The sequence below is a fragment of the Rubellimicrobium rubrum genome (assembly GCF_006152115.1).
Lineage (GTDB): Bacteria > Pseudomonadota > Alphaproteobacteria > Rhodobacterales > Rhodobacteraceae > Rubellimicrobium > Rubellimicrobium rubrum.
This window is the reverse complement of the sequence record NZ_VDFU01000001.1, coordinates 110,053-221,158: the sequence shown is the minus strand read 5'-3', so window position 1 is coordinate 221,158 and position 111,106 is coordinate 110,053. Positions and strand designations below refer to the sequence as shown.

115 protein-coding genes and 1 tRNA gene (1 of these 116 cut by a window edge) are annotated in these 111,106 nt (G+C 66.4%); 65 read left to right on the top strand and 51 right to left on the bottom strand.

Going from position 1 to position 111,106, the window contains the following annotated elements:
* Positions 1–174 precede the first annotated feature (174 nt).
* Positions 175–861 carry a D-lyxose/D-mannose family sugar isomerase gene (locus FHG66_RS01125; RefSeq protein ID WP_139074797.1) on the top strand — a complete coding sequence of 229 codons (687 nt, stop codon included), beginning with the start codon at positions 175–177 and terminating at the stop codon, positions 859–861.
* Positions 862–886: 25 nt separating this feature from the next.
* Here the strand turns inward: FHG66_RS01125 and kynU are convergent, their stop codons facing one another.
* Positions 887–2,080: a kynureninase gene (gene kynU, locus FHG66_RS01120; RefSeq protein ID WP_139074795.1), complete on the bottom strand. Its 1,194-nt coding sequence runs from the start codon at positions 2,078–2,080 to the stop codon at positions 887–889.
* A 259-nt stretch (positions 2,081–2,339) separates the two neighbouring features.
* Between kynU and FHG66_RS01115 the strand changes: the two genes are divergently transcribed.
* On the top strand, positions 2,340–3,911 hold the full coding sequence (locus FHG66_RS01115; RefSeq protein WP_139074794.1) for a Re/Si-specific NAD(P)(+) transhydrogenase subunit alpha: 1,572 nt from the start codon (positions 2,340–2,342) through the stop codon (positions 3,909–3,911).
* 10 nt (positions 3,912–3,921) lie between these two features.
* Positions 3,922–5,358 carry a Re/Si-specific NAD(P)(+) transhydrogenase subunit beta gene (gene pntB / locus FHG66_RS01110; RefSeq protein WP_139074792.1) on the top strand — a complete coding sequence of 479 codons (1,437 nt, stop codon included), beginning with the start codon at positions 3,922–3,924 and terminating at the stop codon, positions 5,356–5,358.
* Between the two features lie 30 nt (positions 5,359–5,388).
* Here pntB and FHG66_RS01105 read toward each other — a convergent pair whose 3' ends face one another.
* Complete coding sequence (locus tag FHG66_RS01105) at positions 5,389–5,940, bottom strand: pseudouridine synthase (RefSeq protein ID WP_139074790.1); 552 nt, start codon at positions 5,938–5,940, stop codon at positions 5,389–5,391.
* A 297-nt stretch (positions 5,941–6,237) separates the two neighbouring features.
* Here FHG66_RS01105 and FHG66_RS01100 point away from each other — a divergent pair, with 297 nt between their 5' ends.
* Both FHG66_RS01100 and FHG66_RS01095 read left to right on the top strand, forming a co-directional pair.
* On the top strand, positions 6,238–7,425 hold the full coding sequence (locus FHG66_RS01100) for a type III PLP-dependent enzyme (protein WP_139074788.1): 1,188 nt from the start codon (positions 6,238–6,240) through the stop codon (positions 7,423–7,425).
* A gap of 86 nt (positions 7,426–7,511) precedes the next feature.
* The gene (locus FHG66_RS01095) at positions 7,512–8,789 is read left to right on the top strand and encodes a DUF3422 family protein (RefSeq protein WP_139074972.1); all 1,278 of its coding nucleotides are present in this window, start codon (positions 7,512–7,514) and stop codon (positions 8,787–8,789) included.
* A 3-nt stretch (positions 8,790–8,792) separates the two neighbouring features.
* On the opposite strand, the gene FHG66_RS01090 is transcribed toward FHG66_RS01095, so the two are convergent.
* From FHG66_RS01090 to FHG66_RS01070, 5 genes are all read right to left on the bottom strand, one after another.
* Positions 8,793–9,785, bottom strand: a complete 993-nt coding sequence (locus FHG66_RS01090) for an ABC transporter permease (RefSeq protein WP_139074786.1) — start codon at positions 9,783–9,785, stop codon at positions 8,793–8,795.
* Positions 9,778–10,785: an ABC transporter permease gene (locus FHG66_RS01085; RefSeq protein WP_139074784.1), complete on the bottom strand. Its 1,008-nt coding sequence runs from the start codon at positions 10,783–10,785 to the stop codon at positions 9,778–9,780. The genes FHG66_RS01090 and FHG66_RS01085 overlap by 8 nt, the downstream gene beginning before the upstream one ends.
* 105 nt (positions 10,786–10,890) lie before the next feature.
* Positions 10,891–12,609: a peptide ABC transporter substrate-binding protein gene (locus tag FHG66_RS01080; RefSeq protein ID WP_139074782.1), complete on the bottom strand. Its 1,719-nt coding sequence runs from the start codon at positions 12,607–12,609 to the stop codon at positions 10,891–10,893.
* Positions 12,606–13,694: an ABC transporter ATP-binding protein gene (locus tag FHG66_RS01075; protein WP_139074780.1), complete on the bottom strand. Its 1,089-nt coding sequence runs from the start codon at positions 13,692–13,694 to the stop codon at positions 12,606–12,608. Before FHG66_RS01075 ends, FHG66_RS01080 begins: the two co-directional genes overlap by 4 nt.
* Positions 13,687–14,712 carry an ABC transporter ATP-binding protein gene (locus FHG66_RS01070; RefSeq protein ID WP_139074778.1) on the bottom strand — a complete coding sequence of 342 codons (1,026 nt, stop codon included), beginning with the start codon at positions 14,710–14,712 and terminating at the stop codon, positions 13,687–13,689. The genes FHG66_RS01075 and FHG66_RS01070 overlap by 8 nt, the downstream gene beginning before the upstream one ends.
* A gap of 185 nt (positions 14,713–14,897) precedes the next feature.
* On the opposite strand from FHG66_RS01070, the gene FHG66_RS01065 reads away from it, so the two are divergent.
* Positions 14,898–16,064, top strand: coding sequence for a M20 aminoacylase family protein (locus tag FHG66_RS01065; protein ID WP_139074776.1), 1,167 nt, complete (start codon positions 14,898–14,900; stop codon positions 16,062–16,064).
* Here FHG66_RS01065 and FHG66_RS01060 read toward each other — a convergent pair.
* From FHG66_RS01060 to moaA, 3 genes are read right to left on the bottom strand one after another with little or no spacing between them, the layout of a single operon-like run.
* The gene (locus tag FHG66_RS01060; RefSeq protein WP_246082411.1) at positions 16,054–17,112 is read right to left on the bottom strand and encodes a glycosyltransferase family 4 protein; all 1,059 of its coding nucleotides are present in this window, start codon (positions 17,110–17,112) and stop codon (positions 16,054–16,056) included. The two genes, FHG66_RS01065 and FHG66_RS01060, sit on opposite strands and share 11 nt — an antisense overlap.
* Entirely contained in the window at positions 17,109–18,383 is a 1,275-nt protein-coding gene (locus tag FHG66_RS01055; protein ID WP_139074773.1) for a 3-deoxy-D-manno-octulosonic acid transferase, read from the bottom strand. Before FHG66_RS01055 ends, FHG66_RS01060 begins: the two co-directional genes overlap by 4 nt.
* Before the next feature lie 3 nt (positions 18,384–18,386).
* The gene (gene moaA / locus FHG66_RS01050; protein ID WP_139074771.1) at positions 18,387–19,400 is read right to left on the bottom strand and encodes a GTP 3',8-cyclase MoaA; all 1,014 of its coding nucleotides are present in this window, start codon (positions 19,398–19,400) and stop codon (positions 18,387–18,389) included.
* A gap of 107 nt (positions 19,401–19,507) precedes the next feature.
* Between moaA and FHG66_RS01045 the strand changes: the two genes are divergently transcribed.
* Complete coding sequence (locus tag FHG66_RS01045; RefSeq protein ID WP_342777468.1) at positions 19,508–20,044, top strand: D-galactarate dehydratase; 537 nt, start codon at positions 19,508–19,510, stop codon at positions 20,042–20,044.
* A 66-nt stretch (positions 20,045–20,110) separates the two neighbouring features.
* Here the strand turns inward: FHG66_RS01045 and FHG66_RS01040 are convergent, their stop codons facing one another.
* Complete coding sequence (locus tag FHG66_RS01040) at positions 20,111–20,920, bottom strand: response regulator (RefSeq protein WP_139074770.1); 810 nt, start codon at positions 20,918–20,920, stop codon at positions 20,111–20,113.
* A gap of 90 nt (positions 20,921–21,010) precedes the next feature.
* Between FHG66_RS01040 and FHG66_RS01035 the strand changes: the two genes are divergently transcribed.
* From FHG66_RS01035 to FHG66_RS00990, 10 genes are all read left to right on the top strand, one after another.
* Positions 21,011–21,193: a hypothetical protein gene (locus FHG66_RS01035; RefSeq protein WP_139074768.1), complete on the top strand. Its 183-nt coding sequence runs from the start codon at positions 21,011–21,013 to the stop codon at positions 21,191–21,193.
* A gap of 155 nt (positions 21,194–21,348) precedes the next feature.
* On the top strand, positions 21,349–21,858 hold the full coding sequence (locus FHG66_RS01030) for an RNA polymerase sigma factor (RefSeq protein ID WP_246082423.1): 510 nt from the start codon (positions 21,349–21,351) through the stop codon (positions 21,856–21,858).
* Positions 21,855–23,603, top strand: coding sequence for a sensor histidine kinase (locus FHG66_RS01025; protein WP_139074763.1), 1,749 nt, complete (start codon positions 21,855–21,857; stop codon positions 23,601–23,603). The genes FHG66_RS01030 and FHG66_RS01025 overlap by 4 nt, the downstream gene beginning before the upstream one ends.
* A gap of 109 nt (positions 23,604–23,712) precedes the next feature.
* Positions 23,713–24,351, top strand: coding sequence for an ATP-dependent Clp protease proteolytic subunit (locus FHG66_RS01020; protein ID WP_139074761.1), 639 nt, complete (start codon positions 23,713–23,715; stop codon positions 24,349–24,351).
* Between the two features lie 158 nt (positions 24,352–24,509).
* On the top strand, positions 24,510–25,781 hold the full coding sequence (gene clpX / locus FHG66_RS01015) for an ATP-dependent Clp protease ATP-binding subunit ClpX (protein WP_139074759.1): 1,272 nt from the start codon (positions 24,510–24,512) through the stop codon (positions 25,779–25,781).
* Positions 25,782–25,925: 144 nt separating this feature from the next.
* Complete coding sequence (locus FHG66_RS01010; protein ID WP_139074757.1) at positions 25,926–26,267, top strand: SMR family transporter; 342 nt, start codon at positions 25,926–25,928, stop codon at positions 26,265–26,267.
* Positions 26,268–26,276: 9 nt separating this feature from the next.
* On the top strand, positions 26,277–26,672 hold the full coding sequence (locus FHG66_RS01005) for a RidA family protein (RefSeq protein ID WP_139074756.1): 396 nt from the start codon (positions 26,277–26,279) through the stop codon (positions 26,670–26,672).
* Between the two features lie 90 nt (positions 26,673–26,762).
* Positions 26,763–27,146 carry an NADH:ubiquinone oxidoreductase subunit NDUFA12 gene (locus FHG66_RS01000; protein WP_139074754.1) on the top strand — a complete coding sequence of 128 codons (384 nt, stop codon included), beginning with the start codon at positions 26,763–26,765 and terminating at the stop codon, positions 27,144–27,146.
* On the top strand, positions 27,146–27,601 hold the full coding sequence (mlaD, locus tag FHG66_RS00995; protein ID WP_139074753.1) for an outer membrane lipid asymmetry maintenance protein MlaD: 456 nt from the start codon (positions 27,146–27,148) through the stop codon (positions 27,599–27,601). The genes FHG66_RS01000 and mlaD overlap by 1 nt, the downstream gene beginning before the upstream one ends.
* Positions 27,598–28,017 carry a DUF2155 domain-containing protein gene (locus FHG66_RS00990; RefSeq protein WP_139074751.1) on the top strand — a complete coding sequence of 140 codons (420 nt, stop codon included), beginning with the start codon at positions 27,598–27,600 and terminating at the stop codon, positions 28,015–28,017. The genes mlaD and FHG66_RS00990 overlap by 4 nt, the downstream gene beginning before the upstream one ends.
* Before the next feature lie 327 nt (positions 28,018–28,344).
* On the opposite strand, the gene aat is transcribed toward FHG66_RS00990, so the two are convergent.
* From aat to FHG66_RS00970, 4 genes are all read right to left on the bottom strand, one after another.
* Positions 28,345–28,938: a leucyl/phenylalanyl-tRNA--protein transferase gene (aat, locus tag FHG66_RS00985; RefSeq protein WP_139074749.1), complete on the bottom strand. Its 594-nt coding sequence runs from the start codon at positions 28,936–28,938 to the stop codon at positions 28,345–28,347.
* On the bottom strand, positions 28,935–30,290 hold the full coding sequence (gene accC / locus FHG66_RS00980; RefSeq protein ID WP_139074746.1) for an acetyl-CoA carboxylase biotin carboxylase subunit: 1,356 nt from the start codon (positions 30,288–30,290) through the stop codon (positions 28,935–28,937). The genes aat and accC overlap by 4 nt, the downstream gene beginning before the upstream one ends.
* Before the next feature lie 5 nt (positions 30,291–30,295).
* Positions 30,296–30,796 (bottom strand): acetyl-CoA carboxylase biotin carboxyl carrier protein, encoded by a 501-nt coding sequence (gene accB / locus FHG66_RS00975; protein ID WP_139074744.1) that lies wholly within the window; start codon positions 30,794–30,796, stop codon positions 30,296–30,298.
* Positions 30,797–31,001: 205 nt separating this feature from the next.
* On the bottom strand, positions 31,002–31,583 hold the full coding sequence (locus FHG66_RS00970; protein WP_139074742.1) for a hypothetical protein: 582 nt from the start codon (positions 31,581–31,583) through the stop codon (positions 31,002–31,004).
* A gap of 158 nt (positions 31,584–31,741) precedes the next feature.
* Here FHG66_RS00970 and FHG66_RS00965 point away from each other — a divergent pair, with 158 nt between their 5' ends.
* The 5 genes from FHG66_RS00965 to FHG66_RS00945 all read left to right on the top strand — a co-directional run bounded on the left by FHG66_RS00965 (position 31,742) and on the right by FHG66_RS00945 (position 37,441).
* Entirely contained in the window at positions 31,742–33,025 is a 1,284-nt protein-coding gene (locus FHG66_RS00965; RefSeq protein WP_139074741.1) for a helix-turn-helix domain-containing protein, read from the top strand.
* A 63-nt stretch (positions 33,026–33,088) separates the two neighbouring features.
* Positions 33,089–33,457, top strand: coding sequence for a response regulator transcription factor (locus FHG66_RS00960; RefSeq protein ID WP_139074739.1), 369 nt, complete (start codon positions 33,089–33,091; stop codon positions 33,455–33,457).
* A 5-nt stretch (positions 33,458–33,462) separates the two neighbouring features.
* Positions 33,463–33,747 carry a hypothetical protein gene (locus FHG66_RS00955; protein ID WP_139074737.1) on the top strand — a complete coding sequence of 95 codons (285 nt, stop codon included), beginning with the start codon at positions 33,463–33,465 and terminating at the stop codon, positions 33,745–33,747.
* Positions 33,744–36,434 (top strand): ATP-binding protein, encoded by a 2,691-nt coding sequence (locus FHG66_RS00950; RefSeq protein WP_139074735.1) that lies wholly within the window; start codon positions 33,744–33,746, stop codon positions 36,432–36,434. Before FHG66_RS00955 ends, FHG66_RS00950 begins: the two co-directional genes overlap by 4 nt.
* A 65-nt stretch (positions 36,435–36,499) precedes the next feature.
* On the top strand, positions 36,500–37,441 hold the full coding sequence (locus FHG66_RS00945; protein ID WP_139074733.1) for a FliM/FliN family flagellar motor switch protein: 942 nt from the start codon (positions 36,500–36,502) through the stop codon (positions 37,439–37,441).
* A gap of 48 nt (positions 37,442–37,489) precedes the next feature.
* On the opposite strand, the gene FHG66_RS00940 is transcribed toward FHG66_RS00945, so the two are convergent.
* The 3 genes from FHG66_RS00940 to FHG66_RS00930 all read right to left on the bottom strand — a co-directional run bounded on the left by FHG66_RS00940 (position 37,490) and on the right by FHG66_RS00930 (position 38,791).
* Positions 37,490–38,038 (bottom strand): DUF892 family protein, encoded by a 549-nt coding sequence (locus tag FHG66_RS00940; protein ID WP_139074731.1) that lies wholly within the window; start codon positions 38,036–38,038, stop codon positions 37,490–37,492.
* Positions 38,039–38,118: 80 nt separating this feature from the next.
* On the bottom strand, positions 38,119–38,535 hold the full coding sequence (locus tag FHG66_RS00935; protein ID WP_139074729.1) for a protein tyrosine phosphatase family protein: 417 nt from the start codon (positions 38,533–38,535) through the stop codon (positions 38,119–38,121).
* Between the two features lie 40 nt (positions 38,536–38,575).
* Entirely contained in the window at positions 38,576–38,791 is a 216-nt protein-coding gene (locus tag FHG66_RS00930; protein ID WP_139074727.1) for a hypothetical protein, read from the bottom strand.
* A 129-nt stretch (positions 38,792–38,920) separates the two neighbouring features.
* Between FHG66_RS00930 and FHG66_RS00925 the strand changes: the two genes are divergently transcribed.
* The 5 genes from FHG66_RS00925 (at position 38,921) to FHG66_RS00905 (ending at position 42,452) form a co-directional block, all read left to right on the top strand.
* The gene (locus FHG66_RS00925) at positions 38,921–39,184 is read left to right on the top strand and encodes a DUF2312 domain-containing protein (RefSeq protein ID WP_246082422.1); all 264 of its coding nucleotides are present in this window, start codon (positions 38,921–38,923) and stop codon (positions 39,182–39,184) included.
* Positions 39,185–39,195: 11 nt separating this feature from the next.
* Positions 39,196–39,516, top strand: coding sequence for a quaternary ammonium compound efflux SMR transporter SugE (gene sugE, locus FHG66_RS00920; RefSeq protein ID WP_139074724.1), 321 nt, complete (start codon positions 39,196–39,198; stop codon positions 39,514–39,516).
* A 62-nt stretch (positions 39,517–39,578) separates the two neighbouring features.
* On the top strand, positions 39,579–41,237 hold the full coding sequence (locus tag FHG66_RS00915; protein WP_139074722.1) for an ABC transporter permease: 1,659 nt from the start codon (positions 39,579–39,581) through the stop codon (positions 41,235–41,237).
* A gap of 60 nt (positions 41,238–41,297) precedes the next feature.
* A tRNA-Thr gene (locus FHG66_RS00910) sits at positions 41,298–41,373 on the top strand.
* 650 nt (positions 41,374–42,023) lie between these two features.
* On the top strand, positions 42,024–42,452 hold the full coding sequence (locus FHG66_RS00905; RefSeq protein WP_218013764.1) for a DUF427 domain-containing protein: 429 nt from the start codon (positions 42,024–42,026) through the stop codon (positions 42,450–42,452).
* Positions 42,453–42,583: 131 nt separating this feature from the next.
* Here the strand turns inward: FHG66_RS00905 and FHG66_RS00900 are convergent, their stop codons facing one another.
* Positions 42,584–43,096 (bottom strand): metallophosphoesterase family protein, encoded by a 513-nt coding sequence (locus tag FHG66_RS00900; protein ID WP_246082410.1) that lies wholly within the window; start codon positions 43,094–43,096, stop codon positions 42,584–42,586.
* A 1,073-nt stretch (positions 43,097–44,169) separates the two neighbouring features.
* Here FHG66_RS00900 and FHG66_RS00895 point away from each other — a divergent pair.
* The 3 genes from FHG66_RS00895 to FHG66_RS00890 are packed head-to-tail and all read left to right on the top strand — an operon-like array spanning position 44,170 to position 46,765.
* A complete protein-coding gene (locus tag FHG66_RS00895) occupies positions 44,170–45,282 on the top strand; it encodes a nuclear transport factor 2 family protein (protein ID WP_139074720.1) in 1,113 nt (370 codons plus the stop codon).
* Positions 45,279–45,422 (top strand): hypothetical protein, encoded by a 144-nt coding sequence (locus tag FHG66_RS21430; RefSeq protein ID WP_176556071.1) that lies wholly within the window; start codon positions 45,279–45,281, stop codon positions 45,420–45,422. Before FHG66_RS00895 ends, FHG66_RS21430 begins: the two co-directional genes overlap by 4 nt.
* Entirely contained in the window at positions 45,419–46,765 is a 1,347-nt protein-coding gene (locus FHG66_RS00890; RefSeq protein ID WP_139074718.1) for an amidase, read from the top strand. Before FHG66_RS21430 ends, FHG66_RS00890 begins: the two co-directional genes overlap by 4 nt.
* On the opposite strand, the gene hisD (FHG66_RS00885) is transcribed toward FHG66_RS00890, so the two are convergent.
* Positions 46,762–48,036, bottom strand: coding sequence for a histidinol dehydrogenase (hisD, locus tag FHG66_RS00885; RefSeq protein WP_139074716.1), 1,275 nt, complete (start codon positions 48,034–48,036; stop codon positions 46,762–46,764). The genes FHG66_RS00890 and hisD (FHG66_RS00885) overlap by 4 nt on opposite strands.
* 257 nt (positions 48,037–48,293) lie before the next feature.
* On the opposite strand from hisD (FHG66_RS00885), the gene FHG66_RS00880 reads away from it, so the two are divergent.
* The 3 genes from FHG66_RS00880 to FHG66_RS00870 all read left to right on the top strand — a co-directional run bounded on the left by FHG66_RS00880 (position 48,294) and on the right by FHG66_RS00870 (position 51,508).
* Positions 48,294–49,529, top strand: a complete 1,236-nt coding sequence (locus FHG66_RS00880) for an ABC transporter substrate-binding protein (protein WP_139074714.1) — start codon at positions 48,294–48,296, stop codon at positions 49,527–49,529.
* 66 nt (positions 49,530–49,595) lie between these two features.
* Positions 49,596–50,630, top strand: a complete 1,035-nt coding sequence (locus FHG66_RS00875; RefSeq protein WP_139074712.1) for a carbohydrate ABC transporter permease — start codon at positions 49,596–49,598, stop codon at positions 50,628–50,630.
* On the top strand, positions 50,630–51,508 hold the full coding sequence (locus FHG66_RS00870; protein WP_139074710.1) for a carbohydrate ABC transporter permease: 879 nt from the start codon (positions 50,630–50,632) through the stop codon (positions 51,506–51,508). Before FHG66_RS00875 ends, FHG66_RS00870 begins: the two co-directional genes overlap by 1 nt.
* Here the strand turns inward: FHG66_RS00870 and FHG66_RS00865 are convergent.
* The 7 genes from FHG66_RS00865 to FHG66_RS00835 are packed head-to-tail and all read right to left on the bottom strand — an operon-like array spanning position 51,505 to position 58,094.
* On the bottom strand, positions 51,505–52,194 hold the full coding sequence (locus FHG66_RS00865; protein WP_139074708.1) for an RraA family protein: 690 nt from the start codon (positions 52,192–52,194) through the stop codon (positions 51,505–51,507). The two genes, FHG66_RS00870 and FHG66_RS00865, sit on opposite strands and share 4 nt — an antisense overlap.
* On the bottom strand, positions 52,194–52,916 hold the full coding sequence (locus FHG66_RS00860) for an alpha/beta fold hydrolase (protein ID WP_342777467.1): 723 nt from the start codon (positions 52,914–52,916) through the stop codon (positions 52,194–52,196). Before FHG66_RS00860 ends, FHG66_RS00865 begins: the two co-directional genes overlap by 1 nt.
* The gene (locus FHG66_RS00855; protein ID WP_139074706.1) at positions 52,909–53,883 is read right to left on the bottom strand and encodes a cupin domain-containing protein; all 975 of its coding nucleotides are present in this window, start codon (positions 53,881–53,883) and stop codon (positions 52,909–52,911) included. Before FHG66_RS00855 ends, FHG66_RS00860 begins: the two co-directional genes overlap by 8 nt.
* A complete protein-coding gene (locus FHG66_RS00850; protein ID WP_139074704.1) occupies positions 53,880–54,926 on the bottom strand; it encodes a LacI family DNA-binding transcriptional regulator in 1,047 nt (348 codons plus the stop codon). Before FHG66_RS00850 ends, FHG66_RS00855 begins: the two co-directional genes overlap by 4 nt.
* Before the next feature lie 2 nt (positions 54,927–54,928).
* Positions 54,929–55,693 carry an SDR family NAD(P)-dependent oxidoreductase gene (locus FHG66_RS00845; RefSeq protein WP_139074702.1) on the bottom strand — a complete coding sequence of 255 codons (765 nt, stop codon included), beginning with the start codon at positions 55,691–55,693 and terminating at the stop codon, positions 54,929–54,931.
* Between the two features lie 4 nt (positions 55,694–55,697).
* On the bottom strand, positions 55,698–57,026 hold the full coding sequence (gene hisD / locus FHG66_RS00840; protein ID WP_139074701.1) for a histidinol dehydrogenase: 1,329 nt from the start codon (positions 57,024–57,026) through the stop codon (positions 55,698–55,700).
* Between the two features lie 21 nt (positions 57,027–57,047).
* Positions 57,048–58,094 (bottom strand): ABC transporter ATP-binding protein, encoded by a 1,047-nt coding sequence (locus FHG66_RS00835; RefSeq protein ID WP_139074699.1) that lies wholly within the window; start codon positions 58,092–58,094, stop codon positions 57,048–57,050.
* A 310-nt stretch (positions 58,095–58,404) separates the two neighbouring features.
* Here FHG66_RS00835 and FHG66_RS00830 point away from each other — a divergent pair, with 310 nt between their 5' ends.
* The 4 genes from FHG66_RS00830 (at position 58,405) to FHG66_RS00815 (ending at position 62,293) form a co-directional block, all read left to right on the top strand.
* Positions 58,405–58,899 carry a DUF2934 domain-containing protein gene (locus tag FHG66_RS00830; RefSeq protein ID WP_139074697.1) on the top strand — a complete coding sequence of 165 codons (495 nt, stop codon included), beginning with the start codon at positions 58,405–58,407 and terminating at the stop codon, positions 58,897–58,899.
* A 217-nt stretch (positions 58,900–59,116) separates the two neighbouring features.
* Entirely contained in the window at positions 59,117–60,181 is a 1,065-nt protein-coding gene (selD, locus tag FHG66_RS00825; protein ID WP_139074696.1) for a selenide, water dikinase SelD, read from the top strand.
* A 70-nt stretch (positions 60,182–60,251) separates the two neighbouring features.
* Complete coding sequence (gene mnmH, locus FHG66_RS00820; RefSeq protein ID WP_139074694.1) at positions 60,252–61,304, top strand: tRNA 2-selenouridine(34) synthase MnmH; 1,053 nt, start codon at positions 60,252–60,254, stop codon at positions 61,302–61,304.
* A gap of 203 nt (positions 61,305–61,507) precedes the next feature.
* Positions 61,508–62,293, top strand: coding sequence for an SDR family oxidoreductase (locus FHG66_RS00815; RefSeq protein ID WP_139074692.1), 786 nt, complete (start codon positions 61,508–61,510; stop codon positions 62,291–62,293).
* 93 nt (positions 62,294–62,386) lie between these two features.
* Here FHG66_RS00815 and FHG66_RS21425 read toward each other — a convergent pair whose 3' ends face one another.
* The 11 genes from FHG66_RS21425 to ccmI all read right to left on the bottom strand — a co-directional run bounded on the left by FHG66_RS21425 (position 62,387) and on the right by ccmI (position 70,382).
* A complete protein-coding gene (locus FHG66_RS21425) occupies positions 62,387–62,563 on the bottom strand; it encodes a hypothetical protein (protein ID WP_176556070.1) in 177 nt (58 codons plus the stop codon).
* A 73-nt stretch (positions 62,564–62,636) separates the two neighbouring features.
* The gene (lexA, locus tag FHG66_RS00810; RefSeq protein WP_139074691.1) at positions 62,637–63,338 is read right to left on the bottom strand and encodes a transcriptional repressor LexA; all 702 of its coding nucleotides are present in this window, start codon (positions 63,336–63,338) and stop codon (positions 62,637–62,639) included.
* 54 nt (positions 63,339–63,392) lie between these two features.
* Entirely contained in the window at positions 63,393–64,580 is a 1,188-nt protein-coding gene (locus FHG66_RS00805) for a molybdopterin molybdotransferase MoeA (RefSeq protein ID WP_139074689.1), read from the bottom strand.
* Entirely contained in the window at positions 64,577–65,050 is a 474-nt protein-coding gene (moaC, locus tag FHG66_RS00800) for a cyclic pyranopterin monophosphate synthase MoaC (RefSeq protein ID WP_139074687.1), read from the bottom strand. The genes FHG66_RS00805 and moaC overlap by 4 nt, the downstream gene beginning before the upstream one ends.
* Positions 65,047–65,856 (bottom strand): indole-3-glycerol phosphate synthase TrpC, encoded by an 810-nt coding sequence (trpC, locus tag FHG66_RS00795; protein WP_139074685.1) that lies wholly within the window; start codon positions 65,854–65,856, stop codon positions 65,047–65,049. Before trpC ends, moaC begins: the two co-directional genes overlap by 4 nt.
* A 77-nt stretch (positions 65,857–65,933) precedes the next feature.
* Positions 65,934–66,635 carry a uracil-DNA glycosylase gene (locus FHG66_RS00790; protein ID WP_139074684.1) on the bottom strand — a complete coding sequence of 234 codons (702 nt, stop codon included), beginning with the start codon at positions 66,633–66,635 and terminating at the stop codon, positions 65,934–65,936.
* A gap of 78 nt (positions 66,636–66,713) precedes the next feature.
* Positions 66,714–67,733 carry an anthranilate phosphoribosyltransferase gene (gene trpD, locus FHG66_RS00785; protein ID WP_139074683.1) on the bottom strand — a complete coding sequence of 340 codons (1,020 nt, stop codon included), beginning with the start codon at positions 67,731–67,733 and terminating at the stop codon, positions 66,714–66,716.
* A complete protein-coding gene (locus tag FHG66_RS00780) occupies positions 67,730–68,311 on the bottom strand; it encodes an anthranilate synthase component II (RefSeq protein ID WP_139074681.1) in 582 nt (193 codons plus the stop codon). Before FHG66_RS00780 ends, trpD begins: the two co-directional genes overlap by 4 nt.
* 157 nt (positions 68,312–68,468) lie before the next feature.
* A complete protein-coding gene (locus FHG66_RS00775; RefSeq protein ID WP_139074679.1) occupies positions 68,469–68,696 on the bottom strand; it encodes a DUF1289 domain-containing protein in 228 nt (75 codons plus the stop codon).
* Positions 68,689–69,168, bottom strand: coding sequence for a Holliday junction resolvase RuvX (gene ruvX, locus FHG66_RS00770; RefSeq protein WP_139074678.1), 480 nt, complete (start codon positions 69,166–69,168; stop codon positions 68,689–68,691). Before ruvX ends, FHG66_RS00775 begins: the two co-directional genes overlap by 8 nt.
* Positions 69,165–70,382, bottom strand: coding sequence for a c-type cytochrome biogenesis protein CcmI (gene ccmI / locus FHG66_RS00765; protein WP_246082409.1), 1,218 nt, complete (start codon positions 70,380–70,382; stop codon positions 69,165–69,167). Before ccmI ends, ruvX begins: the two co-directional genes overlap by 4 nt.
* Positions 70,383–70,553: 171 nt before the next feature.
* Here ccmI and FHG66_RS00760 point away from each other — a divergent pair, with 171 nt between their 5' ends.
* The 7 genes from FHG66_RS00760 (at position 70,554) to FHG66_RS00730 (ending at position 77,949) form a co-directional block, all read left to right on the top strand.
* Positions 70,554–71,801, top strand: coding sequence for a sarcosine oxidase subunit beta family protein (locus FHG66_RS00760; protein ID WP_139074676.1), 1,248 nt, complete (start codon positions 70,554–70,556; stop codon positions 71,799–71,801).
* Between the two features lie 82 nt (positions 71,802–71,883).
* On the top strand, positions 71,884–72,510 hold the full coding sequence (locus tag FHG66_RS00755) for a flagellar basal body-associated FliL family protein (protein WP_139074674.1): 627 nt from the start codon (positions 71,884–71,886) through the stop codon (positions 72,508–72,510).
* A 132-nt stretch (positions 72,511–72,642) separates the two neighbouring features.
* Entirely contained in the window at positions 72,643–72,996 is a 354-nt protein-coding gene (locus FHG66_RS00750; RefSeq protein ID WP_139074672.1) for a sarcosine oxidase subunit delta, read from the top strand.
* Positions 72,993–75,971 (top strand): sarcosine oxidase subunit alpha family protein, encoded by a 2,979-nt coding sequence (locus tag FHG66_RS00745; RefSeq protein WP_139074670.1) that lies wholly within the window; start codon positions 72,993–72,995, stop codon positions 75,969–75,971. The genes FHG66_RS00750 and FHG66_RS00745 overlap by 4 nt, the downstream gene beginning before the upstream one ends.
* A complete protein-coding gene (locus tag FHG66_RS00740) occupies positions 75,964–76,482 on the top strand; it encodes a sarcosine oxidase subunit gamma (RefSeq protein WP_139074669.1) in 519 nt (172 codons plus the stop codon). Before FHG66_RS00745 ends, FHG66_RS00740 begins: the two co-directional genes overlap by 8 nt.
* A 323-nt stretch (positions 76,483–76,805) precedes the next feature.
* The gene (locus FHG66_RS00735) at positions 76,806–77,405 is read left to right on the top strand and encodes a superoxide dismutase (protein WP_139074668.1); all 600 of its coding nucleotides are present in this window, start codon (positions 76,806–76,808) and stop codon (positions 77,403–77,405) included.
* 112 nt (positions 77,406–77,517) lie between these two features.
* Positions 77,518–77,949 carry a host attachment family protein gene (locus FHG66_RS00730; RefSeq protein ID WP_139074666.1) on the top strand — a complete coding sequence of 144 codons (432 nt, stop codon included), beginning with the start codon at positions 77,518–77,520 and terminating at the stop codon, positions 77,947–77,949.
* Here FHG66_RS00730 and FHG66_RS00725 read toward each other — a convergent pair.
* Entirely contained in the window at positions 77,946–78,494 is a 549-nt protein-coding gene (locus FHG66_RS00725) for an LOG family protein (protein ID WP_139074664.1), read from the bottom strand. The genes FHG66_RS00730 and FHG66_RS00725 overlap by 4 nt on opposite strands.
* A 97-nt stretch (positions 78,495–78,591) precedes the next feature.
* Between FHG66_RS00725 and FHG66_RS00720 the strand changes: the two genes are divergently transcribed.
* The 6 genes from FHG66_RS00720 (at position 78,592) to der (ending at position 86,814) form a co-directional block, all read left to right on the top strand.
* The gene (locus FHG66_RS00720) at positions 78,592–79,845 is read left to right on the top strand and encodes an Ig-like domain-containing protein (RefSeq protein WP_139074663.1); all 1,254 of its coding nucleotides are present in this window, start codon (positions 78,592–78,594) and stop codon (positions 79,843–79,845) included.
* 100 nt (positions 79,846–79,945) lie between these two features.
* The gene (locus FHG66_RS00715) at positions 79,946–81,772 is read left to right on the top strand and encodes an ABCB family ABC transporter ATP-binding protein/permease (RefSeq protein WP_139074661.1); all 1,827 of its coding nucleotides are present in this window, start codon (positions 79,946–79,948) and stop codon (positions 81,770–81,772) included.
* 185 nt (positions 81,773–81,957) lie between these two features.
* The gene (locus tag FHG66_RS00710) at positions 81,958–83,163 is read left to right on the top strand and encodes a multidrug effflux MFS transporter (protein ID WP_139074659.1); all 1,206 of its coding nucleotides are present in this window, start codon (positions 81,958–81,960) and stop codon (positions 83,161–83,163) included.
* 111 nt (positions 83,164–83,274) lie between these two features.
* Entirely contained in the window at positions 83,275–83,958 is a 684-nt protein-coding gene (locus FHG66_RS00705; protein WP_176556069.1) for a tetratricopeptide repeat protein, read from the top strand.
* A complete protein-coding gene (locus FHG66_RS00700) occupies positions 83,959–85,260 on the top strand; it encodes an outer membrane protein assembly factor BamB family protein (RefSeq protein WP_139074655.1) in 1,302 nt (433 codons plus the stop codon).
* A 66-nt stretch (positions 85,261–85,326) separates the two neighbouring features.
* Entirely contained in the window at positions 85,327–86,814 is a 1,488-nt protein-coding gene (der, locus tag FHG66_RS00695) for a ribosome biogenesis GTPase Der (RefSeq protein ID WP_139074653.1), read from the top strand.
* On the opposite strand, the gene FHG66_RS00690 is transcribed toward der, so the two are convergent.
* Both FHG66_RS00690 and serS read right to left on the bottom strand, forming a co-directional pair.
* Positions 86,811–87,512, bottom strand: coding sequence for a hypothetical protein (locus tag FHG66_RS00690; protein ID WP_139074652.1), 702 nt, complete (start codon positions 87,510–87,512; stop codon positions 86,811–86,813). The genes der and FHG66_RS00690 overlap by 4 nt on opposite strands.
* Positions 87,513–87,575: 63 nt before the next feature.
* The gene (gene serS, locus FHG66_RS00685; protein WP_139074650.1) at positions 87,576–88,868 is read right to left on the bottom strand and encodes a serine--tRNA ligase; all 1,293 of its coding nucleotides are present in this window, start codon (positions 88,866–88,868) and stop codon (positions 87,576–87,578) included.
* 206 nt (positions 88,869–89,074) lie between these two features.
* On the opposite strand from serS, the gene yajC reads away from it, so the two are divergent.
* From yajC to FHG66_RS00635, 10 genes are all read left to right on the top strand, one after another.
* A complete protein-coding gene (gene yajC / locus FHG66_RS00680; protein ID WP_139074648.1) occupies positions 89,075–89,359 on the top strand; it encodes a preprotein translocase subunit YajC in 285 nt (94 codons plus the stop codon).
* Between the two features lies 1 nt (position 89,360).
* Positions 89,361–91,022 carry a protein translocase subunit SecD gene (gene secD, locus FHG66_RS00675; protein WP_139074646.1) on the top strand — a complete coding sequence of 554 codons (1,662 nt, stop codon included), beginning with the start codon at positions 89,361–89,363 and terminating at the stop codon, positions 91,020–91,022.
* Positions 91,023–91,032: 10 nt separating this feature from the next.
* Entirely contained in the window at positions 91,033–92,004 is a 972-nt protein-coding gene (secF, locus tag FHG66_RS00670; RefSeq protein WP_139074644.1) for a protein translocase subunit SecF, read from the top strand.
* Between the two features lie 3 nt (positions 92,005–92,007).
* The gene (locus FHG66_RS00665; RefSeq protein ID WP_139074642.1) at positions 92,008–92,364 is read left to right on the top strand and encodes an Mth938-like domain-containing protein; all 357 of its coding nucleotides are present in this window, start codon (positions 92,008–92,010) and stop codon (positions 92,362–92,364) included.
* Positions 92,361–92,978, top strand: coding sequence for a heme ABC exporter ATP-binding protein CcmA (gene ccmA / locus FHG66_RS00660; protein ID WP_139074641.1), 618 nt, complete (start codon positions 92,361–92,363; stop codon positions 92,976–92,978). Before FHG66_RS00665 ends, ccmA begins: the two co-directional genes overlap by 4 nt.
* 64 nt (positions 92,979–93,042) lie before the next feature.
* Positions 93,043–93,699, top strand: a complete 657-nt coding sequence (gene ccmB / locus FHG66_RS00655) for a heme exporter protein CcmB (RefSeq protein ID WP_139074639.1) — start codon at positions 93,043–93,045, stop codon at positions 93,697–93,699.
* A 42-nt stretch (positions 93,700–93,741) separates the two neighbouring features.
* Positions 93,742–94,476 carry a heme ABC transporter permease CcmC gene (gene ccmC, locus FHG66_RS00650; RefSeq protein WP_139074637.1) on the top strand — a complete coding sequence of 245 codons (735 nt, stop codon included), beginning with the start codon at positions 93,742–93,744 and terminating at the stop codon, positions 94,474–94,476.
* The gene (ccmD, locus tag FHG66_RS00645) at positions 94,473–94,625 is read left to right on the top strand and encodes a heme exporter protein CcmD (RefSeq protein ID WP_139074635.1); all 153 of its coding nucleotides are present in this window, start codon (positions 94,473–94,475) and stop codon (positions 94,623–94,625) included. Before ccmC ends, ccmD begins: the two co-directional genes overlap by 4 nt.
* Positions 94,618–95,160, top strand: a complete 543-nt coding sequence (locus FHG66_RS00640) for a DsbE family thiol:disulfide interchange protein (RefSeq protein WP_139074633.1) — start codon at positions 94,618–94,620, stop codon at positions 95,158–95,160. The genes ccmD and FHG66_RS00640 overlap by 8 nt, the downstream gene beginning before the upstream one ends.
* Positions 95,157–96,521, top strand: a complete 1,365-nt coding sequence (locus FHG66_RS00635; RefSeq protein WP_139074631.1) for a phosphohexomutase domain-containing protein — start codon at positions 95,157–95,159, stop codon at positions 96,519–96,521. Before FHG66_RS00640 ends, FHG66_RS00635 begins: the two co-directional genes overlap by 4 nt.
* Before the next feature lie 18 nt (positions 96,522–96,539).
* Here the strand turns inward: FHG66_RS00635 and FHG66_RS00630 are convergent, their stop codons facing one another.
* Positions 96,540–96,872: a TM2 domain-containing protein gene (locus FHG66_RS00630; RefSeq protein WP_139074629.1), complete on the bottom strand. Its 333-nt coding sequence runs from the start codon at positions 96,870–96,872 to the stop codon at positions 96,540–96,542.
* Between the two features lie 136 nt (positions 96,873–97,008).
* Entirely contained in the window at positions 97,009–99,702 is a 2,694-nt protein-coding gene (gene acnA / locus FHG66_RS00625; protein WP_139074627.1) for an aconitate hydratase AcnA, read from the bottom strand.
* Positions 99,703–99,935: 233 nt separating this feature from the next.
* Between acnA and FHG66_RS00620 the strand changes: the two genes are divergently transcribed.
* A complete protein-coding gene (locus FHG66_RS00620) occupies positions 99,936–100,628 on the top strand; it encodes a DUF1223 domain-containing protein (RefSeq protein WP_246082408.1) in 693 nt (230 codons plus the stop codon).
* On the opposite strand, the gene FHG66_RS00615 is transcribed toward FHG66_RS00620, so the two are convergent.
* The 4 genes from FHG66_RS00615 to FHG66_RS00600 all read right to left on the bottom strand — a co-directional run bounded on the left by FHG66_RS00615 (position 100,622) and on the right by FHG66_RS00600 (position 103,437).
* On the bottom strand, positions 100,622–101,524 hold the full coding sequence (locus FHG66_RS00615) for a lysophospholipid acyltransferase family protein (RefSeq protein WP_139074623.1): 903 nt from the start codon (positions 101,522–101,524) through the stop codon (positions 100,622–100,624). The genes FHG66_RS00620 and FHG66_RS00615 overlap by 7 nt on opposite strands.
* 76 nt (positions 101,525–101,600) lie before the next feature.
* Complete coding sequence (locus FHG66_RS00610; RefSeq protein ID WP_246082407.1) at positions 101,601–102,638, bottom strand: FliG C-terminal domain-containing protein; 1,038 nt, start codon at positions 102,636–102,638, stop codon at positions 101,601–101,603.
* Between the two features lie 85 nt (positions 102,639–102,723).
* A complete protein-coding gene (locus FHG66_RS22570) occupies positions 102,724–102,834 on the bottom strand; it encodes a chitin-binding domain-containing protein (RefSeq protein WP_281282897.1) in 111 nt (36 codons plus the stop codon).
* A 117-nt stretch (positions 102,835–102,951) separates the two neighbouring features.
* Positions 102,952–103,437 (bottom strand): autoinducer binding domain-containing protein, encoded by a 486-nt coding sequence (locus FHG66_RS00600; RefSeq protein WP_139074617.1) that lies wholly within the window; start codon positions 103,435–103,437, stop codon positions 102,952–102,954.
* Positions 103,438–103,556: 119 nt separating this feature from the next.
* Between FHG66_RS00600 and FHG66_RS00595 the strand changes: the two genes are divergently transcribed.
* Positions 103,557–104,201, top strand: coding sequence for a helix-turn-helix transcriptional regulator (locus FHG66_RS00595; protein WP_246082406.1), 645 nt, complete (start codon positions 103,557–103,559; stop codon positions 104,199–104,201).
* A 56-nt stretch (positions 104,202–104,257) separates the two neighbouring features.
* Here the strand turns inward: FHG66_RS00595 and purB are convergent, their stop codons facing one another.
* Entirely contained in the window at positions 104,258–105,565 is a 1,308-nt protein-coding gene (gene purB, locus FHG66_RS00590) for an adenylosuccinate lyase (RefSeq protein ID WP_139074613.1), read from the bottom strand.
* A 107-nt stretch (positions 105,566–105,672) separates the two neighbouring features.
* Between purB and FHG66_RS00585 the strand changes: the two genes are divergently transcribed.
* Positions 105,673–106,089 (top strand): DUF6314 family protein, encoded by a 417-nt coding sequence (locus FHG66_RS00585; protein ID WP_139074612.1) that lies wholly within the window; start codon positions 105,673–105,675, stop codon positions 106,087–106,089.
* A 63-nt stretch (positions 106,090–106,152) separates the two neighbouring features.
* A complete protein-coding gene (locus FHG66_RS00580) occupies positions 106,153–106,800 on the top strand; it encodes a biotin transporter BioY (protein ID WP_176556068.1) in 648 nt (215 codons plus the stop codon).
* Between the two features lie 178 nt (positions 106,801–106,978).
* Here FHG66_RS00580 and FHG66_RS00575 read toward each other — a convergent pair whose 3' ends face one another.
* The 3 genes from FHG66_RS00575 to FHG66_RS00565 form a co-directional block, all read right to left on the bottom strand.
* Positions 106,979–107,869 (bottom strand): hypothetical protein, encoded by an 891-nt coding sequence (locus tag FHG66_RS00575; protein WP_139074610.1) that lies wholly within the window; start codon positions 107,867–107,869, stop codon positions 106,979–106,981.
* 287 nt (positions 107,870–108,156) lie between these two features.
* Positions 108,157–109,560 carry a type I glutamate--ammonia ligase gene (gene glnA / locus FHG66_RS00570; protein WP_139074608.1) on the bottom strand — a complete coding sequence of 468 codons (1,404 nt, stop codon included), beginning with the start codon at positions 109,558–109,560 and terminating at the stop codon, positions 108,157–108,159.
* Between the two features lie 64 nt (positions 109,561–109,624).
* Positions 109,625–109,963, bottom strand: coding sequence for a P-II family nitrogen regulator (locus FHG66_RS00565; RefSeq protein ID WP_139074606.1), 339 nt, complete (start codon positions 109,961–109,963; stop codon positions 109,625–109,627).
* 173 nt (positions 109,964–110,136) lie between these two features.
* Here FHG66_RS00565 and FHG66_RS00560 point away from each other — a divergent pair, with 173 nt between their 5' ends.
* Positions 110,137–111,106, top strand: partial view of an NAD(P)H-hydrate dehydratase gene (locus FHG66_RS00560; RefSeq protein ID WP_139074605.1) — the 5' portion only. It continues 722 nt past the right edge of the window; 970 of the gene's 1,692 nt are visible here — the first part of the coding sequence; its start codon is at positions 110,137–110,139; its stop codon lies off the right edge, out of view.

Below are 111,106 nucleotides of genomic sequence, written 5' to 3'. Positions count from 1 at the left end.
TCTGGCCGCTTCAACCCTCTGCACCATGGTGGCCTAGTACGGGCGCAGGCCTGTACGGCATCGGGCCTCCGCTTGCGGTTGGCTGTCGTGGGCATGATACGGTCACCGTCCCCGACTTGAGCTTGAGGGGGCGCCGATCGTCGATATAGTCACCCCGCAGCCCAGGGGACAGCCATGAAGCGTAGCCGAATCAATGAGATCATTCGGGCATCCGACGATCTTATCCGCTCCCACGGCTTCGTTCTGCCGCCCTTCGCAAACTGGACGCCAGAGGAGTTCAGGGCTCGCCGGGACGAGGCGCGCGCGATCATCGACGCCCGCAATGGCTGGGACATCACCGACTTCGGCACGGGCGAGTATGACAGGACCGGGCTATTCCTGTTCACTCTGCGCAACGGGCGGCTGGCCGACCTGCAGGCCGGGCGCGGCATGTGCTATGCCGAGAAGATCCTGATTTCGCACGACCATCAGGTCACGCCGCACCACACCCATGTCATCAAGGCCGAGGACATCATCAATCGCGGTGGTGCCACGCTGGTGATCGAGTTGTTCGGGTCTGACGAGGAGGGGCGGTTCAGCGAATCGCACGGTGGCACCGTCCACACCGATGGCATCCCGCGCCCCTACGGGCCCGGGGAGCGGCTTCGTCTCGCGCCGGGTGAAAGCGTCACGCTGCTGCCGGGCGACTGGCATGCCTTCTGGGGGGAGGGCGGGACGGTACTCATCGGAGAGGTGTCCACTGTCAACGACGACGAGACGGATAACGTCTTTCACCAACCGGTCGGCCGTTTCGCTGCCGTCGAGGAGGATGAGGCCCCTTTACGGCTGCTGGTGAGCGATTATCCGACTTGGCTGCTCTGACCGGGTCGGGCTGGCATCACCGCGTTCAGGTCACCGCCGACCGGGTCCGGTAAAGCGGGGCATCATATAAGCGTTCGTTCATGACCGCGCCGATTATTGTGATCGCGCGATCGATATCGGCCTCGTCGATGAAAAGCGGCGTGACGCCGAATCGCATGATGTCGGGTGCGCGGAAGTCCCCCACGACGCCCCGGGCAATCAGCGCCTGCATCGCCGCATAGCCCTCGGGGTGGCGGAAGCTCACCTGGCTGCCGCGCCTGTCGTGCTCGCGAGGGGTGACGACTTCAAGTTCCGGGCAGGCAGCCTCCACCCCGGCGATGAAGCGGTCCGTAAGGCGGAGTGACTCCTGCCGGAGCGTGGCCATGTCCACGGTATCCCAGACATCGAGCGCGGCATCCAGCGCGGCCAAGGCCAGGACGGGGGGCGTACCGACGCGCATCCGGTCGATCCCGTCGCCGGCCCGGTACGAGGGTTCGAAGGCGAACGGCGCCCGATGGCCAAGCCAGCCCGAAAGCGCCGGCACGGCCCGGCCCGCGTGGCGTGGCGCGACATAGATGAAGGCGGGCGCGCCGGGACCGGCATTGAGGTATTTGTAGGTACAACCGCAGGCAAAGTCCGCACCGCCGCGTCCGACCTCCACCGGCAGCGCCCCCGCCGAATGGGCAAGGTCCCAGATGGTCAGCGCGCCCACTGCATGAGCCTTGGCCGTGAGGCGCGGCATGTCATGCCGCCGCCCGGTCCGGTAGTCCACTTCGGTGATGAGGATCGCGGCCAGTTCCTCGGTGATGGCATCCTCCACGGCCTCGGGGTCAACCAGGCGCAGTTCGTGCCGTCCGCCCAGCATGCGGATCAACCCTTCGGCCATGTAAAGGTCCGAGGGAAAGTTGCCGGTGTCCGACAGGATGACCCGGCGGTCCGGCCGCATCTCCACGCAGGCGGCCAGCGCCTGGAACACCTTGATCGACAGGGTATCGCCCACCACGGTGTGCCCCGGTTCCGCACCGATGAGCCGCCCGATCCGGTCGCCCAAGGCGCGCGGCTGCTCCATCCAGCCTGCCTTGTTCCAGCCGCCGATGAGCATGGCACCCCATTCCTCGCGCATGGCTTGCTCCATCCGAGCCGGAGCGGCCTTGGGCAGCGGACCCAGGGAGTTGCCATCGAGGTAGATGAGGTCAGGCGGCAGGTCGAACAACGCGCGGGTGGCGGAAAAATCGGTCATGGTGGAAACTCCCTTGCACCGACAGGATAAGGCAGCGGCACGGCCATGGACAGGCGCCGCGGTCTCTCGTTGCCCTGACCTCTGCGCCAAGGTCGAGATGCTGCGCCTCTGTATCATCCCACGTCTAGGGCTCCGGGCGCCGGTCCGTCAGGCGGCGTGATCTGCACGTGCCACCGATCCTACGCGCTTGGTCGCCTTGTGACGTTGCGGCGCGCGCGTTAAGCAGCTTGGGCATGAGCCGCACGGGAGGGGACAGCCCATGAAGATCGGCGCGCTACGGGAGATCATGCCGGGCGAGGCGCGCGTCGCCATGACCCCGGTCTCGGCGCAAGACATCCGCAAGCTCGGGCATACGTGCCTGATCGAAACCGGGGCCGGGGAGGACTCGGGCTTCTCGGACGCGGCCTACAGGGCCGCGGGCGTGGAGATCGTGCCGGATGCGGCCACGCTGGTGGCGGAGGCGGACGTGATCGTGAAGGTCCGCCCGCCCGAGCCCGAGGAGGCGGCCCTCCTGCGGGAAGGGCAGACGCTCATCTCCTTCTTCTATCCCAGCTCAAACTCCGAGTTGCTGGAGCAGGCCCGCGCGACCGGGGCGTCGGTCATCGCGATGGACATGGTGCCGCGCATCAGCCGCGCCCAGAAGATGGACGCGCTGTCGTCCATGGCCAATATCGCAGGCTACCGCGCGGTGATCGAGGCGGGCGCGAACTTCGGCCGCTTCTTCACGGGGCAGGTGACAGCGGCGGGTAAGGTGCCCCCGGCGCAGGTGCTGATCGTGGGCGCTGGAGTCGCGGGGCTGGCGGCGATCGGCACGGCGGTCTCCCTTGGCGCGGTCGTCCATGCCTTCGACGTGCGGCCCGAGGTGGCCGAGCAGATCGAATCCATGGGCGCGTCCTTTGTGTTCCTCGAATTCGAAGCGGCCCAGGACGGTGCGGCGACAGGGGGCTACGCCGCCCCGTCCTCGCCTGAGTTCCGGGAAAAGCAGCTCGCCAAGTTCCGTGAACTGGCCCCGCAGATGGACATCGTCATCACCACGGCGCTGATTCCGGGGCGGCCCGCGCCGGTCCTCTGGACCCGCGACATGGTGGAGGCGATGAAGCCCGGGTCGGTCATCATCGATCTGGCGGCCGAGAGGGGCGGCAACTGCGAAGCGACCGTCCCCAACGAGAAGTTCGTCACCCCGAACGGCGTGACGGTCGTCGGCTACACCGATTTTCCGTCGCGCATGGCCGCGCAGGCCAGCACGCTCTATTCCACCAACATCCGTCACATGCTGACGGACCTGACGCCGGGCAAGGATGGCGTTCTCCTCCACAACATGGAGGACGACGTGATCCGGGGCGCGACCGTGGCCCACCACGGTGAAGTCACCTGGCCGCCGCCGCCGCCCAAGATCCAGGCCATTGCCAGCGCCGTAGCCAAGCCGAAACCCCGCGAGTTGACCCCCTCTGAAAGGCGAGAGCAGGAGACGCTCGCCTTCAAGGGTGAGACGCGCCGGCAGGTCGGGATGCTGGTCGCGGGCACGGTGGTGCTGGGCCTGATCGGCCTGGTCGCGCCGGCCTCGTTCATGTCGCACTTCATCGTCTTCGCGCTGGCCTGCTTCGTAGGGTTCCAGGTGATCTGGAGCGTATCGCACTCGCTCCATACGCCGCTGATGGCCGTCACCAACGCCATTTCGGGGATCGTGATCCTGGGGGCGCTCCTGCAGGTCGGGTCGGGCAGTTGGCTGATCGTCTTCCTGGCGGCGATCTCGATCCTGATCGCCACCATCAACATCGTGGGGGGCTTCCTGGTCACGCGCCGGATGCTCGCCATGTTCCAGCGGTCCTGAGGAGGGCACCATGAGCATCGGACTTGTGGGCGCCGCCTACGTCGCCGCAGCGATCCTGTTCATCCTGAGCCTGGGCGGTCTGTCGGGGCAGGAAAGCGCCAAGCGCGCCGTATGGTACGGCATCGCGGGCATGGCTTTGGCCGTGCTGGCCACGGTCTTCGGACCGGACGTGGACAACCTTTGGGTCGTGATCCTGATGGTGGCCGTGGGCTCGGTCCTGGGCGCAATGGTTGCCCAACGCGTGCAGATGACCGAGATGCCGCAACTCGTGGCGGCGCTGCACAGCTTCGTGGGTCTGGCCGCCGTACTGATCGGCTTCAACGGCCATCTGGAAATGGGTCGCGTCGCCGCCCTGACGCCCGAGGCGCGCGAGGGGCTGACGGGCTTTGCCGCCGTGCTGGCGCACAAGACGCCCGTGGAGGTGAACATCTTCTTGGTAGAACTGTTCCTGGGCGTGTTCATCGGGGCGGTGACCTTCACCGGCTCCATCGTCGCCTTCGGCAAGCTCGCCGGGCGGATGGATGGCAAGGCGACCAAGCTGCCGGGCGGGCACATGCTGAACCTGGGGGCGGCGGTGTTCTCGCTGCTTATGCTGGTGCTATATGTCTCGACCGGCTGGTTCATCTGGCTGTTCCTGATGACGCTGGCGGCGCTGTTCATCGGCTACCACCTCGTCATGGGGATCGGCGGTGCGGACATGCCGGTCGTGGTCTCCATGCTGAACAGCTACTCGGGCTGGGCTGCAGCGGCGATCGGCTTCACGCTGTCGAATGATCTGCTGATCGTGACGGGCGCGCTGGTGGGCTCCTCGGGCGCGATTCTGAGCTACATCATGTGCCGCGCCATGAACCGCAGCTTCGTCAGCGTGATCCTGGGCGGCTTCGGCGCCACGACCGGCCCCGCCATGGAGATCACGGGTGAACAGGTCGCCATCGATTCGGACGGAGTGGCGGCGCTGCTGGACGATGCGCAAAGCGTCGTCATCATTCCAGGCTACGGCATGGCAGTCGCGCAGGCGCAGCAGTCGGTGTCGGAACTGACCAAGCGGCTGCGGGCACAGGGCAAGACTGTGCGCTTCGCCATCCACCCCGTCGCGGGACGCCTGCCCGGCCACATGAACGTCCTGCTGGCGGAGGCCAAGGTCCCCTACGACATCGTCATGGAGATGGACGAAATCAACGAGGACTTCCCGCACACGGACGTGGCCATCGTCATCGGCTCGAATGACATCGTGAACCCTGCGGCACAGGAAGACCCGAACTCTCCCATCGCGGGGATGCCGGTTCTGGAAGTGTGGAAGGCCAAGCACGTCATCGTGAGCAAGCGCGGGCAGGGAACGGGCTATTCGGGGATCGAGAACCCACTGTTCTTCAAGGAGAACACGCGGATGTTCTATGGCGACGCCAAGAAGTCGCTGGACGAGTTGCTGCCCAAGCTGGTGGCCTGAGGATAGGGGGGCTTCGGCCCCCCTTTTGTTTCAGGGGGCCCGGACCTCCCGCCATTCGCCCGGCGCAAGTCCCTCGACCGCCCAGGGGCCGATGCGCCAGCGCACCAGTCGCAGCGTGGGAAGGCCGACTCCGGCGGTCATTCGGCGGACCTGGCGGTTGCGCCCCTCGGATATCGTGATCTCCAGCCAGCAATCGGGGATGCTCTGCCGCACCCGGATCGGCGGGTCCCGTGGCCAGAACTCCGGGGCCTCGATCCGCCGCACCGAGGCGGGGCGGGTCGGCCCGTCATTGAGCGTCACGCCTCGCCGCAGGGGCTCAAGGTCCGCCTCGGAGGGGTCCCCCTCGACCTGGGCCAGATAGGTCTTCTCCATCTTGTGCCGGGGATCGGCGATGCGGGCCTGAAGCCGCCCGTCGTCGGTCAGCAGCAGCAGACCCTCGCTGTCGCGGTCGAGCCGCCCGGCGGGATAGACGCCGGTCAGGTCCACAAGACCCGAAAGGGTCGGGCGGGGGGACGGGCTCTTGGCATCCGTGAACTGGGACAGGACACCATAAGGCTTGTTGAGGAGAATGAGGCGGGCCATGCGGCCCAGCGTTTCATGCCGGGGCTCTGGCGTCAAAGCCGGTCAACTGAGCCCATCGAGCAACTTTCCCTTGGGGCTCAAGATCTTGCATGAAAAACTTTCTCTTGGGAAAATTGTTTGTACCCCGGAGAAAAGTCTTGATCCGAGCCGGCAAATGTCCCAAATGGAGGCCATAGACGCCAACGCACGCGCCTCTGGCCGGACAGCAAAGCTTACGTGTTTACGTAGCGACGGTAACGTCTCCCTTGGAATCGTCTGGCCCCGCGAGGGGCCTCTTTGTTCTGTCGGAGATGACCGATGACTGTTCAGCTCGCGGGGGCATTCGCCCCATCGCAATCCCTTGCCGTCCGCGCTTTCGACTCGACTCGCCTTGAGGCGTTCTGCCGCACGGCGGAGTTCGATCGGCCGACGCTGGTCATCGATGTGGACCGCATGGAAGCGCAGTACCATGCGCTCAAGGCGGGCCTTGGCCATGCCGACATCCACTACGCCGTCAAGGCCAACCCGCATCCTGCGATCCTTGGTCGGCTCGTTACGCTCGGTGCGCATTTCGACGCCGCCTCGCGCGGGGAGATCGAGATGTGCTTCGCCCAGGGCGCGCAGCCGCACCAGATCTCTTACGGCAACACGATCAAGCGCGTCCGCGACATTGCCTGGGCGCACCAGGCGGGCATCACCCTGTTCGCCGCCGACGCCGACGAGGAACTGGAGAAGATTGCCGAGCATGCCCCCGGCGCGCAGGTCTACATCCGCGTCATCGTCGAGGTGTCGATGGCTGACTGGCCGCTGACCCGCAAGTTCGGCTGTGACCGCGACACCGCGCTGCGCCTCCTCGACACCGCTAAGGAGCTTGGTCTCGATCCGGTCGGCTTCTCGTTCCATGTCGGTTCGCAGACCCGCAAGGCCGAGATGTGGCGCCCGACGCTCGACGCGGTGGCCCAGCTTTGGGCCGACGCGCAGGCGGCTGGTCACGCGCTGACTTTGCTCAACATTGGTGGCGGCTTCCCGGCTTTCTACGGCGAAGAGATTCAGGCTCCCACCGACTATGCGGCGGGCGTAATGGCGATGGTGACCGAGCGTTTTGGCCATGTGCCGCGCCTGATGGCAGAGCCGGGCCGTGGCCTCGTGGCCGAGGCGGGCATGATCGTGGCCGAGGTGGTCCTGACCTCGCGCAAGTCCGACCGCGACCTGCATCGCTGGGTCTACCTGTCGATCGGCCGCTTCTCGGGCCTTGCCGAGACCGAAGGCGAGGCGATCCGCTACCAGTTCGTGACTCCCCATGACGGAGAGGTCACGGGCCCTTGCATAGTCGCCGGTCCGTCCTGTGACTCGGCCGACGTGCTTTACGAAAAGCGTCCGATGAATCTGCCACTGGCTCTCAAGTCCGGTGACCGGGTTCTGATCCGCAACACCGGGGCATACACCTCGACCTATTCGTCGGTCTGCTTCAACGGCTTCCCTCCGCTGGACGTCATGGCGATCTGATCCGGCGTAGTCGGACTTAAGAAGGATGGACGAACGGACGGGGGCGGCTAGGCTGCCCCCGTTTTGCATTTGGGGGTCCCGTGAACCTGACCGACCATCCGCTCCGCTACCAACTCGCCAATGAACTGCACGCCCGGCCCTTTCCGACGGCCTCGGCTCCGGGCTGGGCGGTGTTCGTCGCGCTGAAACCGCCCCAGGACGCCGCCGCCCGTGACCGTGAGGCCGAGCGGGCGCATCTGCTCATGCTGCTTGACCGGTTCGGAACGGCGCATCCGCAGCCGGGCGCCACGCACTGGTATGGTCCCCTGGGGCGCCATTGGCTCAAATGGGAAAGCCATACCGAGTTCGTGACCTACACGGTGATCGGGACCGAGCCGGGCGGTCGGCCGTTCGACCCCGCCATGTTCGACGTGCTTCCCCCGGACTGGCTGGCTGCCGCGCCGGGCGCCCGCGTGACGTCGGCGTTGATCCAGATCGAGACGGCCGAGGGCGACGCGGAGATTGCCACCAAGGCCGAGAGTTGGCTGGTACCCGAGTCGCTCGCCGTCTCGCGGGTGGTGGACGATGAACTGGTCGTGGCCGGCGATTTCCGGATCGATGTGGCAGGGCACATGCGCTTTGCCGTCTTCGCCCGACCAGGGGTGAGCGGGGCGCGGGTGGGCCGCGTCATCCAGCGGCTATGCGAGATCGAGACCTACAAGGCCATGGCGATGCTGGGCTATGCCCGCGCCCGTGCGCTGTCGCCCGAGATGGGGACGTTGGACCGTCGCCTGACGATGCTGGTGGCCGAGATGGCCGGGCAGGGCAAGGCGGAGGAAGCGCTGCACGCGCTTCTGGACATTTCGGCGGACCTCGAGGGGGTCGTGGCGCGATCGAGCTTCCGATTCGGCGCCACCGAGGCCTATGAGGCCTTGGTCAACCAGCGCATCGAGGCGTTGCGCGAGGAACGGTTCGATGGGTTCCAGACCCTGGCCGAGTTCATGGCCCGGCGATTTGATCCGGCGATGCGGACCGCGGCCTCGACCCGTGGGCGGCTTCAGGCCATGGCGGATCGGGCCAAGCGTGCGGGGGACCTGCTGCGGACGCGGGTGGACGTGGAGCGGAGTGCCCAGAATCAGCGGCTTCTGGAAAGCATGGACCGGCGGGCAGACCTCGCGTTGCGGCTCCAGCACACCGTCGAGGGATTGTCGGTGGTGGCGATCAGCTATTACGCCGTGGGGCTGGCGCTGTATCTGCTCGGCCCGCTCAGCCATCTGATCGAGAAGACCCTGCTCGCGGCGGTGGTGACGCCCTTGGTCGTTCTGGCGGTCTGGCTGGGATTGGGCTGGGCGCGCCGTCGCCTGAACGACAGCGCGCACCATTGAGGCCTAGCGCCCCCGAATGCGGGGGTCGAACGCGTCGCGAAGCCCGTCCCCGATGTAGTTGACGGACAGCACGGTAAGCGAGATGGCGAGGCCGGGCCAGATCACCCGCTCCGGGAAGTCGGCCATCCGGTCCGTGGAGTCGAACAGGAGCTTGCCCCAGGTCGGGAAATCGGACGGAAAGCCCAGGCCCAGGAAACTGAGCGCGCTTTCCGTGATGATGGCCGAAGCGAGGCCCAACGTCGCCGAGACCATGATCGATGACATGACGTTCGGCAGGATGTGCCGCGGGATCATGCGCCGTGCGGGCGTGCCGATGGACCGGGCAGCAAGAATGAACTCCCGCTCCTTAAGAGCGAGGACGTCGCCGCGGACGATGCGGGCCGTGTTCATCCACGAGGTGATGCCGATCCCCGTCACAATGAGGAGGAAGATCCCCATCTCGGGCCCGAAGGCCGCGCGCAGGCTGTCGCGGAACAGCAGCATCATCACGAGGAGGAGCGGCAGAAGCGGCAGCGCCAGCACGAGGTCCGTGAAGCGCATCAGAACCCCGTCCAGCCGCCAGAAGTAGCCCGCCAGGACCCCAACCAGCGTCCCAATGACCATGGACAGCAGCATCGCCGTCCAGCCCACGGCGAGGCTCACCCGCCCCCCCGCGATCAGGCTAGCCAGCAGGTCGCGGCCGAGGTTGTCCGAGCCCAGGGGGTGCGCCCAGGCGACCTTGGCCCCCGAGTCCCAAAGTGCGTGGTAGATAGGGCGGAGGTCCTTGTTGCGGACGTCGAGGTCGCCGGGGTCCACGCGCCAGATCCACGGCCCGAGAATGCAGAACAGCGTGACGAGGACAAGGAACGTGGCGCCCAGCACCGCCCCCTTGTGGGTGCGGAACTGGCGCCAGACGTCTTTCCACTGGCTCGCCCCCGCGGCGGCCAAGCGGACGTCAGGGCCGGGCATGGGCATCTTGGTTGCGGAGGACGGGCCCGCGGCGGGGGCGTCAGTCATAGCGGATCCTTGGGTCGAGGATGCCGTAGAGCACGTCCGCCACCAAGTTGAACAGCACGATCAGCACCGCGAAGATGAAGGTCAGCGTCTGCACCATGGGTAGGTCATTGGCATTGATTGCGGTGATCAGAAGCGCGCCAAGGCCGTTCACCTTGAAGACCTGCTCGGTGATGATGGCTCCTCCAAAGACCGATGGCACGCCCAGCGCGATCACCGTCACGACCGGTATCATGGAGTTGCGCAGGACATGGCGCAGCACGACCGTGCGTTCGTCCATCCCCTTGGCGCGGGCGGTGCGGACATAGTCTTGGGTCATGTTGTCGAGCATGGAAGCCCGCATGTAGCGGCTGATCTGCGCGGCGTTGAAGAGCGCCAAAACGAAGACCGGAAGCGCCATCTGGCGGACCTGCTGGCCGAAGCTGCTCCAATCGGTGACCCGGAGCTGAGTGTCGTAGATCGACGGGAACCAGCCCAGATTCACCGAGAAGATCACGATCAGCAGCACCCCGGTGAAAAAGGTGGGCACCGAGAAGCCCACCATCGAGATGAAGGTCCCAATCTGGTCGAAGACGGAGTACTGCCGCACCGCCGACACGATGCCGATGGGGATCGCGATCAGCACGCCCAGCATATAGGCCGATCCCACGACCCAAAGCGTCTGCGGCAGGCGCTGCACGATGATGTCCATGACCGGCGACTTGAACTGCCAGGAGATGACGCGGGCCTGCCCGGCGCTGTAGGCTGTGCCGAACAGGTGGTCGATCACGACCAAAGGCTCGACCACGAAGAACTGGTACAGCCAAAGGCCGAAGCGGACATAGACCGGCTGGTCGAGGCCGAGCGCGCGCCGCATCTCCTCGCGCACTTCGGGCGGGATGGTGAGCGGCTGGTCCGCCATGGGATCGCCCGGCGCCATGTCGAGCAGCAGGAAGATCACTAGCGCGATGAACAGAAGCGTCGGGATCGCGAGGACGAGGCGGCGGATCGTGAAGGTGAGCACGACGGGAACCTTGAACGGGGGCGCGGGTCTCAGCCGCTCTGGGGGCAGGGCAGATGACGCCCGCCGGGAAGGACCCCGCCCGGCAGGGGCGGGGTCCGGCCACGGTCAGTTGTCGAGTCGGTGCCAGTCGGCGATGTTCCACAACTCCGCATCCCAGGTGTTCAGCCGCACGCCGCCCAGCGTGTTGGAGTGGGCCGACACACGTCCACGGTCCACGAGGCCGATGATGATGTGGTTCTCGATCGTGAGGTAGGAGTTGAGCGCCTTGGCCAGACGGCTCCGCTCTTCCTGATCGGCGGTGCCCTGGAACTGCGCGAGCATCTCCTCGTAGGCCGGGTCGCAGACGCGGTTCATGTTCTGGCCTTGCCAGTTGTTCTCGGGCGAGGGAATCTTGTCGCAGGTATAGGCGGCAAGGTAGCTTGTCGGATCGGTGCCCTCGAAGGTGTTCGCGTACATTTCCACGTCGGCGTAGAACTTCTCGATGGTGTCGGGGCTCGCCGGGTCGCCGCCGAAGTAGACGGCGGCGTCCACGTTCCGCAACTCCACCTCGAAGCCGATCTCCTCCCACCATTCCTTGATGAGCGCCTGGAAGTCCTGCCGCACCCGGTTCGTGGAGGTCTGGTAGAGCATCGAGAGCCGCAGGCCGTCCGCGTTCTCGCGCACACCGTCGCCGTCCGTGTCCGTGAAGCCGGCCTGCTCCAGAAGCTGCATGGCCCGCTCGGGGTCATAGGCGGCAGCGCATTCGGCGTCGTCCGACTTGTAGATCTCGGGTGCGGGGACGAGGTTGCAGGTCGGCCGCCCCGTCTCACCGTACCCCACATCCACAAGGGTTTGCCGGTCGATGGCGAGCGACAGCGCCTCGCGCACCTCGGGGATGGTCAGGAACGGATGGGGATGCGCGACGGTCGAACGTTCACCCTCGGGCAGGTCGGGCGAGGGGTTGGTCAGGTTGACCTCGATCCGCTCGACGTTCGTGCCGAAAGCCGAGACGATCTGACCCTGGCCGGCGGCTTCCATGGAGGCCAGCACGTCCGGGGCCAGAAGCAGGTTCCAGCCATAGTCGAACTCGCCCGTCTCCAGCACTGCCCGCGCTGCCGCCGCTGCGTCGCCGCCGCCCTTGAAGGTCACTGTCGCAAAGGCGGGCTTGGCCGGGTCGCGGTAGTTCGGGTTCGCCTCGAAGGAGATGACGTCGTTGGGCAGGAACTCGGTCACCTGGAACGGACCGGTGCCGATGGGCTTGGTGTTGGCCTCGGTGCACTGGGCTGCCGCCGCGCCAAGGCAATCCGCGAACTGCGCGGCTTGGATGATGGGGGACTGCCCGCCAACGAAGGCCACCCAGGGAAAGGGCGTAGGCGCGCCGAAGGTGATCCGGACCGTGCGGTCGTCCACGGCTTCGACGTTCGTGACGCCCTCGAACTTGCCTTCCTGGGCGCAGCCCATCCCCTCGGCGGTGCAGTACTGCCAGGTGAAGACGACGTCGTTGGCGGTCACGGGCGAGCCGTCGGCCCAGACGATGCCCTCCTTGAGGGTCCATGTGATCGAGGTCAGGTCCTCGGCCACGCCGCCGTTCTCAAGCGAGGGGATCTCCTCGGCCAGCCAAGGGATGAGGGTCGCGTTCTCGTCGTAGCGGGCCAGCGGCTCGAGCACGAGGGCCGAGGCCTCCACGTCCTTGGTGCCCCCGGACAGGTAGGGGTTCAGGATCGAGACCGCCTGCCAGAACAAGATGTTGAGGTTGCCGTCCTCGCCCCGGGTCGTCGACTGGGCCATCGCCTGGCTGGCGAAGGCCAGCGACGCGACGCCCAGAAGGGCCGTCTTCACTCTCATGTCGCGCTCCTTGCTGGTGTGTCGAGCGGAGCCGGGTTGGGTCCCGGTCCCCGATGGCCCATGGTCCCGAAGGGACGGGTCGTTTGCCCGCGCATGACGGCGGGATCGTGGAGATGGCAGGCCACCCAGCGGCCGGGGCCGACCTCCAGCGTGGCGGGGTCCACCTCGCGGCAGACCGGCATCACGTCCGGGCAGCGCGTGCAGAAGTTGCACCCCTTGGGCGGGTTCGCGGGCGAGGGAACGTCGCCCCTGAGGACGATGCGCCTGCGGGACCGCGCCGCGACGGGATCGGGCTCGTTCACCGCTGAAAGGAGCGCGCGGGTATAAGGATGGAGCGGGTCGCGATAAAGTCCTTCGCGCGCCTGCAGTTCCACGATCCGGCCCAGATACATGACCGCCACCTTTGTCGCGATGTGGCGCACCATCGACAGGTCGTGGCTGATGAACAGGTAGGTGAGGCCGAACCTTTCCTGCAGGTCCTCGAGGAGGTTCACGACCTGCGCCTGGATCGACACGTCGAGCGCGGCGATGGGCTCGTCGCAGACGACGAGGCGGGGGTTCAGAGCCAGCGCCCGTGCGATGCCGATCCGCTGCCGCTGCCCGCCCGAGAAGGCATGGGGGAAGCGCCCGGCAAAGCGCCGGTTCAGGCCCACGGCGTCCATCAGTTCCAGCACCTTGTCGCGCTTGTGCCTGGCGGACAGGCGGGTGTGCTCGTCCAGAGGCTCGCGGATGATCGCTTCCACGGTCATTCGGGGATCAAGGCTCGCCTGCGGGTCCTGAAAGACCATCTGCATTCGGGGGCGCAGCGGGCGGAGGGCGGATTGCGACATCCGCCCGATCTCGGTCCCGTCCAGCCGGATGCTGCCCGAGGTGATGTCATGAAGCCGAAGGACCGCGCGTCCGGTCGTGGACTTGCCGCAGCCGGACTCGCCCACGAGGCCCAGCGTCTCTCCGGGGAGGATGTCGAAGCTCACCCCGTCCACGGCCTTCACGGCGCCCACGCGGCGGCGCAGCAGGCCCGCGGTGATCGGGAAGTGCATCTTGAGGTCGCGGACCGACAGGAGCGGGCGGGTGGCGTCAGCCATCGACGACCTCCAGCACAGGGCGCTGTGGCGCAAGCCCCGGATCGTTGAGGAAACACGCGGCGTCGTGCCCCTCGCCCACCGGATAGCGCTGGGGATTGAGGCGGTGGCAGACATCGAAGGCATAGGGGCAACGGTCACGGAACGTGCATTCGTCCGGGAACTGCCCCAGGATCGGCGGCTGCCCGTCGATGACGGCAAGGCGGCGCACCCGCTCGCCCTGAACCTTGGGGACAGTGGTGAGGAGGGCCTGCGTGTAGGGGTGCCGGGGATTCGCGAACAGCGCGTCCACCGGAGCATGCTCCACGATCTGGCCGCCGTACATCACGATCACCCGGTCGGCGATGCCCGCGATCACGCCCAGGTCGTGGGTGATCCAGATCACCGCCATGCCCATCTTCTGCCGAAGCTCCTGCATCAGTTCGATGATCTGGGCCTGGATCGTGACGTCGAGAGCGGTCGTGGGCTCGTCGGCGATCAGCACCTTGGGGTCGCAGGCCAGCGCGATGGCGATCATGACCCGCTGGCGCATGCCTCCTGAGAACTGGTGCGGGTAGTCGTCAAGCCGGCGTCCCGCGTCGGGGATGCCAACCAACGCCAGCAACTCGGCCGCCCGCGCACGGGCCTGGCGCTTGCCGAGTCCCAGGTGCTTTCGCAACGGCTCCATGATCTGGAAGCCCACCGTAAACACCGGGTTGAGCGACGTCATCGGGTCCTGAAAGACGAAGCCGATCCGCCCACCGCGGACCGCCCGCATCGCCTCGGGGCCGGCGCGCAGGAGATCCTTGCCCTCGAAGGTCACGGGACCACCCAAGACCTCGGCAGGCGGCGAAGGCAGGAGGCCCAAGAGCGACATCATGGTGACCGACTTGCCTGACCCGGATTCGCCCACGACGCCCAGAAGCTCGCCCTCGCGAAGGTCGAAGGATACCCCGTTGACGGCATGGACGTCGCCCGACCGGAGGCGGAAAACTGTCCTGAGGTCCCGGACTTCCAGGATGGGCGGTGCCCCGTCGGGCATGCGGCAGGCCTCCCCGGTCTTTGTCGTGTCGGGCCCTGTGGCCGCTTGCTGGGTGCCCCACGCTACCATCCTCCACTTGTCCGGCAACCCCTTATCCTGGCGTGACGTGGCGGCGGTCAGGGAGGTGGGGTTGCCCCCCGGTCCACCCGGGGGCAACATCCCGTCAGCCAAGGAGGTGCCGTCCCATGCCGCCCAAGAACCGCTTCGCCGAGATGCAGCCTGAGATCGCCGCCTGGCGTCGCGACATCCACGAACACCCCGAGATCCTGTTTGAAACCCATCGCACCTCGGCGCTCGTGGCCCAACGCCTGCGGGAGTTCGGCTGCGATGAGGTCGTCGAGGGCATCGGCCGGACCGGCGTCGTAGGCGTCATTAAGGGGCGCGAGACCGGGTCGGGCCGCGTGATCGGCCTGCGCGCCGACATGGATGCTCTGCCGATCCTGGAGGCGACGGGTCTGCCCCATGCCTCCAAGACGCCCGGCGCGATGCATGCCTGCGGGCATGACGGACATACGGCGATGCTGCTGGGCGCGGCCAAGTACCTGGCCGAGACGCGGAACTTCGACGGAACCGTGCTGGTCATCTTCCAGCCCGCCGAGGAGGGCGGCGGCGGTGGCCGCGAGATGTGCGCCGACGGCATGATGGACCGCTGGGGCGTGACCGAGGTTTATGGCATGCACAATTGGCCCGGACGGCCGGTGGGCAGCTTCTCGATCCGCGCGGGCACCTTCTTTGCCGCTACCGATACCTTCGAAATCGTGGTCGAGGGTAAGGGGGGCCACGCGGCCAAGCCGCAGGAAACGGTGGACCCGACCGTCACTTCTGCGCACCTCGTGCTCGCGCTGCAAAGCATCGTGAGCCGCAACGCCGACCCCGTGAGCCAGATCGTCGTGTCGGTCACCTCCATCGAGTCCTCGTCCAAGGCGTTCAACGTGATCCCGTCGCGCGTCACGCTGCGCGGCACCGTACGGACGATGTCGCGAGAGTTGCGCGATTTGGCCGAGACGCGGGTCAAGGCCATCGCCGAGGCGACGGCGCTGGCCTATGGCGCCTCGGCCCGCGTCTCCTACCATCGCGGCTATCCCGTGATGGCGAACCACGAGACGCAGACGGACTTTGCCCGCGAGGTTGCGGCGGCGGTCTCGGGCTCCTGCGACGAGGCTCCGCTGGTGATGGGCGGAGAGGATTTCGCCTACATGCTGGAGGAACGGCCGGGGGCCTATATCCTCCTGGGCAACGGCATGACCGCGCCGGTCCACCATCCCGAATACGACTTCAACGACGAGGCGATCCCGGCGGGCTGCTCCTGGCTTGCTGGCATGGCCGAGGCCCGGATGCCGATCAGCGCCTGAGAAGCTCGCGATAAAGGGCATTGAGGCGCGCCGCCTCGGCCTCGATGCGGAAGTTCGCGACGACATGGTCCCGCGCAGCCGTCCCCCAGAGGGCCAGGCGCGCAGGGTCCGATAAGGCCCCGTGCAGGGTGGCGATCATGGCTTGGGCGTCGTTGGGCGGAATCAGCAGGCCTGTCGCCCCATCCACCACCTGTTCCTCAAAGGCGCCGACGCGGGTCGCGACCACGGGCACCCCGCAGGCCATCGCCTCGATGGGGGTGACGCCGAACCCTTCCCAGCGCTGCGGCGCGAGGAAAAGGTCGAGCGCCTGATACCACTGCGCGATCTCACCCACGGGCACCTCGCCCATGAAGCGCAGTCTGTTCGACAGGCCGGCTTGCGCGATGCGCGTTTCCAGCCCCCGCTGGAACTCCCGATGCTCGGCAGTCGCGCGGCCCAGGATGATCCCGCCACCGTCAGGGCGTTGTGACAGCACCGCGATCATTGCATCGACGAACAGGTCGGTGCCCTTTTGCGCCCGGACGCGTCCAAAGCAACCCACGAGCGGCCCGGAAGGAAGTCCCAGCGTGGCCCGTAGGGCGGCGCGGTCAGGGACGGGCCGGAACGCCTCCACGTCGATGCCGTGATGCACGACGACCGAGGGCCGTTCCAGATAGGCCGCGGTCCTGGCCGAGGTGGACACCACCGCGTCCATTTGCCGGATCAGAGCTTTCGTGAAGCCGGTGTGCCGGCGCTGCGAGGCCGAGGTGAAGACGAGCCGCAGATCCTTGCCCAGCACCCGCAGCGCCAAGCCACCCAGCATCTCGAGGTTGCGCCGCGCGTGCCAGACCCTGGGGCCGTCCGGGCCGTGTTTGGGCATCAGCAGCAGGTCGCGCAGCCGGACCTGCGGCAGGTCGTCGGGGATCGCCGGCCCCGTGACCACGACTGCCAGATCGCCCGCCTGGACCGGCACCAGGCGAAACACCGTGGAGGTCACGCCCGACAGCCGCTTCTTGAAGTTGGGTGCTATGACCTGGACCTGCGCCGGGTCCCTCAGGTTCCGGGTCAACCGATCATCCCCAAGAGTTCGCGCGCGATGTCTTCGGTCCCGCCCACCTGCGCCAGAGCCATGCTCCGTCCCGCCTTGCGCATCGTCTCCAATCTTAGCGGATCGCTCCAAAGGTCAGAGACGGCTCTCGACAGATCTTCGGTCCCCCGCACGGTCCAGGCCGCGCCTGCCGCCTCCAACTCGGCCAGGTCGGCTTCGACCGTTTCACGAAGAGGTCCGATCAACAGCGCCGCGCCGCACTGCACCACTTCCCAAGGGTTGTGGCCGCCGACCGGCACCAGCGATCCCCCGAGGAACACTACGGGCGCGAGCCGGAACCAAAGTCCCGTTTCGCCCAGCGTATCGGCCAGATGGACCGCCATGGTGGGTAGCCCGCCCGTGCTCCGGCGCGTCCAGCCCAAACCATGGCCGTCGACGAGCCGGACGATCTCTTCGGCCCGGTCCGGGTGACGCGGGACCAAGATGAGCCGGGCGTCTGGTCGTGTCTGCCGCAGCCGGACGTGAGCGGCCAGCACGGTCTCTTCCTCGCCCGGGTGGGTCGACACGGCGGCCCAGACCGGAGCATCACCCAGGACTGTGCTCAGTCGCGCCCGTTCTTCCGGAGCGTCGGGCGGCGGCGGTGCCGAAGCCTTCATATTGCCGCCCACCCGAATGCGCGCCGGGTCCGCGCCCAAGGCCAGCAGGGCATCGCACATCGTATCGGTCTGGGCGACGATTTGGTCGAAGCGGCGGAGGAGGGCCCGCGCGCTGCGCGGCAAACGGCTCCAGGCGCGGATGGACCGCGGCGAAAGACGCGCGTTCATCAGGACGAGAGGGATGCCCCGCAGACCGGCCAGGCGCAGGGTCTGGGGCCAGATCTCGCTCTCGACGACCACGAGCAGATCGGGGCGCCAGTGATCGAGAAAGCGCCGGACTGGCCCCGCAGCATCCAGCGGGGCGAACTGGTGGATGACTTCGGGGGCTACGCGACGGGCCATGACCTCGGCCGAACTGGCGGTCACGGTGGTGACGAGCACCTGCACATGCTGCCGGAGGACGTCAATGAGCGGCAGGATGGAGAGGCTTTCCCCGACGCTGGCCGCATGGAACCACACGAGCCGCCCTGCCGGGCGCTGGGCCGTCGCATGGCCCAGTCGTTCGCGCTGCCGCTCCGGCGTGACGCCCTGCTCGGCCAACCGCTCCGCCACTCTTCGGTAGGCTGTCTTTTGCAGGCCGTCGGCGACCCAGCCGTAGAGCCACAGCGGCGCGGGCCAGGGCAGGGCGTCCGGCAAGGCTCAGCCGCCCGTGTGGCTCATGTGACGGCTGATCCGGCCCCCGACCACGCCCGCCTCGCCGCGCGAATAGTCGAAGTCGTGCCCCTTGGGCTTGAGGCGGATCGCGGCGCGAATGGCGTCGTCCAGCACGGCGTCGTCCATGGTGGATGCCCGAAGGCTTGCGCGCAGGTCCGACGCTCCTTCCTGTCCCAGACAGGTGTGAAGCTGCCCGGTGCAGGTGAGGCGCACCCGGTTGCAGGATTCGCAGAAGTTGTGGGACAGCGGCGTGATGAAGCCGATCTTCTGGCCCGTTTCCTCCAGCCGAACGTATCTTGCAGGACCGCCGGTCCGTTCCGTAACGTCGGTAAGAGTGTAACGCTCTGCCAGACGGGCGCGCAGGTCGCGCAGGGACCAGAACTGGTCTAGCCGCATCTCGTTACCGATGTCGCCCATCGGCATGACCTCGATGAAGGTGAGGTCATGCCCTTCCTTCGCGCACCACTGCACGAGATCGAACATCTCCTCCTCGGTGTCGCCCTTCAGCGCCACGGCGTTGATCTTGACCCGCAGCCCGGCGGCATGCGCGGCCTCGATGCCACGCAGGACCTGGGGCAGGCGGCCCCAGCGGGTGAGCTTGCGGAATCGATCCTCGTCCAGGGTGTCGAGCGAGACGTTGACCCGACGCACTCCTACGCGGGCCAAATCCGCAGCGAAGCGTTCGAGCTGGCTGCCGTTGGTGGTCAGCGTCAACTCGCGCAGCGCGCCCGAGCGGAGATGCCGGCCCATGGCCTCGAAGAAGGACATGATGTTGCGGCGGACCAGCGGCTCCCCGCCGGTGATGCGCAGCTTTTCGACCCCGTGCCGCACGAAGGCCGAGCAAAGGCGGTCGAGCTCTTCCAGCGTCAGGATCTCGTTTTTGGGCAGGAACGTCATGTCCTCGGACATGCAGTAGACGCAGCGGAAGTCGCACCGGTCCGTAACCGAGACCCGGAGGTATCGGATCGACCGGCCGAAGGGATCGACAAGCGGGTCCATGGTTCCCCACCTAGGCCGAAGGCCGACCCGCCGCAAGCGGCGGCGGAGGTCCGCGCAGCCTTTCGCGGGCGTTGCACGGCTTGCACGGCTTGGCTAGCGTCGCAGTCATGAGCATCCGCATCTCCCTCCTCCCGCTTCTCGCCCTCCTTCCCTTCGCCGCTTGCACGGATAACGAGGCTGGTCTCGATGGTCCGGGCGCCTCGGCCGTGACCGAGTCGACGACTCCGGTCGTGCGCCCCGCGTCGCTGGACGGAGGGGGGCCGTTGGCCACTCCGGTCGCGCTGCCCGCGCCCATACAATCCGAACCTCTCGACCCTTTGTCGCCGCCTCCTGCCGCCGAGGGGATCGCGATCGGCGAGCCTGCCCCGATTCCCGCCGCGGCCCCCGGGCCGGCCCGGACCGGCCAGCTTGGCACCACCGTCGCCTCACTGGGGTCGCCCACGAGCCCTGGCCTGTGGCTGCAGACCGCGCTGGTGAGCGAGCCGGGTCGTGGGCGAATCGAGTACAACGGTCAGACCGTCGAGGTGGAGCTTCGCCCCTCGGGCGGCGAGCCCGGATCGGGTAGCCAGATCAGCCTTGAAGCCATGCGGGCCTTGGGCGCGCCACTCACTGGTCTTCCGGAACTGACGGTGTATGGCTTCTGAAATCGGAACAGCCCGGGTCTGACCCGGGCCGTTCCCTTACGTGCCGTCGGAGGAAAGGTGCGAGTCTCAGGCGTGCAGCGATTCGGTCGATGAGAAGAACATGGCCTGACTGATGGCCGAGCGGACCTGATCTTCCCTGTAGGGCTTGGAGATCAGGAACGCAGGCTCGGGCCGTTCGCCGGTCAGCAGGCGCTCGGGGAAGGCGGTGATGAAGATCACCGGGATGTCCCCGCCAGCCGACAGGATGTCGTTGACGGCATCGATGCCCGACGACTTGTCCGCAAGCTGGATATCCGCGAGGATGAGATCCGGGCGCTCAATGCCGGCCAAGCTCACCGCGGCGTCGCGTGTGCGCGCCACGCCCGTGATGGCGTGCCCCATGTCCGCCACGATGCTCTGAAGATCGAGTGCGATGATCGCCTCGTCCTCGATGATCATCACGCGGCCCGAGACGCTGTCTTCCATGTCGGCGCGGGCGCGACCGATGAGGTGCATGACCTCGTCCACGTCCGTCCGCATGATGGTCGCGATCTCTTCGGGCTTGAAATCCTCGACCGTAGCGAGAAGGAGCGCTTCGCGGGTGTTGGGCGTGAGACGGGCGAGGTGCTGCTGCGCCGCCTTTGCGAGACCGGTCTCGCCTTCGTCCACCGGCGCGCCCGAGCTTTGCCAGATCGTGTGAAAGACCGTGAACAGCGCCACGCGGGGGTTCACGCCTGTCTCGAACAGTTCCGGTTCCTCAAGGATCGCTTCCAGCGTGGCCAGCGCATAGGCATCGCCGCTCGACTGGCTGCCGGTCAGGGCGCGGGCGTAGCGGCGCAGATAGGGGAGCTCGGACCCGATCATGGCGGACAGGTCGGGTGCGGCGTTCGTGCTCATGTGATGGGACGTCCCTGAATTGCGTTGGAACCAAACATTAGGCCCGAGATTTAGGTTCGGAAAGGGAAGAGGGAAAGGTTTCTACCCGACATGGATGAGCTTTCGACTCACGAGCTGCGCGGAGCCGCGGCCGCCGACAGCCTGCGCCGCGCCTTTGGCACGCCCGTCGAAGGTGAGTTGCCCCAACCTTTTGCAGTCCTTCTCAACCGCTTGAGCCAGGTGCAGCCGTCCTTCTCCCCGCAGCGCGACGAACAGCCTCGGCTGGGCGTCTGATGCCCAGGATGTCCGGTCCCCGCGACGGACCCGGGCGCCGCGTCCCCCGGGAAGCGGCAGAGGGCCCGGTCGCGCAGCAAGGACGACCATCCGACGGTGCAGCGGGGGCCCGGCCGGCCGACCCGCGGGACGAGTTGGTGTCCCACCTTCCCGCCATGCGGGCCTTTGCGCTCAGCCTGACCAGGAATGCGTCTCAGGCCGATGACCTTGTCCAAGACACGGTGGTAAAGGCCTGGTCCCATTTCGACCGGTTCATGCCGGGGACGAACCTGCGCGCCTGGCTGTTCACAATCCTGCGCAACACGTTTTATTCCACGCGTCGCCGCACCGTACGAGAGGTCAGCGACAGCGACGGCGCTTTGGTCGCAACCTTGGCGGAGAAGCCCGCGCATGACGGGCGCCTTCAGATGGCCGACTTCATCCGCGCCTTTCAGCAACTCCCCGACGAACAGCGCGAGGCGCTGGCGCTCGTTGGGGCTTCGGGCTTCTCCTATGAGGAAGCAGCCGACATGACAGGCGTGGCCGTCGGCACGGTCAAGAGTCGGGCCAACCGCGCGCGGGCCCGCTTGGCCCAGATCCTCCAGCTCAACGATGCCGAAAGCCTCGAGCTGACGGATGGAGCCACCCTGGCGGTCATAGCATCGCAGGGTGGACCGCATCTGTGACCGAAGCCCCCCGGCCTTGGTTTCGCCCACGTCTCGATGGGCTTGCACCGCGCGTCGCCGCATATCTGACGATCGCGCTGCTGCCGCTGGGGCTGATCGCGCTGTATCAGACCCGCGAGTTCCAGCGCGAAACCGAGCGACGCTCCGAGTTGTCCCTTCTCGGCCTGACCGAGCAGGGCGCGACTGGCATTGGGCAAGCCATCGAGCAGGCCCTTGGCGCGGGCGAGGCGCTGGGAGTCGTCTCGGGTCTTCTGGACGACCCCGAGACCTGCTCGGAATACCTGAGCCGCTTCGTCGAGGGCCGTGACCTTTACAGCTTTGTCGGGTTCCTCCCAGCCTCGGGGCCGGTGACCTGCTCCTCGGCGGATGCTCCGTTCGAGGTGGACCCCGGCATCGACATCGCTGGGCTGATGGCCGAGCCGAGAGTCCGCGTGAGTGCCGTCCTCGGCAGCTTCGTCCCGGGCGAGGACGTGCTGACAGTCCTGATCCCCGGGGCCGCCGAGCAGGGTGAACAGGGAGGCTTTCCCGGTTACCTGGCCCTGTCCATCCCTCGCGACCGCATTCCCGAGGCGCAATTCGGGGTGTCGGAACTGCGTCCCTTGCGCCTTCTCACCGTCAGCGGAACGGGCGAGATCCTGACCCGGCAGATGGGGGATGCCGAGGAGCTTTCGACCGAAGACCTGCTGCCGCGAGGTCGAAGCCTGGGCGACGAAGTCCGGCTTGGGGGCCCCCGCGTGTTCGAAGCCGTCAGCGGATTGGGCGAGGATCAGGTTTACACAATCACGCCGCTGATCCCCGACGTGGCTTATGCACTGGCCATATGGTCTCCCGAGCAGGCCGGGCAGGGCATCGAGAGCCTGGCCGGCTCGCCGCTCCTGTTTCCACTGCTGATGTGGGCTACCAGCCTGGTGGTGGCGTTCTTCGCCATACACAGTCTCGTGATCCGGCGTGTGACGGATCTGGGGCTTCGGATGCGCCGCTTCGGCCGGAACCGAAGCATGGCCAACGATCCGTCCGCGACCCCTGCGCCACTCGAGTTGCGGGAAATCGAGGAAGCCTTTCGGGCGATGGCAGCATCCATTCTCCAGGACGAGGCACGGATGGAGAATGCCTTTCGTGAACGGGGCGTTCTGCTGCGCGAGGTTCACCACCGGGTGAAGAACAACCTTCAGCTCATTTCATCGATCATCTCCATGCAGGTGCGCCGCCTGCCTGACCCCAGGGTGCGCGGTATCCTGCGCCGGCTCCAGGATCGGGTGCTCACGCTCGCATCGATCTATCGCAGCCTGTACATGAGCCCCGACATGGGCGACGTGAACGCCGCGCCCGTGCTGAGGGCCATCGTCGAGCAGGAGCTGCGAGGTTCGCCGGACATGGTGGAGGCGGTGCTGGACATCGAGGACATCGTGCTCGATCCCGACAAGGTGGTCCCGCTCTCCTTCCTGGCCGCCGAGGCAGTGTCCAACGCGTTGGCGCGGGCCGGGGCCGTCGAAGGCCGCCCCAGCCTGTCCGTCACGCTCCACCGCGAAGGCGACAAGGCCGTGCTGCGCATCGCCAACAGCCTGGCCGGCCCACCGGCCCCACTCGAAGAACCCGCGCGCGGGTTGGGCCAGCACCTGATTCAGGCCTTTGCGGCCCAGGTTGGCGGGCCTGTGGAGACCGAGGTGCGGGAAGGCCTCTACTGCTTGTCCGTCGCCTTCCCGATCGAGTCGCACCTGCCGGCCGACGAGGTGGAGTCTGCCTGACCAGATGGGCAGGTTCGGTCGCGCTCACGAAAACGCCAACTCCTCGCGCCCTTGCGGCCCCTCCGTGAGGGCCGTAGATAGGGAGCCGCCCCCAACAGAGGTTCATCCGATGCAAGACCCGGTCAACCACTACATGAACCTCGTGCCCATGGTCGTCGAGCAGACGAGTCGCGGCGAACGGGCCTATGACATCTTCTCGCGCCTGCTCAAGGAACGGGTGATCTTCGTCTCCGGCCCGGTGCACGACGTGATGGCACAACTCATCGTCGCCCAGCTTCTCCACCTCGAAGCCGAGAACCCCAAGAAGGAGATCTCGATGTACATCAACTCCCCTGGCGGGGTGGTGACGTCGGGTCTGTCGATCTACGACACCATGCAGTACATCCGGCCCAAGGTGTCCACGTTGGTTGTTGGGCAGGCGGCGTCGATGGGTTCCTTGCTGCTCACGGCGGGCGAGAAGGGAATGCGGTTCTCGCTTCCGAACTCCGAGATCATGGTCCACCAGCCCTCGGGCGGATATCAGGGGCAGGCGACGGACATTATGATCCACGCCAAGCGCACCGAAGCCCTGAAGAAGCGGCTGAACGAGATCTACGTCCGTCACACCGGCCAGTCCTACGAGGCCGTGGAGAACGCGCTCGAGCGCGACAACTTCATGGATCCCGAGGAAGCCAAGGCCTGGGGCCTGATCGACGACATCCTGACCTCGCGCGATCCGGCGCAGGGCGCGGACGCGGCGGCAGCCTGAGGCAACACGCGCTCACGGACGGACCCGCACACGGGATTTTGGCGTTGTGGACCCAGGGCGGGTGCCCTAATCTGACGGACGGGCGGCGCCAGAGCCGGGCGCATCTCCCGACGAGCCCCCGAGGGGCAAGCTGAGGCCCCCTGGGCCAGAGGAGTCACATGGCGAACGCATCCGGCAGCGACGGCAAGAACACGCTCTACTGCTCTTTCTGCGGCAAGAGCCAGCACGAGGTGCGCAAGCTCATCGCGGGCCCGACCGTGTTCATCTGCGATGAATGCGTCGAGCTTTGCATGGACATTATCCGGGAGGAAACCAAGACCTCCGGGCTGAAGACCACCGATGGCGTGCCCACCCCGCGCGAAATCTGCGACGTGCTTGACGACTACGTGATCGGCCAGATCCATGCCAAGCGCGTTCTGTCCGTCGCAGTGCACAACCACTACAAGCGCCTGTCCCATGCCCAGAAGGCGTCGGATATCGAGCTTGCGAAATCCAACATCCTGCTTATCGGCCCGACCGGTTGCGGCAAGACGCTGCTCGCGCAGACGCTGGCCCGCATCCTCGACGTGCCCTTCACGATGGCGGATGCGACTACGCTGACCGAAGCCGGCTATGTGGGTGAGGATGTCGAGAACATCATCCTCAAGCTGCTGCAGGCTTCGGAATACAACGTGGAACGGGCGCAGCGCGGCATCGTCTACATCGACGAAGTCGACAAGATCACCCGCAAGTCCGATAATCCGTCCATCACGCGGGACGTGTCGGGCGAGGGGGTGCAGCAGGCCCTCCTCAAGATCATGGAAGGCACCGTGGCCTCCGTGCCGCCCCAGGGTGGTCGGAAGCACCCCCAGCAGGAATTCCTGCAGGTGGACACCACGAACATACTGTTCATCTGCGGTGGCGCCTTCGCGGGCCTGGAAAAGATCATCGGCCAGCGCGCCAAGGGTCAGGGCATGGGCTTCAACGCCAAGGTCCGCGACGTGGACGAGCGTGGCGTGGGCGAGATCTTCAAGGACCTGGAGCCCGAGGATCTGCTGAAGTTCGGTTTGATCCCCGAATTCGTTGGCCGTTTGCCGGTCATCGCGACGCTAACGGACCTCGACGAGCCCGCACTCGTCAAGATCCTGACCGAGCCCAAGAACGCCCTAGTCAAGCAGTACCAGCGTCTGTTCGAGCTTGAGGACACCAAGCTCACCTTCACCGAGGATGCTCTCAAGGCGATCGCCAAGCGCGCCATCGAGCGCAAGACGGGCGCCCGTGGTCTGCGGTCGATCATGGAGGACATCCTCCTCGACACGATGTTCGACCTTCCGGGCCTCACCTCGGTCCGTGAGGTGGTCGTCAACGAGGAGGCCGTGGGCAACAGCGGCAAGCCCCTGATGATCCACACCGAGCAGGGCCCGAAAAAGGAAGTCGCCGCCGGCCGTTAAGGCCGGCCGCGTGACGAGCCGAGGCGACGGATCGCAGGGTCCGTCGCCTTTTTCATGTCCGATGTCGCCAGTGCCGAGCCGACTCCGCGTGCCCAATGCCATGTTCGGAACGAACCAGACCAATAGGCGAAGCCGGAGAATGCCATGAGCCGAGTCGAGGTGTATGCCGTGCTGGCCGTAGCCATCCTGGCCGAAGTCGTCGCTACGACGGCGCTCGCACGATCTGAAACCTTCACCAAGCTTTGGCCAAGCATCGTCGCAGTGCTTGGCTATGCCATCGCGTTCTGGCTCCTCTCCTTTCCGCTCCGCGTCATGCCCACCGGGATCGTCTATGCGATCTGGTCAGGTCTGGGCATCGTCCTGATCGCCACTGTGGCTTGGCTGTGGTCAGGGCAGGTGCTGGATGGTCCGGCCCTGTTGGGCCTTGGCCTGATCATTGCCGGGGTCGTCGTCGTCAACGTGTTCTCCAACTCCATCCCGCACTGAAGACTTGGCATGCCCAGTGACATTCGCCGCATCTCGACCAACTCCACCTGGGAGCCTCGGGTGGGTTATTGCCGAGCGGTCGTGGCAAGTGGCTGGATTTTCGTCTCGGGAACTACGGGAACCGACCATGAGACCGGCGCCATTCCCGAGCGGGTCGAGGATCAATGTGCTTCGGCTCTCCGCATCATCGAAGCAGCCCTCCAAGAGGCGGGAGCGTCCTTGGCCGATGTGGTCCGGGTGCGCTACATCCTGCCGGACCGGGCCGACTTCGAGCCGTGCTGGCCCATGCTGTCCGCTGCGTTCGGGGGAAATCCGCCAGCCGCTACGATGATTCAGGCCGGCCTCATTGATCCGCGTCACAAGATAGAGATCGAGGTCGATGCCCGCTGTCCCGATGCGGGATGAAACCCGCAGAGCTTGTGGGGGTTTCATGGGGGCGACATTGACCCTCCCGGCCATCCGGGGCATTGAAGCTCGGAGCGGCGGAGTCACCTCATGACATTCTTGGACATCTTCAAGCGCACATTCACTTGGTGGAATAGCCAGACCTGGGGAACGCAGCTCTGGACAGCGCGCAACGGCGTCAAGGTCGGCGAGGATGCCCTGGGCAACATCTACTACCGCACCAAGAACGATTCGAGCCGCTGGGTGATTTTCAACGGCGAGGCCGAAGCGTCGCGTGTTCCGACCGAATGGTTCGGCTGGTTGCATCGCACCTGGGACGAAACGCCCGTCGAGCGTCCGCCGGTGCGCCGTTTCTGGGAGAAGCCCTCGTTGCCGAACATGACCGGCACACCCCACGCCTACGCGCCGCCTGGGTCGTTGCGCCGGACGGATCCGGTCGACCGGACCGACTACGAAGCCTGGACTCCGAAGTAATGCGCGAGAGCCCCGTCGAAGTGCTGACTGGCGCCTTGGTGGTGCTGGTCGCGGGCGGATTCCTTGTCTACGCCGCGCAGGCCACAGGCCTTGGCGGCCCGTCCGAGGGTGTCCGCCTGAATGCGAGCTTCCGCTCCATCGAAGGGGTGTCGCTGGGGACCGATGTCCGGCTGGCGGGCGTCAAGATCGGAAGTGTGACCGACACTGCGCTGGACCCCCAAACCTTTCGGGCCACGACCGAGCTAACCGTCAACGCCGACGTGCCCATCCCCGACGATTCTTCGGCCGTGGTAGCGAGCGAGGGACTCCTGGGCGGAAACTTCGTGGAGATCGTGCCGGGCGGCTCCCTTACCACTCTGGCCGACGGCGGCGAGATCGTGGACACGCAAGGGGCGGTGAGCCTTCTGCAACTTCTTCTCCAGTACATTTCGGGCGGGAGCGAGCAGCCGTCATGATGCGGCGCTCCCTTCTGGTCGCGCTGAGTCTGGCTGCCCCTGCAGGCGCGCAGGATACGCTGTCGATCACTCCACCGAGCCGCGGCACAGTGCCTGAGACGCAGGCCTCCAGTGCCGCCGTCTCGGCGCCGGGCGGGATCGTAAGGGTCCTCGACAAGATCACTGGTACCATCACGGATCTTGATCTGCGCAACGGTGAATCGGGCAGCGTTGGCAATCTGGCCGTGGTGATGGGGGACTGCCGCTTTCCAGGCGACAACCCTGCGGGCGATGCCTTCGTGCTGGTCAGCATCCGTACCGAGCCCGACGACACCGCCGTCTTCGAAGGCTGGCTGATCGCCTCGGCCCCGGCGCTCAGTGCGCTGGACCATTCACGCTACGATGTCTGGGCGCTCCGTTGCCTGGGGGCCGACTAGCCAAAGCGAACATTCGGCGGAGCGAGCAGGGCCTTCGACGGTTGACTCCATGCAGGGCTTCTCGCGTGGCCCTGTTCTGCAAAGGAGGCGGCCCTTGGCTCAGAAGCAGCAAGGCACTGGCCCCGACAACCGCACGGACCGCGACATGAGTCGCCCGCACCAGGGTGAAACGTCAGGAAGCGTGAGCCGCCAGACGCAGCAGTCCAACGGAAGTGACCGGAACCGGCGCCCCGATGCTGACCAGCTCATCAAAGATCGCAAATTGTCGAACTGACAAGCCCCCCACAGGCGAACTGGTGCCGCCGGTCCCCAGGGACCGGCGGTTGCTCATTCAGGGATAAAGCTTGCAGTGCGGGTCAACGCGTCGGCCAAGTGGCGGCGATACTCGCCCCGGCTGATCTCGATGCCGCCCAGGCTGGCTAGATGAGGGGTCAGGAACTGCGTGTCGAACAGGGCGAAGCCTTGTCTGCGCAGATGCTCCACAAGATGGACCAGAGCTACCTTGGAGGCGTCCGTCCGCCGCGAGAACATGCTTTCACCGAAAAATGCGGCGCCGATGCAAACGCCGTAGACGCCACCCACCAGGTCGTCGTTCTCCCACACCTCGACAGAATGCGCGTAGCCCCAGGCGTGAAGCGCGGAATAAAGCGCGGCGATGGTGCCGCTGATCCACGTCTCGGTCCGATCGGCGCAGCCTTGGACCACATCGTCAAAGGCGGCATCATGAGTGACGCGGAACAAGCCCCGGCGCAGCGTCCGTGCAAGGCTGCGCGAGACATGGATGCCGTCCAACGGCAGGATGCCGCGACGGCGCGGATCGACCCAGAACACGTCCGGGTCGCTCCGGCTTTCGGCCATGGGAAAGACCCCCTGGCGATAGGCCGCGAGGAGGATCTCGGGAGTGAGATCCTCGCCTCTCACGCGGGGGCTACCACGTTCTCCTTCAACCAACGCTCCAGCCAGTGGATGTCATAGGTTCCCTGCTGGATCGCGGGATCCTCCACCAAGGCGTGGAAGAGCGGGATCGTCGTGTCGATGCCATCGACGATCAACTCGCCCAGGGCGCGGTTCAGCCGTGCCAGAGCCTCGGGCCGGTCGCGCCCATGGACGATGAGTTTGGCCACAAGGGAGTCGTAGTAGGGCGGGATGCGGTAGCCATCGTAGAGGGCCGAATCCATTCGTACACCCAAGCCGCCCGGCGCGTGGTATTGCGTGATCTTGCCGGGGGAAGGAGCAAAGTTCGGCATCTTCTCGGCGTTGATCCGCACCTCGATGGCGTGCCCGTTGATCCGCAGATCCTCCTGCCGGAAGGACATGGGTAGCCCGGAGGCCACGCGGATCTGCTCGCGCACGAGGTCAACGCCAAAGATCGCTTCGGTCACGGGATGCTCCACCTGAAGGCGGGTGTTCATCTCGATGAAATAGAACTCGTCGTTCTCAAACAGGAACTCGATGGTGCCGGCGCCGATGTAGTTGATGCGCGCCACGGCGTCCGCACAGACGCGGCCGATGCGGTCGCGCAACGCGGGCGTGATCACAGGGCCTGGAGCCTCCTCCAGCACCTTCTGGTGGCGGCGCTGGAGCGAGCAGTCCCGCTCCCCCAGATGCACCGCCCGGCCCTTGCCGTCGCCGAAGACCTGCACCTCAATGTGGCGCGGCGTGGTAAGGTACTTCTCAAGGTAAACCTCGTCGTTGCCAAAGGCAGCCTTGGCCTCGGACCGTGCGGTCATGAAGGCGGTCTCAAGCTCTTCGGCGTCGTGCGCGACCTTCATGCCGCGTCCGCCGCCGCCCGCCGTGGCCTTGATGATCACTGGGTAGCCGATCTGCTCGGCCACGCGGCGGGCATCCTGAAGCGTGGGCACGCCGCCGTCAGAGCCGGGAACGCAGGGTACGCCTAGCGCCTTCATCGTCTCCTTGGCGGTGATCTTGTCGCCCATGATCCGGATGTGCTCGGCCGTGGGGCCGATGAAGGTGATGCCGTGATCCTCGATTGCCTGCACGAATGCGGCGTTTTCGGACAGGAAGCCATAGCCGGGGTGGATCGCCTGCGCGCCCGTGATCTCGCAGGCCGAAATGATGGCGGGAAAACTCAGGTAGCTTTGCGACGATGGCGGCGGGCCGATGCATATAGCCTCGTCCGCCATGCGGACGTGCATCGCGTCGGCGTCGGCCGTGGAGTGTACCGCGACGGACTGGATGCCCATCTCGCGGCAGGCCCGCACGACCCGGAGCGCGATCTCGCCCCGGTTGGCGATCAGGATCTTGTCGAACATCGCGGTTACTCGATGATCATGAGGGGGGCACCGTATTCGACCGGGGCCCCATCCTCGACAAGGATGCGCTTGACCACCCCGGCATGGGACGCAGGGATCTGGTTCATGGTCTTCATCGCTTCGATGATCAGGAGGGTGTCACCGACCTTGACCGATTGGCCCACGGATACGAAGGGCGCGGAGCCTGGCTCCCCTTGGAGATACACGGTGCCCACCATGGGCGAGGTGACCGCCCCCGGATGCGAGGCCGGGTCGCCCCCCGACGACGATGCCGCCGCTGCAGGAGCGGATGCGGCCGGGAGCGCCGGTCCGGCAGCGGCTTGAGGAGCAGCGGCGACCGGGGGCGGCGCGACATAGACAGCGCCGCGCGACACGCGGACGTTCAAACGGTCGTTATCGCCGTATTCCCGCTTGACCTCGAGTTCGTTCAGGTCGTTCGCTCGCAGAAGCTCCGCCAAGGCCCGAATGAAGTTCACGTCGCTTTCGGTGGTGGTCTTGTCGCTCATGTGTCCTTCGCCTTGCCCCGCAGCCGTCTCGCGGCCATTGTCCGACTCCATGGGGCCGGACGCTGCCGGAGCCGCCAATGGCCGGTTGAACAGGGCTTATAGGGCACGCATCGGGCTCTGGAAAGCCGCCACCGTGCGCTCGGGCCCAGCCCGTCTGGGGAGATGGTGGGGCGGGCCGCTCCGACCAGGGGGGGCTTGCGCTTTGCTATGGCTTCGCAGGATCTGACGCAGTCTGGCGCGGCGGGGTCGGCTCATCGGCCGGGGGCGTGACAGACACCGGACCGGTTTCCTCTGAGACGGCTGCCGGTTCCGGCACACCAGGGCGCGGAAAGAGCCCCTCCTTCGCCTCGGCAAGCTCGGTCGGGTCAAGGACAACATCCCGCGGCACCGGGTCCTCGCTGCGGGTCTCCTGCGGCTCGGACTCGATCATGTTGGACTTGCTTGCAGCGACCTCGAGTTGGGCCGCCAGTTCGGCCTCTTGGCGCTCCGCCGCTTCGTGGCGCGGTTCGTTATACGGGAGCATGTGCAACCCGAAGGGCTTAAGCACCCGGGGCGGCGCATTCTTCGTCTCGGTGGCAGTGGCCCCGCTTGCGGAACCGACCGCCACTCCTGCTTCGATGAGGCCCTTCACGACCAGAGCCCCCTGCTGGGGCGAGGCGGGGGCGACCACGGGTGCCTGCGCAATCGCCAAAGGCGGAGCCGTGATCCTTGCGGTCGCCGCGGCATCGGCCGTCGGCCGGAGATCCGCGACATGGCGCGGGGCAACGGAAGTAACAGAGATGTCCATGATCAACTCCCACACGAGACAGCAGCCTCCCCGGTTGGGGATAGCGAACCGGGCGTTGATGAAGTCTTAATGTCGCAGGAGGATGCTCAAGCTATCGTTCATGTTGGTAAATCCCTTGGGGGCGTGCTCAACCTCGTTCCACCTGCAAGGAGGAGTCCATGCCCGACCACGCTTCGATCGGCTCTCGCATCCGTGACCGGCGGCAGGTCTGCGGCCTGCGTCAGGCCGAACTCGCGGCAGGGGTCGGCATCTCACCGTCTTACCTGAACCTGATCGAGCACGGACGCCGTCGCATCGCTGGCAAGCTCCTGGCCGATATCGCCCGCGCTCTCGATCTGGATCCCACCGCGTTGGGCGAGGCCTCGGACGGCAATCGCCTGCGCAGCCTTCGGGCAGCGGTAGCGGCGGTGCCCGATCTGGCCCGCCCGCATCCCGAAGTGGAGCGCGTGCAGGAGTTCGCGGACCGCTTCCCCGGATGGGCCGCGCTTGTGGCGGCGCAGGCTGCCAGGGTCGAGGTGCTGGAAGGCCGCGTGACCGAGTTGTCGGGACGCCTGAGTTATGACCCTGACCTGGCTCAGGCGTTGCATCAGGTGATATCGGGCGTGACCGCCATCCGGGCGACCTCAGGCATCCTGGCCGAGAATCCCGACCTCGACCGCGACTGGCAGAATCGCTTCCTGGGCAACATCAGGGCCGATAGCGAAGCGCTGGCGCAGGCCAGCCGGGCGCTCGTCCGGTTCCTCGAGGCGCCCGCGACGACGCTTCCGCCTTCGGTCAGCGCTGTAGAGGAGGCCGAGCGGTGGCTGAACGCCCGCGACCACCACATCCCCGAGGTCGAGAGCGGAGGACTGCCAGTGGACCTTCCCGACGGCGCGGCGGGCGATCTAGTCCGCGCCTGGGTCCGTCGTTATGCCGAGGATGCGAGGGCGCTGCCCTTGGATGCGTTCTCGTCGGCCGCCCAGCAGGCCGCCCATGATCCCGCGCCCCTGGCCCGGCGTTTTGGCGTGTCCCTGCCTCAGGTCCTGAGGCGGCTTGCCGCCTTGCCGGCGGGGATGGGGCATCCGCCCATGGGTCTCGCGATCTGCGATGCCAGCGGCACGATCACTCACCTCAAGCCGCTCGAGGGTGTGACGTTGCCGCGTGCTGCGGGCTGTCCGCTCTGGCCTTTGTTCGAGGCGCTGGCGCGACCAGGCCAAGGGGTGCGCGCCCATGCGGTCTTGCCGGGGCAGAACGCTCCCCGCTTCCTGTGCCATGCGGTGGCCTCGCCTCGGGAGGTACCGGACTGGGACTCGCCCGGTCTGATCGAGGGAACGATGCTCCTGACGCCAGCCGCGCCCGAGGTCCAGCCGACAGAGCGCCACGTCGGGCCCACCTGCCGCATTTGCCCCCGCAGATCCTGTCCGGCGCGGCGGGAACCATCGATCCTGCGTGGGGAACTCTGAGTCTTTGACAGCCGTCCCCAGGACCGCGATAGTCAGTTCAGCCGGGCCTTGGGGAGGAGACCTGTGGCGCGTCGTGTGCTGCTCATCGAAGATGAGCCCAACATCATCGAAGCCCTGAGCTTCATCCTGACGCGCGACGGCTGGACGGTGCACACGCACGCCGACGGAGCGACGGCGGCCGCGCGGGTCAAGAACGGCTCGCCCGAGGTCGTCGTGCTCGATGCCATGCTGCCAGGACGGTCGGGCTTCGACATCCTGCGCGACCTGCGAGCTGATCCGGACACGGCGAGCGTTCCGGTCCTGATGCTGACCGCGCGTGGGCAGGAGAAGGACCGCGAACTGGCCATGCGGCTAGGCGCGACCGAGTTCATGACGAAGCCCTTTGCCAACTCCGAGATCGTGGCCGAGGTGCGACGGCTCGCGGGAGGCTGAGGGCCATGGCGCGTGCCCATCGACCCGTGTTCCTGCCGCCTGCCGGCTATCGACGGCGGCGAGTCAGGGACGCGGCGCGGCTGCTGCCGGTCCTGGGCGTCGTGCTGCTGGTGGTACCGCTGCTCTGGACCCGCTCGGATCAGCCGGGCGGAGTCGGCAACTCGGTGGCGCTGATCTATGTGTTTGCGGTCTGGGCGGGCCTCATTGCCGGGGCGAACCTCCTGTCGCGGCTTCTGCGGCGCGACACGGAGGACGACGCGGACGAGGACGGGCGGGATCCGTCGGCATGACGCTGACCTTCGATACGCTGGTGGCAGTGTCGCTGGGCTACGTAGCGGTCCTGTTCGCCGTAGCCTTTGCCGCCGAGCGTCGGGCCGATGCCGGCAGCAGCGTCTGGCTGCGCTCTCCTCTCATCTATACGTTGTCGCTGTCGATCTACTGCACGGCCTGGACCTTCTACGGTGCGGTTGGATACGCCGCGCGGTCCGGTCTCGAATACCTGACCATCTATCTGGGGCCGAGCCTCGTGATGATCGGCTGGTGGTGGGTCCTGCGCAAGCTGGTGCGGATCGGCCGCGCCCAGCGGATCACCTCCATCGCCGACCTCGTGTCCTCCCGTTTCGGCAAGTCGCCATGGATCGGGGCTCTTGTTACCCTGATCGCGGTGGCGGGCGTCACGCCCTACATCGCGCTGCAGCTCCAATCCATTTCGCTCACCTTTGCGGCCTTCACCGAAGGCATGCCAGGCGGATCGACCGATGTGGAGTTCGTGGCGCTTTGGACGGCCGTGGGCCTTGCGGTGTTCACGATCCTTTTCGGCACTCGCAACCTCGATCCGTCCGAACGGCACCACGGCATCGTCATGGCCATCGCCGTCGAAGCCGTGGTCAAGCTCTTTGCGCTGCTTGCGGTCGGCGCATTCGTGGTCTGGGGACTGGGGGGCGGCTTGTCAGGGACGCTTGCGCGGATCGACGCGTCCGACGTGCCGATGTGGCAGGGCGACGGCGGCCGTTGGGTCGGGCTCACGCTCCTGTCGGGGGCTGCCTTCCTGACCCTGCCGCGCATGTTCCACGTCTTGGTGGTGGAGAACGACGACGACCGGCACCTTGCCGTCGCGAGTTGGGCCTTCCCGCTCTACGTGCTGCTTATGAGCCTGTTCGTCGTACCCATCGCCGTCGTGGGCCTGGAGCGGCTGCCCTCTGGGTCGAACCCCGACCTTTTCGTGCTGGCCCTGCCCATCTCGGAAGGACATGGCGGCCTCGCCCTGTTGGCCTTCCTCGGGGGGTTCTCCTCGGCGACGTCCATGGTGATCGTCGCCACGATCGCGCTGGCGACCATGGTGTCCAACCACATCGTGGCACCGCTCTGGCTGTCCACCCGCGAGCCCGATGCGGTGTCGCGCGACCTGCGGGGCACGATCCTCCTGGCGCGGCGGGTCTCGGTCGGGGGGGTGCTGTCGCTGGGCTACATCTACTTTCAACTCACCGGGTCGGGTGTGGCGCTTTCGGCCATTGGGCTCATCGCCTTTGCCGGCGTGGCGCAGATCCTGCCCGCGATGCTCGGGGGCATCTTCTGGCGCGGCGGCACGGCAGGCGGCGCGGCGGCGGGTCTCCTTCTCGGAGCGGCGGTCTGGGTTTGGACGCTGTTCCTGCCGTCCTTCGGGACGGCTGTGATCCCGGCGGGGGTGCTGGATCACGGGCCTTACGGCCTGGGCTGGCTCAGACCCCGCGCGCTGTTCGGCATCGAAGGCATCGATCCTCTTCTCCACTCGGTGATCTGGTCGCTGCTCCTCAACACCGGGGCCTTCACGCTGGTCTCGCTCCTCACCTTTCCCAAACCGCTCGAACGGCTGCAGGGCGCGCAGTTCGTCAACGTCTTTGAACAGGCCAACCCGTCGCGGGCCTGGTCGCGCAGCGGGGCAGAGGTGGAGGACCTGCTGGTGCTGGCCCAGCGCGTGCTGGGGAGTGAGGCCGCGCTGGACCTGTTCGGGCGCGAGGCCGAAGGGCAGGGCAAGTCCGGCCATCTGCCGGACCCCACGCCTGCTTTCCTTCAGGAACTTGAACGCGAGTTGGCCGGATCGGTCGGCGCGGCCGCGGCCCACGCGCTGGTGGGCCAGTTCGTGAAAGGACCTGGAGTCTCGGTCGAGGACCTCATGGCCGTGGCGGATGAGGCGGCGCAGATCCTCGAATACTCCGCCCGGCTGGAACACAAGTCAGCCGAGCAGGAGCGCACCGCCCGCGCCTTGCGAGAAGCCAATGACAAGCTCACCCATATCGCCCGGCAGAAGGACGCGTTCCTGAGTCGCATCAGCCACGAGCTTCGGACCCCCACCACCTCCATCAGGTCGTTTTCCTCGATCCTGGGGGAGGAGGGACTGACGCCCGAAGAAGCCCGGCGCTTTGCCGGGATCGTAGAGGCCGAGGCGCAGCGCATGACGCGGCTCCTGGACGATCTACTCGACTTATCCGTCCTGCGCGAGGGACAGGTGTCGCTCAGGCAGCAGGAGGGACTGCTGTCGGAGGTCATCGATCGGGCCGTGGTGTCTGCCGGCACAATTCAGGGTGGGCTGCGGGTCGTTCGCGATGCTGCGGCCGAGGCAGTGCCGGTGACAACCGATCTCGACCGGCTGGCGCAGGTCTTCATCAACCTCGTCTCCAATGCCCGCAAGTACTGCGACGCCGCCCGGCCCGAACTCCGCATCGGCGTCCAGCGGCGGGGCGGTCAGGTGATCATCGATTTCGTGGACAACGGCAGCGGCATTCCGGTCCCTGAGCGCGAGGTCGTCTTCGAGTCCTTTGCCCGCCTGACTGGCCGCCGCACAGGCTCGGCCGAGCCGACCGGGGCGGGGCTCGGCCTTGCCATCTGCCGGGAGATCATGGCCCATCTGGGCGGCTCGATCAGCTACCTGCCGGGACAGGGCGGGGCGGCATTCCGCGTCATCCTTCCCCAAGGTCTGTCGGCTGCGGCGGCCGAGTGACCCTGTTCATCAGTCGTCAACCTATTCCCGGATAGTGTTGGTCCGTCTTAGAAGGGACCGGAATCGTGGAGCAGACGACCGCGAACCTCATGCGGCGCCTCGTGCGCAGCCCAGTGCCGCCCCCCTCCCTCACGCCAGCCCGCGCCCTGCGGTTGGCCATGGTGCGTGCGGCCGAACGGTCCATCAACCTGCACCTCGCCGTGCTTGGCGTCAGCGAAGACTCGGGGCCGCTGGACGACCTGTTGTCACGGCTCGAGGATGGGCTCCTCATGATCGCGCTGTACGAAGGCGCGGAGCCAGTGGGATTGATTGCCCTCGATGCGGAGGCGCGTGCCGCCGCGATCGAGGTGCAGACGCTGGGGAAGCTGCTTCCGTCCTCGCCCGAAACCCGCGCGGTGACGGCCGCTGATGCTGCGCTGGCGCGGCCTCTCCTGGCGGCCTTCCTGTCCGAGATGCAGACCGCCGTGGAAGGAACATCCCTGGCCGGGTGGACCCGGAACCCACGGCTGACCGCCCGTCTGCCAGGCGCCCGCGAGGCGGCCATGCTGCTGGCCGATGGGGCTTACCGGGTGGTTCGGCTGACCCTCGACCTCGGCGCCGGTGAGCGGCAGGGTCTTGCCCTAGCCATGATCCGGCTGCCCGGCATGACCAAGTCCGCCGCTGAATCCAAGCCCGCCGACGCCACCGTGGCGGAACAGGTCATGGGCGCCCAGGCGACGCTGACCGCCGTGCTGCACCGCATCAGCCTGCCGCTGTCCGATGCCGAGGCCCTGGAAGTCGGGCAGGTTCTGGCATTACCCGGCGTGACTGTCGCCTCGGTCCGGATCGAGGCTGGAGGGGTGGACCTTGGCCCTGGCCGACTCGGTCAGGTGGCCGGGATGCGCGCCGTGCGGATCGAACAGCCGCTCGCTCCGTATTTGGAGGAGATCCCCGCCTTGGGGGACCAGCCCTCCGACACCGAGTCCGAACCGCCGATGATCATGGGCGGGATGGACTGGGACTCATGAACGCAAAAGGCCCCCGACAGGGGGCCTCCGCGTCTGCCGTTGTTCGGCTCAGCGCTTGGCCTGCTCGCCCGCGTTGCTGAGTTCCATGAACTTGACGGTAAGCTGGTCGGTCATGCCAAGCAGCGTTTGGAAGGTCTTTTCTTCCTCGCGCAACGTCGCTTCGTAGATCGGAACATGGTGCTGGTGCCCCGTGGCCTGGGCCATGGCAATGAGCGAGCGGTAGGTCGCCTGCTCGAAGGCTTCAAAGGCGACGTTGGCGAAATGATTCTTCATGATCTCGTCGGACATGACGGTATGCGCGAGCGCGGCCGCGTTCCCGGACATCTGCGTCGCCAGATCCTTGAGCGCGGACGGGGCGGAGCCCAGCTCCTGCAGGATGCCGTCGAGCCGCTGGATCTGCGCCTCGGTTTCGGTGCCGTGCTGCGTCAGGACCGCCGCCACCTCCGGATAGCTTTCGATCCGCTCCAACTGGCGGTTGATCAGCTGGGTCGCCTGCTTTTCAAGGGCGTGGGCGCTCTGGATGCCCATGATGTAGTCCTGCTTGGCACTGTCCGAGGTCATAAGCGATCCGGAAGCCGAGGTCTGGTCGTAAGCCATAACTGTCTCCTGTGACGAAGTCTCGGGGAGCCAACGCCTCAAGCGGAGGGTGGTTCAGGAGAACAGGGGCTTCCTGCCGATCAACCCCGCGCGAGGTCCAAGCGGGGACGAAGCGCTGCCAGGTCGTAGCCCGCCCGTGACGTGGCTGCGATGATCTCGTCCGTTGGGATCCGCCCAGCCTGTGCCAGCGACCAGAGGATCGAGGACCGCGTTCCGGATGCGCAATAGGCAAGGGCGGGGCCTTCGCCCATGGCTGCGGCCTGCCTTGCGATCCGCTCTGGCGTCATGGTGGGGTGGGTGACTGGATTCTCCACGAAGGTGAGACCCGCCGCCTCGACGGCTGCGCGCAGCACCTCGGCGGAGAGTTCCATCGGAACTTCAGAATCGGGCCGGTTGCAGATCACAGTCCGGAAGCCGGCCGCAGCAATGTCCGGAACGTCATCGGGGGCGATCTGGGGCGAGACGGCGTAGTCGGGGGTGATGCGGCGGATGTCCATGCCCCAGTGATAGGGCCGGGCCTGCCGCGCGTCCAGCGCCTCAGCTGAAGACGACGCCCAGGATCACCAGGAGGCAGCCCAGGATCGAAAGCAGCAACGCGCCCAGGTTGATGGGCAGCGCCCGCTGGAGCCGCGCCCGTAGCGCCGCGTCGTCCAGCCCCTCGCGCCGGGCCTTGATCGCGATGGCTCCGCTCCAGACGATGCCGACCATGCCAAGAAGGGCCACGGCCGTGCCGATCCAGATCAGGACTTCCATGCGCGAACCTCCGCCGCTGTGCCTTCCGCGCCTACCCCGCCCGACCCCCTCGCGCAAGCGCGCTTGCGAGACTCGCGCCGCGCCGGCTAGGCCAGGGTGACGAGCAGTCCCATGAGAAGGAATCGCGCAATGCCACCCCACCTGTCCGTGGTCGAGACCGAACCCCTTCCCGGCGAGGAGATCCGCCAGTTCATCGAGCGTTACGAAGCGCTGGAAGCCCAGAAGAAGGATCTGGCCGAGGAGATGAAGGAAGTCATGGCCGAGGCCAAGGGCCGTGGCTACGACGTCAAGATCCTCAAGAAGATCATCGCGATCCGCAAGCGCGACAAGGACGACATCGACGAGGAGGAAGCCATCCTCGAACTGTACAAGCAAGCCCTCGGCATGACCTGACAGGGCCATCCATGGCTTGGGTCATCTTGGTCCTGGCGGGCGTGTTCGAAGTAGGCTGGGCCGTGGGGCTCAAGTATACGGCAGGGTTCACGCGTCTCTGGCCGACCCTGGGCACCGTCGCTGCCATGGCAGTGAGCCTGGGTCTTCTGGGGCTGGCGCTCCGCACGCTGCCACTCGGGACGGCCTACGCGGTCTGGACCGGGGTCGGAACGGTCGGCACAGCGCTTCTCGGCATCTGGCTGTTCGAGGAAGCGGCCAGTGTGGCGCGGCTCCTGTGCATCGGGCTGATCGTCGCGGGAATCGTGGGGCTGAAGCTGGTCTCGCCCGACTAGGCCGCCGCTGCCTTGGACGGCGTCCGCTCGACACGCGTGGGGGATTGGGCTAGGCCACCGGCATGGCTGACCAGTTCACTCAGGATACAGGACGCGGCAGCGCGATCCCGCTCAGGCCGGACGGCTGGTCGGCGGCGGCGGTGCTGATCGCAGCGCTTGTTCTCCTGCCCGTGGTGTCGGTGGTTTGGCTTGCCCTGCAGGGCGGCACGGAGATCTGGCCGCACCTGCTCTCGACCACGCTGCCCCGTTATGTCCGCAACACCTTGACGCTAATGCTGGGCGTGGGTCTGTTGTCGGCGGCCATCGGTGCGGGCGCGGCTTGGCTGGTGACCATGTACCGCTTTCCCGGACGAAACTGGTTGCAATGGGCGCTGCTGTTGCCTCTTGCCGTGCCTGCCTATGTGGGCGCCTACGCCCTTGTGGACTTCCTGGAGTATGCCGGGCCGGTTCAGCGAGGTCTCCGCGCCCTTTTCGGCTGGCAGACCGCGCGCGACTACTGGTTCCCCGAAATCCGAACACCTGGCGCGGCGATCCTCGTGCTGTCCGGGGCGCTTTATCCTTACGTTTATCTCCTGACGCGCGCCGCCTTCCGAGAGCAGTCGGGATCGGTCTTCGAGGTCGCGCAGGCGCTGGGGGCCGGAGCGTGGTCGCGCTTTTTCCGTGTCGGGCTGCCGCTCGCGCGGCCCGCCATCGCCGCAGGGACGGCCGTCGTGATGATGGAGACCGTCAACGACTTCGGCGCGGTGCACTACTTTGCCGTCCAAACCCTGACGACAGGCATCTTCTCGGTCTGGTTGCAGGCCGGAAACCTTGCCGGAGCCGCCCAGATTTCGGCCTGCGTGCTGGCCATCATCGTCCTCCTCGTCACGATCGAGAAAGCGAGCCGCCGTCGTGGCCGGACCCATGCCTCGGCCCGGGCGCATCGTCCCATCACCGCCCAGAACCTATCGGGCTGGAAGGCGTGGGCCGCGACCCTGGCCTGCGTATTGCCTTTCCTCGGCGGATTCGTCCTGCCCGTGACGGTGCTGCTGTCCCATTCCTTCGATGCCCAGCAATGGGTGGAGCCTGGGCTGGCGCGGGCGCTCCTCCACTCGCTGACGGTGGGCGGGGCGGCGGCCTTGCTGTGCGTGATACTGGGTGTGCTGATGGTTTATGGCGCGCGCCTGTCTGGACGGCGGCTCCCGGTGATCCTTCTGCCCGTGACGGCGATCGGCTACGCGGTGCCTGGCGCGGTGCTCGGGATCGGGATCCTGATTCCCCTGGCTGCCACCGACAACGCCGTAGCCGATCTGGTGCTACGCGTCACAGGGAATGATCCGGGCCTGATTCTGACCGGGACGGCGGCGGCGCTGACGCTCGCCTATGTGGTCCGGTTCTTCGCGGTGGCCCAGGGGACCGCTGATGCGGCGATGGCGCGCATCTCGCCGTCGCTTCCGATGGCGGCTCGATCCCTGGGGCGGACGGCCGGAGGAACCCTCCGCGCGGTCCACCTGCCTTTGGCCCGCGCCTCGCTGGGCTCTGCCTTGCTCCTTGTCTTCGTGGATTGCGTTAAGGAGTTGCCAGCGACGTTGCTCCTGCGGCCCTTCAGCTTCGACACGCTCGCCACCCGGGTCCATGCCAAGGCGAGCCTGGAGAACCTGAGCGAGGCCGCTCCGGCCGCGCTGACCATCACGCTGGTCGGGATGGCCGCCACGATCCTGCTGGCTCGGGCCAACCGCTAGTCCCGCTCCCTGCGAAGCCAGGGTTGCCTTGGACACCCAAGCCGCGTAATCGGAGCATCGGCCCCCATAGCTCAGCTGGTAGAGCAGCTGATTTGTAATCAGAAGGTCGGCGGTTCAAGTCCGTCTGGGGGCACCAGAACGTCTGAGCTCCATCAGTGACTTAGGTCGCTATCGGGCTTGGCCGTTCTTATGTGGTCTCCATACGATGCCGTTTATGTGTCGGACAAGGACGGGGCTTTCTCGTCCCGCTCTGAGGATCATGTAGACAGGGGCCTTCCAGCCTCGTCAGTCAAATCCGTGGCTCGATGTCGGCACACGTGCGCGTCAAGGTCGGAATCCTGTGACCCCGGAGCTTGGCGATCATGCGCAGACTCGTGTTCTGGTCTCCCATGCGAGAGGCATAGGTGTCACGCAGGCTGTAGATCGTCGCTTTACCGCTCTATGCGTTGGTTTTCGCGCCGCCATTGCACTGCCTTGCTGAAAGAGTTTGCCTTTAACTTGGCGCACAGCCCGCGGCTCGGACGTAGTTCTCGCACTCTGTGCGCGTGAACAGATTGCGGATGCTGCCCAGGGTTTCGAAGGCAAGCCTTCCCCGCCTGGCAGGGATGCAGTACTTCCACAGCATGTTCGAGAGCGGCGTGGCCTTCGGTCACCTCGACAACGATCGCTACGGTCCCCGACGATGGACCTCGGTAGAGGATATTCTAGGCATTGGCACTCCTGCGGCCTGACCCCGATCCCACACATCCTTTCCAAGAGAGCGTTTGGGCTTTTCCGCGCCCAGCCGTGGCACAGTCGAGCTCGGTTCACATCATCATCGAACACCAAGGGGTCACCATCGCCGATACGCGCCGGTCCGTCCGGGTGATCGAGACGAGCCACCCGCCGAGCTACTACATCCCGCCCGACGACATCCGCCCGGGCCTGCTGCGCCACGCGTCGGGGCGCTCGCTGTGTGAGTGGAAGGGCGAGGCCGTCTACTGGGACGTCGTGCTGGGGGACATCGTTCTTTCAAGGGTGGGCTGGAGCTATCCAAGGCCCTCGCCCGCGTTCGAAGCCTTGCGCGATCACGTCGCCTTTTACGCCGCCCCGTTCGAACGCTGCACCGTGGACGGCGAATTCGTGGTCCCGCAACCCGGGCGCTTCTACGGAGGGTGGATCACCTCCAAACTGTCAGGCCCGTTCAAGGGCGTGCCCGGGAGCGATGGGTGGTAAGGGGCCCGGCCTTCGAAGCGCACGACGAGCCCGCCTTCCTCCCACTCGCCCGCCGACACCATCGCGGCGTGCCCCACCACGGTCACGAGATCCCGGAACCCGCGCGCACCCACCCGCAGAAAGCTCTAGAGCTAAACCGCTAAGTGGTGGATTTCCGGCTCCAGCTGACCGGGAGCGATCCAAAGGCTGGCGACGGTGACCGGAAGCTTGAAGCGTTTCGGACCAGCGCTGCCTGGATTGAGGAAAAGCACGCCGCCTCGCATCTCGATCTTGGGACGGTGCGAGTGGCCTGACACCACGACGGATGCATCAGCCCCCAGAGCAGCGAAGCGCAGTTCGGCCAAGTCATGCACCACGTGAAAACGCATGTCGCCCATAGAGAAGGACTCGGTGTCCCTATAACGGCTGGCCCAGACGGCCTTGTCGATGTTTCCTCTGATCGCAGTTGTCGGCGCCAGCACGCGAAGAGCGTCGATGATCTCGGGCGCACCAATGTCGCCTGCATGGATGATGTGGCGGGCTCCGCGGAGCGCTTCCAAGGCCTCTGGGCGCAGCAGCCCATGCGTGTCGGAAATGACGCCGATCCTGAACCCGGACTGCATGGCTTTTGCGCCTTCTCTGCGACGTTGCAGTTCCTGTAGCACATCTCCCGACGCTTGGCGGTTGCTTCTGGCAAGGTAACGCCATCACACAACGGACCCAGCCTCAGGGCAGTGTAGCTTGCACGAGCGCGGCACCGAGGTAAGCCACAAGACTGGGCGATTCTGGTCGCCCAAGTTCGGGCCGGTGTTTGTGGCCGAGGTCAGGTGGAGGCGAGCGCAGGGGATGCGCCCGGTCGCCCGCTGGCGTTGGCACTCCGACGAGGCATTCGTGAAGACTTGTGCAGGATATCGTTGGCTTGGGGCAGTTCGCGGTTCTCCCGTTCGAGCGCCTTGGGCCGGTCCGCTATCTCGGTCCGAACGCAAGCCTGAGGACCGCCCACACAGCGCAGTTGCGGCCAGAAGGCCCGTCACGAACCAGAAGACCCCAAACGCTCCTGTCAGTTAAGAGCCCCTAGCAGCGCGTCGCTCAGGGACGGGATGGGTGAGCGCACCGTCATGCTCAACCGTGTGAACAGGAACGAAACATGCGGCAGAAAAAGGCCGTGCAGCCTGCCTTTCAGGGCCTCAACCAACGCCATGGGGTGGAACAGATACCCCGACAGGGCAAGGGACAGTGGCATGTGGACAAGGTAGATGGCTTAGGGGATCCACTGCCATGCTGTCCCATCTTGGTCGGTGGCCATTTGACCTGTCACCACCAGCGGGATCCCGAGGCCCTTGGCGATGTCGATCCATGTCCCCCGACCACGTCTCCCGACCCATCGAGATAGCCCCGGTGTCGTTGTCACCGGCTTCAGAAGACCACCACGCGATTGCGTGCCCGACGAACTCTGGGTGTCCGTATCCAGTGTTGGCCGGAGTGCGGAGAGGATCAACGCCTTCGCATCCTCGGCACCGGTGTCGCTGCCTCGACGGATGAGGCGGGCTCTAGCACCGAGTGGTTCCGCATAGACCACGAGCAATCTCCCGGCCAAACGGGCACGAGAGGTCAACTCGGGCGGAGCGGACCTTAACCAAGGCCCGCGCACCCCGCCGCAAGCTGTCGTCAGGCCGTCTTGCATACGTTTGCGAAAACGTCATGATGTCGGCATCCAGGGATCATCAGGGAGGGCGGAATGCCCGACGACATCCAGCCGCCCGCACGTGAGCCTGTGCTCCAGGTCGAGCGGCGCGATTATACGCAGCTTGCCCCGGAAGGTCGGGCGCGGGTGCAGCCGATGCGCGGCTTCGATCCCATCTACACGGACATCGTCGACTACATCGTCCGCTGCACGCACCGCATCTGGGACGAGCGGGATGTGGGCCTGATCTATACCCACTACACGCACAACTGCGTCCTCTATGGCACCACCGGCACGCTTTATACCCGCGAGGAGGTCGTGCGCGACACGATCCAGCGCCTCGTCAGCTTCCCCGAGCGGCGGGGCATGGCCACGCAGGTCATCTGGCGCGGCGACGAAGACGAGGGATTCTACACGTCGCATCTTGTGACCGGGACAGGGCGTCACACTCAAAACGGGCATCTCGGGCCGGCGACAGGGCGCACCTTCACCTCGCGCACCGTGGCCGACTGCATGATCCACGAGAACAAGATCTACCGCGAATGGGTGGTCGCGGACACGTTGGCAATCATCCAGCAGCTTGGCCTCGACGGCTGGGCCTTCGCCGACCGAATGGCGCGCGCCGCCTTCGATAAGGGCCTGCTCAGCATCGACATCGGAGAGAACCGGCGGCTCATCGGGCAGATGCCGCCCGAGGCCGAGCCGGACCTGTCCATCGCGCACAATGACCTGGAACGCGACACGCTGCGCTGGATGCATGAGGTCTGGAACGGCCGGATGTTCGGCCGGATCAAGGACGTTTATGCGCCCAACTGCCAGTACCACGGCCCCCTGATGGTGGAACTGTACGGGCAGGCGGCGGTGATCCACCAGACGCTGGGCCTGATCGGCTCCATTCCCGACGGTGCCTTCATGCCGCAGCACATCTGCTCGACCCCCAGCGAGGAGGGCGGGATTAAGATCGCGGTGCGCTGGATTCTCGAAGGGCACCACATGGGCTACGGCATCCTCCAGGCGCTGGGCGAGCCGACCGGCAAGCGGCTGCAGGTCATGGGAATGACCCATCTCCACGTGAAGGACGGCAAGGTCGTGGACGAGTGGCGCGTCTACGACGAGCTGTCGCTCATGATGCAGGTTCGGCTTGCGCAGATGGCCGGCATGGCATGAGCGAAGTGACCGAGGCCGAACTGCGGGCGCGGCTGGCTCAGGCTGGAATCCGCCTGCACGAAGATGAGATTGCACCAGTGCTGGCTACGGCCCGCTTCCTAGTGCGGGCGGCCGAGAAGGTCCGGGCCGGACGACCATGATCCGAGGTTCACCCGCGCCATCCCTGGCCGAGGCCGGGGCGGCACTTCGCGCCGGGACGCTGACGGCTGTCGAACTGCTCGGACGGCACCTGAGACGGATCGAAACCGCAGACGACATCGTACGAGCCTTCTGGGCGATGGACCCAAGGTCGCACGGTCTCGCGGCGCAAGCCGATGCGGAACTTGCAGCAGGGATCGACCGGGGACCGCTGCATGGCATCCCATTCGCCGTAAAAGATATGGTCGATCTGAAGGGTCTCGCGACCAGCAACGGCTCACGGTTGCCGAACAGGGTGGCGGAGCAGGACGCGGTTGCAGTCCAACGACTGATCGAGGCCGGGGCGGTGCCGTTGGGTCATGTCGCAACCTACGAATGGGGCTTCGTCGGGCCCGATCCAGGACTGGAGCATCCGCCAGCCCGCAACCCCTGGAACCCGACCCATATCACCGGAGGATCATCCTCCGGCTCGGCGGCGGCGGTGGCGGCGGGGATGGTGCGTCTGGCCGTGGGCAGTGACACCGGAGGCTCGATCCGGTCGCCATCCGCCTATTGCGGCGTGGTCGGCCTGAAGCCGACCTGGGGGCGGGTTCCACAGGACGGGTTCTGGAAGATCGCTGCTGAACTCGATCATCCCGGGCCGATTGCCGCGACGGTTCAGGAAGCAGCGCTGATGCTCGATGCAATGGCGCCGGGGACCGGCGCGGCGTCACGGCTGGAGCAGGGGGCCGAAGGGCTGCTGCTGGGCTACGCCCGGGACTGGTTCGCACGTGACCCAGCCTGCGATCCCAGAGCACTTGCCGGGATGGACGAAGCGGCCTCTGCCCTGTCGCTTGCCGGGGCACGCATCGTCGAGGTGTCGATGCCCGACTACGATCTGCTCGAAGCGGTGGGTGCGGTCATCATCCACGTGGAGGGATTGCGGATCCATGGCGCGGCGCTGCGGGACCGCCCGGACCTGTGGGGCCGCATGGCCGTTCAGACGCTCGCCGCCGGGGTCGTGCTCACACAGAACGATCTTGCCGCGGCGCGGGCCTTGGTGCCGATGCTGCGGGGGCAGGTAGACCGGGCACTGGACGGGTGCGACGCGCTGCTCTGCGCGACCACCCTGTCGCCTGCGCCGCCCTTTTCGGCTTTTGAGAAGGGAGCAGCTTGGACCCCGATGCGAACGCTGCCATTCAACGTTACCGGACACCCGGCGATGTCGGTTCCAGCCGGGTTGGCAGGCGGGTTGCCGGTCGGTCTCCAGATCATCGGACGGCATGGCGACGAGGCGACCGTCTGCCGCGTCGGCCATGCCTTCGAACGGGCGACGGACCACGCCGCCGCCCGCCCCGATCTTTAGGCCTGCATCCGGTCGAGCCGAAGCTGCGCGGCGCGGCGGTGCCCTTCGAGCCCCTCGGAGGCGCTTTGCCGCGCGGCGGGCGGGGCCACGGCGCGCACGCCCCGGTCATCGAGCCACTGATGCGTCGCGACCTTGACGTAGGACCCGACCCAGAGCCCGCCGGTGTAGCGGCCCGCCGCCATCGTGGGCAGCGTGTGGTTGGTGCCGATACACTTGTCCGAATAGACCACCGAGGCCAGCTCCCCGATGAAGAGCGAGCCGTAGTTCCGCAGACGCTGCCCGAAGGCGTGCGGGTCGGCGGTGTGGACCTGAAGATGCTCGGCCGCGATGTGGTCGGAATAGGCGATCATCGCCTCCTCGTCCGACGCGACCGCGATCTCGCCCTTGCTTGCCCAGGACGGCCCCGCGACCGAGGCGGTGGAGAGGGTCGCCAGTTGCTTCTCGACGTCGGCCAGCACGGCGCGGCCCAGATCGGCGCTGGTGGTAATGAGGCCCACACGCGTCCGCACGTCATGCTCGGCCTGCGCGAGGAGGTCCGTCGCGATCATCTCGGCCTCGCCTGTCGAGTCCGCGAGGATGTAGATCTCGGACGGACCGGCCAGCTGGTCGATGCCCACGGGGCCGAAGACCTGGCGCTTGGCCTCGTTGACGAAGGCGTTGCCGGGGCCGACGATCTTGTCCACGGCGGGAACGGTCTCGGTGCCAAAAGCCAGGGCGGCGATGGCCTGCGCGCCGCCGATGCGGAAGATGCGGTCCGCGCCCGACAGGTGGCAGCCCGCGACCATGGCCTGGTGCGCGTTGGGCGGCAGGCAGGCGATGACCTCGTCCACTCCTGCGACCTTGGCGGGCACGATGGTCATGATCGGCGCGGACAGGAGTGGGAACCGCCCGCCCGGAACGTAGCAGCCCACCCGCTCGACCGGGATGACACGGTGGCCCAGATGCGCGCCGGGCAGAATCTCGATCTCGAGTGGCTGCATGGTGGCTAGTTGCGCCTCGGCGAAGCGGCGCACGTTCGCGATGGCGAACTCGGTGTCCGCCCGGGTCTGGAGATCGAGTGCATCGACAGCGGCCTGACGTTCCTCGGGGGTGACCTCAAAACGGTCGAGGTCGGACCTGTCGAAGCGTCGCGCATAGTCTGCCACCGCCGCGTCGCCTTCGGCCTTTACGCGGGCCAGCACTTCGGCCACGAGGCGCTGCACCTCGGCCGTGTCGGCGGCGGCCTCGGGGGACGGGGCCTTGATCCAGGATATGCCGGGAAAGTCGTTCATCGTCAGCCTTGTGCCAATGTGTGCTGCAGGGGATCGGCTCAGCAGAGCAGGATAAGGTCGCTCACGTCACCTGGCGGCCCATTGCCTGCCCTGCGTCCTGCCGAAAGGCTGACGTTTTCTGCATTCGTTTGCAAGAAGGTTCCGTAGAGGCACTGCGAAGCTTGTCAGGTCACCGAACTTGTGTTCTGCTCCAGTTTGCAAACGTCTGCAAAGAGCCGTCGCAACGGCCGAACGACCCGACAGCGGAAGGACCTCCCATGACATTCCATCGGACGACCCTCGTCTCCCTCGCGGCGCTCCTGATCGCGGGGCCGGCCCTGGCCGAGTGCGGCATCGAAGCCGGATCAGTGCGCATCCTGTCCAACGACTTTGAGGCGTTGCGCCTCGTCAACTCCGAGGCCGCCACCTGCGCGAGCGAGACCGTCACGGTGGAGTCGAACGCCACCTCGGAGCACAAGAACATCCAGGTGCCCGCCCTGACCGGCAACCCGGCCGAGTACACCATCGCGATGGTCGCCAACAACTCCATCGTGCCGCTGCTGAACGACGGCCTGATCCGCCCGCTCGACGACCTCGTGGCCGAGTACGGGCAGCAGCTCCAGCCGAACCAGCTCATCAAGATCGACGGCAAGACCATGGCCATCGCCTTCATGGCGAACTCCCAGCACCTGTTCTTCCGCCGCGACGTGCTGGAGCAGGCGGGCGTGGAACCGCCGACCACCTGGGAAGGCGTGCTGGACGCCGCCAAGGCCATCAAGGACCAAGGGATCATGGAGCATCCGCTGGGCGCCTCAAACGCGACAGGCTGGGATCTCGCGGCCGAGTTCGTGAACATGTACCTAGGGACGGGGGCCGAATTCTTTGCGCCGGGCACCGCCGAACTGGCGATCGACAACGAACAGGGCCGCGCCACGCTGCAGATGATGCGCGACCTGACCCAGTACATGGCGCCCGAATATGTCACCTTCAACGCGAACACGATGGGCGCGGTCTACCAGTCCGGCAACATGGCCATCATGCAGCAGTGGGGCTCGCTGGCCGGGGCGACCATCGACCCGGCCAAGTCCACTCCCGAGGTGGTCGAGAACACGGTCTTCGCGCCGTCGCCCACCATCGGGGGCGGCACGACCCCTGCGGCCGCGCTGTGGTGGGACGGCTTCACCATAGCGCAGAACATATCGGACGAGGACGCGGAGGCCAGCTTCCGCGCCATGATGCACGCCATCCGACCCGAAGTGGCGGCCGAACATCCGCAGGTCGCGACTTGGCTCATCGCGGGCTACGAGCCTGGCCCCACGGCCGCAGGCGTGATCGGCACCGCCATGAGCGGCGCGCGACCCTATCCCATGGTCCCCTATATGGGCCTCCTGCACGAGACGCTGGGCAACGAGCTCGCCGATTTCATCAAGGGAAGCGAGGACGCGGACAAGGCGCTGGCCGACATCACGGCCTCCTACACCGCCGCCGCGCAGCAGGCGGGATTCCTGCAGTAAGCGACCGAACGGGCCGGGACCGCTGGTCCGGCCCGCCCCTGGGACCGCAGCAGAAACGGACCGGCCGTGCCGCATTCGACCTTCTTCCGCTTCATGTTCCCGTCGCTGCTCGCGATGCTCCTGTTCATCGCGCTGCCGATCGTGTCCATCGTGGTGCAGTCGCTGTTCATCGAACATGAGCAGGTGATCGTCACCTCGGAGACGTGCCAGCCCTTCGGCGGCTGCACGAGCACGAGCACTGTGGACTCGGCCGCCACGGCGCAGTTGCGGGCGGAGGAACCTCTGGGCCGGTTCAACGGCCTGGGAACTTACATCGACCGCAATCATCTCGCCTTCGGCGAGTTGCGGGACATTCTGACAACCAGTGACGGGTTCACCGATGCGGTGTCGCGCATCTACAACCTGCCGCTCTACCGGGCGCTGGCCTTCACGGTGACCTACTGCGCGCTGGTGACCCCGCTGGCGATGATGCTGGGTCTGCTGATCGCGCTGGCGGTCAATACCGTGCCGCAGATGCTCAAGGGCCCAGTGATCTTCTTCAGCCTCGTGCCCATGCTGATCACGCCGCTCGTGGGCTCGCTCATCCTGTTCTGGATGCTGAACTCCGAAGGCATCCTGGGCGCGGCGATCCAGAACGTCTTCAACGACCCAGGCCTGTCCACCCGCTCTTCGGCGCCGCTGACCTGGGCCATGCTGATCGTCTACGGGATCTGGACCAACGCGCCCTTCAGCTTCATCGTCTTCTATGCGGGCCTTCAGGCCGTGCCGCGGGACACCGTGGAAGCCGCCATGATCGACGGCGCGTCCCGGATCGAACGCATCCGCTATGTCGTCCTGCCGTCGCTGAAGCCCCTGATCCTGTTCGTGCTCCTGGTGCAGCTCATGGACAACTTCCGGGTTTTCGAGCCCATCATCAGCTTCAACGCTGCCGCCAACGCGACCTCGCTGAGCTATCAGATCTATTCGAGCCTCAACACGCAGACCTCGCAGCTCTTCGGCTCGGCCGCCGCGACGAGTGTCATAACCATCGGGTTCATCGCCGTGCTGATCGTCCCGGTCCTCCTGCGCGTCGCGCGCGAGCTTTCGACAGGGAGGGGCTGATGGACGCCTTCTCGCGTCGTTCCCCGGTGATCCGCGCCACGGCCACGGGCTTCGTGCTCCTCTGGCTGCTGATCGCGGCCTTTCCCTTTGTCTGGACGGTCTGGGGATCGTTCAAGGTGGAGCCCGACTTCTTCTCGCGCGATACTTGGTGGCACGCCATCCTGGGCACCAACACGGCCCGCCTGACTGGCGACGCCTTTACCGGGGACGGCTACTACGGGGCCTGGGTCACCACCCAGTTCTGGCGCTCCACGCTCAACACCGCGATCATCACGGTTTGCGTGGTGGTGATCTCTCTCTCCTTCGGGACGCTGGGCGGCTATGCGCTGGCGCGTTCCACGGCCCGGTATCGGTTTGTCATCCTGATCGCGGCGCTGTTCTTCCGGGCCATGCCGGACATCACGCTCGTGTCGGGCTACCTGCTGCCATTCTTCCAGCTCAACATCTGGGGCTACCTGCCCACGGCCATCATCGTGCTGGTGGCGCTGAACCAGCCGTTCACGCTGTGGATGATGTACAGCTTCTTCCAGGGCATCCCGCGCGATCTGGACGAAAGCGCGCTTGTGGACGGCTGCACGCGGTTCCAGGCGTTCCGGCTGGCCATCGTGCCGGTGATGTGGCCGGGGGTCATCACCACGGGCCTGTTCGCCTTCCTGCTGGCCTACAACGACTTCTCGGTGACCGGACTGGTGCTGAGCGAGCGGAACCAGACCATGGTGCCCAAGATCGCGAGCTACCTGGGCCAGATCCAGAGCGAGGGGAACGTGATGTTCGCCGTCGCCGCCGTGGTGAGCATCACGATCCCGATCTTCCTGCTCGTGATGTTCTTCCAGCGGTATCTGGTGTCCGGCCTGACCGCCGGGGCGGTCAAGGGCTAGACCCGGGCCTGTTCAAAGGCGGTCCAGGCTGCCTCGAACGCCTCGAACGTCTCGAAGCCCTGACGCGAGGGGGCGAGGATGACCTGCTCGCTGGCGCGTAGCTTGGCCATCGACTCCGCCAGTCGGGGGATCACGGCGGGCGGGATCACCACGGCACCGTGCCGGTCCGCGTGGATCAGGTCGCCGGGGGCGACAGTCAGGCCCAGGACAGTGACGGGCGTCCCGATCTCGCGGATGTGGACGAAGCCGTGGCTCGGGCCGATGCTGCCGGCCACCACCGGAAAGCCGTCCGGCAGGTCGCCCAGATCGCGCAGCACGCCGTTGGTCAGCGCCCCCGCGATGCCCAGAGCTTTGTGCAACGTGGTGTTCACCTCGCCCCAGAACGCCCCGACCGGGGTAGGGTCCAGATCCTCGATCACCGCGATGGCCGGCTTGGGCGCCTCCCACATGGCGCGGTAATACGCCATGCGGCGGGCGCGGATCGTGGCCGGGTCCTCGGTCGGCGGCTTTTGCGCGGAAAGCCGTGCCGTGACCGCATAGCCCACCATGGCCAAGCCCGGGGCTGAGCAGACCGGGGTTCCGTGCGTGAAGGCCGCAAACCCGCGTCGTCCTTGCGCGACCTCGATGGCGTTGCAAACGGTGGGGGTGTCCGCCCCCCGAAGGAGAGCGAGAAGGGCGTCGTTCATCAGTCCTCCAGCCAGCGGCGCAGGGCCGCGTTGGTCGCCTCGGGTTGCTCAAGCGTAGGGAGGTGGCCCGCGTCGGCGATCAACTCCAGCCGTGCATGGGGCATCAACTCGGCCATCAGATGCGCCCGCTTGGGCGGCACGAGCCGGTCCTGCGCCCCGGACAGGATCAGCGCCGGCCGGTTCAGACCCCTCAGCGTGTCCTGCTGGTCGGGACGGGCCATGAGAGCACGCGACTGGCGCAGGAACACGTCCGGTCCCAGCGCCATGGCCATGTCATGGCAAAGGTCGAGGATCGGTCCTGTCAGTCCGGATTCGGAAAGGTAGAGCGGCAGCATCGCCTCTTGGAGGAGGGATCCGAGTTCCCCAGCCTCTGCCCGAGCCATGCTGGCCCGGCGCGCCGCCTTGACGTGATCGGCCTCCGGCAAGGGGTTGGTGTCAAGGAGGGCGATGCGCTCGACCCGCCCGGGCGCCTGCCGGACAACTTCCATCGCCACGATGCCGCCCATGGAAAGGCCGGCCAGCGCGAAGTGGGGCGGGGCCTGCGCCAGGACGGCGGTGCCCAGCGCCTCCATGCTGTCCGCGCTTGCGATCTCGGCCAGATGGATGCTGCGGGTGCCCGAGAAGGCCGCCAGTTGCGGCCCCCAAAGACGGGCGTCGCACATATGGCCCGGGATCAGGACCAGCGGCGTCACAGGGCGAAGCCCGCTAAGCCGCTCATCCAAGAAGCCGTCCGGTCAGTCCCGCCGGGTCGTCGGTGGCGGTGACGCGATAAAGCGACGCCTCGCCTGTCATCGAAGGGGCAAGGGCATGCCGCTCACCGGGCTTGATCAACGCGGTGTCGCCCGGGTTCAGCACCGTCTCGGGCCCGTTCTCGAAACGCAACCGCCAGTGGCCGCGCATCGGCATGAGCACGGCATGGTGGTCATGGGCGTGCATCTCGTCCGGGACGGAGTTGCGGGACAGGAACTCCACCTCGAAGCCCGGGCGGTCCGTCAGCATGCCGTCGGCCCCGATCACCTTGGCGGGTTGCCTGTCGGACAGCGCCATCAGATCCCAGTAACGGGCGACATGGTGGGGCACCACGTCGAGTGTCGTGGGCTCGGGGAACTGCGCAAGCTCCTCGTCCGTCAGGAGCGGCATGGGCGGCACGCCGTCGGGCAGGGTCTGGCCCTTCTTGCCGTCGTAAAGCTTGCCATTCTTCCCCAGCACGAGGCCGTGGTCCTTGGCGTCGGTGATGACCTGCGGGGCCCAGATCACGCCACCCCCGGCATCGTCGCCGCCCAGGATCGCCATGATCATCCCGTAATCGGTGCCGATGTTCTCGAAGCCGCGGAAGATGCCGGTGGGGATGTTGAAGATGTCGCCCTCCTCCAGCACCACCTCGCCCGCGTTGCCCCAGCGGCCCCAGAAGAAGCGCCATCGGCCCTTGAGGACGAAGAACACCTCGGCCGTCCGGTGGCTGTGCAAGGAGTTGCGGCACTTGGGTGGCTGGCCCGCGGCGCCGATGTTGAAGCCGGGCGTGTCGCGAATATGGACGTGCTGGTCGGGTGATTCCGAAACGCCGCCGCCGATGATGGTGAAGTTCTCCTTCTGGTTCGACCCCGGGGTGTGGGCGTCGATGAAGGCGGTCTTGCAAGGCCGCAGGTCGCCGTAGCGGACGATGCGGGAGTCCATCTCGTGCGGGGTCATGTCTCACCTGTTGGGGAAGGGGCCGGGGAACGCTGGGTTCCCTGGGGAAGGCGGGCGGAGCCGCGGATGATCAGGGGCCCGGCCAAGCGGATCTTGTGCGGCTGGGCGTCACCCTCGATCCGCGCCATGAGGACGTCCACGGTGGCGGCCACCATGGCGTCCAGCGGCTGCCGGTTCGTGGTCAGGTCATAGGCCGGCCAAGCCGCCATCGGCACGTCGTCGTAGCCCACGACCGACACATCCTCGGGCACGCGCAGCATGGCCTGGAACCGAAGGGCGTCCATCACGGCAAAGGCCATGTGGTCGTTGCCGACAAAGATCGCGTCGGGCCTGTCCGGTCGTACGACCAGATCCAGCGCCGCCTTGGCCGCGACGGCGCGGTCGTAGAGGCCGTCCATGATAGCCACGGGCTCCTGTTCCGCCTGCGCCAACCCGGCGCGGAACCCCTCGGCCCGGTCCCGCCCCGTCGAGGAGCCCTGCCAGCCGGCGATATGCGCAATGCGCCGGTGCCCGCCCGCCAGGAGGAACTCCGCCACCTGCCGCCCGCCGGCGAGGTTGTCCGAGGTGACCTCGGACAGGCGCGGGTCGTCCTGGCCCCGGTTGAAGGCCACGACGGGAATGCCCGCCGCCTCGCAGCGCGTAGCCAGGTCGTTGCTCATGGCGACGGACGCGGTGAGGATCGCGTCCACCTGATAGTCGAGCAGCTCGTCCACCACCTGTGCGGTTTTGGCCGCGTCGTTGCCCGCCAAGAACACAAGGATGTGGTAGCCCCGTTCCTGGAGCGAGCGGGACAGCCGCGCCAGCGCCAACGGGTAGAACTGGTTCTCCAGATAAGCGACCACGAGGCCGATGATGCGCGAACGGCCCGTGATCATGGCTCGGGCCAGCACGTTGGGACGGTAGCCCAACTGTTCCGCCGCATGGCGAACCTTTTCCGCCGTCTTCTTGGACACGCTTGCCCCTGGCGTGAACACCCGGCTCACGGCGGACTGCGACACCCCGGCAAGGGCGGCGACCTGGGCGGAGGTGATCCGTTCGGCCATCGTCACTCCGCCGTCCAGCCGCCGTCCACGAGGAGAGACGTCCCCGTGATCAGCGCGCTCGCGTCCGAGGCAAGGAAGACGACAGGGCCCATCAAATCTTCTACTTCGCCCACGCGGCCGAGCTTGATCTTGGACAGCACCCATGTCCGACGTTCCGGGTCGTCCAGCGTCGGCGCGGCCAGCGGCGTGCGGATGAAGGTAGGGCAGAGCGTGTTCACGCGGATGCCATGCGGCCCCCATTCGATGGCCATGGCCTTGGTCATGCCCTCCAGGGCGTGCTTGGAGGCGCAGTAGACCGCCCGGTCCGGCCCGCCGACATGGCCCATCTGCGACGAGATGTTGATGAGGCTGCCCGGTTTGCCCGCCTCGATCAGCCCGCGCGCCACCTCTCGGGTCAGGAAGTACGCGGCCCGGAGGTTGAGGCTCATGGCCGCGTCATAATCCTCGGGTCGGGTGTCGAGCGCCGGTGAATGCCGGGCCAAGCCGGCTGCGTTCACGAGGATGTCGAACGGCCCCGCCTCGGCGACAAGCGTTGCCGTCGCGGTCAGGTCTGTGACGTCGAGCGGATGAACCGAAGCCCGCCCGCCCGCACCGCCGATCACCCCGGCCAGTTCCAGCAGTTCACCTTCGCGCCGGGCCACCAGCGCGACCTCGGCTCCTGCCTCGGCTAGCGCCACGGCCGAGGCGAGGCCGATGCCTGAGGAAGCGCCCGCCACGACGGCGCGCCTGCCGTCGAGCCGGAACGAAGGGGTACGGGGCAGGGCCAAGGGGCTACTCCGCTGCCTTGACCGCCAGCGCCGGCTGGCCGTAGGGCACGTTGCGCCCGCCGTACCGGCGGACGCGTATGTTGCACTGCTCGGTGTGGCCCACGAAGCCTTCCAGCATGCACAGCCGCGAGCCGTACTCGCCCACCATCGCTGCGGCCTCGTCGGTCAGGATGCGCTGGTAGCTGTGGGTCTTGAGGAACTTGCCAACCCAAAGCCCGCCGGTGTAACGCCCGGCGCGGCGCGTGGGCAGGGTGTGGTTCGTCCCGATCACCTTGTCCCCGTTGGCCACGTTGGTGCGCGGCCCAAGGAACAGCGCGCCGTAGCTGTGCATGTTTTCCAGGTACCAGTCGTCGCGGTCGGTCATGACCTGCACGTGCTCGTAGGCCATGTCGTTGGCGACCCCGAGCATCTCGTCGTGCGTGTCGCAAAGGATCACGTCGCCGTAGTCACGCCACGAGGCACGAGCCGTCTCGGCCGTGGGCAGGATGGCGAGCAGACGCTCCACTTCGGCCATCGTGCCTTCCGCAAGGCGGCGCGAGTTGGTGATGAGGCAAGCGGGCGAGTTGTAGCCGTGCTCGGCTTGACCCAGCAGGTCGGTGGCGCAAAGCTCGGCGTCCACGGTGTCGTCGGCGATGAGCATGGTCTCGGTAGGGCCTGCGAAAAGGTCGATGCCCACGCGCCCGAACAGCTGCCTCTTGGCTTCGGCCACATAGGCGTTGCCGGGACCCACGAGCATGTCCACGGGCCGGATCGTCTCGGTCCCCAGCGCCATGGCGCCTACGGCCTGCATGCCCCCCAGCACATAAATCTCGTGCGCGCCGCCCAGATGCATGGCGGCCACGATCGCGGGGTGCGGCTCACCTCCTACCGGCGGAGCCGAGGCGATGATGCGGGGAACCCCGGCCACATGGGCCGTCAGCACCGACATATGGGCCGATGCGACCATGGGAAACTTGCCGCCGGGGACATAGCAGCCCACCGACTGGACCGGAATGTTCCGGTGGCCGAGGATTACGCCAGGCAGCGTTTCCACCTCGATGTCGCGGAGGCTCGCCTTCTGCGCTTCGGCAAAGCGACGGATCTGGTCCTGCGCGAACCGGATGTCGGCCATGTCGCGGGCCGGCACCTTCTGCAGCGCCGCCTCGACCTCGGACGGCGACAGACGGAACGAGGGCGGATCGTAGCGGTCGAAGCGGGCGGACAGTTCGCGCACGGCGGCATCGCCCCGTGCGCCGATATCGGCCAGGACCGCCTCTACCGTGGCTCGGACCTTGGCGTCGTCCTGGGCGCGCTCCGTTTCGGGCTTGCCGCTCTTGAGATGCGAGATCGCCATGAAGTCCTCCTTCGCGCGGGCCTAGACGGCCAGCCTTTGGCCCGAGGCGGGGTCGAACAGATGGCAGATGGCCGGTGGCACGTTGATGGCGATCCGTTCGCCGATCTGCGCGCGTACCTCCTTATGCGCCTTGACCGCCACGAGAGCGCCGCCCGCGCGGACCGTGATCATCGTGGCATCGCCCAGAAGCTCGGTCGTATAGGCCGGGGCGACGATCTCCCCCTCGGAGGTGAGCGTCGCGTCCTCGGCCCGGAAGCCAAGAGTCACGGGACCGTCGGGCCCGCTCAGGCCGGGGATGCGGACGTTCTCGCCCTCGAAGACGCCGTCATTGATCCGTCCTTCCATCAGGTTCATGGCGGGGTTACCGATGAAGCCGGCGACAAAGGTGTTGGCCGGTCGGTCGTAGATTTCCGTCGGCGTGCCCATCTGCTGAACCTCGCCGCTTTTCATCACCACCACGCGGTCTGCCAGCGTCATGGCTTCGACCTGGTCATGGGTGACGTAGATCGTGGTGACCTGAAGCTCGTGGCTCAAGTTCTTGATCTGCGCCCGGGTCGAGACGCGAAGCTTGGCATCAAGGTTCGACAGCGGCTCGTCCATGAGAAAGACCGAGGGCTGCCGCACGATGGCCCGAGCCAAGGCCACGCGCTGCCTTTGCCCGCCCGACAAAGCGGCGGGGCGGCGGTCGAGGAAGTCGGTCAACTCTACCATGGTGGCGGCGCGGCGCACCCGCGCGTCGTGTTCTGCGACCGGGACGCGGCGGACCTTCAGGGGGAAGCGGATGTTCTCGTAGACCGATAGGTTCGGGTAAAGGGCATAGCTTTGAAAGACCATGGCGATGTCGCGGTCCTTGGGGTCGAGCCCGTTGACGCGCCGCCCGCCGATCAGGATGTCTCCTGAGGAGGCATCCTCCAGCCCCGCGATCATCCGCATGGTCGTGGTCTTCCCGCATCCGGAAGGGCCCAGGAGCACGAGGAACTCCTTGTCGGGGATGGACAGGTCAAGCTCCTTCACCCCGACGAACGAGCCCCAACGCTTCGAAAGGCTTCTCAGCTCGATGTCAGCCATTCACGCTCCCCGCCGGACGGATGGATCCAGGTCCATGCCCGCCTGTTCAGCACTCTTGCGCCACACTTGCCGAGACGCAAGTCGTTTTTGCAGACGTATGCAAGATCTCGGCGCGCGGTCGTGGCGCAGCCTGCCGCTCGCGACGCGGTAAGGTGTCCTAAAAGCCGTTGATTCAGGCCGTTGGCCTTTGCATGGCCGTTTGGCATCCAGGAACGCGGCAATCCCGGAGTTCCGTGGAACAAGCGTCCGCGTTTCCGGCTTTGACCTGAAGCGGAGCCCACATGACCTCTTTGCGAGAAGGACATTGAACATGACCCCCGACTTGGAAGAGCTGATCCGACAGCGCGCCCACGAGATCTGGGAGCGGGAAGGTCACCCCCATGGACGACACGAAGAGCATTGGCAGTTGGCCGCGGACGAGATCACGCAAGAGCTCGACCGCATCAAGGCCGCCCACACCCCTGCCACCGCAGAGGAGATCGAGTCCCCGACACCCCCGACCAAGGGCCGCAAGCCCCGTGCGGCCAAGGCGGCAACCGCCGGCGAAGCCTCAGACGCACCAAGCAAGCGCAGCCGCAAGACCGGGGCCGACGACCAAGCCGCATCCCCGGCTGAGGCGCCGAAACGCCGGAGCCGCGCGCCGAAGGCCCCGGAGGGCGGGCAGTCCGAACCGGCCGCCGAAGCTGCGCCCAAGACCCGTCGAAAGAAGCCTGTCGCGGCCGAGGCCAGTCCCGACGCAAGCACGCAAGAGCAATCCGCCCGGCGGCGGCGCAAGCCCTCTTCCGAGTCCGGGACCGTTCACTAAGCGCGAGTCCGGCCAAGCGCTTGTGGAGGTGGACCTGACCGGCATGGCCGGCCGACGCAGCGTCACCACGACCCCAAGAAGCCAGCCGGGCCCGGCCTGCTCGACCGACACTCGTTCGGATTGGTCTCGCTCATCGCCTGTGCTAGCGGGTGCGTTCACGCAGGCGTCTGGACCGGTTTCCAGGCGTTGGACGGACGGATCGCTGAAAGGACGGCGCATGAACGCACCGGAACACCCCCCGGAGCCACGGCTCACCTCGCTGTCGCATGGTGGCGGCTGCGGGTGCAAGATCGCCCCGGGCGTTCTGTCCGAGATGCTTCGCGGCGCCGGTACGCTCCCGATCCCCGAGGCGCTGATGGTGGGGATCGAGACCTCCGATGACGCGGCGGTCTTTCGGCTCAACGACAGCCAGGCGCTGGTCGCCACCACGGATTTCTTCATGCCGATCGTGGACGACCCCCACGACTTCGGACGGATCGCCGCCACGAACGCCATCAGCGACGTGTACGCCATGGGCGGGCAGCCGATCATGGCCCTGGCCTTGGTAGGCATGCCCATCAACGTCCTTTCCACCGACACCATCGGGCGCATCCTGGCCGGCGGCGCCTCGGTGTGTCGGGCCGCGGGCATCCCGATCGCGGGGGGGCACTCCATCGACTCGGTCGAGCCGATCTACGGGCTGGTGGCCTTGGGTCTCGTCGATCCCCGGCTCGTGCGGCGCAACGCGCAGGCCGAACCGGGTGACGTCCTGATCCTTGGCAAGCCGCTAGGTGTCGGGATCATGTCCGCCGCTCTCAAGAAAGGCGCGCTGGACGCGGACGGCTACGCGCGGATGATCGACATGACCACCCGGCTCAACACCCCCGGCCCTGATCTGGCCCGTCTGCCCGGCGTCCATGCGATGACGGACGTGACCGGCTTCGGGCTGGCGGGGCACGCGCTCGAGATGGCGCGTGGCTCGGGATGCGACGTAGGGCTCGACTGGTCCAAGGTCCCCTTGCTTAACGAGGTTCGTGCCTTGGCCGGGGCAGGGTTCGTCACCGGGGCCTCGGGCCGCAATTGGGCCAGCTATGGCGCCGAGGTGGCTCTGCCGGACGGCTTTGCCGCCGAGGACCGGGCCCTCCTGTCCGATCCGCAGACCAGCGGCGGGCTGCTGGTCTCTTGCGCGCCGTCCTGCGTGGACGAGGTGCTGGCGGTCTTCCTCCGCCATGGCTTCGAAGGTGCTTCGGTGATCGGTTCAATCGCCTCCACCGCAGCCGAACCACGGCTTCGGGTGCGCTAAGGCCGCTGGCGTCGGTTGGGTGGGCTGGTCCGGCCCTTCCGTGTTCCCCTAGGCCACGATAGGAGCCCCCATGCCCCGTGCCTTTGCATCTGTTTCGGAGTTCCTCGCCCATGGCTTCGACGCCGTGATCGATGTGCGCAGCCCTTCCGAATACGCCGAGGATCACGTTCCCGGAGCGGTGTCCCTGCCGGTGTTGTCGGATGACGAGCGGGCCCGGGTCGGCACGATCTATGTCCAGGACAGCCCGTTCCGGGCCCGCAAGCTTGGCGCCGCGCTGGTCGCCCGCAATGCCGCCGCCCATATCGAAGGGCCGCTGGCCGACAAGGGCGGATCCTGGCGGCCCTTGGTCTACTGCTGGCGCGGGGGCCAGCGCTCGGGCAGCTTCACGACGATCCTGGGACAGATTGGCTGGCGGGCCGAGCAGGTGGAGGGCGGCTATCGCAGCTGGCGCAGGCTCGTGCAGCGGACCCTTTACGAGGAAACCCTGCCGCACCGTCTGATCCTGCTCGATGGGCTGACCGGGACCGCCAAGACCGAGTTGCTGCACCGACTGGCCAAGCTCGGCGTGCAGGTTCTGGACCTGGAAGGGCTGGCACGGCACCGCGGGTCGCTGCTCGGCGGTCAGCCCGGCGGCCAGCCGGGGCAAAAGGCTTTCGAGACGGCCTTGGTGGCCCAGCTCGCGGCGCTCGATCCCGCGCGTCCCGTGCTGGCCGAGGCGGAAAGCAGCAAGGTGGGGGCCCTCTCGCTTCCGCCAGCGCTCTGGTCGGCGATGCAGGCCGCCCCCCGCATCGAGATCACGGCCACCCTCGATGGTCGCGCCCGTTATCTCGCCCAAGCCTATTCCGACCTCGCATTCGACCGCGACCGGCTCGAGCCGTTGCTGCATCAACTGGTCCCGCTGAGAGGGCGTGCCACCGTGGACCGCTGGGTCGCGCTCCTGCGGGATGGACGGTTCGACGAACTGGCCGCCGCGCTGATGACGGACCACTACGACCCCGCTTATCGGCGCAGCCGCTCGCGCCATCCGGTCGCGGTGCTCCAGACGGTCGATGTCGGTCCGCTGACAGGTCCGGACCTCGAGCGCGCGGCCGAGAGGATCGCTGCTGCGGTCACAGCCGGCTAATCCGACAGGCGCAGGTGGCAGCGGGTCGGGACGCGTGTCAGCAGCAGCCAGCGCGATTGGAACTAAAATCCCACGGCTCGCCGAACCTTGCGATCGGTTCGGTGTTGGAGATCGGATCGCCACGATCCGCGCGGCCACGGACCTGACCGGTCCGACCGGTCCGCAGCATCGAGGTCGTGGCCGGCTCGCATCGGGAGAAACGGATGGAATTCGAGGGTAAAGTCGCTTTGGTGACCGGGGGAAGCTCCGGGATCGGACGCGCGACCGTCTTGCGGTTGGCTTCAGAGGGTTGCTTGGTAGGGGTGTTGGGACACGGCAAGGACAAGGTGGATGAGGTCGTGTCAGAGGTCGCCCGAACAGGTGGGACGGCGTTCCCTCTTATCGCCGATGTGGCGTCGGAGCGGGACATGGAAGCCGCCACCGCAGCCCTGGTCCAGCAGTTCGGGCGGCTGGACTACCTGTTCGCCAACGCCGGGATCAACGGAGTCTGGGCCCCCATCGACGAGATCACGCCCGAGGAATGGGACCGCACCATCGCCACCAACCTTCGCGGCACCTACCTCACCCTGCATTATGGGGTTCCGCACCTCAAGAAAGCTGGAGGAGGGGCTGTGGTCATCACCGCCTCTGTGAACGGGACGCGGATCTTCTCGAATGCCGGAGCGACCGCGTATAGCAGCACCAAGGCTGCGCAGGTCGCGATGACCCAGATGCTAGCGCTGGAGCTGGCCAAGTTCCGCATCCGGGTAAACGTCGTCTGCCCCGGCGCCATAGAAACGGCGATCGATCAGAGCACCACCCACCGAAGCCAGGAGGTCGCCGAGGAGCCGGTCGAGTATCCCGAAGGCGAGATCCCGCTGACCGATGGAGAGCCGGGGACAGCCGACGAGGTCGCCGAACTCGTGGCGTTCCTTCTATCCGATCGCGCTCGCCACATCACCGGCACACCGGTCTGGATCGACGGAGCCGAGTCCCTGCTGGTCGGCTGAAGCCCATGGTCGCCACGCCTGCATAGGCGAGGCACAGCACGACCGCTGGAGGCAGGGTCCTCCGGACCGGAGAGAAGGCCGTAAGTAGGCCGCCTACTCGGCCGCCCACGCCGTGGGAACGAAGGCGTGCGCGTCCAGCAGCGCGTCCTTCTCCCGCTCCGCCTCAATCCGGGCGACCCAAGCGCTGGTCAGCGAGCCGATGGACCGCCAAGCGGGCCCATTCTCTCCAGGATTGTCTTCCACGAGACGATGATTTGTCTGGTTCACCATTTGTTCCATCCTTTTCCCCCACCCGAGGGCTTCATGGAAACTGGCCAGAGCCCTTGGGCTCTGGACCGGACGCTCAGTAGGTGCGGATCAGGCCAACGAGGCGGCCCTGCACCTTTACGCGATCGTCAGGATAGACGCGTGTCTCATAGGCCGGGTTCGCGGCCTCGAGAGCGATCATCCCGTTCTGACGGCGGAAGCGCTTCAGGGTTGCTTCCTGACCGTCCACAAGGGCTACGACGATGTCCCCCGTGTCGGCAGTCGTCGCTTCGCGGATCACGACCACATCGCCGTCGTTGATCCCGGCGTCGCGCATCGAGTCCCCCCGGACCTCCAACGCGTAATGTCCACCCGGCGAAAGCATGACCTGAGGCACGGCTACCTGGCGCGCGACCTCGCTGATGGCAGCGATCGGAACACCGGCGGCGATGCGGCCCATCAAGGGCACCTCACGCGAGCCCCCACTGTCGGCCGGCAGGGAGCCACGAGGCGCAGCGGCGCTGGGCCGGTCGCCCGGGATCACCCGAGGCGTGAAGCCCGTCCGGCCTGACCGTTCCGCCAAAGCATCGGGCATGCGCACGATTTCGAGGGCGCGAGCGCGATGCGGCAGGCGGCGAATGAAGCCCCTCTCCTCAAGGGCAGTGATCAGGCGATGGATGCCGGACTTCGACCGGAGGTCGAGCGCTTCCTTCATCTCGTCGAAGGACGGGGGAACGCCGTCGCGTTGCACACGCCGGTCGATGAACTCGAGCAGATCGAGTTGTTTCTTGGTCAGCATGTCCGGTTCCCCACGCGCGATGTCTCTATGTTCTGGGGTCGTTCTCGTTTTGTGTCAAGTCGTTCCGCGCAAAAGAACGACGTCAGCCATGTCGCCGACCTGCAAAGGTCGTGCTCCGGCGACTTGGACCACAAGAGAATCCGCTTCGGCCAAGACCGTGAGCAGCGACGAGTCCTGCCGGTCCATCACCTCGACCGAGCCGTCCGGACCATGCCGGGCCCGCATGTAGTGCTCGCGCGGGCCGCCTGCTGCAAGGGGACGCGCCAAGGGACGACGTACCCGCGGGGCGGGCGCAGCGGGAAGGCCCTGCATCGCGCGGATGACGGGGAGCAAAAAAATTACTCCGCACACAAGGGCCGACACCGGGTTCCCTGGCAGCCCCAGCAGCACCGCACCATGGGGCATCCGCCCTGCCAGAAGCGGCTTACCCGGCCGCATGGCAACCCGATGGAAGTCAAGCGATGCGCCCATGCCCGTCACGACCGGAGCGATAAGGTCGTGATCGCCGACCGACGCGCCGCCAATGGTGACGATCAAGTCCGCATCTTCGGCGAGAGCGAGCGCTTGCCTCAACGCTCCCGGCGTGTCGCCTGCGACCGGAAGAAGGCGGGGCCGCGCACCTGCGCCCCGCAGCAAAGCATGGAGGCCAAAGGCATTGGCGGCGAAGATCTGGTCGGGGCTGGGCATCCCGCCTGGCATCACGAGTTCATCGCCGGTGGACAGAATCGCTACTTCGGGACGGCGCGCGACGACGGCGCTGGCCTGACCGAACGACGCGATCAGCGCCAGATCCATGGGGAACAGCAGGCGCGGCGCGGCAAGAGTCGCTCCCGCAACGAAGTCGTTGCCCTCGGGGCGGACATGGGCAGCGACGGCCGTGGGGGACAGGACGATGCTGTCGCCCTCGCGCGTCACCTCCTCCTGGATCACCACGGCGTCGGCCCCGTCGGGCAGCGGCGCGCCAGTCAGGATGCGGGTGGCCTCGCCTGGGTTGATGTGGCCAGTAAACCGGTGGCCGGCGGCGGACTCGCCTATGATGCGAAGCCGGGCTCCGGGACTGGCATCCGCGCGTCGCAGGGCAAAGCCGTCCATCGCCGAGGCAGCAAACGGAGGCTGGCTCCGCCGGGCCGTCACAGGGCGGAGAAGAACGCGCCCGTGTGCCTGGACGAGCGGCACCTCTTCCTGTTGAGGAGGCGGAACCAAGGCGAACAGCCGGTCGAGCGCCTCGGCGACCGAAATCATGGCGCCTCGTAACGGCCGGACTTGCCGCCCTCCTTGAGGCGGACACGGACCGCGCTGATCACCATGGCTCTGTCGGCCGCCTTGAGCATGTCGTAAAGCGTCAGCGCCGCGACTGAGACGGCGGTGAGCGCTTCCATCTCCACGCCGGTGCGACCCGTCGTCCGGACCGTTGCCGTGATGCGGACGCCGGGCAAGGCATCGTCGGGATCAAGATCGAGGGCGACCTGGGCCAGCGGCAAGGGATGGCAAAGGGGGATAAGGTCCGAAGTCCGCTTGGCCCCCATGATCCCCGCGATCCGAGCCACGCCCAGAGCATCGCCCTTTCCGACTCGGCCTTCCTTGACCAGGGCCAGCGTGGCGGCCTGCATCGTCAAAGTGCCCTCCGCCACCGCGACCCGATGGGTCTCGGACTTGCCCGAGACGTCCACCATCCGGGCGGCCCCATCCTCCCCGAAATGAGTGAGGCTCACAGGCCCCCCGCCGCGGACATGGGCGTGGCGAGCAGCCTGCGGGTTGCTGCGGCAACATCTTCCTCACGCATCAGGCTTTCACCCACAAGGAAGGCCCGGGCACCATAGCGCGCCAAGTCCGCGAGATCTTGAGGGGTGGAAAGCCCGCTTTCAGCCACGATGAGCCGGTCGGCGGGAACAAGGCGCGCCAGCTTGCGCGTCACGTCCAGGGACACCTGGAAGGTCTTGAGATCGCGGTTGTTGATGCCGATCAGGGGCGACTTGAGTAGCGAGGCCCGTTCCAGCTCCTCTTGGTCGTGAACCTCGATCAGGACATCCATGCCCCAGTCCCGGGCCGCAGCCTCCAGTTCGGCGGCCTGGGTATCGGACAGGCTTGCCATGATCAGAAGGATGCAGTCGGCCCCAAGGCTGCGCGACTCGGTGACCTGCCAAGTATCGTAGAGGAAGTCCTTGCGCAGCACCGGCAAGGTCACGGCCGCCCGAGCGGCGACCAGATACGAGTCCGCGCCCTGGAACGACGGCCCGTCTGTCAGCACCGACAGGCAGGCCGCGCCGCCGTCGGCATAGGCCTTGGCCAAGGCCGGGGGGTCGAAGTCCGCGCGGATCAGCCCCTTGGAAGGGGATGCCTTCTTGATTTCGGCGATGAGCCCATAGCCCTTGCGGGCGGCCTCACTCAGCGCCTTGGCGAAACCGCGAGGGGCCGGAGCGCCCCGCGCCTCGACTTCGAGATCGGCCAAGGGTGTCGCGGCCTTACGAGCGGCGATCTCCTCCAGCTTGTAGGCTTTTATGCGCTCGAGAGTGTCCATGCCCGACACATAGCGGCGGCTTGCTGCCTTGAAAAGCGCAGGGCGGACGAAAGCCCTAGGCTTGGGGCTATGGAGTCTCAGGCCGGGGCGCCCCAATCGATCGGGCTCGCGCCATGGGCTGCGAGCCAGGCGTTCACCTGACCGAAGGGGCGCGAGCCAAAAAACCCGCGCGAGGCGGACAGCGGCGACGGATGGGCGCTTTCCAGGATCAGGTGACCGTCCGGCTGAATGTGCCGTGCCATCCCTTGCGCGGGCTTGCCCCAAAGGACGAAGGCGGTTGGCCGACCGGACACGCGCGCGAGGACCTGCCCGGTTAGCCGCTCCCACCCAAGCTTGGCGTGGCCCCCGATGACGCCCGCTGGCACCGAAAGATGCGTGTTGAGCAGAAGCACCCCTTGACGCGCCCATCCGGACAGGTCGCCGTTGGGCAGGCTGTCTCCGGTGTCATCCTTCAGTTCGCGAAAGATGTTGGCCAGCGACTTGGGTAGGGGTCGCACATCCGGGTTCACCGAAAACGCGAGCCCCATGGCGTGCCCGGGGGTCGGGTAGGGATCCTGTCCCAGGATCACGACCTTGACCGCTTCGGGCGGACACAGGGACAGCGCGTAAAAGCGACGTTCGTGCGCTGGCAGCACCGGTCGGGTTTCGCGGGACAATGCGTCGGAGATCCGAGGCCAGTCGTCGGCGAAGAACGGCAGGTCTTCCCAGGCTTGGGGGACCGGGGACTGCCCCTCCACCGCCGAGGTAGCGGGCGCGAAAAGATCGGGTTGGCTGGCCATTGTGGGCTCCGGTACGGGGTCAGCGGCCCAACGCACCGAACCCGGAGTTCGGTCCCACGGTCCTGTCTGTCCTGCCGTTCAGGCGGAAAGCGGGCTCACGGCCGCCAGTCGCTCTACCCGACGCTTGGCCTCACCGCTGTCGATGCTCTCGCGCGCGAATTCCACCCCTTTTGGCAAGCTCGCGGCATGGCCGGCGACGACCAGCGCAGCGGCGGCGTTGAGCAGAACCGCATCGCGGTAGGCGCCGGGGGCGCCGTCCAGAAGCGCGCGGAAGGCAGCCGCGTTGTGCTCGGGCGTGCCGCCCAGGATCGCCTCGAAGGGATGAGGGGTCAGTCCCGCATCCTCGGGATGGATCTCGTATTCCGTGACGGCGCCATGGTTCAGATCGGCTACCCGAGACGGTCCCGCGATCGACAACTCGTCCGTTCCGTCACTGCCGTGGACGAGCCAGGCCCTCTCCGAGCCGAGCCGTCCCAGCGTTTCCGCCATCGGTCGCAACAGATGGTTCGCATAGGTGCCGGTCAGCTGCCGAGCGACCCCCGCCGGATTGGTGAGCGGTCCCAAGATGTTGAAGATCGTCCGCGTGCCAAGCTCGGTCCGCGCGGGCATGACGTGCTTCATGGCCGGATGATGCATGGGCGCCATCATGAACCCGATCCCGGCCTCAAAAAGCGCCTTTTCGACCACGGCGGGGCCCACCATGACGTTGATGCCCATCTGCGTCAGGGCATCCGCCGCCCCCGATTTGGACGAAAGGTTGCGGTTTCCGTGCTTTGCCACCGGCACTCCGGCGCCAGCGACGACGAAGGCGGTCGCGGTGGAGATGTTCAGGGTGCCCTTGCCGTCCCCCCCGGTGCCGACGATGTCGATGGCCCCCTCGGGCGCACGGACACGATGGCACCGCGCGCGCATCTGGCTTGCGGCCGCGGCGATCTCCTCGACCGTCTCGCCGCGGGTACGGAGTGTCATCAGGAAACCGCCGACCTGCGCAGGTGTGGCGTCTCCCTCGAACAGGATCGAGAACGCCCGCTCGGCCTCCTCAGAGGAAAGGGAACGCTCGGCCGCCGCCGCGATGAGCGGCTTGAGGGCGTCGCTCATGCGGTCACCGGCAGGGTGTCCAGGAAATTGCGCAGCATGGCGTGGCCATGTTCGGAGGCGATGCTCTCGGGATGGAACTGCACGCCTTCGATGGGGAGTGTCCGATGGCGCAGGCCCATGATGGTTCCGTCCTCAAGCCAAGCGGTGACCTCCAGGCTCTTGGGCAGCGTCTCGCGCTCCACGATCAGGGAGTGATAGCGGGTGGCCTGGAAGGGGGAAGGGAGACCCCGGAATACGCCGGTGCCGTTGTGATGGATGGTGCCCATCTTGCCATGTACGATTTCATGGCAGCGGACCACGCGCCCGCCCATGGCTTCGCCAATGGCCTGATGGCCCAGGCACACCCCCAGAAGCGGCGTGCGCGTCTCGGCGGCGGCGGCGATCAGGGGAAGGCAGATCCCGGCCTGTGCGGGATCGCAGGGGCCAGGAGACAGCACGATGCCGTCGGGACGCAGGCCCATCGCTTGCTGGACGTCCAGCGCATCGTTGCGGCGCACGACCACCTCGGCGCCCAGTTCGCCCAGGTAATGGACGAGGTTGTAGGTGAAGCTGTCGTAGTTGTCGATCAGCAGCAGCATGAGCCCGTCTCCGAGGCGTCCAGGGCCCTTCAGGGCCGAATGAGGTCGCCGCGCCGCGTAACCGGCTGCGCGGACGGTGGCAACCATGCGGCCACGGCACCTGCGCCGTCAAGGTGACCGGGCGCCAGGGCACAAAACCCCGTAGAATTGGGCGTCGCTAGCCGCCGACCCGTGCCGCGCGCCCGCCGCGTCGCCGCACGAGCAGCCCCTCGCGGGCAGGAAGTTCGGTCAAGACGGCGTCGCGGCCTTCGGGTGACAGGCTGGGCCAGGCCGCGATCTCGCTCCGGGTGCGCAGGCAGCCAACGCAGAGCCCCGAGTCCGGATGGATCACGCAGACCTTCTTGCAGGGGCTCTGCGGCTCCGCGCGGGCCCAGACATCATCCATCGCGATTCTCCAGATAGGCCAACCGGTCGAGCATCCCCTGCAGGATGAACCCTGCCGCCACATGGTCGATGATCTCGGCACGACGTTTTCGGGACGTATCCGCCTCGATCAGCGCCCGTTCGGCTGCGACCGTGCTCAGCCGTTCGTCCCAGAAGGTGATGGGCAGGTCGGTCAGCCGCTCCAGGTTACGAGCAAAGGCACGGGTGCTCTGGGCGCGCGGCCCTTCGCTGCCGTCCATGTTCATCGGCAGGCCCAGGACAAGTCCCCTGAGATCGCGCGCGGCTGCGATCTCCAGAAGCCGGGCGGCATCCAGGGTGAACTTCTTGCGCCGGACCGTCTCGGTCGGGGTTGCCACGCGGCGGCGCAGGTCCGACACGGCGACGCCTATGGTCACTGTGCCCAAGTCGAGCCCTGCGATGGCGCCGTGTCGGGGGAGTGCGGCCAGGAACCCTTCCGCATCGGGAAGGATCATGGGGCCAGCCCCGCCTGGCCTGCGGCCGCGTCCAGCGCCACCAAAGCGGCCGAGTCACCCTCAAAGGCCAGGCGGGCTTCCGTCAGCGCGTCGCGCGCACCGGCCTCGTCGCCCAGGACCGCGAGCGAGGTGACGAGCCGCACCCATTCTTCGACCGGGCCGCCTTCGGCCGTCAGGCGTTCGCGGAGCCCCTGGACCATGCCTTGGATCATCTGCTGCTGCGCCTCGGGGTCCATGTCCGCAGCCGCGGCCATATCGTCGGATGATGGGCCGGAGGGAGCGGGCAGGGTGTAGTCCACCCCCGCGAGCCAGGCCATCTGTTCGATCTGTGCTTCGGCGCGGAAGCGGCGGAAGTCGTCGGGCGGCCCGTTCTCGACCACGGCCCGCCATAATGGGAAGGCGAGGTCCGGCCGCCCCGTGCTCGCGTAAAGCAGCCCCGCATAGTAGCGGAGCACCATGCTTTGAGGGTCGATCGCAGCGAGGCGGTCCAGGGCGGCTTCCGCTTCGGGCGAGACGAAGATCCCGCCTGTCGCTTCGACGAGGTAATCGACCAGCGTCGCCACGTCCTCGGCTGTGGCCGAGTCGCCCCGAAGGTGCACCAGGTTCTGCTGGGCCTGGGCTGCGGCCGCGAAGTTGCCGATCCGTGCCTCGTTCCGGGCGAGCAGCGCCCAGCCTTCGGGCTCGTCGGGCCGGGTCGGGACCACGCGGCGAAGCTCCTCGATAAGGGCCAGCTCCTCGGCCGGGACCTGGGGCACGGCAGCGGGAGCCAGTTCCGCGAAGCGCGCTTCGGCCTCGGCCTGGGACGGCCGGGTCTCGAGGGCTCTGGTCGCTTCGGCCACCCGAGCGGCCCGAGGCAGGTCGGAGGCACCGGGCTGACCCAGCACGCTGTAGACGAGAAGGCTTCCCATCACGGCGAACAGCCCGATCGCCACGACGGCGGCCAGCGCTGCGCTGCGTGGCGCCTCGCGCAAACGCGCGGGGCCTGCCCGGTCCGCCGCCAGGAGCCGGCGAGCGATCTCGGTGCGGGCGCGCTCGGCTTCCTCGGGGCGAATGACGCCGCGGGCGAGGTCGCGATCCACCTCGGCCAACTGGTCGCGGTAGATGGCCTGCTCCGGCGACGTCTCGGCGCCGGGGGCCGCAGGAGCCAGCAGGGGTCGCGCAAGAAGGGCTGCGACAGCCACGGACAGCATCCCGGCGATGATCCAGAACAGCACTTCCCGGTCTCCCGCGCCCCCATGGCGTTGCGCCGTTCTAGAGGGCGCGCGACCGACGCGGAAGGTCGCATTCGCGAGGCTTTGTGCCGCAGCGCCGCCGCTTCCCCCGGCTCGCCCGGTTTAGTAGGAGAAGCCCGTGGCCCGCCCGGGCGCCAAGGGGGTGAGTCTTCGATGCGTCGCTATTCCGTCTTCGCCCTCGCACGTGAAGGGCTTCGGCACCATTCCGGCTGGGATCGCGCCTGGACCTCGCCCGCGCCCAAGTCGCGATACGACGTCGTGGTGGTAGGGGCCGGCGGGCACGGGCTCGCCACGGCCTATTACCTCGGCAAGAACTTCGGCATTCGCAACGTCGCGGTCATCGAAAAGGGCTGGCTGGGCGGCGGCAACACCGGGCGGAATACGACGATCATCCGGTCGAACTACCTCCAGGATCCCTCGGCCGCGATCTACGAGAAGTCGCGCAGCCTTTACGAGACGCTGAGCCAGGAGCTGAACTACAACGTCATGTTCTCGCCGCGCGGCGTCATGATGCTGGCCCAGACCCAGCACGAGGTCCGCGGCTACAAGCGAACCGCCGAGGCCAACGCGTTGCAGGGCGTGGAGACGGAGTTCATCTCGCCCGCCCGCGTCAAGGAATTGTGTCCCATCATCCACATCGAGGGGCCGCGCTATCCGGTGCTGGGCGCCTTGTGGCAGGCCAGGGGCGGCACGGCGCGGCACGACGCCGTGGCCTGGGGCTATGCCCGCGCCTGCGCCGACATGGGCATGGACATCATCGAGCAGTGCGAGGTGAAGGGCGTCCTGACCGCGAACGGCAAGGTGTCTGGTGTGGAGACCAGCAAGGGCGCGATCGGCTGCGACAAACTGGCCATCGTCGTCGCCGGGCATTCCTCGGTGCTGGCCGAGATGGGGGGCTTCCGAATGCCCATCGAATCGATGCCCCTGCAGGCCCTGGTGTCCGAGCCGATCAAGCCCTGCATGGACGTCGTCGTCATGGCCAACACCGTCCACGGCTACATGAGCCAGTCCGACAAGGGCGAGATGGTGATCGGCGGCGGCACGGACGGCTACAACGCCTATACGCAGCGCGGGTCCTTCCACCACATCGAGGAAACGGTCCGCGCATTGATCGAAACCTTTCCCATCATCTCGCGGCTCAAGATGCTGCGGCAGTGGGGCGGCATCGTGGACATGACGGGTGACCGGTCCCCCATCATCAGCCGGACGCCGCTGGACAACTGCTTCATCAACTGCGGCTGGGGCACCGGCGGGTTCAAGGCCATCCCCGGATCGGGCTGGGCCATGGCCGAGTTGGTGGCCAAGGGGGAGCCGGGTCCGTTGGCAGCATCGTTCGGGCTCGAACGCTTCCGCGAGGGGCGGTTCATCGACGAAAGCGTTGCGGCCGGGGTCGCGCATTGACCGATAATCTTCACGACTTCGGGAACCGGCCGCGAGGAGGTCTCGTTGGGGCGTCGCAAGACGCATCCACGGAGCAACGTCCATGTCCGATCCGCACTACACTCCAACGCCGCCGCCGCGCAGCTCGGGCAGCACGATCGCCTTCATCATCGGCGCGATCGTCGTGGTTCTGCTGCTGCTGTGGTGGTTCATGTCGGCCGGCGACAACACGGTCGCAACAACCGGCGAGGACGCGACAGGCGTCACCGCCACTGAGGAAACTGTCGAAGGCACGGCAGCTGAAGGCGCGACCGACACCGCTGGCGAAGCGGCCACCGATGCTGCGACCGGTGCTGCCGCAACCACAGGGGCTGCTGCAGGAGCTGCTGCGACAGGCGCAGCCGATGCTGCTGGCGACGCCGCGACCGGTGCCGCCGACGCGGTGGGCGACGCTGCCACGGGTGCGGCCGATGCTGCTGGCGACGCCGCGACCGGTGCCGCCGACGCAGTGGGCGATGCCGCCACGGGTGCGGCCGATACAGCTGGCGATGCTGCGGCTGGCGCCACCGATGCCGCCGATGCTGCCGCCGACACTGCCGCCGACGCCGCGACAGGCTCGGACGAGACCAGCGACACCGGCGGAGTCACCGAGACCGCGCCGACAGAAGCCTCTCCGACCGAAGGCGAGTCCGCGCCGCCGACCGGCACCGCCGACCCCGCCGACCAGTAAGGCCGGGCTGACTTTCTCTCGGGGTGGCGCGCCGCGCCGCCCCGTCGTCATGCTGTCCCTTCGGGGGCAGTCGGGCCGCCTCCCGCAAGGGACGCGGCCTTTCCTTGTTTCCGCACATCCCGAGGAGGCAACGTGCTGACCCTCACCTGTCCCCATTGTGGGGTCCAAGCCGACGAGACCGAGCTTTTGCCCGGCGGCGAGGCGCATCTGAAGCGTCACGGCCCAGGCTCCTCGGAGGAGGAGTTCGAAGGTTATCTGTTCCACCGGCAGAACCCCAAGGGCCCGCACCTCGAGCGCTGGCGCCATGCCTTTGGCTGCGGCAAGTGGTTCCTGGCTGCCCGTGACACCGTCACGATGCAGGTCTTCGGAACCTATCCGGCCAGTCTGGCCACCCCCACGGACGAGATCCGCCGTCGTGCCGGCGTGGAGCGACCCGGCTGGGGATTCGAGCCCGGCGTTCCGGGCGAACCGGAGGCTGTGGAATGAGCACGCGTCTGCATCGCGGCGGACGGCTGATCGACCGTTCGCGCCCGCTCCGCTTTTCCTTCGACGGACACCCGTACCAGGGGTACGAGGGCGACACGCTGGCTTCGGCGCTGCTGGCCAACGGCCAGATGCTGGTGGGGCGCAGCTTCAAGTACCACCGCCCGCGTGGCTTCGTCGCCTCGGGCCACGAGGAGCCGAATGGCCTCGTGAACCTCGGGGCCGGTGATCGAGTGGAGCCCAACCATCGGGCGACGGTGACGCCGCTCAAGGACGGAATGACGGCGCTGAGCCAGAACCGCTTCCCGAGCCTCGACATCGACGTGGGCGTGCTGAACGACGCGCTGGGCCGGTTCCTCCCGGCCGGCTTCTACTACAAGACCTTCATGTGGCCGCGCGCCTTCTGGAAACATGTCTACGAACCGGTCATCCGCAAGTCGGCGGGCTTGGGGCGGGTGCCGCAGGGGCGCGACCCCGACACCTACGAGCATTTCAACGTCCATGTGGACGTGCTGATCGCGGGCGGCGGCGTGGCCGGCCTTTCTGCGGCATGGGCTGCCGCGCAGTCAGGTCAGCGTGTGCTGCTGATGGAGCAGAGCCCCTGCTGGGGCGGCCGGGCCGTCATCGATGAGCCCGAGATCGACGGCACGCCCGCCTCTCACTGGGTTGACCGGACAGTCCGTGCGTTGCGGTCCATGCCCAACGTCCGCCTGCGGCTGAACGCGCAGGTGAGCGGCGTATTCGACCACGGCTACGTCCTGGCCGCCGAGCAGTTGGAAGGGGCGGGGCCGCGTCAGCGGCTGTGGCGCATCCGGGCCGGCAAGGTCATCGCGGCGAATGGGGCTATCGAACGGCCGCTCGCCTTCGCCGGCAATGACGTGCCCGGCGTCATGCTGGCCTCGGCCATGCGGGACTATCTTGTGAACTGGGGCGTCAGCATCGGCGACCGTGTCGTGGTCGTGACCAACAACGACGACGCCTATCGCACGGCGCTGGCGATCCACCGCGCCGGGCTGATCGTGCCTGCCATCGTGGACGCCCGGCCGCGTCCGGACGGCGAGTTGGTACGGCAGGCGCGTGATCTGGGCATCCGGATCGAGGCCGGGCGAGGGATCGCCAAGGTCACCGGACGCCGCAGGGTATCCGGCGTGAAGCTTTGCGCCCTGTCCGGTGAAGGCTCCCCGATCGAGGAGATCTTCTGCGACGCCGTTGCCATGTCCGGTGGTTGGACGCCATCCGTCCACCTGTGGTCGCATTGCGGCGGCGGACTGTCCTGGGACGACGACCGGGCGATGTTCCTCCCCGATCCCAAGCGGCCGCCCCGCAACCATAACGGATCCCCCATCGTCCTGCCGGCCGGATCGGTCGTGGGCGAACTGAGGACGGCTGCCGTGATCGGCTCTGGCGCTCGGGCCGGGGCGGCGGCGGTGGGTGCCGACGCACCGGAGATCCTCGCGCACGACGCGGAGGAGGGGCCGTTCCTGCCCGTCTGGATCATGCCTCAAGGCGCCAAGACGGCGCTCAAGCGCAAGATGTGGCTCGACTTCCAGAACGACGTGAAGGTGTCGGACGTGGAACTGGCCGCCCGCGAGGGCTTCCAGTCAGTTGAGCACGCCAAGCGCTACACGACACTTGGCATGGCGACCGATCAGGGCAAGCTGTCGAACATTAATGGGCTCGCGGTGCTGTCGAACGCCCTGCATGTGCCGATCCCGCAGGTGGGGACGACGACGTTCCGTCCGCCTTACACGCCGCTGACGCTGGGTACGATCGGGGGCGTCGCCAAGGAGCACCTGTTCCAGCCTGTCCGCCGGACTGCCATCCATGAATGGCATCAGCGCCACGGCGCGACTTGGGAACCGGTGGGTCTGTGGCGGCGTCCCTTCGCTTACATCCGTCCCGGCGAGCATGTCCACGCCGCGATGAATCGCGAGGTGCTGGCTGTAAGGAACGGGGTGGGGCTCCTCGACGCCTCGACCCTTGGCAAGATCGTTGTGAAGGGACCGGACGCAGGCCGCTTCCTTGACATGATGTACACCAACGTCATGAGCAGCCTTCCCGTGGGCAAGTGCCGCTACGGCCTGATGTGTACCGAGAACGGGTTCCTGTCCGACGACGGCGTGGTCATCCGGCTGTCTGAGGATAGCTGGCTTTGCCACACGACCACCGGGGGCGCGGATCGCATCCACGCCCATATGGAGGACTGGCTCCAGACGGAATGGCACGATTGGAAGGTCTATGTCGCCAACCTGACCGAGCAGTGGGCGCAGATCGCCGTTGCCGGGCCGCGCGCGCGGGACGTGCTATCCAAGCTGGGCGGAATGGACCTGTCCAGGGAGGCGCTGCCCTTCATGGCCTTCGCCGAAGGCAAGCTCGGCGGGTTCGACGCGCGCGTGCACCGCATCAGTTTTTCGGGCGAGTTGTCCTTCGAGGTCGCAGTGCCGGCCAACCAGGGCCTCGCGCTCTGGGAGGCGCTGATGCAGGCCGGGACCGAATGGGGCATCACGCCCTATGGCACTGAGGCCATGCACGTGCTGCGGGCCGAAAAGGGTTACATCATGATCGGCGAGGAGACGGACGGCACCGTCATTCCGCAGGACCTGAACCTTGGCTGGGCCGTTTCCAAGAAGAAGCCTGATTTCCTGGGCAAGCGCGCGCAGGAGCGGTCCCACATGGCCGGCGGGCATCGCTGGAAGCTAGTTGGCCTTGAGCCTCTCAACCGATCCGTGTTGCCCGAGGGGGCCTATGTCCTCGGGCATGGGGAGAACGCGAACGGCCAGCGCAACGCCGAGGGCCGGGTCACCTCGACCTACTTCTCGGCCACCCTGGATCGCGGCATCGCCATGGCTTTGATCGAGAACGGCCCCGAGCGCATGGGGCAGGTGGTGCAGGTGTCGAACAAGGGCGGCCAGCCCATCGAGGCCCGGATCGTCGACCCGGTCCTTTACGACAAGGCGGGAGACAAGCTGAATGGCTGACGCGGTGACCTTGGCCGAGCCGCTGGGCATGATCGGCCTACGTGGCGACCACGGCGATGAGCGGGTGCGGGCGGCCGTGGTGGGCCTGACCGGGACGGCGTTCCCCGAACGCCTTCGCATCGAAGGAACCTCCCAGCGGGGGGTGGCCTGGATGTCGCCCGACGAGCTGCTGATCTTCGTGCCACGGAGCGAGGTGGCGCTGGCAGTGGATCGGCTCGCGACGGACCTGGCGGGGCTGCATCACCTAGTGACCGACGTATCCGATATGCGGGTCTGCGTTCGTATCGAAGGCCCCGACGCCCGCGAGGTGCTGGCCAAGCTGTCTCCCGCCGACTTGCATCCGGACGTCTTCGGGCCCGGCCTGTTCCGGCGCAGCCGCCTCGGCCAGCTTGCTGCCGCCTTCTGGCTGGAAGGCGAAGGCGCTCGGGTGATCTGCTTCCGATCCGTGGCGGATTATGCTGTTGCCCTGCTCCGGCAATCGGCAGCCGACGGAGCCGTGGGTCACTTTTGACACCAGCCAGAGTAGGACCGGATCGGCCATTTCTGGCCGAGCGGTTACTCTGCGCCGTTGCAGATTCCTGCTAAGTTTGATACAAATATCTTACTCAGACAGAGCACTGATCCGGCCGGCGATCCCGGCCCTTCAGGCCCGGCGATGACCGGGCCGGCCCTCGCCGTCCGCTGGCAAGCGGCCGCGAGGGCCATCTGCGTTGGATGGCGCCGCTTGGGCGCTGGCGTATTTCGGGCTACGCTCCCCGGCCCTTGACCTCACGGCTCCGTGCGCCTTGTTATGTCGCGCGCCGTTTCGGCGCCCGAACAACAAGGAGCCGCGCCATGGCCTTCAGCCTTCCCGACCTGCCCTATCCCCACGATGCGCTTGAAGCGAAGGGCATGTCCCGCGAAACCCTCGAGTTCCACCACGACCTGCACCACAAGGCCTATGTGGACAACGGCAACAAGCTGATTGCCGGGACCGAGTGGGAGAACAAGTCGCTCGAGGAGATCATCACGGGCACCTACCAGCCCGGCGCCGTGGCCCAGAACGGGATCTTCAACAACATCAGCCAGCTGTGGAACCACAACGAGTTCTGGCAGATGATGACCCCCGGCGAGAGCCGCATCCCCGGAGAGGTGGAGCGCGCGATCACCGAGGCCTTCGGCTCGGTCCAGGACTTCAAGACGCAGTTCAACACGCAGGGTGTGGGCCAGTTCGGCTCGGGCTGGGTGTGGCTGGTCAAGGACACGGACGGCAGCCTCAAGATCACCAAGACCGAGAACGGGGTGAACCCGCTCTGCGTTGGGCAGACCGCTCTCCTAGGCTGTGACGTGTGGGAGCACTCCTACTACATCGACTTCCGCAACAAGCGTCCGGCCTATCTGACCAACTTCCTCGACAACTTGGTCAACTGGGAGAATGTCGCCTCGCGCATGTAAGGCGGCCGCTCGCGGCATGACGACGGGCCGGCGGGGAACTGCCGGGCCGTCGCATTTCGGAACCGGGCCACGCCCCGACCGGTTTCCTTCCCGCCTAACGGAGGGAAGCGAGATGCAGCTTGAGAACGGCACCTGGGTCCTGGTCATCGACGGCACCAAGGCCATGATCTTCGAGAACATCACGGACGGGCAGGACCCCAATCTCCGGATCGTCCGCAAGGAGGAGAACGCCGAGGTCCCGGACGAGAACGTCGCGCGTGGCGTGAGGCGGACCGAGCCCGCCACGGGATCGACATCCGACACCCACCGCTCGGACGAGCACCGCTTCGTGGATGATCTGGCGGAGCAGCTCTACAAGTCGGCCCACCAGGGCAAGTTCGACAAGCTCGTGCTCGTGGCCGGGCCGAACCACATCGGGACCCTGCGGAACAAGCTGCACAAGGAGGTCACCGACCGCGTGGTGGCCGAGGTCCACAAGACCCTGACCGGGCATCCCGTGGACCAGATTGAGCGTATAGTGAGCCAGGAACTGGCCGGCGCCTAGGCCAGCGCCCCGCGAAGGGCGCCCTCCAGGGCGTCCACGTCGGCGACAAAGGTGGCGAAGGTCTGCAACGACTGGTCGGCAAAGCCCTCGGCCACTACATGATCCAGCAGGGCGCGGAGCGGCTCCCAGTAGCCGCCCGTGTTCAGAAGGAAGATCGGCTTGGCGTGCAGGCCGATCTGCCGCCACGTCAGCACCTCGAAGAACTCGTCCAGCGACCCGGCGCCCCCCGGCAGGACCACGATCGCGTCGGCGTTCATGAACATGACCTTCTTGCGTTCGTGCATGGTCTCGGTGACCACCAGGCGGTCAAGATCGCGCTTGGCCACCTCGCGCGGGAAGAGGTGGTCAGGGATGACGCCCAGCGCCCGCCCACCAACTGCCTGATGCGCCCGGGCAACCCGGCCCATGAGCCCCACGTCGCCCGCCCCATAGACGAGATCCCAGCCATTCGCGGCGATCATGCGTCCGGCAGCTTCGGCCGCCAGGGCGTGGGCGGGATCGCGGCCATCGCGCGAGCCGCAATAGACACAGATGGATGCAGCCAAACCTTCGCTCCGTGCATGAAATTTTGACGCTATCTAAAGGAGTGTTATGATCAATCCAATCGGGGGTCGGCCCCGATCAAACTAGGAGGACTTTGCCGTGGTCGACGGGAACGCCGTTCGCGTGGCTCTCGTGACCCTGGCCGGGGCCTGTGCGGTCAGCGGCGGTGTGGTCATGATCCTGCCCCGCATACTTCCTTCCGACGGTGAAGGGACGCCATCGACCGTCATGGCTTCTCCTGCCGCTCCCGCAACGCCGTCCGCGCCCCCCGAGTCCGAGCTGACGACCCCGACGCGTGGTCCCAGCTTCGACACGGTCCGTGTCGCGCCCGATGGCAGCGGCCTTGTCGCGGGGCAAGCCCGGCCGGGAGCCGTGATCGACATCATGACCGGCGAGACGACCACGGCCCAGGCCACCGCCGACGAGGATGGGCGTTTCGTGGCATTCCTCAATCTGCCGCCGTCCGATGGGCCGTTGGTCCTTTCGTTGCGAGACGGGGCCGGCACGGAGTCGCAGGAAACCGTGATCCTTGCCGCGCCGCCTCAGGCGAGGGCAGCCGCCGTTGAGCCCGCCCGTCCGGCGTTGCCTGCTGGCCCGCAGCAGGAGCCAGAGGCGGACGCTGTGGCACAATCCGGGCCCACCCCGGCCATGCCCCCGCCGTCTGGGTCCGGTCCTTCGGAAGAGGAGACCGGTGATGCACCGGCCATCGACGAGCCACCAGTTGAGGGGGACATCTCGTCCGCGATGGCTGATCCAACCGTTCCGGCAGCGGAGCAAGAGGGCCAGCCCCCCGTCCTCTTGTCGGACGCCGAAGGCGTGAGGCTGCTGCAGCCCGCCTTGCCGCCCGGCGCGGATGCCGAGATTCTGGACACCGTCGCCCTTGATGCCATTGCTTACGACGGCACTGGTGAAGTGACGATCTCCGGCCGTGGCACCGGAGGCGGTTCCGTCCGGCTCTACCTCGACAACGAAGCGGTGTCCGAAAGCGCCATCCAGCCCGATGGCCGGTGGAGCGCGCATCTCGACGGGACGGCCCCAGGGCTTTACACGCTCAGGGTCGATCAGGTGGACCCTTCGGGCGAGGTGGTGAGCCGCATCGAAACGCCCTTCCAGCGGGAGGAGCGCGACGGGATCGCCGCCCTGTCCGGGACGCACGGCACGACTGGAGCAGACCAGGCCATCCGGGTCCGCACGGTCCAGCCGGGCAACACGCTCTGGGCCATCGCCCGCGAGCGCTACGGCGAGCCGATGATGTATGTCCGTGTTTTCGAAGCCAATCGCGACCGCATCCGCGATCCTGACCTGATTTATCCCGGACAGGTCTTCGTTTTGCCGACCGGGGGCCAGCTCTGATACGCGTCCTGCCCATGCCTGCCTGTCCGGCTAGGGAAGGGCCACTCGCCAAGACCCGAGAGTCGCGCTAGGCTCCTCTGCTGCACAGCCAGGACCAGCCATGCGCCGCCTTTTCCCGACCGACTCTGCCCTTCGCGCCGACCGTGCCACGAACTGGCGCACCGTGAAGCGAACGGCCCCTTATCTTTGGCCAAGCGGGGAGGGCTGGGTGAAGCGGCGGGTCGTGGGCTCGCTGCTGCTGCTGATCGTGGCCAAGATCATCACCGTGCTGACGCCGGTGATCTATGGCTGGGCTGTCGATTCCCTTGAAGCGGCGGGGACCGTTCCGGGCGGGGCGATGGCGCTGGGGGTGATCGGCCTGACGCTGGCCTATGGCATGGCCCGGATCCTGAGCACCGGGTTCCAGCAGTTGCGGGACGTGGTGTTCGCGCGGGTGGGGCAGCGGGCGCTGCAACTGATCGCGCTGGAAACCTTCCGGCACATTCACGCTCTTTCCTTGCGCTATCACATCACCCGCAAGACCGGCGGCCTGAGCCGCATCATCGAGCGGGGCGTGAAGGGCGTGGATTTCATCCTGCGCCTGATGTTGTTCTCGCTCGGGCCGCTGGTGCTGGAGTTGCTGCTCACCGGCGCGATGTTGTGGTGGCTGTTCGACGCCTGGTACCTGCTGGTCGTGGCGTTGACGATCATCCTTTATGTCTGGTTCACCTTCGCCGTCACCGAGTGGCGGGTGAAGATCCGCAAGGAGATGAACGACCTCGACACGAGCGCCAACCAGAAGGCGATCGATTCACTCCTCAACTACGAGACAGTCAAGTATTTTAACGCCGAGGATCGCGAGGCGCGCCGCTATGACGAAGCCATGGGCGGCTATGCCGAAGCCGCCGTCAAGACCAACAACTCGCTGGCGTTCCTGAACTTCGGCCAGGGGCTGCTGATGAACATCGGCCTGATCGTCGTGATGCTCATGGCAGCGCGCGGGGTGCAGGCCGGGCAGCTCAGCACTGGCGACTTCGTGATGGTCAACGCCTACCTGATCCAGATCATGACCCCTCTGAACTTCCTGGGCGTGATGTACCGCGAGATCCGGCAGGCCCTCGTGGACATGGACGAGATGTTCAACCTCCTGGAGCAGCCGGCCGAGGTCACTGACAAGCCGGGCGCGAGATCACTCGAGGTATCCGGGGGCGAGATCATCTTCGATCAGGTGAAATTCGGCTACGACCCCGAGAGGCCCATCCTCAAAGGATTGAGCTTCCGCGTCCCGCCAGGGCAAAGGGTCGCCATCGTCGGTTCGACCGGCGCGGGCAAGAGCACCATCGGCCGGCTCCTGTTCCGTTTCTACGACGTCACTGGTGGCGCGATCCGCATCGATGGCCAAGATCTGCGCGACGTCACGCAGGAGTCGCTCCACGCCCGGATCGGGGTTGTCCCCCAAGACACGGTGCTGTTCAACGACACTATCGGCTACAACATCGCCTATGGTCGGAACGACGCTACCCAGGCCGAGGTCGAGGCCGCGGCGCGGGCCGCCCATATTCACGACTTCATCGCCGGCCTTCCTTTGGGGTACGACACCCAGGTGGGTGAACGGGGGCTGAAGCTGTCGGGCGGCGAGAAGCAGCGCGTAGGTATCGCGCGCACGCTGCTCAAGGACCCGCCGATCCTGATCCTCGATGAAGCAACCTCCGCGCTCGACACTGCGACGGAATCCGACATCCAGGGCGAGCTGAACGCCATGGGACGTGGCCGCAGCGTCATTGTCATCGCGCACCGCCTGTCCACGGTTGCCGATGCCGACCGGATCGTGGTGCTGGAGGATGGACGGCTTGTAGAGGAGGGCACCCACGAGGCGCTCCTTGCCCGAGGCGGTCGTTACGCAGAGCTCTGGTCGCGTCAGTCGCTGGACGAAGATCTGGCTGCTTGATCAGTCCCTCTCGCCTTCGTTGCTGGCCGGACTAGCTGCGCCTGGACGCGGGAGGGTTCGCCGACTGCGGTGTTCCGCCAAGACTTGACCTTAGCGTCAGTTCCGGCTTGCCAGAGAGATCACGACGCCGTACTGAGTCGGCCATAGTTCACGATATGTTCACGCTACTGTCAGGGAGGCATTTCATGCACTCGTCCCTATTCCGAACTGCATTGGTTCTCGGCCTTCTGTCGGCCATCGGTCCGTTCTCGATAGACATGTACCTCCCGGCGCTGCCGGAGATCGGGGCAGACCTGGGCGTGACCGAGACTCAGGTCCAGCTTACCATCACCATGTACTTCCTGGCCTTCGGGGTAAGCCAGTTCATCTGGGGGCCCATGGCCGACGCGTATGGCCGCAAGCTCCCCCTCATCCTGGGCATCAGTCTCTTTGCCGTGGGAAGCGTGGGCTGCGCTTTGGCACCGACCTTGGGCTGGCTGGTCGCCGCCCGGTTCGTGCAGGGGATCGGGGGGGCGGCGGTGGGCGTCGTGCCCCGCGCAATCGTGCGCGACCGTTACACGGGCATTGAGGCCACGCGGCTCATGGCGCTCGTGATGCTGGTAATCGCCATATCGCCGATGCTGGCGCCCTTGGCCGGGTCGGTGGTGCTGGCCTTCGGTGGATGGCGGCTGATCTTCGGCGTTTTGGTAGCAGTCGCGGCGATGAGCCTGATGGTCACGCTGTTCGGCTTGACCGAGACGCTCGCCCGCAAGGATCGTGTGCCGGTCAACTTCAGATCCATGGCCTCAGGTTGCCGGGTGCTGGTCGGGGATCCGGTGTTCATGGGGCTGACCTTTGTCGGCGCCTTCGGCTTCGGTAGCTTCTTCGTGTTCATCGCATCGGCCTCGTTCGTCTACACCGAGCACTTCGGCCTTTCGCCCACTGGCTTCTCGCTGGCCTTCGCTCTTAACGCCTTGGGCTTCTTCGCCGCAAGCCAGGCGGCAGCACCGCTTGGGCAACGGCTTGGGCTGCTGTTCAGCATGCGCATGGCCCTGATCGGCTTTGCGGTCAGTTCGCTGGCCCTTCTGGCCGTGACGCTAGCAGGCTTCGGCACCTTGCCTGTGCTGATGGGGTTCCTGTTCGTCGCGAATGCATTCCTGGGCCTCGTCATGCCCGCGACCTTCGTGATGGCGCTGGAGGAGCATGGCGACATCGCCGGACTGGCCTCCTCCCTCGGCGGGACGCTTCAGATGGTGACGGGCGGGCTCCTGGTCACGCTGCTCGGGCCGTTCTTCAACGGAACACCGCTTCCCATGGTGGCGGCCATTGCGCTCTGCTCGGTCCTTGCTCTCGGGATCGGGCTTGCGGTGCTGCGTCGGATGTCCGCGCCTGCCATGGCGGCAGGCGAATGATCGATGCCCTGGGGGGGTCTTGGCAGCCCCTGCGATCCCGCGCTATGACAGGCGGGACTTCGGGACCGCCCCAGGCGCGCCCCTAGCGCTTGAGGCATGGGGAGGTCCGGTGTGACCAACACCAATGAAAGCTTTATCGACGAGGTGACCGAAGCGGTCCGCCGCGAGCGGCTGAACCTTTGGTTCCGGCGTTGGGGCTGGATCATCGGCGTGGTCGTGCTGGCCATCGTCGGCGGTGCTGCCTGGGTCGAATGGAGCCGCTCCCAGACCGAGGCCGAGGCCGAGCTTCGGGGGGAGGCCGTGCTGACCGCTCTCGAGACGGAGGACGACGTCGCACGGCTTGCCGCGCTGTCGGACCTTCCTCGCGCCGGTCAGGAAGGCGTGGTGACTGCACTCCTCCTTGCGGCCGAGCAGCAGTCGGCCGGCGAGGCCGATGCCGCCATCGCAACCCTGAACACGGTCGCAGGCGTTTCGACGATCCCGCAAGTCTATCGTGACCTTGCGGCTCTCAAGGCGCTCATGGCGCAGGGCGCATCGGCCGACCCGCTCGCCCTCCAGGCGCTGGCCGCGCCAGGTGCGCCCTATGCGCTGCTGGCGCAGGAGCAACTGGCCCTCGTCCACCTCGCAAACGATCGCCGGGACGAGGCTGTGACTCTGCTGCAAGGGCTTCGTGACGATGCGGGCGTGGGGCCGACCCAACGCGCGCGGGTCGATGCGCTGCTGACTGCGCTTGGCGTCCCGCCCGAAGAGGCGGATGCGTCGCTGGCAGAGGTGCCGGTTCCGGCTGGAGAATAGATGATGCGTAGGGGCTTCCTGGGGCTCACTCTGATCGGGGTGGTCGCGCTTGCGGGTTGTGGTGGGCCGCCCGAGGTCATCCTGACCGGCGAACGCCTTCCGCTTCGTGATGGGACGTTCGACAACGTGCTGCCGGTCGCGGCCGCGCGCGGCATTGCCTTGCCACCCCAGACGGTGAATGCCGACTGGACCCACCGCAACGGCGGGCCCGACCACAATCCCGGTCACCCGGCGCTGCCGGGCACCCTGACCCGTGTCTTCTCGGTGGGCATCGGCGAAGGAGACAGCCGGGGTGCACGCATCACGGCCGAACCGGTGGTCGCCGGCGGCCGTATCTTCACGCTGGACGCCCGGGCCACGGTCAGTGCCTTCGCGACCAACGGTGGCCTGCTCTGGACCCGCAGCGTCGTCCCTGCAGGCGATGACCGGTCCGATGCCTCGGGCGGGGGGCTCTCGACGGATGGCGCGGCCGTCTACGTGAGCACCGGCTACGGGCGGCTGATTGCGCTTGACGCAGCGACCGGGACGCCCCGCTGGGCGCAGGACCTGGACGCGCCGGGCTCATCGTCCCCGACGATCCTCGGCGATCTTGTCGTCCTTGTGGGGCGCGACAGCCGCGCTTGGGCGCTGGATGCCGCGACCGGCCGTATCCGTTGGCAAGTGCAGGGCCTACCTTCGACAGCCACTTGGGCCGGGGGTGCGGGGGCCGCAGTTCGAAGCGACAGCGTCATCATCCCGCACCCCTCGGGTGAGGTGCGCGGCGTGTTCCCCGAGGGTGGGCTCGTGCGCTGGACGAGCGTCATCGCAGGCGCCCGTGAAGGGGCGGCGGCAGCCTACGCGGCGACGGACATCGGCGGCGACCCGGTACTCGTCGGCTCGAGTGTCTATGTCGGCAACTACTCGGGCCGCTTGGCCGCCCTGAACGCGGAGAACGGGGAAACCCTGTGGTCCATCCCCGAAGGCGCAGCCGGTCCCGTCTGGCCTGCCGGAGACTCGGTGTTCCTGATCAACGACCTGGGCCAACTCCTTCGCGTGGAAGCGGCCAGCGGCGCGGTGATCTGGCGCATCACCCTCCCGCGTGAGGAGCGCCGCAGGGGCGCGACCGGATTTCATGGTCCCACTCTTGCCGGCGGGCGGCTCATCGTTTCCACCACGGATGGCGTCCTGCGGCAGTTCGATCCTGCGACCGGCGCCGCCCTGGGCGATGTGGCGCTGCCTGCGGGGGCGTCTTCGGCCCCTGTCGTTGCTGGTTCCACGCTCTACATCGTGACCGAGGACGGGCGTCTGAACGCCTTCCGATAGGGCTGCATTCCGAAAACTGCGTCGCGGGTTTCGGCCGATGCGCGCCAGAACGAAAGACCAGGGCGCATGACCTTTACCCTTGCGATCGTGGGACGGCCCAATGTGGGCAAGTCCACTCTGTTCAACAGGCTCGTGGGCCGAAAGCTCGCGTTGGTGGACGACCAGCCCGGGGTCACGCGCGACCTTCGCGAAGGCCAGGCCAAGCTAGGGCCGCTTCGCTTCACCGTGATCGACAGCGCGGGCCTTGAGGAAGCGACGGACGATTCGCTCCAAGGCCGGATGCGACGGCTGACGGAACGGGCGGTGGAGCAAGCCGATATCTGCCTGTTCATGATCGACGCTCGCCAGGGGGTCACGCCAACTGACCAGATCTTTGCCGACATCCTGCGCCGCAAGAACGCTCACGTTATCCTGGCCGCCAACAAGGCCGAGGGCAGGGCGGGCGAATCGGGCTGGCTTGAAGCGTTCTCCCTCGGACTGGGCGAGCCGATCCGTATGTCGGGCGAGCATGGGGAAGGCATGGAGGACCTGCTCAGCACTCTGATGCCGCTCGCCGATGCCTTTGCGGCCCGTGACGCCGAGACCGCCGAGGAGGCTCCAGAGACCGATGTGGATCTGGGCTGGTCCGGCGAGGAAACCGAGGACGACGAGGACGAGCCCGCCGAGGATTGGCGTCCGACCGAGAAACGTCCGCTCCAGATCGCTGTGGTGGGCCGCCCTAACGCGGGCAAGAGCACGCTGATCAACCGCATCCTCGGCGAGGAGCGGTTGCTGACCGGACCCGAGGCGGGGATCACGCGAGACGCGATCTCCATCCCGACCTCCTGGGAGGGAACCCCCGTCCGCATCTTCGACACGGCTGGCATGCGCAAGCGCGCCAAGGTTCAGGATAAGCTGGAGAAGCTGTCTGTGTCCGACGGTTTGCGGGCGGTGCGCTTTGCCGAGGTGGTGGTCGTGCTCCTTGATGTCGACATCCCCTTCGAGCAGCAGGATCTTCGGATTGCCGACCTTGCCGAACGCGAAGGACGGGCGGTCGTCATTGCTGTCAACAAATGGGATCTTGCCACGGACCGGGAAGCACGGCTTCAGGCCCTCAAGGAAGCGTTCGAGCGGTTGCTGCCGCAGCTTCGTGGCGCTCCTCTCGTCACCGTCAGCGCCATCACGGGCCGCGGGCTAGACCGGCTGCACGAGGCCGTCGTGAAGGCACACGAGGTCTGGAACCGCCGTGTCTCGACCGCGCAACTCAATCGCTGGCTCATGGGCATGACCGAGGCTCACCCGCCCCCGGCCCCGGGCGGGCGGCGGATCAAGATGCGCTACATGACCCAGGTAAAGACCCGGCCCCCCGCCTTCGTGGTCATGACCTCATTGCCCGAGGAAGTCCCCGCGAGCTACGAACGCTATCTCGTCAACGGCTTGCGCTCAGCCTTCGACCTGAACGGCACGCCCATCCGCCTGATGCTGCGCGACCGGAGCGAGAAGAACCCGTTCAAGGGGCGCAAGGTAGCTCGGGTGACATCGCTCACCAAGCATCTGAAGGGGCGTGACGCCTAGGCGGTTCGACGGCCAGCCCAAGCCACGGTCAGCACCGACGCGATCCCGGCCACCGCGAGCAGCGTCACTCCCGGCCGTTCCATTCCGTTCTTGACCGCGATCCCGAACAGCGCCCAGGCCACCGCGATCCCGTACTCCGGCGCGCGGGGCCGGTCGGCTTGGACGGCCATCGCGGTCACCAGAGCGAGCGGGAGGCCGATGAATGCCCAACCGAGCGGCCCCGTCAGCACGCCCCAACCTGCCATCGTGCTCCCCAAGGACACGAAGGACGCTGCCGTGAGCCAGCCGGCATAGAGCGCGACAGGCGCCTGCAGCAGCCAGCGATCACGGGCCGGAGCGCCCAGCAGCGCTGACACCGCCGCGCCAGCCATGAGGAAGATCACGACTGTTGCCCAGACCGCCGAGGTGCTGGCAATGAATAGCCAGCCCGTGCCCAGCATCAAGCTGGCCAGCAGAGGGCTTCGCACGCGGTCCCAATCCGGGTCGTCGGCCCGCCGCCAAAGGCCATAGATCCCCGATACGGCAAGCCAGGCATAGATCAGCCCCCAGATCGAGAAGGCCCATCCTGCCGGTTGGATAGGCGGATCGACCTGCGGGATCGGGACCTGACCCGAATCGTAGCCATCGAAGGGAACGAGGTAGCCCATCGCCGCGAAGGCTAGGGTGACAATAAGGACAAGAAGGGGCAGGGGACGCATGATCCTGATATCATGCGTCTCGGTGCGTGAATGCAAGGCGGGGATTCACAACCCCGCAGCGTCTCAGGCCAGTTCGCCTATGGAGGTGACCTGCGTCGCCCCGCGAAGATAGGGCCGGAGAGCCTCGGGCAGGGTCACGGAACCGTCCTCCTCTTGCCCGTTTTCGATCACGGCGATCAGAGTGCGCCCGACCGCGAGGCCCGAGCCGTTCAGGGTATGGACGAACTGCGGCTTGCCCCCATCGGCGGGCTTGAAGCGCGCGTTCATGCGCCGCGCCTGATAGTCGCCGCAGGTCGAGACCGAGCTGATCTCGCGGTACTTGTTCTGGCCAGGCAGCCAGACCTCTAGGTCATGCGTCCGCCGCGCTCCGGAACCCATGTCGCCCGCGCAAAGCACGACCGTGCGATAGGGCAGGCCCAACCGCTCCAGCACCGTCTCGGCACAACGGGTCATGCGGACGTGTTCGGCGTCCGAGTCCTCGGGGCGGGTGATCGACACCATCTCGACTTTCTCGAACTGGTGCTGGCGGAGCATGCCCGAGGTGTCGCGGCCCGCGCTTCCCGCCTCGGAGCGGAAGCACTGGGTGTGCGCCACGTAGCGGCGGGGCAAGCTGGCCTCGTCGACCGTATCGCCGTTCACGATGTTCGTCAGGGGCACCTCGGCCGTGGGCACGAGCCACCAGCCGTTGGTGGTCTGGTAGGAGTCCTCGCCAAACTTGGGAAGCTGCCCGGTCCCGAGCATCATGTCGGACTTCACGAGGACCGGCGTCCAGGTCTCCGTTAGTCCATGCTCCTCGATGTGGAGGTCCAGCATGAACTGCGCGAGCGCCCGCTGGAGCCGGGCCATCGCGCCCGACAGGACCACGAAGCGTGTGCCCGACAGCTTGGCCGCCGTTTCGAAGTCCATGCCGGCCTTGGCGGCGGGAATCTCGTAATGCTCCAAGGGCTGGAACGAGAAGTTACGCGGGTTACCCCAGCGGCGGATTTCGACATTGTCGCCCTCGTCCTGGCCGTCGGGCACATCGGCGTAGGGCAGGTTCGGAACCTGAAGGAGCAGGGTCTCCAGTTCCTTGTCCTTGGCCTTGGCGTCCTCGGTCAGCCGGGCGATCTCGGCCTTCTTTTCGGCCACCAGCGCCCGAAGCCGCTCGAATTCGGGCTCGTCGCCTCGCGCCTTGGCCGCCCCGACCTCCTTGGAGGCGCGGTTCTGCTCGGCCTGCGCCGTCTCTGCTTCGGTGATGCGGGCGCGCCGCGCCTCGTCGATGGCGAGCACGATGGGCGAGATCGGAGACAGCCCGCGCCGGGACAGCGCGGCGTCGAAGGCGGCCGGGTTCTCTCGGATGGCGCGGATGTCGTGCATGGGTCTTGTCCCCTGGGTTGAACGCGATCCCTATGCCGGATCGCGTCCCAGGGGGGAAGTGGTGGCGCGGCAATGGCTGCACGCGCGTCTTGCTGGCGCACCACCCGACCCTCACAGCTTGGTGCGGTGGACAAGCGGGGGGGCCGCCCCTATGGTGCCGCGACTTTTCCGGGGGCCCTATCCCCTGCGCCACTCAAAGGACCGTCATGGAAGGCATCGCTTCCCTTGTTCCGCTGATCCTCGTCTTCCTGATCATGTACTTCCTGCTGATCCGTCCGCAGCAGAAGAAGCTCAAGGATCATCAGGCCATGGTGGCCGCGCTGCGCCGGGGCGACCAGGTTGTCACCTCGGGCGGGCTCATCGGACGGGTCACCAAGGTCAAGGAGGAGGTCGGCGAGCTCGAGGTCGAGATCGCCCCTGGCGTCAACGTCCGCGTCCTCCGCACCACCGTACAAAGCGTGCTCAGCAAGACCGAGCCGGCGAAAGCCTGACATGATCTTCATCCCTCTCTGGCAGAGGCTGCTGGTGGCCCTGGTGACCGCCGGGGCTATTCTCCTCGCCCTGCCTAACCTGTTCTACTCTCGCGTGGAGCAGGCCAACGACGCCCGTGCTTCCATCGAAACCGGCCTTAGCACCACCGAACTCGAGGCGCAGGCCGGGCAGTGGCCCTCCTGGCTTCCGTCGGGACTGATCAACCTGGGTCTTGATCTGCGGGGCGGCGCGCATCTCCTGGCCGAGGTGCAGGTCGCCGACGTCTACGCTTCGCGCATGGACTCGCTATGGCCCACCATCCGCGACGCCCTTGCGGCCGAACGCGACACCGTAGGCTTCGTGACCCGCGAGGAGGGGCCGCCGGCCGAGCTGCACATCCGCATTTCGAACCCGGACCGGGCCGCCCGCGCGCTGGAGATCGTTCGTGGTCTGGCGCAGCCGGTCGCGACCGTGACCGGTGGTGGGGCTTCGGACATCGAGGTCCGAGCGCAGAACGATATCCTGATCGTCAATCTGTCCGAAGCCGAACGGACGGCGACCGACGACCGCACGGTGCGCCAAGCCCTGGAGATCGTGCGTCGCCGTATCGACGAGGTCGGCACGCGAGAGCCGACCATCCTGCGGCAAGGGGCCGATCGCATCCTCGTGCAGGTGCCCGGCGTGGGCTCCGCCCAGGAGGTCAAGGACATCATCGGGACCACGGCGCAGCTCACCTTCAACCCTGTGGTGCAGCGCACCACCAACGAGAATGCCGATCCCGGTCCGGGGAACATCCTCGTGCCCTCGCTCGACGAGCCCGGCGCCTTCTACATCCTGGACCGCGCGGCCGTGGTAACGGGCGAGGAACTGACCGACTCCCAGCCGACCTTCGACCAGAATGGCCGTCCGGCGGTGAGCTTCCGGTTCAATGCCCAGGGCGCACTGGCCTTCGGCGAGTACACGTCGGCCCATATCGGTGAGCCCTTCGCCATCGTCCTCGACAATGAGGTGATCTCGGCCCCGGTGATCCAGAGCGCCATTCCCGGCGGCAACGGCATCATCACCGGCCAGTTCACGCCCGAGGAATCGACCAACCTCGCCATTCTGCTTCGCGCAGGCGCGTTGCCGGCCGAACTGACCTTCCTGGAAGAGCGGACGATCGGCCCCGAACTGGGCGAGGACTCCATCAACGCCGGCAAGACCGCGGCCTATGCCGCCGCCGTGCTGGTGGTCTTGTTCATGATTGCGTCCTACGGCATCTTCGGCGTGATCGCCGTGGTGGCCCTTGCCATCAACATCGTCATGATCTTTGCGCTCCTGTCGCTGCTGGGCGCCACGCTGACCTTGCCCGGCATCGCCGGCATCGTGCTGACGATGGGGCAGGCCGTGGACGCGAACGTGCTGATCTACGAACGCATGCGCGAGGAGTTGCGTCGCGGCGCATCGCCGGTCAAGGCGGTCCAGGAAGGCTTTGGCAAGGCCTTCTCGGCCATCCTCGACGCCAACGTGACGACCTTCATCATCGCAGCGATCATGTTCTTCGTGGGGACGGGGACGATCCGCGGATTTGCCGTAACGCTGGCGATCGGCGTGGTCACGACCATGATCACGGGTGTCTACGTGTCGCGTGTCCTCATCTCCCTCTGGTTCGCGCGGACCAGGCCCAAGACCATCACCGTGTGAGGACCAGACTATGGCATGGCGCCTGCGACTCGCCCCCGAGAAGACGAACATCGACTTCTTCCGCCTCCAGTGGATCACCTTCGGGCTCTCCGGTTTCCTCATGGTGGCCTCCCTCGTCCTGATCGCGACAATGGGGTTCAACTTCGGAATCGATTTCAAGGGCGGCACCACCATCCGCACCGAATCGACCAGTCCCGTCGATGTGGGGATCTATCGTGACGCCCTGTCCGGCCTGGGCTTGGGCGACGTGACAATCACCGAGGTCTTCGATCCGACCTTCCGGGAAGACCAGCACGTGGCACAGGTCCGCATCGCGGCCCAGGAGGGCGTGGAGGCGGTGACCCCCGAAACGATCGAGGTGGTCGAGACCGCGCTCCGTGCCGTGGACCCGGCCATCACCTTTCCTTCGGTTGAGTCCGTCGGCCCGAAGGTTTCGGGCGAACTCGTCCGTACAGCGTTCCTGTCCATCGCGGCAGCCTGCCTCGGGATCGGGCTCTATATCTGGATGCGCTTCGAGTGGCAGTACTCGGTCGGGACTATCGTCGCGCTGGTGCATGACGTGGTCGTGACGGCGGGGGTGTTCTCCCTGTTCCAGCTCAAGTTCGACCTGACCATCGTGGCGGCGCTGCTGACCATCCTGGGCTATTCGGTAAACGACACGGTGGTGGTGTTCGACCGGCTGAGGGAGAACCTGCTCAAGTACAAATCCATGCCGCTGCGGGAGGTGATGAACCTGTCCGTGAACGAGACGCTTAGCCGCACGCTTATCACTGCGGGAACCACGCTCTTGGCGCTGATCCCGCTCCTCATCTTCGGGGGGGACGTGATCCGCGGATTCATCTTCGCGATGACCTTCGGTGTCTTCATTGGCACCTACTCGTCGGTTTATGTCGCCAAGAACATCGTGCTCTGGATCGGGCTGCCCCGTGGCGATGCCATCAAGAAGGCGTCGGCCAACCAGTTCGCCGACATCGACGCCTGAGCCATGCAGTTCGACGAGATGCGCTTTCCAGACGCCCTGCCGATCGACAGCTACGGACCGGGCTTCTTCCGCGTGGGTGGCCAGGTCTTCGAGGGTCCGCTGCTCATCCTGCCGGATACGGGCGTGAGGAACTGGGGCGGCTACGAGGACACGGCGCTGATCCTGGGCGAGGGGGCGTGGCTCGACGTTCTCTTCATAGGCACCGGCGCTGACATGGCCTACCTCCCTGTGGGCTTCCGTGCAGTGATGGAGGACGCCGGCGTTGCGCTGGAGCCTATGCCCACCCCCGCCGCCTGCCGCACCTTCAACGTGCTCCTGTCCGAAGGGCGGCGCGTCGGCCTTGCGCTGATGCCGGTGTGACCCTCCGGGTCGAGGGGTTGGCCGTCGCTCGGGGCGGCGAGCCGGTGCTCGACAACCTGTCCTTCATTGTCACCCCAGGAGCGGCCCTGATCCTCCGGGGACCGAATGGCGCCGGCAAGACGACCCTGCTCCGTGTGTTGGCGGGGCTGGCGCCTCCTTTGGCCGGTCGTATCGACCTTCCCCCCGAAAGTGCTGCCTATTCGAGCCACGCCGACGGCATAAAGGCCACGCTCTCAGTTCAAGAGAACCTGTGGTTCTGGTCGGACCTGTATGGCCGGGCCCGCGATGACGCAGTCCTGGACGACTTCGATCTCCGGCCCCTTCGCGAACGGCCGGCCGGCACTCTTTCGGCCGGACAGTCCCGCCGGCTCGGGCTGGCACGTCTTGGCATGATCGGGCGACCGGTGCTTTTGTTGGACGAGCCCACGGTCTCGCTCGATGCCGCTTCGGTGGGGCGCTTCGCGGCTTGGCTCAAGGACCGGCATCTGGCTGCGGGTGGTCTGGCGGTGATCGCCACCCATGTGCCGCTGGGGCTCGACGCGCCCGAACTGGACCTGTCCCGCTTCCGGGCCGACCCCTGGACCGAGCAGGGCACGGACGCGGCATTCCTGTGAGACATGCTGCCAGCATCTCTTGGCGGGGCCGGCGCGCCTCCTCCCCAACGACGAGGGATGCGCCATGAAGGCTCTGCTTGTCCGCGATCTGCGACTGGCGATCCGGGCCGGCGGAGGCTTCGGGCTTTCTTTGGCGTTCTTCCTCATTGTAACCGTGCTGGTTCCATTTGCAGTAGGTCCCGAAGCCGATATCCTGTCGCGCATCGGTCCCGGCATTCTATGGGTAGCAGCGCTGCTGGCGACGCTGCTGTCTCTGGACCGCCAGTTCGCCCTCGATCACGAGGATGGCGCGCTGTCGTTGATCGCCACGTCGCCGCTTCCTCTTGAGGCCGTTGCTCTCATCAAGGCTTTTGCGCACTGGCTGACGACCGGGCTGCCACTGACGCTGGCCGCCGCTCCGCTTGGCGTGCTGCTCAACCTAGAGCGGCCGGCGTTCAGCTGGCTGGTGCTGACCTTGGCTCTTGGCACGCCCGCGCTTTCGGTCATCGGCACGTTCGGAGCGGCCCTGACGGTCGGTCTGAGGCGGGGCGGGCTGCTGCTGTCGCTCTTGGTGCTGCCGCTCTATGTGCCGACGCTCATCTTCGGGGCCGAGGCCGCGCGGCGGGGGGCCGAGGGACTGGCCGCCGGGACACCTATCCTGATGCTTGCGGGCATCACCGCAGGTAGCCTTGCCCTGCTGCCCTTCGCCGCAGGGGCGGCGCTGCGGATCAACCTCCGATGATAGGGCATTGAGACGCCGCGCCCCAGTGACTATTGAACGATCATGTCGATCTGGGAATACGCCAACCCGAAGAAGTTCATCGCGACGACGACGCCGCTGATCCCGTGGGTCTTTGGCGCGACGGCGGTGTGCCTTGTCGTGGGCCTTGTCTGGGGCTTCTTCCTGACCCCCGAGGCGGACCGTTTCGGGTCCACCGTCAAGATCATCTACGTCCATGTTCCGTCGGCCATGATGGCGATCAACGCTTGGGCCATGATGCTCGTGGCGTCGCTGGTCTGGCTGATCCGCCGTCATCACGTAAGCGCGCTGGCCGCCAAGGCCGCCGCTCCGATAGGACTAACCATGACGTTGATCGCGCTGTGGACCGGGGCGGTCTGGGGGCAGCCGATGTGGGGCACCTGGTGGGCCTGGGACCCCCGGCTGACGGCCTTTCTGATCCTGGGCCTGTTCTACCTGGGCTACATCGCGTTGTGGGAGGCCATCCCCGATCCCGATCAGGCGGCGGACCTGACTTCGGTGCTTTGCCTCGTGGGGTCCGTCTTTGCCGTGCTATCGCGGTATGCCGTGAACTTTTGGAACCAGGGGCTCCATCAGGGGGCGACCCTGTCGATGGATGCGGAAGAGAACATCTCGGACGTTTACTGGTTTCCGCTGCTGTTCTGTATCGCGGGCTTCGTGCTGTTGTTCCTGGGTCTGGTGCTGATGCGTACGGGCACCGAGATCCGCCTGCGTCGCCTCCGCGCGCTCGAACGTCAAGCGCAAAGGATCACCGCATGATCCCCGACCTGGGCAAGTACGCCATTGAGGTGCTGTCTGCATATGGCGTGACGATTCTGCTGCTCGGGGGCATCACGGGGCTGAGCTGGCAGCGCTGGCGCCGGCTCAAGGCCGAGGTCGAACGAGTCGAGCGGGGTCGGGATGGCTAGGATCTCTCCTTTAGTTCTGATCCCTCCTGTGGCCTTTGCGGCGCTGGCCGGCCTCTTCGCCGCTGGGATGCTGCGGGGTGGCGGACAGGAGTTGCCCTCGGCCCTCATTGGACAGCCCGCGCCCGCATTGGCCGAGGCTCCGCTGCCGGGCCTGCCCGGTCTCGATCCTGCCGTGCTGGCGGACGGGAACGTGAAGCTCGTCAACTTCTTCGCGTCCTGGTGTGCCCCGTGTCGGGTGGAGCACCCGAACCTCAAGGTGCTGGCCGACGAAGGCATCCCGATCTATGGCATTGCCTACAAGGATGATCCGGCTCATTCGACCGCCTTCCTGGAAGAGCTGGGAAATCCCTATGAGGCCACTGGACAGGACCCTGATGGCCGGACTGCGGTGAACTGGGGGGTCTATGGCGTGCCCGAGACCTTTGTGGTCGCGGGCGACGGCACCATCGTGGCTCGGATGGCGAACCCGGTGACGCCTGACCTTCTGGAAACGCGACTGCGCCCGGCCTTGGCCGAGGCCGAAAGGATCGAATGACCCGACTCGCCTGCTTCAAGAGCTATGACATCCGGGGCCGCTTGGGATCCGACTTGGACGAAGGTCTGATGCACCGGATCGGTCGGGCCTACGCCCAGGTGACGCGGGCAGAAACCGTCGTTGTGGGCCGTGACGTGCGCCCATCGAGCCCCGCCCTGCAGGCCGCGTTGATCGAGGGGTTGCGTGACGAGGGCACCAACGTGCTCGACCTTGGCCTTTGCGGAACCGAGGAGGTCTATTTCGGGACGGCGCACACGGGCGCCGATGGCGGCCTCATGGTGACGGCGTCGCACAATCCCATCGACTGGAACGGTTTGAAGATTGTCCGCGAGGGCGCGCGCCCGATTGCCTGGGACACAGGCCTGAGCGAGATCCACGACCTCGTGGTGGCCAACAGCTTCGGTTCGTCCAGCGGCCGGGGCACCTGGGCCGGGGTCGATCTGAGGCCCGCCTATGCAGCGCATGTGGCCTCGTACTTGGATCCCCAAGGCCTGCGGCCCCTTCGAATTCTCGTGAATGCCGGCAACGGCGCCGCAGGGCCAACCTTCGACGCCATCGCGGCCCAGCTAGCCGAGTGCGCCGTACCCTTCGAGTTCGTCCGCCTCGACCACGAGCCCGACCCGACGTTTCCGCACGGGATCCCCAACCCGCTCCTGCCCGAGAACCGCGCCAGGTCCGAAGCGGCCGTGCGCGAGGCTAAGGCCGACATGGGCGTGGTCTGGGATGGCGATTTCGACCGCTGCTTTCTGTTCGACGAAGACGGCGGCTTCATTGACGGCGAGTATGTGGTGGCTTTGCTGGCCCGGGCTTTTCTGGCCAAGGAGCCCGGAGCGCCTATCGTGCACGAGCCCCGCGTGATCTGGGCCACCCAGGCCCTAGTCGAGGAAGCGGGCGGGCGGTCCATCCTGTGTCGGACGGGCCATGCCCACCTCAAGGCGGCGCTGCGCGAGCACGACGCGCCCTACGGCGGGGAAATGTCCGCGCACCACTATTTTCGAGACTTTGCCTACTGCGATTCGGGCATGATCCCCTGGCTCCTTGTGGCGGGGTTGATGGCCCGTCAGCACGAACCGCTTTCGGCGCTGGTGGATGACCTGCGCACCCGGTTTCCGTCCTCGGGCGAGATCAACTTTGCGCTCCCTGATCCGGCGGGGGCACTGGCTCGTTTCGAGGCTGCCTATGGCGGACAGGCCAAGTCCGTTGACCGGCTGGATGGGCTGTCGATCGACATGGGTGACTGGCGCGCCAATGTGCGCATGTCGAACACGGAAGCGCTGTTGCGCCTGAACATCGAGACCCGCGGAGACCGAGGGCTTCTGGAAGCCAAGGTCGCAGAGGTCAGCGCCTTGCTGGTCGGCTGACCTCCGCAGCGGATGGCTTCAGGCGGAGGTCGTCAGGCCGACATCCATGCTGATCCGGGTGCGCTTGGCTGCAGTGTCAGCCTCGATCATGCCGGGAATCAGAAAGGCGTCGACAAGAACCCAGACGCCCACCGCGAGCAGGAATACCAGCCCAATGCCCAAGACGAGCGTGAGCCACCCAAGGACCGTCAGGACGAGTTGAGCGACGGCGGAGCCGGTTCGGCCCAGGTAAAAGCGGTGCCCACCCAGGAAGCCTACGAAGAACCACAGCGCATAGGTCGCGCCGGTGCTCTTCTTGTCGTTCTGCAATCGCTGCTCGATCAGCATCTGCTGTTGGGTGGAAAGCACCATGTCGTGACTCCGTTGGTTGCACATCTTTCGGCAGGAACGGGCACGACCATGGCGGAGTTGGGCCGGGATCATGCCGGTCCGATGAAAAGCGGGGGAACGCCATCGCGTCCCCCCGTTTCAATTAGAAGTTATTCTCCTAGGCAGCCTTCGCCAGATTGCGGAGCACGTAGTGCAGGACGCCGCCATTCTCGACGTACTCGATCTCCACGGCCGTATCGATCCGGCAGCGTAGGGTCAGGTCGCGGCGGGTGCCGTCCGCGTATTCGATGATTGCAGGAACCAGCATGCGCGGCGTGACCGTGTCGAGGCCGCCGATCGACACCTTCTCGTCTCCCTTCAGGTTCAGGTCCTTGCGGGTCATACCTTCGGTGAACTCGAACGGAATTACGCCCATGCCCACGAGGTTCGAGCGGTGGATGCGCTCGAACGATTCGGCAATCACGGCCTTGACGCCAAGAAGCGCCGTTCCTTTTGCGGCCCAGTCACGTGACGATCCCGCCCCGTATTCCTGACCGGCGAAGATCACCAGCGGCGTGTTGGTGGCCTGATATTCCATTGCGGCGTCGTAGATCGCGACCTGATCTCCATTGGGCCCAAGCGTGTAGCCACCTTCCACGCCGTCCAGCATCTCGTTGCGGATGCGGATGTTGGCGAAGGTGCCGCGCATCATCACCTCGTGGTTGCCGCGGCGCGAGCCGTAGGAGTTGAATTCCCGCACCGGGACCTGACGCTCGACCAGATACTGTCCGGCGGGGGTCGTGTCCTTGAAGGAGCCTGCGGGCGAAATGTGATCGGTCGTCACCATGTCGCCCAGCACGGCAAGCACGCGCGCCTGGAGGAGGTTGCCGATCGTCCCTTTCTCGCGACCCATGCCCGTGAAGTAGGGCGGGTTCTGGATGTAGGTCGAGGTCGGGGGCCAGTCGTAGGTTTCCCCGCCCGAGACCTCGACCGCCTGCCAACGGTGGTCGCCCTTGAAGACGTCGGCGTACTTGGATTGGAACGCCTCGCGGGTGACTGTTCTCTCGACCAGTTCGGCGATCTCGGCTTGGCTTGGCCACAGATCGGCGAGGAAGACGTCCTTGCCGTCCGGCGTCTGCGCGATCGGGTCCTTGGTGATGTCGACATCCATGTCACCCGCCAGGGCATAGATCACCACGAGTGGCGGCGAGGCGAGGTAGTTTGCCCGCACGTCCGGCGAGATCCGCCCCTCGAAGTTGCGGTTGCCGGACAGCACTGACACAGCGACCAAGTCGTTCGACTGGATGGCTTCGGAAATCTCGGGCTGCAGCGGGCCCGAGTTGCCGATGCAGGTCGTGCAGCCATAACCCACAAGGTTGAAGCCGATGGCGTCGAGGTCCTCCTGCAGGCCCGCGGCCTCAAGATAGGCGGACACCACCTGAGAGCCGGGGGCCAGCGAGGTCTTGACCCAGGGCTTGCGGTTAAGGCCCAGAGCCCGCGCCTTGCGCGCCACCAGCCCCGCACCGATCATGACATAGGGGTTGGACGTGTTGGTGCAGGAGGTGATTGACGCGATCACTACCGACCCGTCGCCGATGGTGTAGTCCTCTCCGGCGACGACGACCTCCTCCTTTGCGGGCGCGCCCTTGCGATAGTCGGCCACCACCTTGAAGAAGCTGTCGGACGCCTCGTCGAGGGGGGTATGGTCCTGCGGGCGCTTCGGGCCCGAGATCGCGGGCACCACGTCGCCCATGTCGAGGTGCAGCGTCGAGGAGTAGACCGGTTCGTAGTCCGCGCCGCGCCAGAAGCCGTTCTCCTTGGCATAGGCTTCCACCAGGGCGATCCGCTCCTCGTCACGGCCCGTCATGTGCAGGTAGCGCAGGGTTTCCTGGTCGATGGGGAAGAAGCCGCAGGTCGCGCCGTACTCGGGCGCCATGTTTCCGATCGTCGCTCGGTCGGCGAGCGGCAAGTGGTCAAGGCCCTCGCCGTAGAACTCCACGAACTTGCCGACCACGCCGTGCTTGCGCAGCATCTGTACGACCTTGAGCACGAGGTCCGTCGCGGTCGTCCCTTCCGTCATGCGGCCGGTGAGCTTGAAGCCCACGACCTCGGGGATCAGCATCGAGACGGGCTGGCCCAGCATCGCGGCCTCCGCCTCGATACCGCCAACGCCCCAACCCAGCACGGCCGCGCCATTCACCATTGTCGTATGGGAATCGGTGCCCACGAGGGTATCGGGATAAGCGACCTTTTCCCCGTTCTGGTCGCTGTCGGTCCAGACGACCTGCGCCAGGTACTCCAGGTTGACCTGATGGCAGATCCCAGTGCCGGGCGGCACGACGCGGAAGTTATTGAAGGCGGTCTGACCCCACTTGAGAAACTGGTACCGCTCCAGGTTCCGCTCGTATTCGCGATCCACGTTCATCTGGAAGGCGCGGGGGTTGCCGAACTCGTCGATCATGACCGAGTGGTCGATGACGAGGTCCACGGGGTTCAGCGGATTGATCTTCTGCGCGTCGCCGCCCAGGCCCTTGATGCCGTCGCGCATGGCGGCCAGGTCCACCACGGCGGGCACGCCGGTGAAGTCCTGCATCAGCACGCGGGCCGGAGTGTAGTTGATCTCGCGGCTGGTGCGGCCGCCATTGGTGACCCAGTCGCCAAACGCGCGAATATCGTCCAGCGAAACCGAGAAGCCTCCATCCTCGAAGCGCAGCAGATTCTCGAGCACAACCTTGAGTGAGGCCGGCAGGCGAGAAAAGGTGCCCAGGCCTGCGGCTTCCGCTGCCGGCAGGGAATAGTAGGCATAGTTCTGGCCGCCGACGGTCAGCGTGCGGCGCACGCCGGCGCTGTCGTGGCCTACGGAGATGGTCATGGGGCGAATCCTTCTGGGCTGGCGGATGTCATATAGGCATCGCTGACTGACGTTTGTATACCATTGCACACCGGACAGGAAAACCCCCCGGCCGTGGCGCGCTCGCCGCAGGGCGCATCCGAGAGGGCTTGCGCGCAGGGCTCTCTCAATTCATTGATTGGCATGGCGCAGGGCCCTCCCGTAAGCCCGAGGACACCACCCAGAGGGCAGGCGGACCTTTAATGCGACTAGCAATGGCGACGTGCCTCGCCCTCGTGACGACCCTGGCACCCAGCCTGACCTCTGCCGAAGCAAAGCTTCCCGTCGTGGTTGAACTCTTCACATCGCAGGGGTGTTCCTCCTGTCCCCCGGCCGACGCGATCCTGGCCGACATGGCCCGGATGGATGGCGTGATCGCCCTGTCGCTTCATGTGGACTACTGGGACTACATCGGCTGGCCGGACAGCTTTGCCGCGCCCGGGCACACCAAGCGGCAGGAGGCCTATGCCTTGGTCGCGGGGGAGCAGATGGTTTATACCCCCCAGATCATCGTCAATGGACTGGATCGCGTGGTCGGCGGGGACGCGATGGGTGTGATGGAACGGGTCCACGCGCATGCCGACGCGACCACCCCGGTGGAACTCCACGTTGCGCGGGAGGAGAGTGGCCTGCGTATTGAAGCGGGCGCGGTGCCGCTGACTCAGCCACTTGAGGTGCAACTTGTCCGCTACATCCCCGAGGACGAGGTCGTCATCACTGCGGGAGAGAACGCGGGCCTGACGATGGCCTACCACAACATCGTCACCTCCTGGGAGACGGTCGGCACCTGGGATGGCGCCGAAGATCTGTCGATGACGCTGTCCATCGAGGGCTCGCAACCCGCGGTCATCATCCTTCAAGAACCTGGGCCTGGCCAGATCCGTGCTGCGGTTCAGGTAGATCACTGAGAGCCGACGCCTTTCCAGCGTCGATGGACCCAGAACCATTGCTCCGGATGCGCCGTGACCCGGATCTCCAGCCGCCGCGTTGCGTCCTCCATCATCGCGCGGGGTGATGATGGCGGAATGGGCTCCTCGACAACGATCTGGAAGGACAGGCCGTCGGGTTGGCGGATCCCCCAGTAGGGCACCAGGAGGGCATCGTAGCGGAGCGCGAGGTCGGCCGCCGTGGTGGCGGTCAGGGCGGGTCGTCCAAGAAAGGGAATAGGCACCCCGTCGCGAGCGTGAAGATCGAACAGGATGGTCGCCATGCCACCGGCTGCGATGTGACGCACGAAGCCCATGGTCCCTTTGCGGCCTTTGGGAAAGACGGGGCCCGAGACGTCGGTCATCGTGGAAGCGTAATGGGCATTCACCAAGGGATTGTTGGCCGGGCGGTAAAGGCCGCCGATCTGGTAGCCCCGTCCAGTCAGCGCGTGACGGGGGGCCTCGTGGTTGCCGAAATGGCCGGTCACGAAGATCACCGGACGCCCTTCTGCTCGGGCCGCCTCCAGATGGGGCAGCCCGCCCCCTTCGATCGGTGTCTGCGCAAGTCGGGCGCCGAACTCGCGCCAGGAGTAGTTCTCGATCAGCGTGCGCCCGAAGTTGTCGAGCACATCGCGCGCGATGACCCGGCGCCGTGCCTCGGGCCAGTCCGGGTGGATCGACGCTAGATTGCTCAAGGCCCGAGCGCGGTAGCCCGCTACAGGTCCGGCCACACCACGGGCGATCGCGCCCATGAAGGCTACGCGTCGCGCGTAGGGCAGGGCCAAGGCGGTCCTGATGGCGCCCCGCAGGGCCGCGTCCACGATGCGATCGATCATCGACACGTCGATGGGGGCAGAAGAGGGGGCGGACTGGGTCATCGCACCGGGCCAGGGCTGTCGCGAACCCATAGGTGAGACCTCGTGCAAAGCCAAGGACAGCGGTTCCAGCAACCTGTCATGCTCCGCCGTCGCCGTCCTCCTCGGTTTCGAGTTCAATCTCGCCCAAGGCTGCACGTTCGCGAACGACGTTCACGACCGCCGCCTGCGCGGCCTCTGCCTCGGCCGGCTTGATCCGTTCCAGTCCCTGCATCTCTTCCCGAAGGGTGTCGGCCAAGCGCTGGGGCAGGCTGGACAGGATGAACTCGGCCGCGGCGACCTCGTCCTCCTTGCCCTTGGCCGCGGAGGCCAAGGCCAGGGCCGCCATCCGGGTATCGACGAGCCGCATGATCTTTGGCACGTCCGCCGCCTTGAGGCGTTTCGACAGGTGAGAGAAGGTGAAGATCGCCTTCCGCACCTCAGCGGCAAAGACGCTGTCCTGAACGTCCAGTCCCCCAAGAACTTCGTCCCGGGTGGTTGGCTGGGAGGAGTTGAGGATGGCGCCCAGCCGTTCCCCGGCGGGTTGCGGGAAGGCCGGAGCCGACGCGGCGCAATATTCCTCGGCCAAGGCCCGTCCGATTCGCTGGACCGCGTCGGGGGCGATCTTGCTCGTGCGCGAGACGGCATAGGTGATCCGGCGCGCCTGTTCCCCAGGCAGTTTGCTCAGCACCTCGGCCGCTTTGGCGACCGGGAGCTTGGACAGGGTCACCGCCGCGACCTCGACGCTTTCCCGCGAGAAAAGGCCGGCCAGTTCGGTGCTGCCCAGGGAGGCCACCGCACCCCAGGGATCAGCCCCGGCGCGTAGCGCGGCTTCGGCCCTGAGCCGCGCCATAGCCGTCGGGCTGATATGGCTCGACATGGCTTCGAGGGCCGCATCCTCTCCGGGTGGCGCGGCAAGGCCCACGCCTTCCAGTTCGTCCGCGAACTCAGAGATCACGGCGTCCAATGTGTTGCGATCCACGACGCTCAGCTTCCCGATCTCTCGGGTGAGTTCGACCTGGGTGTCCTCGGGCAGGGAGGCAATCGGCGGCCGCAGCCCGTCCGAGAGAAGGAAGCGGACGATTATGGCGGCCTTTCGCCGTCTGTCGAGCCGCGCGGCGTCGAAAGCAAAGGTCATGGGGCTGATCATCCTGGCGCGTTGACCTCGCCACGATCACCCCAGACCGGTTAGGATTCGGTTGACGTCCGCGCGGTACCCGACGTCAGCCGGTAACGATCGGCACACAGGCGTTGCGGTCCTGATCCCAGGTGGTGCCCTCTGTGCAGGACATGGCCTGCCGATCGTGGGACGAACACTGGGCCCAAGCCGACATAGGCGAAGCGATAAGAGCCAAGGCAAGCACGAGACGTTTCATGGTCGGAAACTCCCTTATGAATGGCCAGCCGAAAATAGCACGATGCCATTGACTGACCAACGCTCGTCTGTGTTCTCACGGATGGGTGAAGGCCACCGACAGGCGGCGGAGGCCTTCGCGGGCCTCCGGGCCGAGTGGCTGGTCCGGATCGGTGGCGTCATGAAGAGTGGCAACCCCTGCCTCGATCCGGGCTACTTCGTCAGGGGAGAACGCCCGATCCGTCCGCGCGAAGAAGGCCACCGAACGGCTGTCCCGCTCGATCAGGCTGACACCGATGCCGTGGTTCAGGCCATGGGCAGCTGCGCGGGCCAGCACGCCCGCCCGGTCCGATGGGGCCAGAGCTTTCCAAGCAATGGTCCCGGTGTTGGCGAAACTCCAGGCCACGACAGGGTCCTGCATGACCAGTCCATCCCGCCCATATTCCTCGATCCACTTGGTCGGGTAAGTCTGGAATAGGTACGCCGGCGTCGTGAAGTGCACATGCAAGGCTACGGCAAATCCGGCCGGAGCGATGATCTTCAGTTCTGCCAGTTCGGCGGGGATGTCGATCGATGTATTCATGAGAAGGTTGTATCGGCTTTCGAGTTGCTCTCGCAATGAGGGAGGACGTATGCTTGGCCGCAGTGTGTGGGACAGAATGGATGTTTGTCGATCGGTCAGGCAGCAGGACGAGCCGCCCTATGACTTCGCCCCGGCCCCAGGGTGGAGGAGGAAGGGCCAACCTCCCCGAACCAACTCTTGATCTCGCCGGACTTGCACCCGTCGGTTATTTTCTGGCGCTGCGTGTCGGGTTCGTCTTCCCCATGGAAGAGGTTAATGAACTGCCGCGCGCCTGGGTCGACCACTACACCCGCAGCGGCTTCATGCTCTCCGATCCGGTGATCCGATGGATCTACTCCGATCGTGGCTTCTCGCGGTGGAGCGAGATGCCGATGGACGACCCGCGCGAGGTTCTCAGGGCGGCGCGCGACCATGGCCTCGTCTTCGGAGCGGCCGTGTCGGTCCTTGACGATGGGCCCGGCGGCCAGCGCAGCTTCGGCACCTTCGCCCGGTCGGACCGGGAATTCACGGAAGGCGAGATGGAGTTGCTGCATGCGTTCGTCTGCGCGCGCCACGAAGCGCTCTGTCCGCCCCGGAACCTGACCGCCGCAGAGCTGGAGGCCCTTCGCTTGATTAAGGAAGGTCAGCGCCTCAAGCAGATCGCCTATCTGCTGGGGGTCACCGAAGGAGCCGTGAAGCAGCGGCTGAAGAACGCCCGGATCAAGCTGGAGGCCAAGACCGGAGCCGAGGCGATCTCGCGTGCGTCGTCCTTTGGCTTGATCTAGGGGCCCGACCATTCGCGGGGAGGCAGCCCCGGCCGCGCTCATGGCCGTGAAGGTTCCTAGGTCTGCCCGAAGACACGGTCAAAGATCGTGTCCACGTGCTTGAGATGGTAGCCAAGGTCGAACTTCTCCTCGATCTCGGAGGGGGGCAGGGCGGCGGTGACCTCCGGGTCGGCCAACAGCTCGGCCTTGAAGTCGGCGCCGTGCTCCCAAACCTTCATGGCGTTGCGCTGGACCAGTCGGTAGGCGTCCTCGCGGCTTACGCCGGCCTGAGTCAGTGCCAGCAAAACCCGCTGGCTCATCACGAGGCCGCGGAAGCGGTTCATGTTGGCGAGCATGTTCTCGGGATAGACCACTAGCTTTTCGATGACTCCGGCCAGCCGATGAAGCGCAAAATCCAGCGTCACCGTGGCGTCCGGTGCAATGGCGCGCTCCACGGAGGAATGACTGATGTCGCGTTCGTGCCAAAGCGCGACGTTCTCCATTGCGGGCGTGACAGCGCTGCGGACAAGGCGGGCAAGGCCGGTCAGGTTCTCGGTCAGGACCGGGTTGCGCTTGTGCGGCATGGCCGAGGATCCTTTCTGGCCGGGGCTGAAGTACTCCTCGGCTTCCAGGACCTCGGTCCGTTGCATGTGGCGGATCTCGATGGCGACATTCTCGATGGACGAGGCAATGACGCCCAACGTGGCGAAGAACATCGCGTGGCGGTCGCGCGGAATGACCTGGGTGGAGACAGGCTCCGGGGTGAGGCCCATCATGCGGCAGACATGGTCCTCCACATAGGGGTCGATGTTGGCGAAGGTGCCGACCGCGCCGGAGATGGCCCCTGTCGCGATCTCCTCCCGCGCGCGCCGCAGGCGAACCCGGTTGCGGTCCATCTCGGCGTAGAAGCGCGCAAGCGTGAGGCCCAGGGTCGTCGGTTCGGCATGGATGCCATGCGACCGGCCGATGCGCGGGGTCATCCTGTGCTCGAAGGCGCGGGCCTTGAGCGCGTCGCAGACCCGGTCGAGGCCCTTGAGCAGTAGATCCGTTGCCCGGGTCAACTGGACGTTCAGGCAGGTGTCGAGCACGTCCGAGGACGTCATACCCTGATGAACGAAGCGCGCTTCGTCCTGGCCTATGATCTCGCCCAGATGGGTCAGGAAGGCGATCACGTCGTGCTTGGTCACGGCCTCGATCTCGTCGATCCGGGCCACGTCGAACGGCACGTCCTTGGCCCGCCAGACAGCCTCGGCGTTGGCTCTCGGAATCACCCCCAACTCGGCTTGGGCGTCGCAGGCATGAGCCTCGATCTCGAACCAGATGCGGAAGCGGGTCTCGGGGGACCAGATGGCGACCATTTCGGGGCGGGAATAGCGGGGGATCATGGCAGGCCTCAGGTGACAGGGGTGCGCGCCCTGTAGGGCGGGCCAGGGTTCGCCACAACACCGTTGATTGCGAACAGCCATGGTGTCGGGCTAAACCCCGCCCCACAATGCTGACCTTGGCTGACTTTACCGGAACCCGTTGGATCGTCTCGCGCGCTATCGACGACCGTCGCGGTGTTGTCCGGGGCGAGTTTTCCGGGACGGCCAACTTTGTCCCGCAGGGCGAGGGGCTCGTTTATCACGAGGTCGGCCGATTGCGTATGGCGCAGGGCCCGATCCTTGCAGCGGAACGTCGATATCTCTGGCTTTCCTTGGCCGATGGTATCGAGGTACGTTTCACCGATGACCGCCCGTTTCACCGCTTCCGGCCCGAGGGGCGCGGGCCTGGCACGGACCATCCGTGTGGCGCCGACCTTTACCGCGTGACCTATGATTTCGGCAGATGGCCCGAGTGGGAGGCTGAATGGGTGGTCACCGGTCCGGCCAAGGACTATCGGATGGTGACGACCTACCGCCTCGGTTGAACGCTTGCGCGTGCGGTGTCCATACGTCACAAGATCCCGGCAGGTTAAGGAGGAGCCTTTCGAATGGCCCAAGTGATGACGGAAGCGGACTGGCCCGTCCTGGTCGAGGTGGGAAGCCGAAATGACGGCGCCGCCCGGCTCGCACGGCAGGCGATGTTCGTGGCCCTGGGCATTGCCGCGCTGACCCTTGCGGCCCAGATCAAATTGCCCGTGCCGCCTTCGCCCGTGCCGGTCAACCTTGGAACCTTTGCGGTGCTCTCCATCGGTGCGGCTTACGGACCCCGGCTCGGCCTTGTGACCATCCTGGGTTACATGATCCTGGGGGCGCTTGGCGCCGACATCTTCGCCAGCTCCTCGGCCGAGAACAACGGCCTGAGTTACATGATGGGCGCTTCGGGCGGGTACCTCGTGGGCTATGTCTTGGCGACCGTGCTTCTCGGCGCGTTGGCACGGCGGGGATGGGATCGCTCCATGGGCTGGATGGCCTTGGCGATGCTGCTGGGCAATGTCGCGATCTACCTGCCGGGTGTCGCCTGGATTCAACACGTCATCGCGGCGGGCGCCTTCGACCCCGCAGCTTATGCCAGCGTCTGGGACCAGACGATGGTGTGGGGCGTGACGCCGTATCTTGTGGGAGATGCCATGAAGCTCGCCCTCGCGGCTCTCCTACTTCCCAGCGCCTGGAAGCTCCTGGGCTCCACACGGGGCTGACGCGGCAGGGATCGCGTCTTACAGAACTGTGTCGAACGGCCGGGTCATCCCCGGCCGTTTGCGTTTGAAGCCCGACGGGAGCCACGGCGCCCCTCGCCCGCTCCAACTCCGACCATCTTTAGAACTCCTAGCGAAACGACCCCAAAAGGTCGGGCGTCACCGGACCACGTCCCGGATCTCAGATGGCCTGCGCCAAGAGCGACTCGATCCCCTCCAAGCCACCGAAGGTCTGCATGATGCCGATACCGATGCCGCAGACCGCCATGGCCCGCGCGCTCGTGTTCAGGTCAGCGCCGCGGGTCAGGCTGTAAGTCATCATCGCCGCGCCGACCGGAAGCGCCACGACCATGAGAGTGGCATCGATCATGTGGGCGGCCAGTCGCAGAGGGGCCGTGGCAACGGCGGACCCGTCGTCCGCGGTTTGGAACAGCACCGATCCGGCCACAGGATCCGAGATGTCCAAGGGCGGAATCTCCATGTCACCGTGCGAGCGGGTCGCGTCTGTTCGTCCGTGACGTCGCGCCTCGAGCGTCGATTCGAGCTTTGCCATCATCCGGGGAAGATCGTTCGGCTCCACGAAATGACGGGGAACTGCCTTTCGGGCCTTGGCCCGTCCTGCCGGTCCGTCCAGTAGGCTGCGCCGACGAGCCGCAAGGCTCGCAGCCATCCGGTCCACCATGTCGGGGTTCCCGATGTCCTCGCTGTGGGACCAGATCGTCTCGACTGCCGCAGAGCGTGCCCCGATTCGGTCCGCGATGATCCGTGCCAGGACAGCGTGCCGGCGCGCCAGACGCGTGTCGCCATCGGGCTCGGGCCCGAAGCCGACTGCGACGGTGGCAAGGGCCGTCCCCGTCCCATCGATGTCCTCCATGAGCGCCAAGATGATGCGGGCCGCGCCCACATCGACAACGGCGAGACCGTCCCGTTCCCAGTTAAGGGATCGTGCTCCGACATCATGGCTGGCCAGGGCGGTATCGAGATCGCTCAGCAGTTGCCCGAAGTCGAATCCGGGACGCTGAGCAAACACCAGCTGCCCGATCGTCGTTCTGGGTTGAGGCAAGGCATTCATCGTGTCGTTCCTGCCAGTTGGAAACAGAACTATGTAATCCTCGCTTTTGTGCCCTAGAACTTGGGCCAGTATTCGCGCAAATTGCGGAGTTCTTTAGGTGTGCATGACCAAATTCGCCGCCTTTCAGACGTAATCATAAAAGCTCCGTTACGACCTGAGTGAAAACGAGGGTGTTTCATTCATGTCTGTCGCCTCCCTTCTGGTGGAACTGACGCCCAAAATGCAAAAGGGGCGCTCCCGAGGAGCGCCCCTGATGAAATCGGATCTGGTCCCGATCGGCGGCCCGATCAGCAGGAGTAGTACATCTTGTATTCGACCGGATGCGGGGTGTGTTCGAAAGCGTAAACTTCTTCCCACTTGAGGGCCATGTAACCCTCGAGCTGGTCGCGGGTGAACACGTCGCCCTGGAGCAGGAACTCGTGATCCTTCTCCAGCTCCTGCAGCGCCTCGCGGAGCGAGCCGCAGACGGTCGGGATCTGCGCCAGTTCCTCGGGCGGCAGGTCGTAGAGGTCCTTGTCCGAGGACGGGCCGGGGTCGATGCGGTTCTTGATGCCGTCGATGCCGGCCATCAGGAGCGCCGCAAAGGCGAGGTAGGGGTTCGCCGACGGGTCGGGGAAGCGGGCCTCGACGCGCTTGGCCTTGGGCGATTCGGCCCACGGAATACGGATGCAGCCGGACCGGTTGCGGGCCGAGTAGGCGCGCAGCACGGGGGCCTCGAAGCCGGGGATCAGGCGCTTGTAGCTGTTGGTCCCGGGGTTGGTGATCGCGTTCAGCGCCTTGGCGTGCTTGAGGATACCGCCGATGAAGTAGAGCGCCTCCTGCGAGAGGTCCGCGTACTTGTCGCCGGCGAACAGGGGCTTCCCGTCCTTCCAGATCGACATGTTGACGTGCATCCCCGAGCCGTTGTCGCCCGCGATGGGCTTGGGCATGAAGGTCGCCGTCTTGCCGTAGGCCTGCGCGACGTTGTGGATGACGTACTTGTACTTGAGGATCTCGTCGGCCTGCTTGGTCAGCGTGCCGAAGATGATGCCGAGTTCGTGCTGCGTGGAGGCCACCTCGTGGTGGTGCTTGTCCACCTTCATGCCCATCCGCTTCATGGTGGAGAGCATTTCCGAGCGCAGGTCCTGCGCGTCGTCGATCGGCGGGACGGGGAAGTAGCCGCCCTTGATGCCGGGGCGGTGGCCCATGTTGCCGGCCTCGAACTCCGCGTCCGAGTTCCAGGCGGCGTCCACGCCGTCGACCTCGAACGAGACCTTCTGCATCGATACGGCGAAGCGCACGTTGTCGAAGATGAAGAACTCGGCCTCGGGACCCATATAGGCGGTGTCGCCGATGCCCGTCGCCTTGAGATAGGCTTCAGCCTTGACGGCGGTGCCGCGCGGGTCGCGGGAGTAGGGCTCGCCGGTGTCGGGCTCGACCACGTTGCAGTGCACGCAGATCGTCTTCTCGGCAAAGAACGGGTCGACATAGGCGCTGTCCGCATCGAGCATCAGCTTCATGTCGGACTGGTCGATCGACTTCCAGCCAGCGATCGACGAGCCGTCGAACATGAACCCTTCTTCGATGAAGTCGGCGTCCACGAGATCCGAAACGACCGTCACGTGCTGGAGTTTGCCGCGCGGGTCGGTGAAGCGGATGTCGACATACTCCGCCTCCTCCTGCGCAATGAGGTCGAGAAGCTTGTTGGCCATGTCCCTTGTGCTTTCTCTGGGGTTGTCCTTTGGGGCGTCGCCGCCCGGTGTTCGCGAGAGAAGGTCAGAGCGCGTCGTCGCCGGACTCGCCGGTGCGGATGCGGATCGCCTGCTCGATGGTGGACACGAAGATCTTGCCGTCGCCGATCTTGTCGGTGCGAGCGGCCTGGATGATCGCCTGGATGGCATTCTCAGCCTGCTCGTCCGGCAGCACGACCTCGATCTTCACCTTGGGGAGGAAGTCCACGACGTACTCGGCGCCACGATAAAGCTCGGTGTGGCCCTTCTGGCGGCCGAAGCCCTTCACCTCGACAACGCTCAGCCCCTGGACGCCCACATCCTGGAGCGCTTCCTTGACCTCGTCGAGCTTGAACGGCTTGATGATCGCCTCAATCTTTTTCATGGCGGCGTGTCGCTCCCCCGTGTTCCGAAGGCGGTATGGACGCGTGGACGGGGAGCCGCAATCGGGTGTGGGGCTGGGCCAAGGCGGCTCGGTGAGGAACGGCGTGGTATGCTCATGAGACAGGCTGTCTGCTGGGTATTTGGGCAGTTTGTAAACTGCTGGGAGAGGAAGCGATGAAGGCCATCCTGACGGCGGCGGAGATGCGGGCGCTCGAGCAGGAGGCTATCGCGAAGGGCGAGGTCACGGGACTCGAACTGATGGAGCGGGCGGGCAGGGGGGTCGTGGAAGAGATCCTGGCGGAGTGGCCGGAGATCGAGCAGGGCGCGCGGCGGGCGGTGGTCCTCTGCGGCCCGGGCAACAACGGCGGCGACGGGTTCGTCGTGGCGCGGCTGCTGAATGAGCGGGGGTGGGAGGTTGTAGTCTGGCTCTTCGGGGAGTCGGGGCGCTTGCCCCCGGATGCACGAACCAACTACGACCGCTGCGCTGCTCTTATTGATGTCGCCGAAACTTCTGTGATCCTCGACTATACAACTCAGACGGCCATCTTCGACGCAAGCATCGTTGAGGACGGCACTTGTGTAGTCGTGGATGCCCTCTTCGGAATCGGCCTGAAGACCGGAAGCGATCTCGTATATTCCTTGTGGCAGAACGAGCTAAGCAGCCTGCCAAACTATCTGCCTAAGTATCGTGCCACGGTCCGCTTCGTCGCAGTAGACGTTCCATCCGGCCTTTGTGCCGACAGTGGTCGCGTCTTGCAGGACCTGAAGACTCCAGTCCTGAAGGCTGATGGACCGCCGGCCTCTGAGGAGTGGGAAACCATACCAGCCGATCTCACAGTAACCTTCCACTCGCTGAAACCTGGACATTTGCTGGCACAAGGACCTGAAAGCTCCGGCAGACTAGTGGTGAAAGAGATCGGCTTAGAGGACTGGCATCTGGTGCCGTCAGTTCAGAAAGTCGATGCGCTCCACTCAAGGCCAGTTGACAGACCACGAGCGTTCCTCGCCAAGCACACCGGCCACAAGCACACCGGCCACAAGTACACTCACGGCCACGCCCTCCTCCTCTCCGGCGGCTGCGGTCGGGGCGGAGCCGCCCGCCTTGCCGCCCGGGGCGCGCTCCGCATCGGTGCGGGGCTCGTGA

Bases quoted from the DNA above. Each gene is read 5' to 3' on its own strand.
- FHG66_RS00665 (WP_139074642.1), top strand. From the start codon at position 92,008: ATGCAGTTCGACGAGATGCGCTTTCCAGACGCCCTGCCGATCGACAGC.
- lexA (WP_139074691.1), bottom strand. From the start codon at position 63,338: ATGCTGACCAAGAAACAACTCGATCTGCTCGAGTTCATCGACCGGCGT.
- FHG66_RS01115 (WP_139074794.1), top strand. From the start codon at position 2,340: ATGAAGATCGGCGCGCTACGGGAGATCATGCCGGGCGAGGCGCGCGTC.
- FHG66_RS00935 (WP_139074729.1), bottom strand. From the start codon at position 38,535: ATGGACATCCGCCGCATCACCCCCGACTACGCCGTCTCGCCCCAGATC.
- accB (WP_139074744.1), bottom strand. From the start codon at position 30,796: ATGAGCGACAAGACCACCACCGAAAGCGACGTGAACTTCATTCGGGCC.
- FHG66_RS00745 (WP_139074670.1), top strand. From the start codon at position 72,993: ATGAGCACGCGTCTGCATCGCGGCGGACGGCTGATCGACCGTTCGCGC.
- secF (WP_139074644.1), top strand. From the start codon at position 91,033: ATGGCATGGCGCCTGCGACTCGCCCCCGAGAAGACGAACATCGACTTC.
- FHG66_RS00730 (WP_139074666.1), top strand. From the start codon at position 77,518: ATGCAGCTTGAGAACGGCACCTGGGTCCTGGTCATCGACGGCACCAAG.
- FHG66_RS00620 (WP_246082408.1), top strand. From the start codon at position 99,936: ATGGCGACGTGCCTCGCCCTCGTGACGACCCTGGCACCCAGCCTGACC.
- FHG66_RS00700 (WP_139074655.1), top strand. From the start codon at position 83,959: ATGATGCGTAGGGGCTTCCTGGGGCTCACTCTGATCGGGGTGGTCGCG.
- FHG66_RS00805 (WP_139074689.1), bottom strand. From the start codon at position 64,580: ATGATTTCGGTCGCCGAGGCGCTCGACCGGCTGTTCGCCTTGGTTCCG.
- FHG66_RS00830 (WP_139074697.1), top strand. From the start codon at position 58,405: ATGACCCCCGACTTGGAAGAGCTGATCCGACAGCGCGCCCACGAGATC.
- ccmC (WP_139074637.1), top strand. From the start codon at position 93,742: ATGTCGATCTGGGAATACGCCAACCCGAAGAAGTTCATCGCGACGACG.
- acnA (WP_139074627.1), bottom strand. From the start codon at position 99,702: ATGACCATCTCCGTAGGCCACGACAGCGCCGGCGTGCGCCGCACGCTG.
- FHG66_RS01075 (WP_139074780.1), bottom strand. From the start codon at position 13,694: ATGGCTGACGCCACCCGCCCGCTCCTGTCGGTCCGCGACCTCAAGATG.
- FHG66_RS00710 (WP_139074659.1), top strand. From the start codon at position 81,958: ATGCACTCGTCCCTATTCCGAACTGCATTGGTTCTCGGCCTTCTGTCG.
- FHG66_RS22570 (WP_281282897.1), bottom strand. From the start codon at position 102,834: ATGTCGGCTTGGGCCCAGTGTTCGTCCCACGATCGGCAGGCCATGTCC.
- moaA (WP_139074771.1), bottom strand. From the start codon at position 19,400: ATGGACCCGCTTGTCGATCCCTTCGGCCGGTCGATCCGATACCTCCGG.
- FHG66_RS00970 (WP_139074742.1), bottom strand. From the start codon at position 31,583: ATGGACATCTCTGTTACTTCCGTTGCCCCGCGCCATGTCGCGGATCTC.
- FHG66_RS01020 (WP_139074761.1), top strand. From the start codon at position 23,713: ATGCAAGACCCGGTCAACCACTACATGAACCTCGTGCCCATGGTCGTC.
- FHG66_RS01080 (WP_139074782.1), bottom strand. From the start codon at position 12,609: ATGAGAGTGAAGACGGCCCTTCTGGGCGTCGCGTCGCTGGCCTTCGCC.
- ruvX (WP_139074678.1), bottom strand. From the start codon at position 69,168: ATGATCCTTCCCGATGCGGAAGGGTTCCTGGCCGCACTCCCCCGACAC.
- clpX (WP_139074759.1), top strand. From the start codon at position 24,510: ATGGCGAACGCATCCGGCAGCGACGGCAAGAACACGCTCTACTGCTCT.
- FHG66_RS00915 (WP_139074722.1), top strand. From the start codon at position 39,579: ATGGCTGACCAGTTCACTCAGGATACAGGACGCGGCAGCGCGATCCCG.
- FHG66_RS00580 (WP_176556068.1), top strand. From the start codon at position 106,153: ATGGCCCAAGTGATGACGGAAGCGGACTGGCCCGTCCTGGTCGAGGTG.
- FHG66_RS01105 (WP_139074790.1), bottom strand. From the start codon at position 5,940: ATGGCCCGCCTCATTCTCCTCAACAAGCCTTATGGTGTCCTGTCCCAG.
- trpD (WP_139074683.1), bottom strand. From the start codon at position 67,733: ATGAGCGACGCCCTCAAGCCGCTCATCGCGGCGGCGGCCGAGCGTTCC.
- FHG66_RS00600 (WP_139074617.1), bottom strand. From the start codon at position 103,437: ATGAATACATCGATCGACATCCCCGCCGAACTGGCAGAACTGAAGATC.
- FHG66_RS21430 (WP_176556071.1), top strand. From the start codon at position 45,279: ATGAGCGAAGTGACCGAGGCCGAACTGCGGGCGCGGCTGGCTCAGGCT.
- FHG66_RS00870 (WP_139074710.1), top strand. From the start codon at position 50,630: ATGGACGCCTTCTCGCGTCGTTCCCCGGTGATCCGCGCCACGGCCACG.
- FHG66_RS00930 (WP_139074727.1), bottom strand. From the start codon at position 38,791: ATGGAAGTCCTGATCTGGATCGGCACGGCCGTGGCCCTTCTTGGCATG.
- FHG66_RS00565 (WP_139074606.1), bottom strand. From the start codon at position 109,963: ATGAAAAAGATTGAGGCGATCATCAAGCCGTTCAAGCTCGACGAGGTC.
- mnmH (WP_139074694.1), top strand. From the start codon at position 60,252: ATGCCCCGTGCCTTTGCATCTGTTTCGGAGTTCCTCGCCCATGGCTTC.
- FHG66_RS00595 (WP_246082406.1), top strand. From the start codon at position 103,557: ATGACTTCGCCCCGGCCCCAGGGTGGAGGAGGAAGGGCCAACCTCCCC.
- FHG66_RS00630 (WP_139074629.1), bottom strand. From the start codon at position 96,872: ATGGTGCTTTCCACCCAACAGCAGATGCTGATCGAGCAGCGATTGCAG.
- FHG66_RS00895 (WP_139074720.1), top strand. From the start codon at position 44,170: ATGCCCGACGACATCCAGCCGCCCGCACGTGAGCCTGTGCTCCAGGTC.
- secD (WP_139074646.1), top strand. From the start codon at position 89,361: ATGATCTTCATCCCTCTCTGGCAGAGGCTGCTGGTGGCCCTGGTGACC.
- FHG66_RS01000 (WP_139074754.1), top strand. From the start codon at position 26,763: ATGACATTCTTGGACATCTTCAAGCGCACATTCACTTGGTGGAATAGC.
- selD (WP_139074696.1), top strand. From the start codon at position 59,117: ATGAACGCACCGGAACACCCCCCGGAGCCACGGCTCACCTCGCTGTCG.
- ccmB (WP_139074639.1), top strand. From the start codon at position 93,043: ATGAAGGCTCTGCTTGTCCGCGATCTGCGACTGGCGATCCGGGCCGGC.
- der (WP_139074653.1), top strand. From the start codon at position 85,327: ATGACCTTTACCCTTGCGATCGTGGGACGGCCCAATGTGGGCAAGTCC.
- glnA (WP_139074608.1), bottom strand. From the start codon at position 109,560: ATGGCCAACAAGCTTCTCGACCTCATTGCGCAGGAGGAGGCGGAGTAT.
- FHG66_RS00940 (WP_139074731.1), bottom strand. From the start codon at position 38,038: ATGGCTTACGACCAGACCTCGGCTTCCGGATCGCTTATGACCTCGGAC.
- FHG66_RS00760 (WP_139074676.1), top strand. From the start codon at position 70,554: ATGCGTCGCTATTCCGTCTTCGCCCTCGCACGTGAAGGGCTTCGGCAC.
- FHG66_RS00780 (WP_139074681.1), bottom strand. From the start codon at position 68,311: ATGCTGCTGCTGATCGACAACTACGACAGCTTCACCTACAACCTCGTC.
- FHG66_RS01040 (WP_139074770.1), bottom strand. From the start codon at position 20,920: ATGAGCACGAACGCCGCACCCGACCTGTCCGCCATGATCGGGTCCGAG.
- FHG66_RS00715 (WP_139074661.1), top strand. From the start codon at position 79,946: ATGCGCCGCCTTTTCCCGACCGACTCTGCCCTTCGCGCCGACCGTGCC.
- FHG66_RS00880 (WP_139074714.1), top strand. From the start codon at position 48,294: ATGACATTCCATCGGACGACCCTCGTCTCCCTCGCGGCGCTCCTGATC.
- accC (WP_139074746.1), bottom strand. From the start codon at position 30,290: ATGTTCGACAAGATCCTGATCGCCAACCGGGGCGAGATCGCGCTCCGG.
- yajC (WP_139074648.1), top strand. From the start codon at position 89,075: ATGGAAGGCATCGCTTCCCTTGTTCCGCTGATCCTCGTCTTCCTGATC.
- serS (WP_139074650.1), bottom strand. From the start codon at position 88,868: ATGCACGACATCCGCGCCATCCGAGAGAACCCGGCCGCCTTCGACGCC.
- ccmD (WP_139074635.1), top strand. From the start codon at position 94,473: ATGATCCCCGACCTGGGCAAGTACGCCATTGAGGTGCTGTCTGCATAT.
- FHG66_RS21425 (WP_176556070.1), bottom strand. From the start codon at position 62,563: ATGGTGAACCAGACAAATCATCGTCTCGTGGAAGACAATCCTGGAGAG.
- sugE (WP_139074724.1), top strand. From the start codon at position 39,196: ATGGCTTGGGTCATCTTGGTCCTGGCGGGCGTGTTCGAAGTAGGCTGG.
- purB (WP_139074613.1), bottom strand. From the start codon at position 105,565: ATGATCCCCCGCTATTCCCGCCCCGAAATGGTCGCCATCTGGTCCCCC.
- FHG66_RS00790 (WP_139074684.1), bottom strand. From the start codon at position 66,635: ATGGCCAGCCAACCCGATCTTTTCGCGCCCGCTACCTCGGCGGTGGAG.
- FHG66_RS01090 (WP_139074786.1), bottom strand. From the start codon at position 9,785: ATGACTGACGCCCCCGCCGCGGGCCCGTCCTCCGCAACCAAGATGCCC.
- FHG66_RS00635 (WP_139074631.1), top strand. From the start codon at position 95,157: ATGACCCGACTCGCCTGCTTCAAGAGCTATGACATCCGGGGCCGCTTG.
- FHG66_RS00855 (WP_139074706.1), bottom strand. From the start codon at position 53,883: ATGACCCCGCACGAGATGGACTCCCGCATCGTCCGCTACGGCGACCTG.
- FHG66_RS00890 (WP_139074718.1), top strand. From the start codon at position 45,419: ATGATCCGAGGTTCACCCGCGCCATCCCTGGCCGAGGCCGGGGCGGCA.
- FHG66_RS00815 (WP_139074692.1), top strand. From the start codon at position 61,508: ATGGAATTCGAGGGTAAAGTCGCTTTGGTGACCGGGGGAAGCTCCGGG.
- FHG66_RS00755 (WP_139074674.1), top strand. From the start codon at position 71,884: ATGTCCGATCCGCACTACACTCCAACGCCGCCGCCGCGCAGCTCGGGC.
- FHG66_RS01035 (WP_139074768.1), top strand. From the start codon at position 21,011: ATGGATGAGCTTTCGACTCACGAGCTGCGCGGAGCCGCGGCCGCCGAC.
- FHG66_RS00865 (WP_139074708.1), bottom strand. From the start codon at position 52,194: ATGAACGACGCCCTTCTCGCTCTCCTTCGGGGGGCGGACACCCCCACC.
- FHG66_RS01045 (WP_342777468.1), top strand. From the start codon at position 19,508: ATGAGCATCCGCATCTCCCTCCTCCCGCTTCTCGCCCTCCTTCCCTTC.
- FHG66_RS00955 (WP_139074737.1), top strand. From the start codon at position 33,463: ATGGCGCGTGCCCATCGACCCGTGTTCCTGCCGCCTGCCGGCTATCGA.
- FHG66_RS00740 (WP_139074669.1), top strand. From the start codon at position 75,964: ATGGCTGACGCGGTGACCTTGGCCGAGCCGCTGGGCATGATCGGCCTA.
- FHG66_RS00990 (WP_139074751.1), top strand. From the start codon at position 27,598: ATGATGCGGCGCTCCCTTCTGGTCGCGCTGAGTCTGGCTGCCCCTGCA.
- FHG66_RS01100 (WP_139074788.1), top strand. From the start codon at position 6,238: ATGACTGTTCAGCTCGCGGGGGCATTCGCCCCATCGCAATCCCTTGCC.
- FHG66_RS00835 (WP_139074699.1), bottom strand. From the start codon at position 58,094: ATGGCTGACATCGAGCTGAGAAGCCTTTCGAAGCGTTGGGGCTCGTTC.
- trpC (WP_139074685.1), bottom strand. From the start codon at position 65,856: ATGGACACTCTCGAGCGCATAAAAGCCTACAAGCTGGAGGAGATCGCC.
- FHG66_RS00575 (WP_139074610.1), bottom strand. From the start codon at position 107,869: ATGAATGCCTTGCCTCAACCCAGAACGACGATCGGGCAGCTGGTGTTT.
- FHG66_RS01065 (WP_139074776.1), top strand. From the start codon at position 14,898: ATGCCGCCCAAGAACCGCTTCGCCGAGATGCAGCCTGAGATCGCCGCC.
- FHG66_RS00965 (WP_139074741.1), top strand. From the start codon at position 31,742: ATGCCCGACCACGCTTCGATCGGCTCTCGCATCCGTGACCGGCGGCAG.
- FHG66_RS00615 (WP_139074623.1), bottom strand. From the start codon at position 101,524: ATGACCCAGTCCGCCCCCTCTTCTGCCCCCATCGACGTGTCGATGATC.
- pntB (WP_139074792.1), top strand. From the start codon at position 3,922: ATGAGCATCGGACTTGTGGGCGCCGCCTACGTCGCCGCAGCGATCCTG.
- FHG66_RS01030 (WP_246082423.1), top strand. From the start codon at position 21,349: ATGCGGGCCTTTGCGCTCAGCCTGACCAGGAATGCGTCTCAGGCCGAT.
- FHG66_RS00950 (WP_139074735.1), top strand. From the start codon at position 33,744: ATGACGCTGACCTTCGATACGCTGGTGGCAGTGTCGCTGGGCTACGTA.
- FHG66_RS01070 (WP_139074778.1), bottom strand. From the start codon at position 14,712: ATGCCCGACGGGGCACCGCCCATCCTGGAAGTCCGGGACCTCAGGACA.
- FHG66_RS01010 (WP_139074757.1), top strand. From the start codon at position 25,926: ATGAGCCGAGTCGAGGTGTATGCCGTGCTGGCCGTAGCCATCCTGGCC.
- FHG66_RS00690 (WP_139074652.1), bottom strand. From the start codon at position 87,512: ATGCGTCCCCTGCCCCTTCTTGTCCTTATTGTCACCCTAGCCTTCGCG.
- FHG66_RS01125 (WP_139074797.1), top strand. From the start codon at position 175: ATGAAGCGTAGCCGAATCAATGAGATCATTCGGGCATCCGACGATCTT.
- mlaD (WP_139074753.1), top strand. From the start codon at position 27,146: ATGCGCGAGAGCCCCGTCGAAGTGCTGACTGGCGCCTTGGTGGTGCTG.
- FHG66_RS00850 (WP_139074704.1), bottom strand. From the start codon at position 54,926: ATGGCCGAACGGATCACCTCCGCCCAGGTCGCCGCCCTTGCCGGGGTG.
- FHG66_RS00640 (WP_139074633.1), top strand. From the start codon at position 94,618: ATGGCTAGGATCTCTCCTTTAGTTCTGATCCCTCCTGTGGCCTTTGCG.
- hisD (WP_139074701.1), bottom strand. From the start codon at position 57,026: ATGGCGATCTCGCATCTCAAGAGCGGCAAGCCCGAAACGGAGCGCGCC.
- hisD (WP_139074716.1), bottom strand. From the start codon at position 48,036: ATGAACGACTTTCCCGGCATATCCTGGATCAAGGCCCCGTCCCCCGAG.
- FHG66_RS00925 (WP_246082422.1), top strand. From the start codon at position 38,921: ATGCCACCCCACCTGTCCGTGGTCGAGACCGAACCCCTTCCCGGCGAG.
- kynU (WP_139074795.1), bottom strand. From the start codon at position 2,080: ATGACCGATTTTTCCGCCACCCGCGCGTTGTTCGACCTGCCGCCTGAC.
- FHG66_RS00610 (WP_246082407.1), bottom strand. From the start codon at position 102,638: ATGACCTTTGCTTTCGACGCCGCGCGGCTCGACAGACGGCGAAAGGCC.
- FHG66_RS00735 (WP_139074668.1), top strand. From the start codon at position 76,806: ATGGCCTTCAGCCTTCCCGACCTGCCCTATCCCCACGATGCGCTTGAA.
- FHG66_RS01005 (WP_139074756.1), top strand. From the start codon at position 26,277: ATGCCCAGTGACATTCGCCGCATCTCGACCAACTCCACCTGGGAGCCT.
- FHG66_RS00775 (WP_139074679.1), bottom strand. From the start codon at position 68,696: ATGGATGATGTCTGGGCCCGCGCGGAGCCGCAGAGCCCCTGCAAGAAG.
- FHG66_RS00585 (WP_139074612.1), top strand. From the start codon at position 105,673: ATGCTGACCTTGGCTGACTTTACCGGAACCCGTTGGATCGTCTCGCGC.